91 protein-coding genes, 2 pseudogenes and 2 riboswitches (2 of these 95 cut by a window edge) are annotated in these 115343 nt (G+C 42.9%); of the genes and pseudogenes, 32 read left to right on the plus strand and 61 right to left on the minus strand.

Annotation, left to right across the window (positions count from 1 at the left end; translation table 11 throughout):
• Window positions 1-1092: the 3' portion of a TRAP transporter permease gene (locus tag FQ082_RS08550; protein ID WP_223145352.1), read on the plus strand. 987 nt of this gene lie to the left of the window's left edge; 1092 of the gene's 2079 nt are visible here — the last part of the coding sequence; its start codon lies beyond the left edge, outside the window; its stop codon occupies window positions 1090-1092.
• A gap of 134 nt (window positions 1093-1226) precedes the next feature.
• Here FQ082_RS08550 and lipA read toward each other — a convergent pair whose 3' ends face one another.
• Window positions 1227-2270 (minus strand): lipoyl synthase, encoded by a 1044-nt coding sequence (lipA, locus tag FQ082_RS08555; RefSeq protein WP_011513094.1) that lies wholly within the window; start codon window positions 2268-2270, stop codon window positions 1227-1229.
• 162 nt (window positions 2271-2432) lie between these two features.
• On the minus strand, window positions 2433-2852 hold the full coding sequence (locus FQ082_RS08560; protein WP_149492848.1) for a carboxymuconolactone decarboxylase family protein: 420 nt from the start codon (window positions 2850-2852) through the stop codon (window positions 2433-2435).
• Between the two features lie 542 nt (window positions 2853-3394).
• Here FQ082_RS08560 and acnB point away from each other — a divergent pair.
• Both acnB and FQ082_RS08570 read left to right on the plus strand, forming a co-directional pair.
• Window positions 3395-5998 (plus strand): bifunctional aconitate hydratase 2/2-methylisocitrate dehydratase, encoded by a 2604-nt coding sequence (gene acnB / locus FQ082_RS08565; RefSeq protein WP_149492783.1) that lies wholly within the window; start codon window positions 3395-3397, stop codon window positions 5996-5998.
• A gap of 224 nt (window positions 5999-6222) precedes the next feature.
• Window positions 6223-6666 carry a PACE efflux transporter gene (locus FQ082_RS08570; protein WP_262498189.1) on the plus strand — a complete coding sequence of 148 codons (444 nt, stop codon included), beginning with the start codon at window positions 6223-6225 and terminating at the stop codon, window positions 6664-6666.
• Window positions 6667-6781: 115 nt separating this feature from the next.
• On the opposite strand, the gene FQ082_RS08575 is transcribed toward FQ082_RS08570, so the two are convergent.
• A complete protein-coding gene (locus tag FQ082_RS08575; RefSeq protein ID WP_149492785.1) occupies window positions 6782-7579 on the minus strand; it encodes an enoyl-CoA hydratase/isomerase family protein in 798 nt (265 codons plus the stop codon).
• A gap of 439 nt (window positions 7580-8018) precedes the next feature.
• Between FQ082_RS08575 and FQ082_RS08580 the strand changes: the two genes are divergently transcribed.
• Window positions 8019-8831, plus strand: coding sequence for an alpha/beta fold hydrolase (locus tag FQ082_RS08580; RefSeq protein WP_133105172.1), 813 nt, complete (start codon window positions 8019-8021; stop codon window positions 8829-8831).
• A gap of 123 nt (window positions 8832-8954) precedes the next feature.
• Here FQ082_RS08580 and FQ082_RS08585 read toward each other — a convergent pair whose 3' ends face one another.
• The 11 genes from FQ082_RS08585 to FQ082_RS08635 form a co-directional block, all read right to left on the minus strand.
• Entirely contained in the window at window positions 8955-10019 is a 1065-nt protein-coding gene (locus FQ082_RS08585) for an HpcH/HpaI aldolase/citrate lyase family protein (protein ID WP_149492786.1), read from the minus strand.
• Between the two features lie 77 nt (window positions 10020-10096).
• Window positions 10097-11278 carry a cysteine protease StiP domain-containing protein gene (locus tag FQ082_RS08590; RefSeq protein ID WP_149492849.1) on the minus strand — a complete coding sequence of 394 codons (1182 nt, stop codon included), beginning with the start codon at window positions 11276-11278 and terminating at the stop codon, window positions 10097-10099.
• A gap of 70 nt (window positions 11279-11348) precedes the next feature.
• Window positions 11349-12167 carry an HAD hydrolase family protein gene (locus tag FQ082_RS08595; protein WP_149492787.1) on the minus strand — a complete coding sequence of 273 codons (819 nt, stop codon included), beginning with the start codon at window positions 12165-12167 and terminating at the stop codon, window positions 11349-11351.
• 544 nt (window positions 12168-12711) lie between these two features.
• A complete protein-coding gene (locus FQ082_RS08600) occupies window positions 12712-13683 on the minus strand; it encodes a peptide ABC transporter ATP-binding protein (RefSeq protein ID WP_011513103.1) in 972 nt (323 codons plus the stop codon).
• Window positions 13680-14741, minus strand: a complete 1062-nt coding sequence (locus FQ082_RS08605) for an ABC transporter ATP-binding protein (RefSeq protein WP_149492788.1) — start codon at window positions 14739-14741, stop codon at window positions 13680-13682. The genes FQ082_RS08600 and FQ082_RS08605 overlap by 4 nt, the downstream gene beginning before the upstream one ends.
• Window positions 14741-15655 (minus strand): ABC transporter permease, encoded by a 915-nt coding sequence (locus FQ082_RS08610; RefSeq protein WP_133105167.1) that lies wholly within the window; start codon window positions 15653-15655, stop codon window positions 14741-14743. The genes FQ082_RS08605 and FQ082_RS08610 overlap by 1 nt, the downstream gene beginning before the upstream one ends.
• A gap of 235 nt (window positions 15656-15890) precedes the next feature.
• Window positions 15891-16907: an ABC transporter permease gene (locus FQ082_RS08615; protein ID WP_011513106.1), complete on the minus strand. Its 1017-nt coding sequence runs from the start codon at window positions 16905-16907 to the stop codon at window positions 15891-15893.
• A 212-nt stretch (window positions 16908-17119) separates the two neighbouring features.
• On the minus strand, window positions 17120-18763 hold the full coding sequence (locus FQ082_RS08620; protein WP_149492789.1) for an ABC transporter substrate-binding protein: 1644 nt from the start codon (window positions 18761-18763) through the stop codon (window positions 17120-17122).
• A 476-nt stretch (window positions 18764-19239) separates the two neighbouring features.
• Entirely contained in the window at window positions 19240-20517 is a 1278-nt protein-coding gene (locus FQ082_RS08625; protein WP_149492790.1) for a phosphoribosyltransferase domain-containing protein, read from the minus strand.
• 174 nt (window positions 20518-20691) lie between these two features.
• Complete coding sequence (locus tag FQ082_RS08630; protein WP_149492791.1) at window positions 20692-21117, minus strand: hypothetical protein; 426 nt, start codon at window positions 21115-21117, stop codon at window positions 20692-20694.
• Window positions 21118-21156: 39 nt separating this feature from the next.
• The gene (locus FQ082_RS08635) at window positions 21157-22323 is read right to left on the minus strand and encodes an ATP-grasp domain-containing protein (RefSeq protein ID WP_149492792.1); all 1167 of its coding nucleotides are present in this window, start codon (window positions 22321-22323) and stop codon (window positions 21157-21159) included.
• Window positions 22324-22632: 309 nt separating this feature from the next.
• On the opposite strand from FQ082_RS08635, the gene FQ082_RS08640 reads away from it, so the two are divergent.
• On the plus strand, window positions 22633-23916 hold the full coding sequence (locus FQ082_RS08640) for a TerD family protein (protein WP_149492793.1): 1284 nt from the start codon (window positions 22633-22635) through the stop codon (window positions 23914-23916).
• A gap of 123 nt (window positions 23917-24039) precedes the next feature.
• On the opposite strand, the gene FQ082_RS08645 is transcribed toward FQ082_RS08640, so the two are convergent.
• The 11 genes from FQ082_RS08645 to queC all read right to left on the minus strand — a co-directional run bounded on the left by FQ082_RS08645 (window position 24040) and on the right by queC (window position 36421).
• The gene (locus FQ082_RS08645; RefSeq protein WP_011513115.1) at window positions 24040-24648 is read right to left on the minus strand and encodes a TerD family protein; all 609 of its coding nucleotides are present in this window, start codon (window positions 24646-24648) and stop codon (window positions 24040-24042) included.
• Window positions 24649-24682: 34 nt separating this feature from the next.
• A complete protein-coding gene (locus tag FQ082_RS08650) occupies window positions 24683-25435 on the minus strand; it encodes a TIGR00266 family protein (RefSeq protein WP_149492794.1) in 753 nt (250 codons plus the stop codon).
• A gap of 273 nt (window positions 25436-25708) precedes the next feature.
• Window positions 25709-26284 carry a TerD family protein gene (locus FQ082_RS08655; RefSeq protein WP_020443059.1) on the minus strand — a complete coding sequence of 192 codons (576 nt, stop codon included), beginning with the start codon at window positions 26282-26284 and terminating at the stop codon, window positions 25709-25711.
• A gap of 476 nt (window positions 26285-26760) precedes the next feature.
• Window positions 26761-27828 (minus strand): DUF475 domain-containing protein, encoded by a 1068-nt coding sequence (locus FQ082_RS08660; protein ID WP_149492795.1) that lies wholly within the window; start codon window positions 27826-27828, stop codon window positions 26761-26763.
• A gap of 262 nt (window positions 27829-28090) precedes the next feature.
• Window positions 28091-28666 carry a TerD family protein gene (locus FQ082_RS08665; protein ID WP_149492796.1) on the minus strand — a complete coding sequence of 192 codons (576 nt, stop codon included), beginning with the start codon at window positions 28664-28666 and terminating at the stop codon, window positions 28091-28093.
• 267 nt (window positions 28667-28933) lie between these two features.
• Entirely contained in the window at window positions 28934-31264 is a 2331-nt protein-coding gene (gene rlmKL, locus FQ082_RS08670) for a bifunctional 23S rRNA (guanine(2069)-N(7))-methyltransferase RlmK/23S rRNA (guanine(2445)-N(2))-methyltransferase RlmL (protein ID WP_149492797.1), read from the minus strand.
• Window positions 31265-31449: 185 nt separating this feature from the next.
• Window positions 31450-32643 (minus strand): mechanosensitive ion channel family protein, encoded by a 1194-nt coding sequence (locus tag FQ082_RS08675; protein ID WP_262498190.1) that lies wholly within the window; start codon window positions 32641-32643, stop codon window positions 31450-31452.
• A gap of 212 nt (window positions 32644-32855) precedes the next feature.
• Window positions 32856-34391, minus strand: coding sequence for a dihydrolipoyl dehydrogenase (locus FQ082_RS08680; RefSeq protein WP_149492799.1), 1536 nt, complete (start codon window positions 34389-34391; stop codon window positions 32856-32858).
• 53 nt (window positions 34392-34444) lie between these two features.
• The gene (locus FQ082_RS08685) at window positions 34445-34942 is read right to left on the minus strand and encodes a peroxiredoxin (RefSeq protein ID WP_188018934.1); all 498 of its coding nucleotides are present in this window, start codon (window positions 34940-34942) and stop codon (window positions 34445-34447) included.
• A 161-nt stretch (window positions 34943-35103) separates the two neighbouring features.
• Entirely contained in the window at window positions 35104-35433 is a 330-nt protein-coding gene (locus tag FQ082_RS08690) for a hypothetical protein (protein WP_011513123.1), read from the minus strand.
• Between the two features lie 274 nt (window positions 35434-35707).
• Window positions 35708-36421 (minus strand): 7-cyano-7-deazaguanine synthase QueC, encoded by a 714-nt coding sequence (gene queC / locus FQ082_RS08695; RefSeq protein ID WP_201551548.1) that lies wholly within the window; start codon window positions 36419-36421, stop codon window positions 35708-35710.
• A 417-nt stretch (window positions 36422-36838) separates the two neighbouring features.
• Between queC and ttcA the strand changes: the two genes are divergently transcribed.
• Entirely contained in the window at window positions 36839-37984 is a 1146-nt protein-coding gene (gene ttcA / locus FQ082_RS08700; protein ID WP_149492802.1) for a tRNA 2-thiocytidine(32) synthetase TtcA, read from the plus strand.
• A gap of 107 nt (window positions 37985-38091) precedes the next feature.
• Here the strand turns inward: ttcA and FQ082_RS08705 are convergent, their stop codons facing one another.
• From FQ082_RS08705 to ccoN, 6 genes are all read right to left on the minus strand, one after another.
• Window positions 38092-38673, minus strand: a complete 582-nt coding sequence (locus FQ082_RS08705; RefSeq protein ID WP_011513126.1) for a FixH family protein — start codon at window positions 38671-38673, stop codon at window positions 38092-38094.
• A gap of 146 nt (window positions 38674-38819) precedes the next feature.
• Window positions 38820-40229, minus strand: coding sequence for a cytochrome c oxidase accessory protein CcoG (ccoG, locus tag FQ082_RS08710; RefSeq protein WP_149492803.1), 1410 nt, complete (start codon window positions 40227-40229; stop codon window positions 38820-38822).
• A 440-nt stretch (window positions 40230-40669) separates the two neighbouring features.
• A complete protein-coding gene (ccoP, locus tag FQ082_RS08715) occupies window positions 40670-41818 on the minus strand; it encodes a cytochrome-c oxidase, cbb3-type subunit III (protein ID WP_011513128.1) in 1149 nt (382 codons plus the stop codon).
• Window positions 41818-41997: a CcoQ/FixQ family Cbb3-type cytochrome c oxidase assembly chaperone gene (locus FQ082_RS08720; RefSeq protein ID WP_011513129.1), complete on the minus strand. Its 180-nt coding sequence runs from the start codon at window positions 41995-41997 to the stop codon at window positions 41818-41820. Before FQ082_RS08720 ends, ccoP begins: the two co-directional genes overlap by 1 nt.
• Window positions 41997-42635: a cytochrome-c oxidase, cbb3-type subunit II gene (ccoO, locus tag FQ082_RS08725; RefSeq protein WP_011513130.1), complete on the minus strand. Its 639-nt coding sequence runs from the start codon at window positions 42633-42635 to the stop codon at window positions 41997-41999. Before ccoO ends, FQ082_RS08720 begins: the two co-directional genes overlap by 1 nt.
• A 9-nt stretch (window positions 42636-42644) precedes the next feature.
• Entirely contained in the window at window positions 42645-44126 is a 1482-nt protein-coding gene (gene ccoN / locus FQ082_RS08730; protein ID WP_011513131.1) for a cytochrome-c oxidase, cbb3-type subunit I, read from the minus strand.
• Between the two features lie 877 nt (window positions 44127-45003).
• Here ccoN and FQ082_RS08735 point away from each other — a divergent pair.
• Window positions 45004-45393: a hypothetical protein gene (locus FQ082_RS08735; RefSeq protein WP_011513132.1), complete on the plus strand. Its 390-nt coding sequence runs from the start codon at window positions 45004-45006 to the stop codon at window positions 45391-45393.
• A gap of 91 nt (window positions 45394-45484) precedes the next feature.
• Here FQ082_RS08735 and FQ082_RS08740 read toward each other — a convergent pair whose 3' ends face one another.
• Window positions 45485-46453, minus strand: a complete 969-nt coding sequence (locus FQ082_RS08740) for a hypothetical protein (protein WP_149492804.1) — start codon at window positions 46451-46453, stop codon at window positions 45485-45487.
• A gap of 449 nt (window positions 46454-46902) precedes the next feature.
• On the opposite strand from FQ082_RS08740, the gene FQ082_RS08745 reads away from it, so the two are divergent.
• Genes FQ082_RS08745 through FQ082_RS08755 form a run of 3 tightly spaced genes read left to right on the plus strand, consistent with a single transcriptional unit; the run spans window position 46903 to window position 49230 of the window.
• Window positions 46903-48138, plus strand: a complete 1236-nt coding sequence (locus FQ082_RS08745; RefSeq protein WP_011513134.1) for a lipoprotein-releasing ABC transporter permease subunit — start codon at window positions 46903-46905, stop codon at window positions 48136-48138.
• 44 nt (window positions 48139-48182) lie between these two features.
• Window positions 48183-48863, plus strand: coding sequence for a lipoprotein-releasing ABC transporter ATP-binding protein LolD (lolD, locus tag FQ082_RS08750; RefSeq protein WP_149492805.1), 681 nt, complete (start codon window positions 48183-48185; stop codon window positions 48861-48863).
• Window positions 48864-48921: 58 nt separating this feature from the next.
• Window positions 48922-49230: a hypothetical protein gene (locus FQ082_RS08755; protein WP_149492806.1), complete on the plus strand. Its 309-nt coding sequence runs from the start codon at window positions 48922-48924 to the stop codon at window positions 49228-49230.
• Window positions 49231-49239: 9 nt separating this feature from the next.
• Here FQ082_RS08755 and FQ082_RS08760 read toward each other — a convergent pair whose 3' ends face one another.
• Window positions 49240-49833: a DUF2062 domain-containing protein gene (locus FQ082_RS08760; protein WP_011513137.1), complete on the minus strand. Its 594-nt coding sequence runs from the start codon at window positions 49831-49833 to the stop codon at window positions 49240-49242.
• Between the two features lie 262 nt (window positions 49834-50095).
• Here FQ082_RS08760 and FQ082_RS08765 point away from each other — a divergent pair, with 262 nt between their 5' ends.
• The 4 genes from FQ082_RS08765 (at window position 50096) to FQ082_RS08780 (ending at window position 56323) form a co-directional block, all read left to right on the plus strand.
• Window positions 50096-53080, plus strand: a complete 2985-nt coding sequence (locus tag FQ082_RS08765) for a ComEC/Rec2 family competence protein (RefSeq protein WP_262498191.1) — start codon at window positions 50096-50098, stop codon at window positions 53078-53080.
• A 257-nt stretch (window positions 53081-53337) separates the two neighbouring features.
• Window positions 53338-54393 carry a signal peptide peptidase SppA gene (sppA, locus tag FQ082_RS08770; RefSeq protein WP_133105308.1) on the plus strand — a complete coding sequence of 352 codons (1056 nt, stop codon included), beginning with the start codon at window positions 53338-53340 and terminating at the stop codon, window positions 54391-54393.
• Window positions 54394-54535: 142 nt separating this feature from the next.
• Window positions 54536-55426 carry an alpha/beta fold hydrolase gene (locus tag FQ082_RS08775; protein WP_149492808.1) on the plus strand — a complete coding sequence of 297 codons (891 nt, stop codon included), beginning with the start codon at window positions 54536-54538 and terminating at the stop codon, window positions 55424-55426.
• Window positions 55427-55537: 111 nt separating this feature from the next.
• Window positions 55538-56323 carry a CPBP family intramembrane glutamic endopeptidase gene (locus FQ082_RS08780; RefSeq protein ID WP_262498195.1) on the plus strand — a complete coding sequence of 262 codons (786 nt, stop codon included), beginning with the start codon at window positions 55538-55540 and terminating at the stop codon, window positions 56321-56323.
• 89 nt (window positions 56324-56412) lie between these two features.
• On the opposite strand, the gene dusA is transcribed toward FQ082_RS08780, so the two are convergent.
• The 3 genes from dusA to FQ082_RS08795 all read right to left on the minus strand — a co-directional run bounded on the left by dusA (window position 56413) and on the right by FQ082_RS08795 (window position 60729).
• The gene (gene dusA / locus FQ082_RS08785) at window positions 56413-57384 is read right to left on the minus strand and encodes a tRNA dihydrouridine(20/20a) synthase DusA (RefSeq protein ID WP_149492810.1); all 972 of its coding nucleotides are present in this window, start codon (window positions 57382-57384) and stop codon (window positions 56413-56415) included.
• A 150-nt stretch (window positions 57385-57534) separates the two neighbouring features.
• A complete protein-coding gene (locus FQ082_RS08790) occupies window positions 57535-58836 on the minus strand; it encodes an MFS transporter (protein WP_149492811.1) in 1302 nt (433 codons plus the stop codon).
• 192 nt (window positions 58837-59028) lie between these two features.
• Window positions 59029-60729 carry a phospholipase D family protein gene (locus FQ082_RS08795; RefSeq protein WP_149492812.1) on the minus strand — a complete coding sequence of 567 codons (1701 nt, stop codon included), beginning with the start codon at window positions 60727-60729 and terminating at the stop codon, window positions 59029-59031.
• Window positions 60730-61153: 424 nt separating this feature from the next.
• Between FQ082_RS08795 and FQ082_RS08800 the strand changes: the two genes are divergently transcribed.
• The 4 genes from FQ082_RS08800 (at window position 61154) to FQ082_RS08815 (ending at window position 64986) form a co-directional block, all read left to right on the plus strand.
• Entirely contained in the window at window positions 61154-62422 is a 1269-nt protein-coding gene (locus FQ082_RS08800; protein ID WP_149492813.1) for an O-succinylhomoserine sulfhydrylase, read from the plus strand.
• A gap of 84 nt (window positions 62423-62506) precedes the next feature.
• On the plus strand, window positions 62507-62836 hold the full coding sequence (locus tag FQ082_RS08805; protein WP_011513146.1) for a YbaB/EbfC family nucleoid-associated protein: 330 nt from the start codon (window positions 62507-62509) through the stop codon (window positions 62834-62836).
• Window positions 62837-62945: 109 nt separating this feature from the next.
• Window positions 62946-63539, plus strand: coding sequence for a recombination mediator RecR (recR, locus tag FQ082_RS08810; protein ID WP_020443082.1), 594 nt, complete (start codon window positions 62946-62948; stop codon window positions 63537-63539).
• Window positions 63540-63687: 148 nt separating this feature from the next.
• A complete protein-coding gene (locus tag FQ082_RS08815) occupies window positions 63688-64986 on the plus strand; it encodes a ribonuclease D (RefSeq protein WP_149492814.1) in 1299 nt (432 codons plus the stop codon).
• Window positions 64987-65003: 17 nt separating this feature from the next.
• On the opposite strand, the gene FQ082_RS08820 is transcribed toward FQ082_RS08815, so the two are convergent.
• The 5 genes from FQ082_RS08820 to gcvT all read right to left on the minus strand — a co-directional run bounded on the left by FQ082_RS08820 (window position 65004) and on the right by gcvT (window position 71513).
• The gene (locus FQ082_RS08820) at window positions 65004-65681 is read right to left on the minus strand and encodes an esterase/lipase family protein (protein ID WP_149492815.1); all 678 of its coding nucleotides are present in this window, start codon (window positions 65679-65681) and stop codon (window positions 65004-65006) included.
• Window positions 65682-65826: 145 nt separating this feature from the next.
• Window positions 65827-68724: an aminomethyl-transferring glycine dehydrogenase gene (gene gcvP, locus FQ082_RS08825; protein WP_149492816.1), complete on the minus strand. Its 2898-nt coding sequence runs from the start codon at window positions 68722-68724 to the stop codon at window positions 65827-65829.
• A gap of 63 nt (window positions 68725-68787) precedes the next feature.
• The gene (locus FQ082_RS08830; protein ID WP_262498192.1) at window positions 68788-69546 is read right to left on the minus strand and encodes a nitroreductase family protein; all 759 of its coding nucleotides are present in this window, start codon (window positions 69544-69546) and stop codon (window positions 68788-68790) included.
• Between the two features lie 347 nt (window positions 69547-69893).
• Window positions 69894-70274, minus strand: a complete 381-nt coding sequence (gcvH, locus tag FQ082_RS08835) for a glycine cleavage system protein GcvH (RefSeq protein ID WP_011280078.1) — start codon at window positions 70272-70274, stop codon at window positions 69894-69896.
• Window positions 70275-70340: 66 nt separating this feature from the next.
• Window positions 70341-71513 (minus strand): glycine cleavage system aminomethyltransferase GcvT, encoded by a 1173-nt coding sequence (gene gcvT, locus FQ082_RS08840; protein WP_149492818.1) that lies wholly within the window; start codon window positions 71511-71513, stop codon window positions 70341-70343.
• 169 nt (window positions 71514-71682) lie between these two features.
• Window positions 71683-71821: riboswitch (glycine riboswitch) on the minus strand.
• 56 nt (window positions 71822-71877) lie between these two features.
• Window positions 71878-72015: riboswitch (glycine riboswitch) on the minus strand.
• A gap of 383 nt (window positions 72016-72398) precedes the next feature.
• Here gcvT and FQ082_RS08845 point away from each other — a divergent pair.
• The 4 genes from FQ082_RS08845 (at window position 72399) to FQ082_RS08860 (ending at window position 76000) form a co-directional block, all read left to right on the plus strand.
• Entirely contained in the window at window positions 72399-72722 is a 324-nt protein-coding gene (locus FQ082_RS08845; RefSeq protein ID WP_149408764.1) for a YcgL domain-containing protein, read from the plus strand.
• Window positions 72723-72952: 230 nt separating this feature from the next.
• Window positions 72953-73540: a hypothetical protein gene (locus FQ082_RS08850; protein WP_149492819.1), complete on the plus strand. Its 588-nt coding sequence runs from the start codon at window positions 72953-72955 to the stop codon at window positions 73538-73540.
• 249 nt (window positions 73541-73789) lie between these two features.
• The gene (locus FQ082_RS08855) at window positions 73790-74644 is read left to right on the plus strand and encodes an AAA family ATPase (RefSeq protein ID WP_149408763.1); all 855 of its coding nucleotides are present in this window, start codon (window positions 73790-73792) and stop codon (window positions 74642-74644) included.
• Between the two features lie 132 nt (window positions 74645-74776).
• Window positions 74777-76000, plus strand: coding sequence for a vWA domain-containing protein (locus FQ082_RS08860; RefSeq protein ID WP_149492820.1), 1224 nt, complete (start codon window positions 74777-74779; stop codon window positions 75998-76000).
• An 803-nt stretch (window positions 76001-76803) separates the two neighbouring features.
• Here FQ082_RS08860 and FQ082_RS13160 read toward each other — a convergent pair.
• The 5 genes and pseudogenes from FQ082_RS13160 to FQ082_RS08885 form a co-directional block, all read right to left on the minus strand.
• Window positions 76804-76980: pseudogene (locus FQ082_RS13160) on the minus strand (glycine zipper domain-containing protein); the annotation flags it as partial.
• Between the two features lie 81 nt (window positions 76981-77061).
• A pseudogene (locus FQ082_RS13225) lies at window positions 77062-77541 on the minus strand (hypothetical protein); the annotation flags it as partial.
• Window positions 77542-78135: 594 nt separating this feature from the next.
• Window positions 78136-78966, minus strand: a complete 831-nt coding sequence (locus FQ082_RS08870) for a phosphodiester glycosidase family protein (RefSeq protein WP_149492822.1) — start codon at window positions 78964-78966, stop codon at window positions 78136-78138.
• 64 nt (window positions 78967-79030) lie between these two features.
• Window positions 79031-80833 (minus strand): FMN-binding glutamate synthase family protein, encoded by a 1803-nt coding sequence (locus tag FQ082_RS08875; protein ID WP_149492823.1) that lies wholly within the window; start codon window positions 80831-80833, stop codon window positions 79031-79033.
• Between the two features lie 814 nt (window positions 80834-81647).
• A complete protein-coding gene (locus FQ082_RS08885) occupies window positions 81648-82463 on the minus strand; it encodes an IclR family transcriptional regulator (RefSeq protein WP_262498193.1) in 816 nt (271 codons plus the stop codon).
• 187 nt (window positions 82464-82650) lie between these two features.
• On the opposite strand from FQ082_RS08885, the gene FQ082_RS08890 reads away from it, so the two are divergent.
• A complete protein-coding gene (locus FQ082_RS08890; protein WP_020443096.1) occupies window positions 82651-83835 on the plus strand; it encodes an acyl-CoA dehydrogenase in 1185 nt (394 codons plus the stop codon).
• Between the two features lie 223 nt (window positions 83836-84058).
• Window positions 84059-85330, plus strand: a complete 1272-nt coding sequence (locus FQ082_RS08895) for a CaiB/BaiF CoA transferase family protein (RefSeq protein WP_149492825.1) — start codon at window positions 84059-84061, stop codon at window positions 85328-85330.
• Between the two features lie 180 nt (window positions 85331-85510).
• On the opposite strand, the gene FQ082_RS08900 is transcribed toward FQ082_RS08895, so the two are convergent.
• Window positions 85511-86269: an IclR family transcriptional regulator gene (locus FQ082_RS08900; protein WP_149492826.1), complete on the minus strand. Its 759-nt coding sequence runs from the start codon at window positions 86267-86269 to the stop codon at window positions 85511-85513.
• A gap of 285 nt (window positions 86270-86554) precedes the next feature.
• Here FQ082_RS08900 and FQ082_RS08905 point away from each other — a divergent pair, with 285 nt between their 5' ends.
• From FQ082_RS08905 to FQ082_RS08915, 3 genes are all read left to right on the plus strand, one after another.
• On the plus strand, window positions 86555-88021 hold the full coding sequence (locus FQ082_RS08905) for an NAD-dependent succinate-semialdehyde dehydrogenase (protein ID WP_011513164.1): 1467 nt from the start codon (window positions 86555-86557) through the stop codon (window positions 88019-88021).
• A gap of 155 nt (window positions 88022-88176) precedes the next feature.
• Window positions 88177-89436, plus strand: a complete 1260-nt coding sequence (gabT, locus tag FQ082_RS08910; protein ID WP_149492827.1) for a 4-aminobutyrate--2-oxoglutarate transaminase — start codon at window positions 88177-88179, stop codon at window positions 89434-89436.
• A gap of 360 nt (window positions 89437-89796) precedes the next feature.
• Window positions 89797-91239: an APC family permease gene (locus FQ082_RS08915; RefSeq protein ID WP_010198643.1), complete on the plus strand. Its 1443-nt coding sequence runs from the start codon at window positions 89797-89799 to the stop codon at window positions 91237-91239.
• 96 nt (window positions 91240-91335) lie between these two features.
• Here FQ082_RS08915 and FQ082_RS08920 read toward each other — a convergent pair whose 3' ends face one another.
• The 6 genes from FQ082_RS08920 to FQ082_RS08945 form a co-directional block, all read right to left on the minus strand.
• On the minus strand, window positions 91336-92709 hold the full coding sequence (locus FQ082_RS08920) for an NAD-dependent succinate-semialdehyde dehydrogenase (protein WP_149492828.1): 1374 nt from the start codon (window positions 92707-92709) through the stop codon (window positions 91336-91338).
• 70 nt (window positions 92710-92779) lie between these two features.
• On the minus strand, window positions 92780-93946 hold the full coding sequence (gene aguA / locus FQ082_RS08925) for an agmatine deiminase (RefSeq protein ID WP_149492829.1): 1167 nt from the start codon (window positions 93944-93946) through the stop codon (window positions 92780-92782).
• A 52-nt stretch (window positions 93947-93998) separates the two neighbouring features.
• Entirely contained in the window at window positions 93999-94871 is an 873-nt protein-coding gene (gene aguB, locus FQ082_RS08930) for an N-carbamoylputrescine amidase (protein ID WP_223145353.1), read from the minus strand.
• Between the two features lie 116 nt (window positions 94872-94987).
• On the minus strand, window positions 94988-96481 hold the full coding sequence (locus FQ082_RS08935; RefSeq protein WP_149492831.1) for a Na+/H+ antiporter NhaC family protein: 1494 nt from the start codon (window positions 96479-96481) through the stop codon (window positions 94988-94990).
• A gap of 194 nt (window positions 96482-96675) precedes the next feature.
• On the minus strand, window positions 96676-98052 hold the full coding sequence (locus FQ082_RS08940) for an NAD(P)/FAD-dependent oxidoreductase (protein WP_262498194.1): 1377 nt from the start codon (window positions 98050-98052) through the stop codon (window positions 96676-96678).
• A gap of 1 nt (window position 98053) precedes the next feature.
• Window positions 98054-99397: a glutamine synthetase family protein gene (locus tag FQ082_RS08945; protein WP_149492832.1), complete on the minus strand. Its 1344-nt coding sequence runs from the start codon at window positions 99395-99397 to the stop codon at window positions 98054-98056.
• 464 nt (window positions 99398-99861) lie between these two features.
• Here FQ082_RS08945 and FQ082_RS08950 point away from each other — a divergent pair, with 464 nt between their 5' ends.
• Both FQ082_RS08950 and FQ082_RS08955 read left to right on the plus strand, forming a co-directional pair.
• Complete coding sequence (locus FQ082_RS08950; protein ID WP_149492833.1) at window positions 99862-100602, plus strand: gamma-glutamyl-gamma-aminobutyrate hydrolase family protein; 741 nt, start codon at window positions 99862-99864, stop codon at window positions 100600-100602.
• Window positions 100577-101305 carry a cupin domain-containing protein gene (locus FQ082_RS08955; protein WP_149492834.1) on the plus strand — a complete coding sequence of 243 codons (729 nt, stop codon included), beginning with the start codon at window positions 100577-100579 and terminating at the stop codon, window positions 101303-101305. The genes FQ082_RS08950 and FQ082_RS08955 overlap by 26 nt, the downstream gene beginning before the upstream one ends.
• A 208-nt stretch (window positions 101306-101513) precedes the next feature.
• Here FQ082_RS08955 and FQ082_RS08960 read toward each other — a convergent pair whose 3' ends face one another.
• From FQ082_RS08960 to FQ082_RS08995, 8 genes are all read right to left on the minus strand, one after another.
• Window positions 101514-102812, minus strand: coding sequence for a glycosyltransferase (locus FQ082_RS08960; RefSeq protein ID WP_149492835.1), 1299 nt, complete (start codon window positions 102810-102812; stop codon window positions 101514-101516).
• Window positions 102813-102964: 152 nt separating this feature from the next.
• Window positions 102965-103849 (minus strand): TIGR03915 family putative DNA repair protein, encoded by an 885-nt coding sequence (locus FQ082_RS08965; protein WP_149492836.1) that lies wholly within the window; start codon window positions 103847-103849, stop codon window positions 102965-102967.
• A gap of 55 nt (window positions 103850-103904) precedes the next feature.
• Complete coding sequence (locus tag FQ082_RS08970) at window positions 103905-105173, minus strand: putative DNA modification/repair radical SAM protein (RefSeq protein ID WP_133105335.1); 1269 nt, start codon at window positions 105171-105173, stop codon at window positions 103905-103907.
• Between the two features lie 412 nt (window positions 105174-105585).
• A complete protein-coding gene (locus FQ082_RS08975; protein ID WP_133105336.1) occupies window positions 105586-106530 on the minus strand; it encodes a hypothetical protein in 945 nt (314 codons plus the stop codon).
• Window positions 106531-106917: 387 nt separating this feature from the next.
• Window positions 106918-107394 carry a transcription elongation factor GreA gene (gene greA / locus FQ082_RS08980; protein ID WP_011513174.1) on the minus strand — a complete coding sequence of 159 codons (477 nt, stop codon included), beginning with the start codon at window positions 107392-107394 and terminating at the stop codon, window positions 106918-106920.
• Window positions 107395-107746: 352 nt separating this feature from the next.
• Window positions 107747-111001 (minus strand): carbamoyl-phosphate synthase large subunit, encoded by a 3255-nt coding sequence (gene carB, locus FQ082_RS08985; RefSeq protein ID WP_149492837.1) that lies wholly within the window; start codon window positions 110999-111001, stop codon window positions 107747-107749.
• A gap of 144 nt (window positions 111002-111145) precedes the next feature.
• Window positions 111146-112378, minus strand: coding sequence for a glutamine-hydrolyzing carbamoyl-phosphate synthase small subunit (gene carA / locus FQ082_RS08990; RefSeq protein WP_149492838.1), 1233 nt, complete (start codon window positions 112376-112378; stop codon window positions 111146-111148).
• A 400-nt stretch (window positions 112379-112778) separates the two neighbouring features.
• Window positions 112779-113348: a phosphatase PAP2 family protein gene (locus FQ082_RS08995; RefSeq protein WP_149492839.1), complete on the minus strand. Its 570-nt coding sequence runs from the start codon at window positions 113346-113348 to the stop codon at window positions 112779-112781.
• Between the two features lie 174 nt (window positions 113349-113522).
• On the opposite strand from FQ082_RS08995, the gene FQ082_RS09000 reads away from it, so the two are divergent.
• The 3 genes from FQ082_RS09000 to prfB all read left to right on the plus strand — a co-directional run.
• On the plus strand, window positions 113523-114059 hold the full coding sequence (locus FQ082_RS09000) for a gamma carbonic anhydrase family protein (protein ID WP_020443115.1): 537 nt from the start codon (window positions 113523-113525) through the stop codon (window positions 114057-114059).
• An 86-nt stretch (window positions 114060-114145) separates the two neighbouring features.
• Complete coding sequence (locus tag FQ082_RS09005; protein ID WP_149492840.1) at window positions 114146-114853, plus strand: HAD family hydrolase; 708 nt, start codon at window positions 114146-114148, stop codon at window positions 114851-114853.
• 93 nt (window positions 114854-114946) lie between these two features.
• A protein-coding gene (gene prfB, locus FQ082_RS09010) for a peptide chain release factor 2 (RefSeq protein WP_149492841.1) occupies window positions 114947-115343 on the plus strand; the annotation gives its coding sequence in 2 pieces (ribosomal slippage) (window positions 114947-115018 and window positions 115020-115343; 1095 coding nt in all); it runs 699 nt beyond the window's last position.

The raw sequence follows: 115343 nt of genomic DNA on the forward strand, positions 1-115343 counted from the left end.
GGTGCCAGTGCTTTTATTATGGCGGAGACAACAGGTCTACCGTATAGCACTATTGCTTTGGCTGCGTTATTACCTGCTATTCTCTATTATCTAGGCGTTATCGCACAGGTACATTTTCGTGCCGGTCGCCGTGACTTAAAAGGCATGGCAAAAGAGAGTCTGCCGCAGGTAAAAGAGGTATTAAAAGCGCGCGGTCATATGTTATTGCCGATTGTATTCTTGATTTATTTATTAATACAAAATGTTCCTGTAGGGTACGCTGCTGCCTATACCATTGGCTTTACTGTTGTCATCAGTATGCTACGCAAAGAAACCCGCATGGGCTTTAAAGATATTTTAGGCGCTCTAGAAGATGGCGCACGCCAATCATTAGCAGTGATGGCAGCTTGTGCAGTTGTAGGTATCATCATTGGGGTCGTTAGTTTGACCAGCTTTGGTACAGTAATGACCTCTTCAATTGTTACTTTGGGTGCAGGGTCTTTATTGCTTACTTTGATTTTGACCATGCTAGCGTCTATGGTCTTGGGTATGGGATTGCCTTCTATCCCTGCTTATATCATTACCGCAACCATGGCAGCGCCTGCTTTAGCAGGATTTGATATTCCTATTTTATCGGCGCATATGTTTGTTTTCTATTTTGGTGTGTTTGCAAATATTACCCCGCCCGTCTGTCTGGCAGCTTTTGCTGGTGCTGGTATCTCTGGCGGTGATCCGATGAAAACAGGGTATTTATCATTAAAGTTAGCGTTAGCAGGTTTTATCGTCCCCTTTATGTTTATTTATAATCCTGCGATGTTGATGATTGACCCAACAGATCTTGCGGTCACGGCGAAAGAATTTCCATTGCCGCCGGTCATCGATATTATTATTGCTGTTGTGACATCGGTCATTGGTGTGATTGGACTCAGCGCCGCGTTAGAGGGTTATTTTAAAAGTGATATGAATCTCGCTACGCGCTTAATATTAGCATTAGGCGCATTGCTGCTGATTTATCCTGGACTGATCACAGGTGCAATAGGTGGCGTAATAGTACTAGGTATTGCGGCATTCAATATAAAAGGTAGTAAGGTGCCAACCGCTTTAAGTGTTTAACATTGAATCGCTGCTATTTTAAGTGAGACAGAAAAGTTAGAAGCATAGAAAAGGTCGAATAGCAGATATCTGCTATTCGACCTTTTTGTATTTTAAGACTCATCACGTTACGTTGATATAGTGACGACTCTCACTTAACAGCCAAGTTTCCCTTCTGCTGCTAATGCTTTTTTGCTACGGATAGGTGCTGGGCAATCTTCACCATAGTACTGACGATCAGCAAAATAGCTTGAGCGCACCATAGGACCTGCCCAAATATTAAAGAAGCCAATCTTTTTGCCATAGTCCATATAACGCTGGAACTCATCTGGATGCACATAGCGATCGACTGGCGCATGGTCTTTACTGGGTTGTAAATACTGACCAACGGTAATCATATCGACGTTATGCGCCTTTAGATCATCAAGCAGCTTATAGATTTCTTCTTCAGTTTCACCAAGTCCAACCATAAAGCCGCATTTGGTCGCAATATCAGGGCGACGTTCTTTATAAATCTTTAGCAAGTCTAATGAATGCTGATAATCTGAACCTGGACGGAAAGCTTTATATAAACGAGGCACGGTTTCGATATTGTGGTTAAAAACATCAGGCGCCGTTTCAGTCAATAAGTCCAATGCGATATCCATACGACCACGGAAATCTGGTACCAAAATCTCGATCAAGCAATTTGGGCTCAGCGCACGCGATTCATTCAATACTTCAACGAAATGCATCGCGCCGCCATCTTTTAAATCATCACGGTCAACCGAGGTAATGACGGCATATTTAAGACCTAAACCTTGGATGGTCTCGGCAGTATGACGCGGCTCATCTTTATCAAGCTCATTTGGACGACCATGTCCGACATCACAGAACGGGCATCGACGTGTACAGATATCACCCATAATCATAAAGGTAGCAGTACCATCGGCAAAGCACTGTGGAAGGTTAGGGCAGGCAGCTTCTTCACAAACGGTATAGAGTTTCTGTTCACGTAAGGTGGACTTGATACGTGCGACTTCCGCAGGTGAAGACAGTTTTACCCGAATCCAATCTGGCTTTTTCTTGGCCTCGACAGTCGGGATAATTTTAATTGGGATACGAGCAACTTTATCGTAGCCACGGAGTTTTTCGCCTTGGATGGCTTTTTTGGGTTTTGCGCGGGCAGCAGGCGTGTGCGTTTGTACGGCGTTTGTCATAATCGAATGTTCTCTTAACCCTTGATAGAACAAGGGTTTATGGAATTATTAGAATGCTTTATGAATAGAGCTATTATAGCAGATATTTGGTCAAGGTTTTTTAGGCAATCGTATGAAATTCAGTTTATCAAGGCTACTATAAATAAGCGATTTAGCATAGTTTCATTTATTGATATCAATGTTCATGTCATTTAGTACGTCTATGGCAGCGCGAAACGCTTCTTGAGTGGCAGGTGCGCCGCAATAAGGCAGGCTGTGCATCAAGACTTCTCGAATCTCAGCGACAGTGGCGCCATTATTGATGGCACCTCGGATATGTCCCTTTAGCTCATTTGGGCTTTTTTGTGCAATCAAAAAACCAATCGTGATAAGCGAGCGATATTTGCGCGGTAGTACCGAGTCATCTTGCCATGTACTGCCCCAAGCGTGCTCGATAATCCAATCTTGTAATGGCTGAGTAAATGGCGTTGCTGAGTCAAGTGAGCGTTTGACATGTGCTGCACCCATCACCTCGGTACGAATTTTTAGACCGTTTTCATAATTAGCGTTTTGACTGGTGCCTTGATTGGCATTGTGACTCATACTGTGAGTAGTATTGCGATCTTCATTTTCTTTATTAGCCATTGTCATCCTTGATTTTATGATTAAATCCTTTGCATTTAATCGGTATATTCTTATCAAACATTATAACAGTCGAGTAGGTTTTATTTAACCGTTAATCGAGATATAGTTGATTCCATTTAACAATAACAACGTATAACAATAACGAGGTACTAAGACAGTAGCGGTATATCTTTTTAAGTGAATAGATAGTTGCAACCGCAATTTACTACCAATATATTGTGAATGTTAAAAAACACAATAAGCCCTCAGTTTGAAAAATTTAGAATTTATGATATAGGCACCATTAGTTATATTATTTATGGCACTATTTATATAATAAATGTTCAATATGCCCCCTTTATGACCGCTTTATGAGCCTTTTAAAGGCTGAGCCATTAACATTTGGGGCGTTTTAAGCTATGATTGCACGGATAATTATTCCATCTAGTATATAGACGCAGGCGGTCATGCTGACTACCCACGTAATGTGCTAATACTCCCAACTGACGAGGACGACTATTGTGTTAGAAGCTTATCGTAAACATGTCGAAGAACGTGCTGAGCTAGGAACGGTTCCGCTACCACTGAACGAAAAACAAGTAGCAGAGTTGGTTGAACTACTAAAGAATCCACCAGCGGGCGAAGATGCGTTCTTGATGGACTTGCTCGAAAATCGTATTCCTGCCGGTGTTGACCAAGCTGCTTACGTTAAAGCGGCATTTTTGGCAGCGATCCTTAAGGGTGAAGCGACCTCTTCACTAGTAAGTAAGAAAAAAGCGGTTCAAATCTTGGGTACGATGCAAGGTGGTTACAACGTTCAACCGCTAGTTGCTGCTCTTGATGATGCGGAAGTCGCGCAAGAAGCTGCTGATGCGTTGAAAAAAACCTTGCTAGTATTTGACGCGTTCAATGATGTGACCGAAAAAGCAGAAGCGGGCAATACTATTGCTAAAGAAGTCGTTCAATCTTGGGCTGACGCTGAGTGGTTCTTGAGCCGTGATGCTGTACCAGCAAAGACGACTTACACGACGTTTAAAGTGACTGGCGAAACCAATACCGATGATTTGTCTCCTGCGCAAGATGCGTGGAGCCGTCCTGATATCCCATTACATTCATTAGCCATGCATAAAAACTCTCGCGACGGCATTACGGCTGACGAAGAGGGCGTTATCGGTCCGATGAAACAGATCGAAGCGTTAAAAGAAAAAGGTCATCCATTAGCCTATGTTGGCGACGTAGTAGGTACTGGTTCTAGCCGTAAATCTGCAACCAACTCAGTACTGTGGTTGATGGGTGATGATATCCCGAACGTACCAAACAAACGTGGTGGCGGTCTAGTATTGGGTAACAATATTGCTCCTATCTTCTTCAATACTATGGAAGATTCTGGCGCATTACCAATCGAAAAAGTAGCCGTTGATAACCTAAACATGGGTGATGTCTTTGACATCTATCCGTATGATGGCAAAATCACTAAGCATGATTCTGATGAAGTACTGTCAACCTTTAAGCTAAACTCGCCAACTTTGCTTGATGAAGTTCGTGCTGGTGGTCGTATTCCGTTAATCGTTGGTCGTGGTCTGACCAATCGTGCTCGTGAATATATGGGTCTTGGTCATTCAGACGTATTTGCTAAGCCAGAAGAGCCAGTTGATACCGGTAAAGGCTTTACCCTAGCGCAAAAAATGGTTGGTAAAGCGTGTGGTCTAGCAGGCGTACGTCCTGGTATGTACTGTGAACCAAAAATCACCACTGTCGGTAGTCAAGATACTACCGGTCCGATGACCCGTGATGAACTAAAAGATTTAGCTTGCCTAGGTTTCCAAGCAGATTTAGTGATGCAGTCATTCTGTCATACGGCTGCTTATCCAAAGCCAGTTGACATCGAAACTCAGCATACACTACCTGACTTTATCATGAACCGTGGTGGCGTGAGCTTACGCCCAGGCGATGGTATCATTCACTCATGGTTGAACCGTATGCTACTTCCAGATACCGTTGGTACTGGTGGTGACTCGCATACCCGTTTCCCAATTGGTATCTCATTCCCAGCCGGTTCTGGTCTAGTGGCCTTTGCTGCTGCTACTGGTGTTATGCCACTTGATATGCCTGAATCGGTTCGTGTACGCTTCGTTGGCGAACGTCAACCTGGTATTACGCTACGTGACCTAGTTCATGCCATTCCTTACCAAGCGATTAAAGAAGGTCTATTAACCGTTGATAAGAAAGGTAAAATCAACGAGTTTAACGGTCGTATTCTTGAAATCGAAGGTCTAGAAGATTTAACCGCTGAGCAAGCGTTTGAATTGTCTGATGCCTCGGCTGAGCGTAGTGCGGCTGGTTGTACCATCACTCTATCTGAAGCGTCAGTGACTGAATATCTAACGTCAAACATCACCTTGCTTAAGTGGATGATCTCAGAAGGTTACGGCGATGCGCGTACTATTAGCCGTCGTATTGAGCAAATGCAAGAATGGCTTGCTAATCCAAGTCTGATGCGTGCTGATGAAGATGCAGAATATACCATCGATATGGTTATCGATATGTCTGAAATCAAAGAGCCAATTCTTTGCTGCCCGAACGATCCAGACGATGCAAAAACTTTGGCTGACGTGGCTGGCGACACCATTGATGAAGTATTCATTGGTTCATGTATGACCAATATCGGTCACTTCCGCGCTGCGGGTAAGTTACTACAAGATGTTCCTGCAGGAAGCCTAAAAACTCGTCTATGGATTGCGCCACCGACTAAAATGGATGCGCGTCAGTTGATGGAAGAAGGTTACTATAATATCTATGCACAAGCCGGCGCTCGTACTGAAATGCCAGGTTGTTCATTATGTATGGGTAACCAAGCGCGTATCGCACCGAACTCTACTGCGGTATCAACTTCTACCCGTAACTTCCCGAACCGTTTAGGTCAAGGTGCTAACGTTTATCTAGCATCTGCTGAACTGGCTTCTGTTGCTGCGGTACTTGGTAAACTACCAACTAACGAAGAGTATCAGCAGTATGCTGGTATGCTTGATAGCATGGGCGAAGAAGTATATCAATACATGAACTTCGACCGTATGGAAGACTATACTGAAGAAGCTGATAAGATTAACGTTGCTCAGTTGAGCTAATTTTGGTCAAATCTTAAATGTTTTGAAATATTCAAAAACTCCGTATCGTCATGATGCGGGGTTTTTTGCTGTGAGCAATGGCTGGTTTCTCTTATTATCTTATGTATAATATGGGAGCAGGCGGAAACCGTGGCTCTGTATGTTATTTATCCTTTTCTATCTCGGGACGGACCGATACTTTGATAGGCACTTTTTGTTTGCAATCAAGTGCTCTGGAGTTTTGGTTGATTACTTTATCCCCACTCAAACGTCGCATCTTCTATGTGACTGTATTTGAAATCATTGCTATCATTTCATCTACCTTGGTTCTTATGCTGTTGAGTAACAGCAGCGCCGCAGAGTCTCTACCAGTTGCCGTGATGGTCTCATTGGCAGCGGTGATTTGGAATTTTATTTACAATACGGCATTTGAAAACTGGGAACGTCGTAAGCAGGTGACGCAGCGCACGTTACTGGTACGTAGTGCCCATGCGATAGGTTTTGAAGGCGGGTTGGTTCTGATTTGCCTACCGCTATATATGATTTGGTATGATGTTGGTTTTATCAAAGCCTTTATGATGGAAGCCGCGCTACTGCTGTTTTTCTTAGTTTATACTTTTTTCTTTACCTTGGGTTTTGACAAAATATTTACCTTACCACATCACTATAAAAGTGCTTCTGCTTCTTGATAAATAAAGAGGTCAATGGAAATGATTTTGTCCATTAATTATATAATTTATTCAAAAAAGGCTGCACCTTGGCAGCCTTTTTAATAATATTGCAAAGAACAATGTCATCAGCGTACTATTTACCTTGATAAACCGGCTTACGTTTTTCCATAAATGCGGTAATACCTTCTTTAAAATCATCGGTTTTAGCAAGCATCGTTTGTTGTTCTACTTCCATATCCAATGCTTCATTAAGACCCATATAGGCATGAGTATTAATCATGTGTTTCATCGATGCCAATGCTTTGCCGGGTAGATTACTCAGACGCGTTGCCAATGCCAGTACGCTCGCATCAAGCTCATCGTTACTAACCACATCGTTGACTAAGTTTAAGCGTGCCATATCTTCCGCTTTGAGCTTATCACCAAGCATGACCATCTCAGTCGTTTTTGCAACGCCAATCAATTGATTCAATAAGTAAATACCACCAGCATCTGGAATCAGACCAATATTGACAAAAGCTTGTACAAATTTGGCATTTTCAGCGGCAATACGAAAGTCACAAGTCAGCGCTAAGTTCATGCCAGCACCAGCAACTGCACCTTCTAATTTGGCGATAATAGGCTTATGAATATTACGTAGCTTTAAGCTAATCTCAGCGACTTCACCAACCATAAAGTTTAGCTTATCCGATAATGCCTCGCTTTCCATACCGTTTTCCAACATCTCACCGATATGCCCGCCACTTGAGAAGTTATTGCCGGCGCCCTGCAAAACGATCACTCGTACTTGCTCATCTTCATCGGCTTTGGTCAAAGATGCCATCATGGCATCTTTGAGTACCGTGCTAAAGGCGTTCAAGGTTTTAGGATCGTTCATTGTGATGGTAGCGATATGGTTTTCGGCTTGGTATTCGACGAGAGCTTGTGACATTTTGGATATCCTTAAGATGATTTTCTAGATAATGGTTGCAATAAAATACTGGTATAGTCATGCCTGAATAAAAGAAATATACATGTTATAAAGAACTACTGAGGTTAATTTTTCTTGCTTGCTGTGCCTGCGCAGACAGAGGCTGCGAATAATTAACCTTAGTAGTGTTGTACTCTTTTAAAATTGGATCAACTATATCGGCAGTAAGTAAAACAAATAGTGCAATACTAATTACTATAGCAGTTTGAGCTTATTATAAAAGCGAGATTTGTGCGCGCTTAAGGCACGTTTGAATAATATTTTTTGCTGCTATCACTATTGCCAAAGGTATAAAACCTATCATTCAAAAATAAGGCTACTATCTGTAAGAGGGTTGAATTATGCTAGAAGACAGATTTCAAAAGGTTTTATTTTTTATGACACCAACAAGGAAGTGGTTATGCCAATGATTCATGTCAATGATATCGATATTTATTATGAAGACAGCGCGCCAAACGATAAGCAAAAGCCCATCATGGTATTCGCCCATGGTTTGCTATGGAATACGCGTATGTTTGACAAGCAAGTCGAGTATTTTAAAGCAGGTTATCGCTGTATTGCGTTTGATTTTCGGGGACAAGGTCAGTCTGAAATTACCAAATCTGGCTATGATATGGAAACCTTAACTGAAGATACGCTGGCGTTGTTAGATGCGCTAGATATTCAGCAGTGTCATTTTTTAGGACTATCAATGGGTGGATTTGTCGCCCAACGTATTGCGTTAAAGCGTCCTGAGTTATTGCTATCGCTGACGCTGCTTGAAACCTCTGCTGATCCTGAAGATCCTAAAAACGTGCCACAGTACCGCAAGCTGATTAAAGCCATTCGTTGGTTGGGCATGAAGCGTGTCAGCCAAAAAGTAATGCCCATTATGTTTGGCAGCAGTTTTTTAGCAGATAAATCGCGTAAAGCTGACCGTAGAGAGTGGTTGTCTATGTTGCAAAGCAATCGTAAGGGCGGGGTCATCAAGGCAACTACTGGCGTGATTGAGCGCTCTGCAACGTATGATCAGCTCAGTGATATCAAGACGCCGACGCTTATCATTGTTGGCGATGAAGATGTGGCAACACCGTATGCAAAAGCTGAGCGCATGCACTTTGCGATAGCAGGCTCTAAGCTGGTGGTGATTAAAGGTGCGGGGCATACGGCAACGGTTGAAGAGCCGGAGCAAGTTAATAAAGCCATTAATAAGTTTTTGGCAAACTTTATATAGTGTTCATTGCAGATCTATATACCTGATATGACAGCGTTTATTATCGCAAAAAATGTAGAAAAAAAGCCGTTATCATGGATTTGATAACGGCTTTTTTAACGCTTTAAAAGGAGTGTTTACAATTTATAAGCGCGCTGTATAGTCGTTATTGCCATCATTAATGGTGCCAAAAACGTTAGCTCTATTGACGATTTCGGTTGCCCAAGCACGATGGGTAGCAGGCTCTAGCATAGTATTATTATATTTAAAGACCGCTTTTGCCTCGCTATGTAATATCGCCTGTGCCTCATCTAAAGTGCTAAGCGGTACGCAGTATGCTTGTTGTACCAAAGCAATCTGACTTGGATGAATAACGGTTTTTCCGACCAACCCCAAGCTGACATCACGCGTCAACTCTTGCATAAATAACGTAGGCTCATCCAAATACTCAAACACCGGCGCCGACAGATAAAAGCCATGTGGCACAAAACAGCCAAGCAGCTGGTAGGCTAGTGTACCAACAGGTGTATCATAGACAAGGCTATTCTTAGGACGGCGCAAACGCAGTGCTGCAAATAAATCATTACCACCAATACGCAAAGCAAATACCGGCTGGCTAAAAGCTTCTTTAAAACCAATCGCCAGCTCTTGATTATGGTGTGGATTAAACAACGCTGCCGTCTCAAGCGTCGGCATTAATAGCATGTCAGTACTAAGATTCTGGCATGCCATGCGCCAATTAGATAGACTGTACATATCGACTTTTGGCATCACAAAACCATCAATCAAATCAATATGGGTAAAGCCCGATAACTGCTCTAACATGGCAGGATGGCGCGGGCGTACAAATACCAACGGACGCGTTGGCTGCTCAGTCTGTATCTTGGTTTGTTGTGTCGGCTCATTGATACTATCAACGTGCGTCGCCCACGTATACAGCAGCGTCTGCAAGCGCTCAAGTGCCAACTCAACATCATTGTGGCTAACCGCATCTTCAAGACAGATGATAATACTATTAATCGTCGGTAATTTATCACGCTTGATCACTTGCCAGATATCTTGGCGCGTCGCTGGCATATATAAGCTCGCTCCCAACTGATACGGATGATGCATGTTAGGTTTGAGCATAGCATGACGCTCAGTAATCAGATGCGCGTAAGACTGGGTGTTTTGATAAAGGTGGGACTCGTTTTTTGGCATATCTGACATAATGGGCATCGTAAATAGTGGTAAATGAATGGGTCTAAAAGTATGGTTTCAAGATTAGGTAGAAAGATAAGGAGTTATTAATCGTCTGTAGTGCGCTGCTTAATAAGGGTAATCGCTTGATAAGGCAGTATTTTATCACCTAGTACGCTAATAGCGATATGTCGCTGTGTACATAAATGCCTTAATAATATAGTGTCGGGGTGCTCAGCGCTCGCTAACAAAATACGTTCAGGGTCGCGGCGTAGTATCGCGCGTGTCGCCTCAGCAATGGTCGGCTTAATACGATTACGATTGCTAATACCATACTCAGCAGCCAAGCTATCGACTAATTCGGCCGTTTGATAGCGAGGTTGCTTATGTGTTGGCAAACATTTCAAAGGCGTGTTTAATATACGCCTTGTCGCATCGATACAATCAATAAAGGCCAGACTATGATCTACACTGATCAAATTATCATAAAAGACACTGCGATGCAGCCCCAATTCCGGCTCAGTATATAAACTGCGTGATATAAGCCCTGATACAGTACTATTTAATAAACCTGACGGAATCAACCAGTCATCGATACTAGCAGCCAGCCAAGCAACACCAGCCGGATCAGCAAGGGTCAGTAGCGGTATAACATCCTGACCTTGATGGAAAATATTGGCAAAGTTAGGGTGGTTAGGATCAGCAAAGGCTTTTAGACTATGCGCCAGTTCTTGATAAATCGCCCCTTTACCTGTCCAACCATCGACAAATACAATCGGGCTATGAGGATGATTATTTAATATCATCTTTAAAGCAACCGGATCAAGACCACGATCTCGTATAATACTGACGCCATAATGCACACTTGGTAGAGAGTAGCTGCTATCGGCAGTTGCTAATGCGCGTTGTAACAGCACGCCTATTGGTAAACCCGCACGCACAAGACTGACTAATATTAACGGGCGCTCATTATTGACGTTTGGCTGAAAAACTTGCTGTAGCGTATAGGCCAAGTTGGTAATATCAGTCGCTGCTCTTACTTTTCCCTGTTCTAACGCCTCGATATATAGCTGCTCATGCATGGCACTTGGCGCGTCTTCCAAGGTCAGCATATCAGAATAATGACGCTGCCCACTTTGAATCAGTGCTTCTTTTTGACTGACAGGCACATCAGCAACGGCATCTTTATCAACGATATTGAGCAGTACAGTGACATCGCTAGCAAGATAGCTGCCTGAGCCATATTGTGATAAATCGGCTGTTTTAATATTAGAATGGATTGAAGTCATAGTAGAAATAGTTGTACTCGTTTGATGACGGTTTAATAGCAGAATATCATTTAATAAAAGGTAGCGCTCATCATTTAGCTGCAAATTTCTCATGTAGCTGTCCATGATTGGGCATGCCGTACCAGTCAAGTAATTGCAGAAATGGCAGATCTGCCAGACTGTCACCAAAACCGAAGCTTGGGCGCTGATGATCCAAATGCTGTTCCAATAAAAATTGTACCGCATGACGTTTATGAATAGCATGCGGCAATATTGCTAAATTATTAGCATTCACATGCACATAAAAAATCTCATCAAAATCTGGTATGAGCGTTGGTAATTGTGTGGCTAAATCTGCCAATGCTTGATGGTCTTTCTGCGTGTGTTTGATCGCTAGATAAATGGTCATCTCGCTGTCGATAAAAGTATCTTTATGCGGGGTAAGCTTTAAGTCGTTATGAGTACTATCGCTTTCTGGTCTATAACTATTGACCAACTCAGTTAGCTGACTGAGCTTATCTTGTACTGGAGCAAGCGCGTTATACATATGCTGCTGCCACGTGCTTAGTAGCTTACCATCAGACGCTAAAATGACCGCGCCATGGGTCAATACTTGCCAGCTGTTAAAGGGCAGTTTGACGCGTTTAATTTCCTGACGATCACGTGCTGTGACAGCTATCAATTCAGTACTGGCAAATAGCCAATTAAAAAAGACCGCTTGGCGCTGACTCATAAAGCTTAACGGCTCACCTTTTTTATTGACAGTGGCGCAAACCAAATTTTCAGGTTCAGTAGTGGGTAATTCCCATGCATCAATTTTACGCTGAGTTTGAAAGAGCGTATCGTCCAAATCCATCAGCGCATATGGCTTTACAATGTTTGGACTAGACTGGAAAAATGGGAAGGTCATTATGTTTTCCAAAGATAAAAATGATGATAAGACTGTTTATAGATGGCTTGAATACGGATATGTAAGGGAGGTGCAGCGCTGTTTTTTAAAACTGAGCATTACCTATCTATCAGACTTTAGCCAAATGCAGACAGTATAACGATAATCATAAAAAAGGTCAGAATAAATCGGTAATAAAAGTGCAGAATTATCGCAAGAGGATTGGCTTTAACCAATTTAGGATTGGATAGATAAGCTTAAATGACAGAGTTTAAAAATGGCTTGTGGCTGATTATAACCATCGATTTAATAAACTCAGAAAATTCAGTGTGAAATTTTCCGAGTTTATTAAAGTGAGGTTTCTTGAATAATAGGACGGTATTAAACTGATAGAGTCGATTCCAAATAAAATAGATACGCTATATTGCAACGCGGAACTGGTATGAATTTTTCTGGCGTGCTGTGCCTACGCCGACAGAGGCTGCGTAAAATTTATTCCAGTCCCGCTGTATCGTTTTAATACTGAATTCACTATAGAGACAATAGTTATGAAGTCAGCACCCAATTATCCATATATTTCTTCTAACCTTAGGCAAGAGACTAATCGTCCTTCCCATTCACGTAGCTCAGGTTCAATTTCGCTACATATTGGTTTGGCATAGGGGCAGCGTTTATGAAGTGCGCAGCCACTTGGCGGATTAAGCGGACTAGGTAATTCGCCTTGTAGAGTCAGCTCTTTTTTATGACCCGTCACTGAGGGCGCTGCTGAGAGTAAAGCGATGGTATAAGGGTGTTTAGGATCATTATAAATAGCATCTTTAGCACCGTGCTCAACGGCTTTGCCTAAATACATGACCATCACGTCATCTGCTACGTGGCGTACGACAGAAAGGTTGTGCGAGATAAAGACATAGGCAGTATGATATTCATCTTGCAAATCCATAAATAGATTCAGTACTTGCGCCTGAATAGAGACGTCGAGTGCTGACGTCGGCTCATCAGCGACGACAATTTTAGGATTGAGCATCATGGCACGGGCAAGAGCAATACGTTGGCGCTGACCGCCAGAAAACATATGCGGATAGCGACCTGTATGCTCAGGACGCAAACCAACGTGCTTCATCATTGCATGGACTTTGGTGCGTTTTTCTTCTTTGCTCAGCGTGGTATGAATGTCTAACGGTTCGGTCAGCTGAAAGCCAATGGTATGGCGTGGGTTGAGGCTACCATAAGGGTTTTGGAACACCATCTGAATCTCAGTCCGCAAATTTTTAAGCGCACTTCTACTATAACTCGTAGTTGCCTCATCGTTAATAAATAACTCGCCACTGGTAGGTTCTTCTATCAAGGTAAGTTGGCGAGCTAAAGTAGATTTGCCGCATCCTGACTCACCAACGACTGCGAGAGTTTTACCTGCTTCTAGCTCAAATGAGATGCCATTTAATGCCTTAACGAACGCTTTACCTTTTCCTAAGCCTAGAGACACTTGATAGTGTTTATGTAAGTTATCTGCCTTTAAGACGATTTTATTACTCATATTTCAGACTCCATAGTAGCGGTTTGAATAGTCCGAGTAGGATGTTCGGGAAGGGTGGCGTGAATACAGCGGACTTCGCCATTTGGGGTTGCTAAAATAGGTGGCGGCACCTCACAAGCAGGCTCTTTATAGGGACAACGTGGTGAGAGTAGACAGCCTGTTGGCCTATCATATTGACTAGGCACCACACCTGGTAAGCTATTCAATCTATCTTGTCCAACAGCCAGTTCAGGAATCGCTTGCAGTAGAGCTTCGGTATAAGGGTGCGCAGGTTTTTGGAATATCTCTGGCACTGTACTGGTCTCGACCACTTGACCGGCATACATGACAGCGACATCACGAGCGTTTTGTGCGACTAAGCCCAAGTCATGAGTGATGAGCACCATTGCCATTTGCTTTTCACGTTGTAAGCGACTGAGTAAATCCATGATTTGAGCCTGAACGGTAACGTCGAGAGCGGTCGTCGGCTCATCAGCAATAAGCAGTTTCGGCTCGCAAGCCAGTGCCATCGCAATCATGACCCGTTGACTCATACCACCTGAAAGTTGGTGCGGATAGACACGTAGGCGATTCTTAGCATCTGGCATCTCAACCAGCTCTAATAATTCTAAAAGACGCTGCCGTACTGCTGCGCCGCGCAAGCCAAGATGGGTAGTTAATACTTCTCCCATTTGCATCTCGACCGTAAAGCTTGGATTCAGGCATGACATGGCATTTTGAAATATCATCGAGATATCTTTACCGATAATCTTGCGCTTTTGTTTTGCTGGCATGGTGAGGAGATTCTTGCCATCAAAGTTAAGACGATCAGCAACGACAGTGGCAGAAGAGGGTAATAAACCCATCAGTGCCATCATAGTGACCGATTTACCAGAGCCTGATTCACCGACAACTGCGACGACCTCTCCTTGTTTGATTTTTAGAGAGACATCATCGACCGCGCGAAATGCTCTTGCTCCTTCTCCAAAAGTCACTGATAGATGCTCAATATCGAGGAGTAATGGGTTGTCTGTGGCAATGTTATTTGCTATTGGGCTATTTACTTGAAAATCGTTCATTAAGATACCTGCTTCAATTTTGGATCTAAGGCATCACGCAGACCGTCACCCGTTAGATTGATGGACAATGCGGCTAAGAAAATAGCTACACCGGGCCAAATCGCTAACCATACATTGCTCTGGATATATTGACGAGCAGTACCTAGCATCGCACCCCACTCAGCATCAGGGGGTTGAACACCGAAACCTAAGAAACCAATCGCGCCGGCTTCCAAAATAGCAGTAGAGAAAATCATGGTCGCTTGGACGATTAATGGCGCCATACAGTTTGGTAATATCGTGATAAACAATAATCTTAAGACGCCTGCGCCCATGACCTGTGAAGCAATAAAATACTCACGTTGCAGCTCAACCATTGCTGTTGCGCGGGTCAACCTAATAAAAGGCGGCGTACATACCAAGGCAATGGTAATGATGGTATTGGTCATCGAAGGCCCTAAAATAGCGGCAATGATAATGGCGAGCAGCAAGCTTGGATAAGACATCAAGATATCATTTACTAGCATGACCGCTTTGCCCCAAACCTTGGGCCAAAAGGCAGCACTTAGTCCTAACGATACGCCCACAATCATCGCTATCGAAGTGGCACTGATACCGATAAATAATGAATAACGTGCGCCGTGCATGACGCGCGAGAGCGTATCACGACCGGCATCATCGGTGCCCAAAAAGAACATCGAATCACCACCACTAAAGAAGGAGGGCGGCAACTGCTCTTTACCGGTAAATAATTCATAAGGGTCATAAGGGGCAATGGTAGGGGCCAAGATTGCGACGATGACCATCAGCATCAAGACTATAAAACCCAGTACCGCGCCTTTATTTCGGCAAAAGGTGTATAAAAACAGCTGCCAAGAAGTCGGCGGCTTAGGCGCAACCGGAGCAATGTCAGAAGGAACTACAGAAGGCTTCATTGGATATTCCTTTAGTGAATCAGACCTTGTTTTACTCCACTGGCTTGCTTACTTTATTAGGATAAGTCGCTTATGGTTTTAGCTAACTTAGCATGCGCTTATCTTCTGTAAGCTGAGTAATACAAACTTAGGGATACAAGATCTTTATGAGCACTATGGGTAATTATTAAAAACTATAAATAGCAATTGTCGATACAATAACAATGCATCAAATGGGCTTCACCCTAACAATAGACTATGAAGAATGGCGAATTCTAGGATTAATAAATCCATATAAAATATCGATCATTAAGCTCACCAGAATCAGCGCGGTGGCGACCAATAAAATACCATTTTGTACAATGGGATAATCACGCGTAAAGAAGCCATCTAATAACCAGTTGCCGACACCCGGCCAACTAAAGATAGTCTCAGTGATAATAGCGCCAGCTAGTAACGTTGCCATCTGCAATCCCACTACAGTAACCACGGTAATGAGCGCATTACGCATCACGTGAATTAAAATCACACGTTTTGGTGATAGACCTTTGGCTCTTGCAGTACGCACATAATCTTCATCCAATACTTCAAGCATCGCTGAGCGTGTCATACGAGCAATCATCGCTAAAGGAATGGTAGATAGGGCAACCGAGGGCAGAATGAAATGTTTGACAACGTTCCAAAAGGCGCCGGGCTCACCAGAGCTTAAAGAACCTAGTAGCCAAGACCCGTATAAAGGTTTGACGTCTAGGAACTGGGCGACAGAGATAACGCCAGAGACCGGTAGTAGACCTAGATAGTGGGCGAAAATACCCGTTAGGATAGGACCAAGTAAGTAGATCGGCATAGAGTAGCCGGCAAGTGCGCCAGACATTAAGGTATAGTCTAGCCAAGTACCACGGCGTAAGGCAGCCAAAATACCCAGACTAATACCAACGATACTCGCTATCGTAATCGCGCAAAGCGCCAGCTCTAATGTCGGCACAAAATGCGCAAAAAAATCCTGCAATATAGGCGTACGGGTACGAAAGGATTCACCGAAGTTACCTTGCAGTATCCCAGTGAGATAATCCCAATATTGTACGGGTAAGGGTTTGTCCAAACCAAGGCGGGCTAAAGCCTGCGCATGTAGCTCAGGATCAACCATGCGCTCTCCCATCATAATCTCAACTGCATCGCCAGGTACGAGGCGAATAAGAATAAAAGTCGATAGGGTTAAGCCGATATAGACGGGAACTAAGATTAAAATCCGGCGTAGAATATAAAGTAGCATAGCTCGGCTCGTTTTTATAGAAGTGGCTTTTACTAGCTATAGCTCAGGCTCAGACAAATACGGCTGGAACAGAACCTCTGAACCAGCCGCAAACGTATATAGAGCAATGACTATAGAATAAAAGGCGTCACTAGGGTTTGTTAGGTACTGGTATTGAATCTAATACCAGTACCGAATGCAGCACTGATATTAGCTAAGGCTATTTAATACAGCTATTCAATATCAACGCCATCAAAGCGAATGGAGCCGAGTGGGCTAATTTTGTAGTCTTTTACATTAGGGGTCGTTAATACTGTCACGACTGAGTTAGCAACTGTCGTCCAAGGTAGTTGGTCTTTAAAGATAACCTGAGCCTGCTTGTAATTGGCAATACGCTCATCTTGGTTGGTATTTGCACGCGCATCCATGACCAGCTTATCAAAGTCTTTATTACACCAGCGCGAGTAGTTGTTACCGTTAACCGCATCACAAGATAGTAGAACGCCTAACCAGTTATCAGGATCTCCATTATCGCCTGTCCAACCGGCTAGGATCGCTTCAGGCTCGCCTTTACCCGCACGCTTTAGGTACTCGCCCCACTCATAAGTCACAAGCTTGGCTTTAACACCAATTTTAGCCCAATCTGATTGAATCATTTCAGCCATTAGCTTGGCATTAGGGTTATAAGGGCGCTGAACGGGCATGTACCATAAGTCGATTTCTAAATCTTTAGCACCTGCTTCAGCCAGTAGGGCTTTGGCTTTTTCGATATCGTAAGGCGCATCTTTGATCTCATCGTTATAGCCCCACTGCGTTGGTGGCATTGGGTTGCTTGCTTTGATACCAGAACCTTGATATACCGCATTGATGATGGCGTCTTTATTGATTGCCATATCGAGAGCGCGGCGAACATTGACATCTTTTAGATCTGGTTTTTCAGTGTTATAGCCTAAGTAACCAACGTTAAATCCAGCATCATCTAGTACGTTTGCTTTGCCAGATTTTTTGGCAGAATCAACTTCAGATGGGTTGGCATAAGCGGAGACATTACATTCGCCTGCTTGTACCTTCTGTGCGCGAACCGCCGAGTCTTTAGTGATGACGAAGACGAGGTTATCGATATGAATGTTGTCTTTGTTCCAATAGTCAGGATTTTTGGTATAACGAATCTGCGCATCTTTTTGATACGAAGTAAAGACGAAAGGTCCGGTACCGACTGGTTTGGTATTTAGATCAGCGGCATTGCCAGCGTCTTGTAACTGCTTAGCATACTCTGCAGAATGCACATAGGCGAACGGCATTGCTAGGTTTTGTAGGAATGGCGCGTTGGTCTCAGTCAGAGTGATTTTGACCGTATAATCATCGACTTTTTCTACTTTATCGATGATATCAGGTAAGCCCATGCCTACTGAATATGGGAATTCAGCTGGATAGTCTTTATTAAAAGCAAAACCTGTATCGGTAAGACGTTCGATGGTAAAGATAATGTCATCAGCATTGAAGTCACGAGTTGGGGTGAAATAATCGGTCTTGCCGAATTTGACGCCTTTACGTAGATTGAGCGTATAAGTCTTACCGTCTTCGCTGATTTCCCAGCTTTCGGCTAAGCCTGGCTCGATTTCGGTTTCGCCACGTTTAAACTGTACGATACCATTAAAAATAGGATAAGCACTGGCATCAAAGTCAGTACCTGCCGTATATTGCGCAGGGTCAAAGCCGGCAGGGCTACCTTCTGAACAGTAAATTAAGGTCTTGGCGGCTTTGGCATCGCTACCGGCATCTGCCGTTTTATCCGCAGTTTTATTGTCGCCGCTACAGGCACTGACGCCTAGCGTTAAGGCTGCTAACAAGGTGAGCTTGAAAAATGGAGTTTGCACTGTGATTACATCCTGTATAAATCGTTAGATAATTATCGATTGATAGCACGACAACGACATTAGACGCCGTTGATATCGAACTCTAATCGATAAACCTTTAATTCCTTTTAAAGTATTTATCAATTCAAATTATTTCAGATCATGACAAATTATCAGAATTTGAGACACCTCAGAATGGTGTGTCTCAAGTGTTTGGTCTTCTAATAGTTGATATGTTGACACTGAATAAGCAAATGAATAGACCGAATATATAGGTAAATATGAGGTTGTGCAAGGTATCTACAGCGCAAATATGAATTTTTTTATGCTATGGACATCTTTTTTGTTATTAATGAGGTATTTAACCTCCGTAAAATCACAGGCATGTATGAGTAAACTTTGTTTTAGAAAGATATAATAAATATTCTAAAGATGTTCATATTACGACTATGACAATCCATTATCAGTAGCTCGTAATATGCATGTTAAATGCACGTCTATTTAGGATTCACCACCAACACATTATCCAAACCTTTCCACATGGTATCCACACTATCAGACGACGTTTCCACACACAATACAATCAAATCCCACTCATTTGGCTCAACGTTATAGGCAAAATTGGTCATACCAAGGCCATAATTATCACAAAAGCTTAATATCGTGCCAATACCGCTACCAAGTGCAATCGGTGAGCGGGTTAATGCGCTAAAATTCACCGTATTATTGCTGTTATCTAAATTCGTCTGTGTCTCAAGCCATTCCGCCAGCAAAAACGGCAGCCAGACAAATTCATTACTGCCCAGTACCAATATTTTTTGTGGCAAGTGAGCGTTATTAAAAGCGGTTTGGCCATCAAAAATTGCAAATGCAGTTTGGAAACTTGCTAGATAATCAGCAAAGCCATTCGTGCTATCTAGCGTTGGAAAGCGTCCCCAATTACCGGTATTGCCCAAAGGTTGACTACCAGCTTCGGTCGTATCAACCGATGGCATAATGATAGGCTCAGGGTTGGGCGCATCAGTCCATTTCCAAGCGCCAGATAGTAAATGATGGCGGTGAAAATCAATGTTTGGCAGACGGGTGGCAATCGTATCATCGGCGTTAGCATCAGACTCATTTTGATTCTGACTTAGGGACCAATCAACCAAGGTTGTGAGATGCACTTGCTCTAGTTGGGTCAACCCAGCTTCACGTAATGCTGTGACGACATTAACGCAAGTATTGCCTGTTGATGCTTCATCATCAACCATAATCAGCGTTTTACTGGCAAGTAGTTGCGCTTGCGTCATTTTATCGGCACTTTGATAAATCAGATGCTGACTGGCATGACTGTGGTCTTCGCTAAAAGTGGTCAATAAAGAATCGCTACTGTTGTCATCATGCTGGGCATGACGAGTAGAATTCAGCAGCAACGCTTGTGGATAGCGCGTTTGTAGCGCTTGGTGCACACCGGCAGATAAGCCAACCGCCGTCTCTGCCATACCGATGACCAAAATCGGCTCAGGCAAATCATCAGGTACTAAGTTTGCCAAATCAGTAAAGGCATCACGCATGATGCTTGGTGCCACCGGAATATGACGACCTAACACTTTTGAAACAAACAAAAACGCCCGTTTTGGATTGATACGTTGAGCAAAATCAAGCAAGTCATTTAGCTGATAATGGCTGTTTTCTTTACGGTCGTTGTTACCACTAGCAGCGTTGGTCTGATAGGTCAGATCAAGCGTACCGCGAGGTAAGGTGATGGTCGTGTTGTGTTGCTTATTTGGCATTCATATTCCTTCCGGATTTTTATAGATTTAAAATTATTTCCTAACTCTTATAATTCATTAGAATAAACTTAATACGGCAGTTGTAAGTGTTATGCTGTTGTTGTATTTTTTGAGTCAGGTAGTTGATATGAGTGATTAATATATAATAATGCTAAAGACTGAAATAATCTTATATTAACTACTGTATTGCATAGGTATAGAAAACAAGCTTAGAATAATATTTAAGCCAAAATTAAACGCTGGTGCAAGTACAAGACTTAGATAGGTATGACCAAAATAGTAAGTAAGAGCCAACAAGATAGGTATTGCAATAATATCTATCGCAATCTCATATTTAGGAAAAACACTTTGCTGAATGTTCTCTGACATGATTACTATCGCGGCAAACACTAGCAATAAAGGCAAGATTATTATTGCTATACCTATAAACAATGCTAAACCACCAAACATCATGAAAAAACCAAATATGATTGATAGTCCATTCATAATGGATGAACTTGTTTCAATACTATGGGAAAGATTTCTCGCGATGTCAAAATAAGCATTAGGGAAAGCTTTTAACTCATATACTAAAAAATCATAAATAGAATTAATAATCATATTTAAAAATCTTATAAAATATTTCGATAGATGAAAAGCTTAAACTTCCGAAGCATCGTCTTCAATCTTTACACTCACCATAATAGAACGTACTTGGCACGGTGTAATTTGCTGTGCGATATCTGCCAGTTTCGGCTTCTTACTTAAACCGAGCCAATAAGCAAAACCAACTTGAGTTATATCTACACCGCTATGAGTGGTGTAATCAATACCACCAGAGGGGCGACTATTAATCTCAAGCACACGATGATGACCATTATCATCCGCTTTAGTCTGGACACTAACGATACCATCACAGCTGAACGTTTTTATCAGTGGAATGACCACATCCATGACTGATTGCTCATAACCAATATGCTGAATTTTCCCCGTTTTATAACGAGTAATAGCAGCCAACACTTCGCCGTATTCACAGACGACATCGATAGAGTATTCTTGTCCTGATAAATAAGGCATCAGCAACATGGGAATCGGGCGCTCATGCACCATAAGACTGTTGGTATAAGCATTGATAAATTGTGCGGTATTGATTTTCTTCTCTTCGGTAAAGTATAGATGCTCGAAACTGTCGTATTGCTCACCTTCTTCTTTACCCGTCTCTTTAACTTTACCTAAGCGCCAAAATCCTTGGGCAAAAATACCCGTCACTGGTTTGACACATAATGGCTGATGACCATGTTTAGCAAGTAAAGTCTCAAGCTCTGCGACAGTATCAAAGCGCCATGCATCTGCGACAGGGATATCATGCTCATGGCACTGCTGCATAAAGGCAAACTTATCATCGATGGATTCCAGTGCTGCAACGCTGGTCGCACCTGTCAATAAACGGATACCTGCTGCTGCAAATTTTTCGCGATGAGCTTCATAATCAATGCCATTGCGTCCAGTGAGTAACACTTTCACGTTGTTTTTCTGAGCTTGTTCTAACACAAATTGCCAACGTGGCATCAATGGCTCAGCGGCTTCAAGCATTGCTTGTTCATCGCTATCTTCGGTGCTAATAGAAGGCTCGCGGTAAACGCTATCGGCAAATTCAAAAATCTCAGGTCTATTATGACGATGTGAGGCAACGATATGAAAGGGCATGCTAGATTGAGCTTTTAGGGTTTGTAGGCTAGCTAACATATCACGCTGGCTTGACTGACCTTCAGCCAACCAAGCAGCGCTTAACTTTGTATGATGACTATTGTTAACAAGGTTATCCATAATTCTCTTTGCACTCTCTTAAATAATAGGGTTGTGGATCACTTGATATCGTCATCATAAAGTGATTAGCAATTTAATATATGATCGAATAATTTCAGACATGGCATTTATACATAACGGGCTCTATTATATACAAATGCTAGATGTTATAAATGTTTCCAATTAAATACCATCAAGGATTTTTGCTTTTTTTATCATATTTTATAAGTTGCTGGTTCTGATTAAGGTTGTAATACCATCCATGCTACTATATGGCGATAGTTAACATCACTCATATAAGTAAATAATAAATAACGTAAAGGATAAATGATGAGTCAACCTCAAGCTTTAATTGCAGGTGCTAACGCGCCGCTGCCAACGGATAATATTAGCATTCGTATTTTAAGCCAAAGCGCCATCGATTGCGCTGCATATCGCCTGACGACTGCAGGTAAAGTGCGCGGCGATGGCGATATGATATTTTATGGGCAGACGCGTAGCGATGATGGTAGCGTGAGCTTTCGCGGTCATGACAGTGATGGATTTTTTGATATCAATCTACCTGCGCAGCCAGCAAGTATTGAAAAGATTGCGTTAGCGTTTTCTAGTGCGCAGACGTTGGCTCAAGTCGGTGATGTGGATATTCAAGTACTACAAGGCAGTCAAGTGTTGATAACTTGCCAATTAAATGCTGTTGGACGTAATGAAAAAGCTATCATCTTAGCGGAATGTTATCGTCGGCAGGGCAATTGGAAGTTTCGTTTTATCGCTCAAGGTTTTGAAGGTGGCTTAAAACCTTTATCTGAGCATTTCGGTGTAGAGATTGCCGATGAAGCACCAGCTCAAAGCCCTGTACAAAATCAGTCACAAGGGCAAGCTCAGCCTATTAATACGCAGCGACCAATCAATACGCAAAAAGCTAGTAGTGCGCCTCAGACAACTACGCCACCGCCGATTCCTGCTGGCTCTACCAATCCTTCAATCAACCTAAGTAAAATTACTTTAACCAAAAATCAATCTAGTATCAATCTCAAGAAACGTGATGATTTTGGCAAAATATCGGTCAACCTAGACTGGAACCAACGTCCAGATGTCAGCAAGCAAGCACCCAAAAAAGGGCTGCTTGGCGATTTATTTAAGCAGCATAAAGCTGATGGAATTGATCTCGATGTCGGTGCGATGATTCATCTGAAAAATGGTGAAAAAACGCTTATTCAAGCGTTGGGAAGTCGTTTTGGTAGCCTACAGTCAGCGCCATACGTTCTATTGCGTGCCGATGACAGAACAGGACAGGTAAGCGGCGGTGAATGGCTCGATATTAATGGGCAACAGTGGTCACAGATTGAAGAGGTATTTATCTTTGCTTTCATTTACGAAGGCGCACCAAATTGGGCGCAAACTGATGGGGTAGTGACTATTCACGTACCCGACCAGCCACCGATTGAAACGCGTTTGACAGAAGGTACAGGTAACTTACCGATGTGCGCTATTGCGCGTCTGGTCAATCAGCAAGGCAGTATCAACGTTGAACGTATCAACCAATACTTTAAAGGACATCAAGAGATGGACAAAGCCTTTAATTGGGGCTTTAGCTGGAAACGCGGTAGTAAGTAACGACTTTATTTATATACTTTGATAGATATAAAAAATAAGCCCATCTATTGTTAGATGGGCTTATTTTTATGCATAATTCTTGTTAATAATAAGATATCATTTCAAAAATGACACTTATGGATATTAAGCATGCGGGGTGATAGCAGGCATTAAGTCATGGAAAGTGCGACCAGTCGCCGTTTCACCGATGGCATGCATCTTCCACTCATTATTATGACGATAAACTTTTGCCATAATCATCGCCGTATGCGTACCTTGTGAGGACAGATTATAGCGTGCTACTTCAGTATTGTTATTGGCATTGACGATACGGCAAAACGCATTTTCTACTGTCTCAAACGTCTGACCAGTAAAGCTGTTGACGGTAAATACCAAGGATACTACGTTAGCTGGAACTTTTGATAAATCAACATTGATTACTTCATCATCACCATCGCCGTCACCAGTGCGGTTATCACCAGTGTGCACGATACTGCCGTCTTTCGATTTTAATTGGCTAAACCAAATGGCATCAACTGGCTGTTTGTTGCTATCGAACATAATGCATGATGCATCTAAATCTATAGAATCGCCGCCACTACCACCACCGAATAATTTACCTAAGAATCCCCCTTTTTTATCTTGTGGACCTTGGGCAACGTCCCAGCCTAAACCCAATTTTACTTGAGTAAGCTCGCCGCCCGCTTCTTTGCTTAGGGAGATTTTTTGACCCTTTTGTAAACTAACTGCCATGTGATAATCCTTATAATAGTTGTATGAGAAATTGCTATAAAATATTGCCAAGTAATCCGCTATTGCCGCCACGACCACCTGAACTGGTGCCCAAGATGCTTTGTAGCCATCCTTGATAGCTGTCACGATTGCGTGAGCAAATAATAACTTTGCCTGAGCCTGAAAAGTTGAGTACCATTCCTTCGCCACTGGTGACTGAATTGATAATATTGCTCATAATGCCTTTTTTCTTACTGGTCGATACAGAGAGCTTATAATCAAGCGTTGAATCCCAGCAGACCACATGACCATTATCGATGATGACTTCTTTATCTGGCGTCACATCAATTTCAAATAATGAACCAAAACCCGATACCACTACCTGACCTTGTCCTTGCGTCTGCATGACCATAAAGCCGCCAGTATCACCAAAGACTGCGCCACCTAGATTACGTTGAATATTGGCTCTGATATCGACACCGATTTGCGCCGCGACAAAAGCACCATCGCTCAAGGTATATTGATGTTTGCCGCAATCAATGATTTGCATATCGCCATCGAGCGTTGGTGCCAGCAAGCAATCACCTTCACCGTTTACCGCTTCGATTTGCTGTTGAAAAAGTGACTCATCGTTAGCAAAACGGCGCATCAATGACTGCATCAGTCCACCTTGCAATTTACCTTTTAGCTCAAGGTTTGATTCCATCATCACCATGGCGTTGGCTTCGCAATAGATTGAGTCGCCTTTTTTAAGATTACAATGTAAAAAAGGTTCAATAGTACCAATTAAGCTAAACGTTGCAGCCATAGGTCAAAAGTCCTTGTTCTAATATTTTCATGAGTCCATCTGTAGAGGATATAGCAAATAACTTCTGTCAATATCGTTTAGACATTAAATTCATAGCCACTTAAATTCATAGCCACTTAAATTCATAGCCACTTAAATTCATAGCCACTTAAATTTAAAGCCATCAAATGTCTTAAACAACACACTTGATGGCTTATAGATCTCGTAAGTAGCTCGTAAATAAATAGTTACTTACGATAGTTGGCTTGCGACACGATTAAGTCAATTAGACGATTACACGTTGACGCCATAAGAGGCCGCTAATGGTCCAAGACCACCGCTAAAGCCTTGACCAACCGCGCGGAATTTCCAGTCGCCGCTATGACGATATAACTCACCAAAAATCATCGCTGTTTCGGTACTACCGTCTTCTGATAGGTCATAACGAGCGATTTCAGCATCGCCATTGTCGTTCAAAACACGGATATAAGCGTCGCCCACTTGACCGAAGTTTTGGTTACGAGCTTGACCTTCATAAATGATGGCACAGATAGCAACTTTGCTCACGTCAGCTGGAATGCTTGCAAGGTTGATTTTGATTTTTTCATCATCGCCATCACCTTCACCAGTACGGTTATCGCCTGTATGTTCAACCGCGCCATTGTCTGACTTTAAGTTGTTAAAGAAGATAAAATCTTGATCGTTACGTACTTTACCTGCTTCATTGACCAAAAAGCCAATCGCATCTAAGTCAAATTCTTGACCGTCAGTGGCGCGTGGATCCCAGCCTAGACCGACCGTAATATTGGTTAAACCTGGCGCTTCTTTTGATAAGTTTACGTTGCCGCCTTTTGTTAAGCTAATAGCCATATAAATATCCTTTGGATTAATAATTAAGTGGATTGATTGATAAAAAATGAACTCAAATAGTGCAGTGGTCGATATATAGACGCCATTATAAAAAATCTATCTGTACGTCATGTCCTGCATATCATTACGATTTACTATACTAAGCGTTTGCTTACTAAGCAAGGCGTATTTTGTGCGCTGATGTTATGTTTACTAACAGATATAGCAATTGTGCAAATCTGATACTTTCTAACCGTCCCGATAACAATCGTTAAGATATTGTTATCAAAAATGAATTTTTTAGATATTGAAGTTGGTACTAAGGTTGCAATATCGAACCTAGCAATGAAACAAAACCTTATGATATGAATTACTCATAAAGTAAAAAAGGTATAAAAAACAGGTCATACCAATCGCTTGATATAACCTGTCATTAATAACGCTTTAAGAAAAAATATTTTTACGTTATGTTGTCTATACACCCTGTTATATAAACACTAAGTAATCGCCTTTGCTTGTTGCTTGCGATGTTTAAGTGAAGCAAGCAATGCCCAACCGATAAAGGCAATGCCAATCAAACCCGTAATAATCTCTGGTACATGGAATTTCACTGATAGCAGCATAATAATTGCCAAAGCACCAATGGCATAATGTGCACCATGCTCTAGATAGATGAACTCATCAAGTGTGCCTTTGTCTACCAAGAAAATAGTCATCGAACGCACAAACATCGCACCAATCGCAAGACCTAACATAATGACGATAACGTCATTGGTAATCGCAAATGCGCCAATCACACCATCAAAACTGAATGAAGCATCAAGGACTTCTAAGTATAAGAAACCGATAATACCGCCCTTCATAATCGCGCTGGTCGCTGCAGCGCCTGAACCCTTTTCTTCATTTTCTAAGTCTTCTTCAAGGTCACCCTCGAGCATACCAGAGATAACTTGGACGCCAAGATAGACCAAGATACCCCAAACACCCGCAATCAGTACGGCAGAAGCTTGTTCCGCACTTGCCCAAGATACGGCAAACATCAGGACAATTAGAGCGACAAACACGCTCATGGCATCCACTTTACCCAGTTTTGCCAAGCGGCTCTCGAGCCAATCAAACCAGTGCACTTCTTTATCATCAAAGATAAAGTTCAAGAACACCAATAGTAAGAAGATACCACCAAAGGCTGAGATTTCAGCATGGTGTGCCATCAGTCTTGCCGAGTATTCTTTAGGATCATTCAATGCCAAATCTATCACTTGCATCATGCCAAGATCTGCGGTAACCGCAACGATGACAATTGGGAATACCAAGCGCATACCGAATACAGCAATTAAAATACCAACGGTTAAAAATATCTTTTTCCAAAACTCGTCCCAGCCTTTAAGGACTGAGGCGTTGACCACCGCATTATCAAAGGATAATGAAATCTCCATGACGGCCAAAATAGCAGTAATAGAAAGGGTAGTTATCAAACCGCCCATACCGCCATGTGAATATCCCCACCATGCAGCTACCATCAATGCGATAGCTGTGAAGATGAAGTCTAAATAAAAATGTCTCATGACACATCCTGTCTGGTTGCGTAAAGCTAAGGTTGTCTATTATAGACGCAGCATAAAAAAAGTGGCTATCGCTAGCCACTTCTCCATGTGTGATTTTTAATAAAATATAAAGTATTATCAGTCATTTGGCTATCAAAGATTGTGATTATTTTGCAACCATATTTTACAGCCAATAGTGAGTCATAATGGCTTTAGGTTTTGCACCTACTTATCATCTAATGGATGGTTTTAGCACGGGCTAAATATCGATTTAGATAGTAGTTTAAATAACGACACCATATTGCTGGCACATCGCTTGTAAGCCACCAGAGTAACCTTGACCAACGGCGCGGAATTTCCATTCTGCATTGTGGCGATAGACTTCTCCAAATACCATTGCTGTCTCAACAGAGTAGTCTTCTGCTAAATCAAAACGGACCACTTCAGCACCCGTTTCTTCATTCACAACGCGAATAAAGGCATTAGCAACTTGACCGAAGTTTTGGCTACGAGCCGCTGCATCATGAATAGTGACTGTAACAACGATTTTTTCGACATCAGCAGGTACTTGCGTTAGGTTAACTTTGACGACTTCGTCATCACCGTCGCCTTCGCCTGTACGGTTATCACCAGTATGCTCTACTGCACCATTGTCAGACTTGAGTTGGTTATAAAAGATAAAGTCATGGTCGCCGCGTACTTTGCCAGCGGCATTTAATAAGAATACGCTTGCATCAAGATCGAATTCGGCACCAGAGGTTGCGCGCTCATCCCAACCAAGACCAATAAGCAGCTTAGTTAAGTTTGGATCCGTTTTGGTTAGCGATAAATTACCGCCTTTATTTAGAGATAATGCCATGGAATGGTCCTTGTTATTTATTGGAGTAGGGTGGACTGCACGTTTACAACGGTAAAAGTAATAACTATTTTGAGACCGTCAGTTCAAAATAGTGCTGTGTCGCTTTTGAATTAGATACGCTATACCAGCGATAATGGGATTCAATAAAGATAAAACGATCACTAGTAGCTCTCTATCATACCAACAAAAAATGACCCAATCAAAGCTGATTGGGTCATTGTTATGTTTTATAGCCAGTTAGGCGTCAAAGCTAAGATTTAGTGTTTGTTATAGACTCTGACGATGACGAATCTCAAAGCTTTGATGAATCGGTTTTTTGATATCAAAATCAAAACCAATGGTTTTTTGGGTAATGTCGATGATGTCATAACGCTCAGTCAGCTGCTCATCCAACTCAAAACGAGTAAAGTTATTAGAGAAGTATAAGATGCCATCTGCCGTTAAGCGGTTCATCGCGCGGTTAATTAGTGCAGCATGGTCACGCTGGACATCAAAGGTACCTTGAAACTTTTTAGAGTTTGAAAAGGTCGGCGGATCAATAAAGATAATATCGAATTGTTCCGTGTTGTCTTTGATCCACTCAAAAATATCGGCAGCAACGAATTGATATTTATTACCACTGACATTCAAGCCATTTAAAGCAAAGTTTTGTTTGCCCCAATCCAGATAGTTCTGTGATAAATCAACGCTGGTGACTTTTTTAGCGCCCGCCAATGCCGCATGCACACTCGCCGTACAAGTATAAGCAAATAAGTTCAATACCGATTTATTTCGACTGTTCTCTTTGATACGCGCACGCATATTGCGATGGTCAATAAATAGACCTGTATCGAGGTAATCGGTGAAATTGACATAAAGATAAGCACCATCTTCGCGGGCAATATAAAACTTGCCACGCTTTTCGGTATTGCCTTGTTTGCTATATTGATCATTACCGGATTGACGAGCACGGGTTTTAATAAAGATTTGTTCGCGGTTAATACCGAATACTTCACGAATACCCATTAATGCCAAATTAAAACGTTTTTTGGCAGTTTCTGGTGGAATAGTCTTCGGCGGCGCGTACTCTTGGACATGGGCATAGTCGCCATATAAGTCGATTGCCACTTTGAAATCAGGCAGGTCAGCATTGTAGACACGGATATTACTCACGTTGTCTTTTTTAGCCAACTTCTTTAGTCGGGTCAGGTTTTTTTGCAAACGATTGATAAAATCTTGACCGTCTTCAACCTCAATTTCACGTTTCTCAAAGCGGCTAACGAGATTCCCTGTCTGACCAGCAATCAAGGTGCCATAGCGGAAATACACAGTAATAGCGCCATTATGACATCGCAATGTTTTTGGTTCTCTAATCGGCAAAATATCGACTTGCTCAACGTGAGATGCCAATATGCCAAGCATCGGGTCAATACCACTACCGGCAAAGCTGTCTTGTAGGATAAGCCCAATCGATTGATATAACGGCTTAATCATTTCTTCATCACCCAGACGCTCACCATAAGGTGGGTTGGTGATAATCAAAGGATTGCTCAAACGACCATCAGCAGCCAAAGGTTTTAATAGCGTGCTTAGCTGATCAAGGGCGCGCGTTTCGATATCGAGTAGCGGTAACAGGTCTTGTAAACCAGCAGCAATCAGATTCTTTTCTGTGGCAATGATAGCACCATTATCGGCATCAAATCCAAAGATAAGCGGTAATGTATCTGGCTGCTCATTAGCAATCTCTAAGGCTGCACGGAAACGGGTCTGTGCATCATCAATCATTTCTTGCCATAGTGCCGCGTCATGATGCTGCCACTCGTAAAAACCAAACTGATTGGCGGCTTTATCGATACCGACTGCATAATCGCAGTGCATGAGTAGCGCTTCAATGATAAAGGTACCAGAGCCACACATCGGGTCGATTAGCGCATTATAAAAAGGCGCATCACCTGCTTCGTTTTTCTTATGCCAGCCTGCACTATAAAGTAGCGCCGCTGCTAAGTTTTCTTTTAGTGGTGCTTCTGTCATTGCAACGCGATAGCCACGGCGATGCAAGCTGGTACCTGACAAATCTAGATATAACTCAGCTTGCTTATCATTGACGGTCGCAAAAACAGAAAAGTCTGGGTTTTTACTATCGACGTTAGGGCGGCTCTCATACACTTCGTTAAAGGTATCCGCAATCGCATCTTTAATACGTAGCATGGCAAACTGTTGGCTGACAGCCACACGTTTATCAACAGACAGACGAATCGCAAAGGTTTGCTCTAAGCTAAATTGCTCTGTCCAATTGACCGATTTCGCCAAACCATACAGCTGCTCAGCCACATCATATTCGGCATTGATATTTTTGCGTTTAATCAGCATTAATACGCGCGATGCCACGCGCGACCAAAGACAGATCTTATATAAATCACGCAAGGTACCCGTAACAGCAAGGCGACCGGTACTCTTTATCTCACTTGCAATACCAAAACTGGTCAGCTCAGTCTGTAGCGGTGCTTCTAACCCATCGGCGCAGGTGATGATAAGGTCAAGCGACAATACCTGTGAAGATGCTTGTGAAGATGGTTGCGAAGACGCTGTGGATGAGGCGAGCGCGGTTGTTTCGGTCATACGGATACCTGTGGGCTAAATTGATAAATAGTGCACATCATAAAATAAGATGTTTAACCGCTAATTTTACCATAATTCTATAGCGGATGGTTTAAAGCGCTGATGTTTAAGAAAGCGATGATTAAAAGATGTCTATCTGAAAGAACTTTTTATGGCATATAAATGCTAAATAAGTTGCAAGGATATTAATGCTGGTCTTTGTTCAGCGCTAATGACTCTGAAACAGTTTGCGCGGTCGTTGCCAATGGCTTGGGCTTAGTCACAATCGGATAGACGTCTTCTCTTGGCATAAGTAGGCGCATATGAGGATAAGGGGTCGAGATATCAGCGGCATCAAAAGCGCGTTTAATATTCTCTCGTAAATCTTCTTTGATTTTGGGCATACGAGCAACTGCCGCTGGTTTGACCCAAAAGCGTACAATAAAATATACGCCATACTCGCCAATCTCTGCCACGGTCGCAGAAGACTCAGGTCGGTTGAGGACCGCCTCACTATCAGACAGTACCTGCAAAATCTCATCACGTGCTTTATCAATATCATCTTCAAAAGCAATACGCATCTGAATATCAAAGCGTATAAAGTTTTTGGAGGTCAGGTTGGTAACGACGGAGGAGGCCACATTCGAATTGGGTATGATGACTGTAATATTATCACGAGTTAAGACATGGGTCGTACGTAAGGCAATCACCACCACACGCCCTTCATTGTCATTGATATTGACCCAGTCACCAACTTGAAAGGATTGCTCAAGCAAAATGGTAATACCTGCGATAAAATTGGCAAGCGTTGACTGCGCGGCAAAGCCGACCGCCAAACCAGCAATACCTAGACCTGCTACTAAAGAGACGATATCAAAGCCAAACTGTGCCATGACGCTGGCAAGCCCTAATACCAGTAATAGTACGGATAAGATATTTTTAAGCAGCTGCTCAATAGAAGCGTTTAAACCGTAGTGTTGTAGAATTTTATGTACAATTTGTCCAGATGATGTCCATAGCACGTAATATATCCCTGCCCATGTACTGGCTTTGGCAGTGGCTTTAATGGTATCGGGCTCAAAATTCAGCTGACTCATAATAGCAATGACACTGGTCACAGCCCATACATAACGCAAGATTGAGCGGGCAATTTTAGCGCGGCGCTCATTCAGACGAATGCGGGTTTTGCTTTTTTTGAGTACATAAATAGCAAGCCAATACATAAACCCCGATATCGCAAGCAGTATTAGAATTTTGATGCCAGTGCTCACCAGTTCTACTGATTTAGACGACCAATCTAAGGTGCCTTCCTCGATAGAGCCACCAATCGCAAGAAAAAGGCTGGTATGTAGGTCACGAGCAATCTCTTGAAAAAATTCAGTAATACTAGCGATTGCCATTATCTTATCCATGAAAGGTGTGGTTCTAAAAAATATTACTCTGTACTAATAGGATTTTAACCGTATCATTATAAATAAAACCGCTTTTACCAAATACTGCTTTAACCATATAAAGTAGCTTACGTCCTGACGACAAATCAAGTTTAGATCTTCTGAAGTCAGCGCTAGTAGGTCTACTCCATTACCTTTAAAACAGAGCATTTAACAGTTGATTAAGAATTATTTTGATGAATATCAAGCGACTGATACGGTATTTCCATCAAATCCTGAACATCACGCAAGGCGGTACGCAAGCCTTCTAGGATAGTAGGATGGTAAAAAGGCGTATCAAGCATGTCTTTAATACTCAAGTCATTAGTAATTGCCATTGCTAAGATATGCCCGATGTATTCTGCATCCGGACCGACCATACTTGCACCCAAGATTCTGTCTGTTTTTTTGCAGCCATAAATATGCAATAGACCACAGTTAACACCCATGACGCGGCTACGACCTTGATTGTCGAAGCTGACTTTCCCAATCACATGCTCAAGTGTTGAATCTTCTTGGATTTCCGGTAAAGACATACCAACATTGACGATTTGTGGTGAGCTAAATACGATGGAAAATGGCGTGGCAGGCGGACGAATATAAGCGTCTTTTTTATTGTCACAGACCATACTGCCGGCGCTAAAACCTTCATCGCTTGCTACATGCAGCAAGGGAATATTAGCATTGGCATCACCAACGATATAAACGTCTAAATCACCGATTTTACCAGTTTTTTTGTCCAGCTGTTGTGGGCGATTTTTTTCATCAAGTTCAACGCCTAGGTTTTCAACACCCAATGCCTCTATATTATTACGTCGACCAGTCGCGACTAGTACGTAATCACCTTGCCATTGTTGCACTTCGCCAGCGCTGTCTTCATAATCAATAAAGGCAACAGTGCTGTTTTTATTTATGCTTTTATCGCTATTTTCATCTGATTTTTGACCGACATCAGTAATTTTGCTGCCCAAGTGCATGGTCAGCTCACGACTTAAGCAATCAATAGCTTTGTTATTGATGTCTTCGTCTTTTAGACCAGCCACGCGTTTGGCGCGATTAAATACCGTTACCCTGACACCCAATCGCGTGAAAGCTTGGGCAAGTTCTAAACCTATAGCACCTGCGCCAATCACAGCCATAGATTTTGGCAAGTCGGCTAACTCAAAGACAGCATCTGAGGTCAGCATAGTATCACCAAGCTTATCTTCCCAGCCATCTGGAATAAAGGTCGAGCTGCCAGTGGCGACAATGATTTTATCTGCTTTGATCAATTGATCATTGACCTCAATCAAGCCTTGCTTATTAATATAAGCCCGTCCCGCTATCTTACTATCCTCAGGCCAGCTATCGACTTGTTTTTCGATGTAGCTGGCAAAATGATCACGCTCAGCGCGCACCCGTTCCATCACCTGTTTGCCATCTATACGAGCAGTGGCATGTACGCCAAACTCAGCAGAATGATTGGTATCATGAGCGCGGTCAGCGGCTGCAATGAGTAGCTTACTTGGCATGCAACCTACCGCAATACAAGTCGTTGTCCAAAAGCCATCATTGATAATAATGACATCTTCTAAGAACTTTTTTGCTTGGCGAAAAGCGTTTTGTCCGGCAGTCCCAGCACCAATGACCGCAACAGATACCTTGCGAGTCACGTTTTGATGAGTGCTATGATCAAAGGGAGCAGAAGAATCAGAGGCGGTATCAGGCTGTTTATTCATAGTATTCTCAAATAAAAATAGTTTTAAGGTTTATCGTAAGCTCAATTAAAAGACTAAGGCGCAAGCGTAGTTAATAAACGCTCAGTATAATCCTTTGCTTTAAGGTTACGCTGTGCATGAGTGAGCGTACCATTTTTATCAAAGACAAACGCCGAACGTACAAGACCTAGAGTAATATTGCCATACATGTTCTTTTCTTTAATCACATCAAAATAGTGGCAGAGTTTTTCATCGGCATCACTGATAAGTGGAATATGTAGATTATATTTGCTAATAAAGTTTTCATGTGATTCAACGCTATCACGTGAGACGCCAATAATGTCGTAACCTAAATTATCAAATTCGTTAAGATGGGCGGTAAACTCAGTTGCTTGTGTGGTACAGCCAGGTGTATTGTCTTTTGGGTAAAAATAAAGGATAAGTCCTTTGCTGGTGTTGGCGACCAGCTCTTTTAGGCTAATATCATCATGAATGAAATGACCATCTAGCTCACGTACGATAGTGACTGGAAAATCAGGTAGAGTAATGGTTTCTGTGGTTGGCTTTGCCATCATAAAATCCTTATTTATTTTGATTGCGGTTATATTATTATTGGTCATCCCATTATAGGCAGATTCATAGAAATAAATCCTCGATTTTACACATCACTTATGGATGAGCAACAAAAAAGACTGGCAATGACCAGTCTTTTATATATCTAAAAATTTGAGGATTAAGCAGGTTTTTGTGGCTGCTTTAAGTCCAAACCAACGGTACATTGTTGCAAATCTTTTTGCATTTTTTTCACATACGAGAGGCTTGATGGGTCTTTTTTACTTTGCGCATAGCTCTCAATCTCCCACATCTGACCAATGGTCATATTGCTACGGACACCGATCGTGCAATCACAAAGCTTGGTTGCGGTGCTCTTGTCAGCGACTTTATATTTGACCGCGCCGTTGACGCAAGTATTGATATTATTCTGCTTAATATCAACAGCGTTCGCTTGTGGCATGGCAAATAGTGCAGCAAGAGCTAGGGGTAATACTGGCAAAAATTTCATAAATATCCTTTTACAGGTGACTGCGATAACTTGAATTTTTTATAAATGAATTAGATTCTGTACAAATGATAAAATATTACTTCTAATAAAACGTTGCTACTTTGATGAGCATTTATATCTTGTGGTAGATAAAGTGGCTCATACCATAGCAATGATTGTATTTAAAATACAACGGCAGCGTGCTGTGTTAATGCAAGCGAATGTTTCGCCAATGTTTAATTGCCTCTATTTTAAGACCGTTTATTCATGTTCTAAGGCGAAACTTCTAAAATCATTACTGATAATGGGTAGGGTCGGCAACGCCTGCCTGAGCGAACCCTTGACGACGCAGCGCGCAGCTATCACAAACGCCGCAGGCAAGACCATTGGCATCTGCTTGATAACAAGAAATTGTTTGTCCGTAATCAACCCCTAGCGACAGACCCAGCTCGATGGTTTTGGCTTTCGATAATTGTTGTAGCGGGGTTTGAATCGATAAATGATGACCGGTAACACCCGCTTTGGTAGCAAGATTTGCCATATGTTGGAAAGCGGCAATATACTCAGGACGGCAATCAGGATATCCTGAATAATCGACTGAACTGACACCAATGACGATATGGTTTGAATCAGTGACTTCGGCGACTGCCAAGGCATAAGATAAGAAGATGGTATTGCGCGCTGGCACATAAGTGTTTGGAATCGCGTCGTTATCAATCTCATCACGCTTTTTGTCTGGGAACTTATCCGTATCACCATCAGGCACAATCATACTGTGATCCGTTAGTGATGAGCCACCCAGTTGGGCAATATCGATATCAATAATTCTGTGATTAACGCCTGCAGTTTCAGCGATTGCTTTGGCAGCGACCAGCTCACTATTATGACGTTGACCATAATCAAAGCTGACTGCGGTTACTGACGCATAACGGGCCTTTGCCCAATATAAACAAGTCACTGAATCAAGCCCACCTGATAGCAGTACGACCGCATTTTGGCTTTTATGCAGCTCATTTAATTGGGTATCGTTTTCTTGATCAGCAAAAGAGGTTGGCAGAGCAGTATTTGTCATAATGGCATCTATTATTGGTTAGCGAAAAACGCCTATTTTAGCAAAAATTCTACCATTACAGAACCTTGAAAGCAGCATTAAAACATCATGCAAGTAATAGGATAAAGTTTAGCAAATCAATCATTAGCTGCCTTAGATAAGCAGTCACATTTAAGACGATAATTTAATGTCATCTTTTCAATCTGTTAGCAAATTTTGTTATAATCGCTGCTGTTTTAAATCATGTTTGAAGCGTTGCCTTATGAAGCATCATTGTTAGCCATACGCAGATAGCTTTTATTGTAGCCTTTTGAATAAATCGATTGATTATCTCTTTTGAAGTAACGCCATTCTTGTCAAGATATTGAGTAACTTATGACTGCAGCAACCTTATTTACACCATCAATCACGCCTCAGTTTGACAAGGCTTCTATCGATACTGATGTGAATCATCATGATAAAATAACTGATATCGAACAGATGTTATATGATGATGTCGATGACAGAAATGATGATTTTATGGATGAGCAAGCAGATAACATATTGGCTGATACGCAATCACTGACCGAGTCGGCTCACTTTCGGAAATTGCAAAAGAAGCTTCGTCGACAAGTATCATGGGCGATTCGCGACTTTAATATGATTGAAGATGGCGATGTGGTGATGGTCTGCGTATCAGGCGGTAAAGACAGCTATACGTTGCTCGATATCTTGCTGCTATTAAAACGTATCGCCCCGATTCATTTTGATATCGTTGCCGTCAATCTTGACCAAAAGCAGCCCGGCTATCCAGAAGAGGTGTTGCCCGCCTATCTAAACGAGCAGGGCATCGCTCATTATATTCTGGAAAAAGATACTTATAGTATTGTCAAAAGCGTGGTGCCAGAAGGGAAAACCTATTGCTCAGCGTGTTCACGTCTGCGTCGTGGCTCACTGTATGGTTTCGCCAAACAAATCGGTGCGACCAAGATTGCGCTTGGGCACCATCGCGATGATATGTTGGCGACTTTCTTTTTGAACTTATTTCATGGTGGCGCGTTGAAATCGATGCCGCCCAAATTACTCAGTGACGACAAGCAAAACATGCTCATCCGTCCACTGGCTTATGTGGAAGAAAAAGACATCATTGAATATGCGAGCCTAAAAGAATTCCCGATTATTCCGTGTAATCTCTGTGGCAGCCAGACCAATCTGCAACGGGCCATTATTAATGACATGCTACGAGAATGGGACGATGCTCACCCTCAGCGTCTAGCGTCTATTTTTAAAGCGATGCAAAATGTTGCGCCCTCGCAATTGGCAGATAGAGAGCTGTTTGATTTTGAAACATTAAGTCTGGATCGTGATGATAACGAGCGTTTGTTTGAAGGTGACAATATCCAAGCGGGGCAAATAGAGAGTCTGGCTGAGATTGGTTTGCCAGTATCACCAGAAACGCAGATATTCAATCCAGACTTTGCTAATGCAGAAAAGGGCAGCCGTGCGCCGAAAAAAATTCCAACGATTAATCCAGTGATTTGATGACTTAATAATTTAATGATCTAATACCGTTTACGCTCTTCAAATAAAAAAACCAGCTCATGATAGGTTCATGGCTGGTTTTTTATTTTAATCATACTTTGAACAGTTTAGCTTTCGCCAAATACTGGTAGAGGATCAAAGCTAACCTCTGATCGTGGTAACTTGGCAACATCTTGCATGCGCCAATCGTCTTTACCTTTATGACTTACTTGTAAATAATATTTTGCTTTAAGAGGATCGATATCTACTTGGGCGCTATATTTATTGCCTTCTAGATGCTTTAACACCGCATCACGGTCTTTTTTAATGTCAGTGGCATGAGATATAGACAGATCCAGTGTTTCAGGATAGCTAAGTGGACTGCCATTAATCAGTTTACCCGACTGCAAACTTTGCTCAGGATAATTCAGATAAAACACAACATCGCCATTATCTGCAAATTGCATTTGTCCATGCAAGTCTAAATCATAGGTCAACTTGTCACGCGACACATCATGATAAAGGGTTTTACCATCCATATACCAGTCGTCGCGTACCACGCTATCACGAATCTGATAAGAGTAATAAACAAACCAGATGCAAGCAATGACGACAAAAGCTGGCATACCAATGACAAAGATAACCACCATATAGTTTTTATACCATGGCTGGCTGTCTTGATGCTTAAAATTTGGGGCTGGACTGGACATAACATACCTATTAATCAGATATCTAGTAACCGTATCAACGGATAAGGCTGACAGCCAAAAGCTGCCAAGGTAAGGTAACTCAATCACCAGTGAGCTATCAAGCGCTAACTCACTGGTAGGTATCATTTAACAATGAATGTTAATATTTACTGACCTTGAGTGGTAAAAACATTCTGCTTACTAACATGATATTTGCCGTCTTCACTACTGACATTCAAAGTCACGGGTGTTTGACCAAATTCAATCACATCAGGGTCGCCATAGATACTAACTGGCATATCAAAGCTTTCACCGGCATCTAACGGTACATCGTTAAAGCGAATCTCCAAGCTCAAACCCTCTTGCGGTGCGAGCGTTATTTTATAAGTATGGGCATCTTGGGTTTTATTGGTCAACTTAACGATATAACTGTTTTCAATCATGCCTTGCTGATTCAATGAAGACAACTGATTGCGGTCACGCCGTATATCAATCTCTAATGGCACACGGTCATTCAAAGCGTATAAAACACCGCCACAAAGTATCGTGAGAAGTGCTAAGTAAGCGAAGAAACGAGGGCGAAAGACACGGCTTTTCTCTTTTTCAGCCAATTGACGCTCTGTGGTATAACGGATAAGTCCGCGTGGATAGCCCACTTTATCCATTATCTCATTACAAGCATCCACACAGGCGGCGCACTGAATACAAGCTACTTGTAATCCATCACGAATATCAATCCCAGTAGGGCAGACTTGTACACACATCTGACACTCGATACAGTCGCCTAAATTCTCAGGGTTGGTGCCTTTTTTGCGAGCACCGCGAGGCTCGCCGCGCTCATAATCATAAGAAACGATTAACGTATCTTTATCAAACATCACACTTTGAAAACGACCATAAGGGCAGATTTGGATACACATCTGCTCGCGCATATAACCTGCATTGACGTAGGTCGAAAACGCAAAGATAAATACTGATACCCAAATCCACGTCGCCCAATCAGGGAAGGGGATAAAACCAATCATCTGCCAGCTATTGTATAGAGCATCTGTACCCGATACATAACTTACAAAGGTCGTGGCGGTAATCATGGAAAACACAAACCAGATAAAATATATCAAGAAGCGTTTAAACACCTTAGTTGCGCTCATTGGTTCTTTATCAAACTTAATGCGTTTGTTACGATCGCCAATCACCCATTTTTCTACATATTGAAATAAATGCGTCCAAATGGTCTGGGGACAAGCATAGCCACACCAAACTCGCCCTGCATAGACTGTTACCATAAATAAGGCGAAGGCTGCAATGATAGCAAAGGCTGCAATAAAATAAAAATCCTGCGTCAAAAATGTCATGCCAAAAATATAATAATGCTGCGATGGCACATCAAACCAAATAGCTTGTCTTCCGTTATAGCGCAACCACGGCAACAGCAAAAACGCGGCTAAAAGTGCATACATCGTAATAACACGAATGTTTTGATAGAAACCAGTCACAAATCGTGGATGGACACGATGCTTGGTGGCATCAAGATCTACTTGCTGTACAGGGATTTTATTAGATTGTGGTGCTGACATAAACGTGCCTCTTTAAAAAAAGAATCAGTCTGCTGGCATGGGTAACAAACATCTATTATAAAAATAAGATAGTTGGATGTGCGGAGTTATCAATGTCAGTAAGTAGAAAGATAAAAATTAAAATACCTTTAATTCGTCTACCAAATGAGGGATGATCAATAATTGGCAAAAAAGCTGAAATGGCTCTGTCACCAATGTCTTATGGTCTAACTATTCTAACATTCTCCCTACTATAAATGGGGTGAGAGTGTTAAAAAGCAATATCTATATGAGGGCTATTACGCTACAAATAGTAGTACTGCTAAAAGCCATGATTGATGACAAAGCTTAAATATTTTTAATAAAAAAGAGAGGACTGTAATGACAGACCTCCCTTTATCTAAATCTACTCGTCAATGAGATAGCTGCTAACCAAGTAACTATAGTTAAAATTAACCGTATTAGTTAACCGTCTTCTCTGTACTTACCACTTGTTTTGGCATTGCAGCAGCAACAGAAGTTGCCTTAGCAGCAGGTTGAACAGTTCTATCTGATAATGAATATACGTAGGCCGCAAGCAACATAATACGTTCATTACCTAGCTTGGTTTCCCACTCAGGCATCACACCTGCACGACCATAACGTAATGTTTCTCGAATAGTCTCGCGATCGCCACCATATAACCAGATATTATCTGTTAAGTTTGGCGCACCCGCTGAAATCATACCTTTACCCTCTGGACCATGACAAAGCACACAGTTGGTAGGTTCTTTAAAGATAGCTTCACCTTGAGCAACTTGGGCTTTATCAAGCTCGTAACCTGGTTGGTTACCAGATAGTGACAACACATATTCAGAAACAGCACGAATACCATCTTCACCAAGTTGATCACGCCATGCAGCCATACCGCCGACGCGCCCATTATGTAACGTCGTTAAGATGTTTGACGCTTCGCCGCCATATAACCAATCATTATCGGTTAGATTTGGATAACCTGTAGCACCTTTGGCGTTTGAGCCATGACAGACCGCACAGTTCTGTAAGAACAAGCGACTACCGACTTTCAACGCATTCGGGTTTTCAGATAGCTTTTCTACATAAGGTGACAGTTCTGCAATTTTCTCATCAATTTGAGCTTGCAGATCTGCAGGCGGCTTTTCACTGCGACGCATAGTCGCTTGCATCTCAGACAAGCTGGCTAGGGTCTTAGTAGCACCGCTGGCATCTGCTTTTGCCAAAATATTTTTCTCAAAGTTATCCGTAAATACTTTGTTGTTACTCTCAAGCTCACTGTAAAGCTCGTTTTTAGAAGTCCATGGCAAAGTTTTGCCATCGACTTCTACGGTTGTGATGCCTTCCCATTTTGAGGGGAAAATACCTGGAAAGAACACCCAGTAAGCAACACCCCAAATGATTGATCCAAAAAATATCACTAGCCACCATTTAGGCAGCGCTTTATCATATTCTCGAATACCGTCGTATTCATGCCCTGTGGTACCATCGTCTTCTACTTCTGGTTTGAATTTTAAGACCATTAGTAAAATACCGAGGATAAACGCCCAGCACATGATACTTAGTATAGTTATCCAAGAACTCCAAAAGAATGTCATCATTTATCCTTATCGCGCTGCTCGTCAGACAGAGATTTGATATCCTCGTCATCAAGCGCAAGTTGTGCATCTTCTTCGAAGCGTTTTTTGTTTTTTGGCGAATACGCCCACCATGCAACACCTACGAAGGCAATAAAGGCAGAAACGGTCGCAATTGTTTGTAATTCACCAATACCCATTAGCGCTGTCCTTCCATTGCGGTACCTAACTGCTGCAGGTAGGCAACCAAAGCATCAAGCTCAGTAGCACCAAGCACAGCATCTGGAGCGCCTTCAATATCTTCTTCAGTATAAGGCACACCGAAGCGATCACGGAAGAGACGCATTTTGGCTTGAACATTAGAACCATTCACTTCATTGGTCGCAAGCCATGGGAAACCGGGCATGACTGATTCAGGCACTAATGAACGTGGGTCAATCAGATGTTGTCTTTGCCAATCTTCAGAATAACGTCCGCCCACACGTGCTAAATCAGGACCAGTACGTTTTGAGCCCCAAAGAAAAGGGTGATCCCACGTTGATTCGGCAGCACGTGAGTATGGTCCATAACGCTCAACTTCAGCACGTAATGGACGTACCATTTGGGTATGGCAGACATGACAACCTTCACGAATGTAGATGTCACGACCTTCAAATTCAAGCGCAGTCCAAGGCTCCATAGAAGGGAGAGGAGTGTTCACACCACCTTCTTCAGCACCTCTATAATCGTATATCAGCGGTACAATCTCAACGAGCGTTGCAAAGCTAATAGCGATAACGATACCGATGACCAACAAGCCTGTATTTTTTTCAATAATTTCATGCGGTGTACCAGCCATGATCGCTCCTTATACTTTAGCTGTCGAGATTTGATCGACACTAGGTTCATGATCAGTCGGATCAGCAATGTCTACTGGCTTACCTTCTGGCATCTTGATTGTTCTATAGACATTATATGCCATCACAAACATACCAGATACATACAGAAGACCACCAAACGCACGACCAATATATGGGAAATGCGAGAACTCAACGGTATCAACAAAGCTGTATACCAAAGTACCATCAGGGTTAGTCGCAAGCCACATCATGCCTTGGCCAATACCTGAAATCCACATAGATACGATATAGAAGATGGTACCTGCTGTTGCTAGCCAGAAATGCGTTGTGATCAAGCTGATAGAATACATTTTTGGCTTGTTATAAATACGTGGTAACAGTACATATAGCGAACCAATGGTAATCATACCAACCCAGCCAAGCGCACCTGAGTGTACGTGACCAACTGTCCAATCCGTATTATGCGATAGCGCATTGACGGTCTTAATAGACATCATTGGACCTTCAAACGTCGACATGGCATAGAATGACAAAGCGACAATCATAAAGCGAATGATCGGATCGGTACGCAGCTTATCCCAACTACCTGAAAGCGTTAGTACACCGTTAATCATACCACCCCAAGATGGAGCAAATAGAATAATAGAGAATACCATTGCTAATGACTGCGTCCAATCTGGAAGCGCTGAATAATGCAAATGGTGACCACCAGCCCACATGTATGAAGCAATCAATGCCCAAAAGTGAACGATAGACAAACGGTAAGAATAAATAGGGCGACCAATCTGTACTGGCACGAAATAATACATCATGCCTAAGAAAGCAGCCGTCAGATAGAAGCCTACCGCATTATGCCCGTACCACCACTGCACCATGGCATCGGTTGCACCGCCAAATAGCGAGTAAGACTTAAATGCACTAACAGGAATCGCCATGCTATTTACAATATGCAGTAGCGCAATCGTAATAATAAAGGCAGCAAAGAACCAGTTAGCCACATAGATATGTGACGTTTTACGCTTAATTAGTGTACCGAAGAAGACAATAGCATATGAAATCCATACCAATGCGATAAGGATATCAATCGGCCACTCAAGCTCAGCGTATTCTTTAGTTGAGGTTAAACCTAATGGTAAGGTGATAACAGCCGCTACGATAACCGTCTGCCAACCCCAAAAGGTAAACCAAGCTAAGTAAGGCGCAAATAATCTTGTCTTACAAGTACGCTGAACGATGTAATAAGACGTTGCGAACAAGGCTGAGCCACCGAACGCAAAAATAACCGCATTGGTGTGCAGTGGTCTTAAACGACTAAAAGTCAGCCATGGAATGTCAAAATTGAGTGCTGGCCATGCTAACTGAGAAGCAATGAACACACCAATACTCATGCCGACGATGCCCCATACCACGGCCATAACCGTAAAGAATCTTACGATAGTAATTTCATATTCACGGTCAATGGGGGCGAGTGCTGTGTTTTGTAAACTCATTGGATGATTCCTTTACAGCCCGAATTATCAACAGAATTAACTAACATGCCATGTCATGTCATCTAGATCATGATAAAGATCATAACCAAACAATGGCTTTGGTAAAGGCTGTTTTCACTCGTCTTATCAGGCTGACGGTATTAACTATCAAGCTAAGCATGGCCTAGATATCAGTGATTGCTGATGGGTAGAGAGCAGTACTAAAGCGGACTGCCCGCGAAGCTGATTGATAGTAGGATTGTTAATATATTGTCAGGTTTAATAAGAAAATGTGCCGTTCTCGAGCATCAAACATCTATTGAGGCTGAGTATTTATCTTAATTGTCACTGCTAAAAGCCGTACAAACCAAGATAGATACTGATGTTCAACCGGTGATAAGAAGGTATCGACCGTCAATGTATGCTAGCGATAGCTGACAAAAAAACATATTTACGTAATGTTTAGTTAAAACTCCCGACTCTGTTTAAGGGTATTGTAACGCAAACCTAATCAAATATCATCAGAACTATGCGCCAAAATACAAACTCTTTAGTAAAATCTTAGCAAGCAACTTATCACTGCTATGCTATCCACTTATTTTATACCCAATTTCATGACTATTCTATAGATGAAAAAAGATAGTATTCACAAGTTTGTACGGACAAACTATGAACAAGGTTTTGTAACAATTTTATTATTTGTTCTACAAATAAGTTTTACTTATTGTAAAGTCGCATCTTATAATGCCACTGAGCAGCATTCATAATAAAGTGCTTATTATATAAAATAGTCACCTTGTAGTAGTAAGTTTTTTGATATTTAACTGACTGTTAGGTTGGAGCACGAAAGGTGCTGACCTAGCACCGATTAACAACAATAGGTATTAAGGATAATAATATGGCAGTTTTTTTGACAGATGAATGGTTTGAGCAAGTTGAGCAAATGGGTCAAGAAGCGGGTGAGCTTAATTTGCCGCCCGCACTTGCGAATATGATCGTCAATCTAAAAGTATCTGATAGCGATCAAGACATCGAAGCCAACTTTGCAAATGGTCTATTACATCGCGGCTTAAACGATGGAGCGACCACCACGTTATTGCTTGATCGTAGTATCCTACAATCCATCATCACTGATTTCGATACCAATGAAATCATGGGCGCCTTTATGGGTGGCAAGATTCGTGTCGAAGGCGATATGTCACAATTGATGGCAGTACAGACGGCTCGTCCAAGTGCTGAGCAAAAAGCGCTTTATAGCAATATTAAGTCAATGACTACAATGGCTTAGAGTCGTTATTAATTTAATCGTATTTAGACAAATAAAAAGCCCCTAAAATCAATTAGGGGCTTTTTATTTGTCTAAAATAATCTAAATCTGACTAGCTGGCTTTCGATTGTGCTACTTGCTGATTTTCTTTATAAATAGCCGCTTGTAGCCATACGTTTGCTTGTACGTAATCATGAACGTTAATAGAGGCAGTATCAGGTGTTTTTAGCGCACCAATACGCATTACAAAAGGATCAGCATCTTGTTCGCGCAGTACCACCACATCAAACAGAATAATCGTTTTACCATTAAATAAGGTTTCTTGCTTACCAAGTACTTGACCTTGACACCACGCTTCATCTTCTTGACCTAACGTATCGCCAAACAAATAAGCACACATATGACCCAGATTGATCTCGACCGGCGCCATTTGTTCTTTGGTTTCTGGTTGCCATGCTTTGATTTGTTCTTGTAGGTCATCCGGCATTTTTCCATCGTTTGCCGCAACGATATCATTAAAAGCACGGTGATAGCGTATCGCTTCTTGGTCTTCTACTTTGATGACTTCATTTTGTTCACTGATTTTGATCTCATGTGCCCATGCGCTAAAATTCACAAAATAGGTGGTATCACGTTGATATAAATGACGGTTGGCCGTATATAGCTGATCAAAAGCATAGATGATACTGCCATCAGTGGTACGTAAGCGTAATACGGCATCGTGTGAGTTGTCATTGACAATCATACGCTCGATTTTACAGCTCAATCCATATGGGCTATCGACACAAGGGTAGGCATTGATAAAGCATTCAGGCTTGCCATCCTTCATTGCCAGTACTTGATTGATATGACAAGGCTGGTTCTCAGATAGCAATAAACAGCTGTCTTTGGCACTGACATCGGTATTAAGGCCTTTAGGCATCGCTGCTTTTTCAATCATCTGTTGTAACCATTTAGGTACATCATGACTCATGTCATCAGTCAGAATACGCCAATGGTCACCGTGACCAGCTGATTGCTCATCAGTTAAGGTGATTTTGGTAGGAGATTGGATGTTTTTATATTGATAATTAATGGTCATGAAAATACTCAAACTTAAGTCAGCCATGAGGTTTGGGTCTGAAACTGTGATCGCTGAGTACCATGTGCCACTTTAAAAGAGGGGTTTATGATGGTCAGCAATGCCGTCAGTAAAGAGGCAACAAACAACAATGAGGGGTTAATGACAATTGTCCTTAGCATACAATATATAGGTATAGACACAGAGAATAGCAAGTATGTTATAAAAAATAATCATAAAACCGCATTTTTTATTATAAAATCTGGACAGTTTTCGGTAATGACTGGCACCTGTTAGCCAAATTGTGTCAAACTAGCTCCCTTTTGACAGCCACATTTGGCTTGTCTTACACCCTGTTTTTGTGTTCGATTGATATGTTTTTGTGGCAGCTGCAAAAGTATGATGCAATTGCCGCTATTTGTTTTGTAACCTACATAAAGTCGCACGTAGATAAGATAAAGAGTTTGAATATGTTTCGTCCTTTAGCGTTATTTATCGGCTTACGGTACACCCGAGCAGAACGTAGTAATGGTTTTATCTCTTTTATATCACTGATTTCAATGATTGGTCTGACGCTTGGCGTGGCGGTATTGATTACCGTACTGTCGGTCATGAATGGCTTCGATCGTGAGCTAAAAACGCGTATTTTGGGTATGGTACCGCAAGCGACTGTCACATCAACTGAGATTATCGGTGATTGGAAACAAGTCGCGGACAAGATTAAAGAAGATCCAGAAGTGGTTGCAGTTGCGCCTTTTATCCAGTTGCAAGGTATGTTGACCTCGAATGGTCAGGTAGCTGGCATCATGGTGACAGGTGTTGATCCTGAGTATGAGAAAAACGTTTCTATCATCAATGAGCATATGGTAGAAGGCAATATTGATACGCTAAAAAATGGCGAGTTCGGTATTGTGCTTGGTGAAGGTATGGTGCAATCACTAGGGTTGCAATTGGGTGACAAAGTCACTCTCGTACTGCCAGAAGCATCGCCGTCACCTGCTGGCGTGATACCACGCTTTAAGCGCTTTACCTTGACTGGTATATTTTCTATCAGTCCAGAAGTGGACAGTCTCATGGCATTTATTCCAATGGGCGATGCGGCAAAATTACTGCGTTTACCAGAGGGCGCCCAAGGTATCCGTATGAAGCTTCATGATATCTTTACAGCGCCAATGGCAGCACAAAAAGCGGCTGCGATTGCGCCAGAGCAATTGTATCCTAGTGATTGGACCCAGACGCATGGCAATCTATTTGGTGCTATCCAAATGGAAAAAGCCATGGTTGGCTTGCTACTGTTCTTAATTATCCTCGTGGCAGCTTTTAATATTGTTTCAAGTTTGGTGATGCTAGTCACAGATAAAAAAGCTGACATCGCTATCTTAAAAACTTTTGGCGCCTCACCGCGTCTGATTACCCAAGTCTTTATGGTACAAGGTGTGGTGATTGGTTTTATTGGTACCATTGCAGGTACGATATTGGGCGTGATATTTGCATTAACGGTCAGTGATATCTTGGGCTTTATTAATAATAGCTTTGGTCTAAATTTATTTGATGCCTATTTTGTGAACTATCTACCATCGCAGCTGCGTTTGGCGGATGTGGTATTGATTACCAGTGCGTCATTTATATTGAGCTTTTTGGCGACCATTTATCCAGCACGCCGAGCGGCTAAAATTCAGCCTGCACAAACGCTGCGTTACGAGTAATTTACAGGCGTTAATGCCGTTATAAATAAAATAAAGGAAGCATTATGTCTGCTATCTTAAAAGCGACCAATATTAATAAGATATACGATGAAGGCGCTGTGAGCACCCAAGTCTTGACCGGTTTGGATTTGACTGTCACCGCCGGTGAGCGTATCGCTATCGTTGGTACCAGTGGCTCAGGAAAGAGTACTTTGCTCCATCTGCTTGGCGGACTCGATACGCCAACCAGCGGTGAAGTTTGGTTGCATGGTCAGTTGTTAAACAGTATGAATGAGACCGAACGCGGTGCGATGCGTAATAAGCATTTGGGATTTATTTATCAGTTTCATCATCTATTGGCTGAATTTACTGCCATTGAAAACGTTGCCATGCCACTATTGATGCGCCCAGAAGTATCGACGGCTGAAGCGCGTCAGCAAGCCATCGATATTTTAAACAATGTTGGTCTTGAGCATCGTTTGGCTCATAGACCGGGTGAGTTGTCGGGTGGTGAGCGTCAGCGCGTGGCGATTGCGCGTGCTTTAGTCACCAAACCGTCGCTTATCTTGGCAGATGAGCCAACAGGTAACCTAGATTATGATAACGCACAAAGCGTTTTTGGATTATTATCAGAGCTGCAAAGTACGATGCAAACGGCACTATTGATGGTCACTCATGATCGAAATCTAGCGGCGCTTGCTGATCGTCAGCTGCTTTTACGTAATGGTCATTGGGAAAATTATTAAAATATAATAGAAAAGGATTGCAAGATAGCAGTCTATTGATTGAGTAAGGATAAATAGAATGGATAAAAATGACGACCCGATTGCTGCTTTTGGCAGTATTGAAGAAGGCGATGAGCCACTAAAGCTTTATATGGATACCGCGTTATTTGATACGCTCGATAAACAAGGTCAAATAGATTTACTGACGCCCGTTTTCGATCGTATTACTTTGGCAGGTGTTGATTTTGATTTAAAGGTTCAAGACAGTGCGACAGGTAAGCGTTATGTATTGCTCAAAAATGAAGAAGTGGTTGAAGTTTTTGTGATGGATAATAAGCTCACTGACAACATCCTTAATGCTATTGAAGCAAATAGAGATGAGGATTGATAGCATTTATTAAAGTTCGGGCGGCTTATCTAAAGAGCTAAGCTGCCTTTTTTGCCAACTCGTGACAGTCTTATAGCGCCAAATGGCTTTAAACGCTAAGCCGCAGACGATGCTTGTAATAATGGCTAAGATAGTCAGACCTAGGCAAAATGCAGTTAAGGACACAGTTCCTTTATAAGTAATAAAGGGATTGGCGCCGTCAGAGATGATCCATAAACTTAAGTCAGAGATCATCCTGCCAATCGTGCGCAAACTAATCATTGGCAGATCGAGTATTTCGGCACCGATATAGTATCCAGCGTAAAATACCGGTAAGGTGGTGAGTGGATTGGTAATCCATGTTAAGCCTAGTGCCATAGGTACATTGGCACGGAAAATAAGCGCACCAATCAATGCCAATAACATCTGTCCTGGCAATGGAAAAAAGGCACTCAGCACGCCGATATAGACGGCCTTATTTAAGCTATGGCGATTAAAATGCCACAATCGTGGGTCAGAAAGTTGCGGCGCAAACAGTTTTAATGTGCGACTTTCTAACACTTTTTCAGGGGTAGGTAATAAGTCTTTTAAACGTTTTTTTGGCACAGATTTGCCTTTACTCATTGTCTGCAGCCCGCTCAATCATAATAATAGGCAGATAGGCAGTCATGTTATTGATAAAAGTATAGATAAGAATTCTATCAGAAAAACGTAAAAAGAACGTTAGACAATCACCATCCTAGTGTGTGCAATTAGTATAGGATAATATCCGGATAAATACCATGGCTTGATGTAGCGGTATTTAGCGCCAAGTTAATATAGCAAGCGCATTACAGTTTTTTAGTGGATGCTATATATTATTTCAAATATCACGCAAGGAGCACTGGTGTATTGGTTAATAGGTAGCTTTATCATCCTTGCTATGATGGGTGTTTTGGCGGTTGCTGATAGCACGCCTATACCAATGATGCCGCTATTTATGGATAGCGCCAGCACTCCTGTTCTGACTATTTCATTCATACTTCTTACCTTTATTTTAATTTTGATAAGCCAGTTTACTATCCCGTCAGTTAATCCTATCAATTCCGTAAAAAGTACGCCACATCACTCTAGGTTTGCTTCTCGTATTCTCTATTTTATATCAATCGCTATACTAGCAAGCACTTTGGTTATTGGTAGTGGTTTGAAGGCACTAGTAAGTCATCAACAAGCAGACGATCAAAAAATTACTGAGCCAATGCGTGTGCAGGCTTTGGTTCATATAGCGGGAATAAGCGATAGTGTGTATGATGCTGGTACCGATACCGATACCGGCTATCGGCAAGTGGCGATCATCAGTCAAATATTGCCATTGGTTTCTGAGCTGACAGCGCAAGACTTGGATAAAGTGACAGCAGAATACGGAGCAGGGCTAAATAATAGCCTAAGCGGCGATGATATCAAGTATGAATCTTCAAATGCCATATCTTCACATCAAAACACACTTGCTGAAAATGCTGTTCAAGATAAGGTATACCGCGTCCTACTCAATGCTTACCCAAAAAAGCCAGCCAAACAGTCATCTAAGACTAACTCTCAGAAAAAATCTAAGAAAACAGAAAAACAAAGTCAGATTGCTGACTTAAATCATCTGCAGCCGGGTGATAGATTGTTTATGACCTTGACGCTTGCACCGCTTGCTACTTCTGAGCAAGTATCAAATAACCCATCGGGGTTTGATAGTTATCGCTGGCTACGTAGTCGGCATATTGACGGCGTTGCCAATATACTGGCTACTAGCAGCGCGATTTTGCCATCCAGTCACCCACAGTCACATTCAAATTCGCATTTACTCTCTTCTGATTCTTATTTAACACGGTTGCGTACTGCTATTGACCAAGGGCGTTGGCAATTACGCCAGCACTTTTATAAAGATTGGGCTACAAATACTGCTGCAGAGCAACAAGCAAAAGCAGTCACATTAAGCTTGTTGACCGGTGATCGCAGTTTAATTAATCGTGAGACCAAAGATCTATATCAGTTGGCTGGTATTTCACACTTATTAGCAATATCGGGTACGCATGTTTTGTTTTTAGCGATCGTGCTGGCTGGTATAGTTATTCTATTGATTAATCGTCTGTATCCCGCTCTATATCGCTATATTCCGCGCTGGCATGTACGTTGGTGGGTGATGATTAGCGCCGCATTTATTTATGCATTGTTTACAGGGTTTGATGTGCCCGCTGCACGTACCGCATGGATGCTACTGGCAATTGGTCTGACAAGACTAACTTTATTGCCCGTCAGTACCATGCGCGTATTACTTGCTCTGGCAGTACTGATGGCATGGCATGACCCTTATGTATTATGGCAAGCAGGTTATTGGCTGTCCTTTATTGCCGTGGCGTTATTGCTTAAATATGAAGACACCTCACAAAATCAGCTATTAACATCAAACCAACCCTCTACTTCCTATGACAAATTACTCAGACGTCTATGGCTAAGTTTTAAGCGCTTATTTAAGTTACAGTGTTGGCTGTTCCTCGCTCTATTACCTGTAACGTTGTTACTCTTTGGCAAAGCCTCATTATGGGGGTTAATCGTCAATCTCTTTGCTATTGGCTTATTTGGTTGGATTATTGTACCGGTTAATTTATTGGCTGGGCTTTGCTATCTTATATTGCCGTCTGTAGCCAATATTATTTGGATGTTAGTTACTGTGATTGTCAGTAACCTACACGAACTGATAGCATGGCTAACGGCAATGCCTGTGCTATCAGTTGCGTGGCTTTATACGCCCGTTAATGCCGCTATTTTGCTCATGGCATTATTAACCCTGTTACCTTGGTTGCTACCTCGCGGTCTGATCAGTCGTTGGTTAGTATTGCCACCGCTCAGTCTTTTGGTAATGACGGTATATGCCAATCAGCAGTCACTGACTACGACACCCACTCTATATATATTGCCAACGGGTGATCATTATATAAGTGCCGCTTTATTACAATATCCGGTCGTCAATGATAAAGATGCCAAAAATACCAGCTGGCTGTTTTTGGCAGATCATAGACCCAGTAACACTAAAATTAAGATCATGCCTAGCAATCTGACGGCAGATAAATTATCTGCCACGTTAGCGCAGCAATTGGGCAGCTTATCTGTCAATAAGCTAGAGGGCATCGTCGTACAAAGCAGTAGTAGTGGCGTGACTGATTCACGCGTTTATGATAAAAAGAGCAGCGCAGTGAGTCCTAATGATTCAGAGCTCTTACCCATGATAGTCGCTCAGCTCAGTCAGAGATTGCCTGTGAGCCAATACTGGCAAGCAGGACATAGTGAGCGTTGGTCTGCGCTGTATCAAGCTTATAAAGTTACTACGGACTCTCAAAAGACGGCAACTATCAGCGCCCAACGTTGCGAATCCGGTAAAATATGGCAGCTGCCAAATGGCAACTTAACGTTGCAAGCAATCACAGGCTGGAGCAAGATAGAGGATGCCAGTGTTTGGGATTGTACCGTGGCTATTGATAGCAGCACGCCCATACGAGTGCTCAAGTATCAAGCAAATGAGCCTCTCAAGTCATTACCTGCTAACTCGCAAACACTCATGTCAAAAAGCCAACCACTATCTAACCAAGCAAATATGTTGCAATCGCGGCTAATTTTGAATGCAGATACGCATGAGCGAACTTGGCAAATGTGGTCGTTGCTATGCTCGGCTGATTTAACCAATAACAATATAGCCATGAATCATACGACATGGCTGGGTCACAGTAACTCACATATCTCGAATGAGGTAATCACCCAGCAACAAATAGATGAGATAATCACCTATGATAATAAACCGTTAGAAGTTGCTTTATCTTCTGATGCGCTATTCAAAGAGGGTGATTAGGAATTGTTCCAATATCGATAATGTTGCAGATATTATTGGGAAGTCCTAATATCTAGTGATAGTGTTTTATTTGTGATATCACATTTATAAAATACACGTATTTCACAGAGATGCTATTGAACCACGAGTAAAATGGCACCATACTGAACCACCTATTCATACAGAAAGCTTAAACAGTAAGAATTTCGAATTTTTCTGTCGTAAGTTTATATAATCTGTCTTTTATCGTTTTACATTGTTTCTACTTAGGAAGTTATATGCCCAACTGGCCGCCAGACCCTAACAAACGTCCTGATAATTCGGCAAATCAGCCAGCACCGATGCAGCAGTCAAACCAGCCGAGCGGGCAAGAATGGCGACTGATTGAAAATACTTTATTAGCAAGCGTGGTCGAGCAACGCCGTGCCCGTCGTTGGAGTATTTTCTTTAAGCTACTGACCTTTGGCTATATTTTATTGATATTTTTGACGATTGGGCGTAGCTGTAGTACTGAAGCACCCACTGGTCTTGATGGTATCGATACCAGTAAGCCGCATTTGGCAGTGGTTGAGCTTCAAGGAACTATTAGCAGTGGTGATGTGGCCAACGCTTATGATGTCAATGATGCGCTCACACGCGCCTTTAAAAACAGTAACTCAAAGGCAGTGGCGCTCGACATCAACTCACCGGGTGGCTCGCCTGTGCAGTCAGATGAAATCTGGCAGACTATGATGGATTTGCGTAAAGAATATCCAGATAAAAAGCTTTATGCAGTGATTGGTGATATGGGGGCTTCTGGCGCGTATTATATAGCATCAGCGGCTGATGAGATTTATGTCAACCCATCAAGCCTAGTCGGTTCGATCGGCGTCATTATGCCAAGCTACAATGTAAAAGGCTTGATGGACAAGGTCGGCGTAGAAGATCGCACCATTACAGCAGGTGAATATAAAGATATCTTGAGTTTGTCACGTCCCCTAACGGATTATGAAGAAAAGCATGTTGAAAAAGTGCTAGACAATACTCATAAGCATTTTATCAATGCCGTAAAAGAAGGTCGTGGCGATCGTCTAAAAAATCCTGAACAAAATAAGCTGTTTTCGGGACTGTTTTGGACAGGTGAGCAATCTATCGAGCTTGGCTTGGCGGACAAAAAAGGCAGTATTTCAAGTTTAGAGAAGCAGCTTAAATTAAATAACGTGGTCAATTATACGCCAAGTGATCCGTTCCAATTATTTATGGATCGCTTCGCCGTCAAATTGGGCGCAGGTGTGGGTTCAAGCATCAATCTTGATCTCTTGCCACAAGAAGAAGGCAACGCGCAGATGCGTTAATAGACTTTAATTTTTAGCGTTACCGTGTATGATTGTTAAGGCTGAGCGTATGATTACGCTCAGCCTTATTTATGTGTCGCTATCTAGCATTTAAAACCATAAATACAATACAAACCGTTATAACAACTAATGAGAATGTGTCATGAGTGAAGTCAATTTGCAGTCTTTTGCGTCCTTACCGATATCGAAAATAACCCAAAAACCAGTCATCCATTTTGCTCATGCCAACGGAATGCCAAGTCCTGTCTATGAGCCATTTTTTGAGAAATTGGCTGAATTTTTTACCATTGAATATATCTCCATGTTAGGCGATACGCCTGATTATCCGGTCGATAACCAATGGCGAAGTCTCACGCAGCAGATTGTCGATAGCGTCAAAGATACCTGTAAAAAACATGGCGTTAAGCAAGTCGTAGCCGTCGGGCATTCGCTTGGTGCCATGTGTACCTTGCAAGCGTTGTACCGTGCACCTGAGTACTTTTCGCAAGCCGTTCTGATGGATCCGCCATGGATTTATGGCAAAGTTAGCTTGCTATGGCATCTTGCCAAGACAGCAGATCGATTGCCATGGATGAATAATCGTTTGATGGATAAGCTATCGCCAGCTGGCGTGTCTAAGCATCGCCGTGACGTATGGGATAGCCGAGAAGATGCGTATGACAAACTGCGCCATAAAGGATTTTTTAAGAATTTTACTGAGCGCAGTTTTCAAGGTTATATTGAGCATGGTCTGCATGAGCGTGCCGATGGTAAAGTTACCTTGGCGATTCCAAAAGCCAGTGAAGTCGCCGTCTTTCGCACCAACCCTTCTTGGTATTGGTTGACCCCAAATCGTGCCCCTAAAGTGCCAGTGACCTTGATTATTGGTGAGGACAGTATCTTTTTAAAACGTCGATTCCCGCAACAAATAGAGTCGCGCTTACGTATTCCTTATATTACTCATGCGGGCGGTCATATGTTTCCACTTGAGCATCCAGAGTCTGTATCAGAGCAGGTATTAACATTGATTGAACAACAGTTATCTGCCAAATAACAACAGGCTTTATTTTTAATCAACTTCCTTACGCTAAACCGATTGTCTTTGTGATCAGTTTTTAAGCAATGCTTCAGTATCTTTTCGAGTAAACCTATTATGTCAATGCGAATGCCAAATAAGAGCGCCGCTGAAACCAATAAAGTTGTCATACATCCTCAGCCTTTATTTACACGCTTAGGCACTTTACTGCTTATCATAGGCATGGTGGTTTTTTTCTTTATCAGTCAATTAATCGGGATTTACATCGCTGGCAAACTGGTGTTACCAACTGCCAAAAGCGCAACGGTCGGCGATATTTTCTTTTTTGGAAGCAATGATGGAACGGTTGTCAGTATTTCTATCATGATAGGCTGCGTGTTATTAGTGGCAATCAGTGCGTTGGTTATACGCGTGAGAGGCGGCAATTTAAAGCAGTATTTGGTATTAAGACCGTTTTCATTGGCGGTCGGTATGGGCATGATAGGGCTGCTGTTGATATTTATGATTGGCAGTCAGGCATTGACGTATGTGCTTGATAAATCACCGCTGGCGTTTGTAGATCCTTTATACCAATCTGTCAGCTCAGTATGGCTACTTATTTTTGCGATGGTTATCGTCGCGCCCATTTATGAAGAGCTCATATTTCGCGGCATATTGTGGTCGGCGATTGCAGAGCAGTTTACCTCGCCACCTGATACAGAATATCGCGGGGCAATCGTAGCAAGTCTGGTGACCAGTTTGATATTTGCGGTCATTCATTTACAATATGGAATTTATGAGATTAGTACCATCGTGGTACTGGCATTACTATTTTGCTATGCGCGGATCAAATCAGGCTCGCTGATATTGCCCATTTTATTACATATTATAAATAACGGCGCGGCTATGTGGCAATATTTGGCGCAAGTAGCATAAAGAATAACAGTGAATATTTGATAATTAATACTTACGCCGTATGCATTGTCATTTAATAGTGGGTTTTATCAGGCATCAGGCATCAGGCATCAGGCATCAGGATTAAGGGCTAATACCTCAGTCGCTGCGTGCTTGATATCATCGATGGTCAAGTGAGGCTTACCGCTCAATGCTTGACGCCATTTTCGAGCACCCACTAATCCTTGGAATAACCCTAAATAGTGCCGAGTCATCGTTGGAAGTGCTTCACCTTTAGCTATTTGCTCTTCTAAATAAGGATACAGCTGAGCTAGTATATCTGAACGCTTCGGGACAGAGGTGTCCCACAAGCTATTGGCTTCGGCTAACAAATACGGGTTATGATAAAAGGCGCGCCCAATCATAACGCCATCGATGTGCTCAAGATGCGCCTCAATATCAGCGACGGTTTCAATCCCACCATTAATCTCAATATCAAGGGTAGGAAAGTCCTGCTTTAAACGATACACATCGTCATACCGCAGTGGCGGTATCTCACGATTTTGCTTTGGGCTCAAGCCTTGTAGCCACGCCGTACGCGCATGAACGATAAAGCGTGTACAACCACCTGCTGCTACCTTTTGTACAAAATCTGCCATAAATTCATAACTGTCAAAGTCATCAATGCCAATACGATGCTTGACCGTGACTGGAATATCGACTGCCGCTTGCATATGCTTGACCAAGTCTGCAACGGTATTGGGTTCCGCCATCAAGCAGGCACCGATTTTATTGTGCTGTACACGATCAGAGGGGCAGCCCACATTAATATTGACCTCATCATAACCATGCTGCTGAGCAAATTCTGCACATTGCGTCATCTCAGTGATATCTGCGCCGCCAAGTTGCAATACCAGCGGATGTTCAAAAGTATCAAAGCGTAAATGCCGTGCACGATTGCCATGTATCAGCGCGCCCGTACTGATCATCTCGGTGTACAAATAAACATGCGGATTAAAAAGCCGAGCAAAATAACGATAATCCGTCGTTGTCCAATCAATCATGGGTGCGACCGAAAGACGTTTGTTGGTCATATCAACCATAGTGGTTAAGCCTTAATTTTTTAGAAATTTTTGAAGATGTATATGCTAAATGCTGATGGTACATGTGTCAGTTTATGTATCACTTGCAATGGCTTATGAGTTTATAATCAATAGGCTGATAAAAGATCAGCCTATTTGGATAAAATCACACTATATGACCTGATCGATTTTCTTGAGTTCAGGCAGATTATAAAAATAAATGCCCATGATGATTGCAATAAAACCGATGAAAGTGATATAGAGTGCGGGTGAAAAGCTCACATATAAAGTGGCATAGCCAAGTCCAAATGGTACTAGCACCCCAACGATACCATAAGTGACATTGTAGCAAAAAGCCATTCCGGTGAGTCGCACATTGGTAGGAAATAGTTGAATCAAGATGGCAGGTATCATGCCGATAACACCGGCACAAAAGCCTAAAAGTGCATACATAATAAGGATATAGTCGCCACTTGCCTCTAAGTGATAGAAGAAAGCAAGCATTTGAGCGATTAAGATAATAGAGCCTATCGCCAAAATTTTGCCAAAGTTTTGATGGTTAGAGATGATGCCATAAAAAATACAGCCAAAAATCATAAAAATGATGCCAAGACTGTGTGAGAATCCAAACAAGTCAGTATCGAGCGTAAAGCGTAATTCAATCAAATCAGGCAGTAAAATAACCACGACTGTGGTGATGCTTGAGACAATTAAAGTGAGAACCAGACCTATAAAGATAGCATGCTTGCAATGCTTAAATAGGGTCGTAAAAGGTTTAGCAACATAATCACTAGGTCTTGATTTTTTCATCTGAGTGAAAAACGGAGTTTCTTCTATCCATCGCCAGGCAAGGAGCGGTAAAACCGTCAGGATAGCCGCTATAAAGAAAGGCAAACGCCAGCCATAATCTGCCAATTGCTCAGTGGTCAACGTACTGCTTAACCAAAGAAAAAAACCATTAGAGAATAAAACACCCACAAAAAAACTGGCAGTCACATAGCTACAGCCTACTGACAGATATTGGCGCGGCACGTGCTCTGCAACGAACACCCAAGAGAGTGGCACATAAAGACCATAGGCCATGCCATGTATGATTCGCAAGACGATAAACAATGCAGGCGCTGCCAAACCCCATTGTGCATAAGTAGGCAAACATCCCATCGCCAATAAGCTTGCTGCCGTAATCAAGATACTGATTAGTAATAACGGTTTACGACCTTTTATATCGCCATAACGTCCAAAGATAACACCGCCAATTGGGCGTGCCACATAACCAATTGCAAATAATGACAGCCCCTGTATCTTCATAAGATTGGGATCTGAGCTAACAGGAAATAAAGTCGCTGCCAACATATCTGCAAGATATAGGTATATTAAAAAGTCGAAAAACGCTATTGCACTGCTATAGCAAGTAAACAGTACCGTATTTTTATCTTTAGAAGACATAAGTGCATATTGAGAACGAGAAGGCATATTAGGTCACGCATCCAGACATTAAGGTATTCGTTAAGGCAGTCATTATCTAAATAACTGCCTATAATAAAAAACGATAAATCATCATTACTAATGATTTATCGTCAAAATAAAGACGTTTATGTCAAATATGATTATATGAAACAGAATTAAGCCAAGACATTCAACTTCTGTTTTTTTATATTGAGCCAACTATAACAGCCAATCAATAGGTAACCATGACATGATGGTTAGCCAAACATGGTCACTGACATCGACGCGCGGCTCTGAATCATAAATGACTTTCTTATCTTTTTCCATGGTATGCCATTGTAAATCACCGTTTTCTAGTAACTTCACTTCATACGCTTGGTTTAGTAAGTCATCGCTCAATGCACCATGCAACTGAGTGGCAAGCTCCTCATCATTGATAATCACGCCCATCTCAGTATTAATATTAGCCGAGCGCGGGTCAACATTATATGAGCCAATGAATACTTGATAGTCATCAACGGCGAAAGCTTTTGCATGTAAACTGGTTGAAGATTGGCTACGCGCTTTCCAAAGTTTGTTTTCGCGCTTTTCTTCAGAAGCGGTTGATTTTAGCTCATAAATCTTGACTCCCGCGCGCAGTAAACTAGGACGCCATTGGCTATAGCCAGAATGTACCGCTGTTACGTCGGTTGCATCAAATGAATTGGTGAGAATTTTGATTTCGATACCAGATTCTGCTAATGAGACCAACGTATTAACACCGTCTTTGGTCGGTACAAAGTAGGAGGAGATAATAGTCAATTTTTTTGATGGACTACCAAGCAAAGTGCGTAGCTGATGCACCAAATTGGTGTCTGCTGGCACGGTTTTAGTCAATTTGCCGACGTCATCACTTAAGAATTGCATATCCGTCCAGCGAAACGGCACGCGTTTATTAATCAAATCCGTATCGATAGAGGAGTCTTCAATGGCTGCTTTATACACTGATAAGCTGCCACTGCTACTACTTTTCTCATCGGCTTTTAACTTATCGAGCCCTTGTACGAAGTCAGTCGTCTCTCCTTTATCAAGAGTCGCTAAGGTTTGAATATCAAATGATATTGGTGCTGACCAGTAGCTGGCAAAGCTATTGTCAATATCTGCCACCACTTTACCAATCAATAGTACATCCAAATCTGCGAACTGACTGCTTTTATCATTGCTTAGGTATTCATCACCGATATTACGACCACCAATGATGGTGATTTGCTTATCAAAAATCATGCTCTTATTGTGCATGCGTCTATTGATACGTGGCAGACCGGTGACAAAATTTAAAGTCTGAAATTTACGATGCATGAGTGGATTGATAATACGCACCGCAATATTAGGGTGACTGGCAAAACGCAGTAAATGCTGATCAAATTTAGCATTATTATTAAAATCATCGAGCAGTAAACGTACGATCACGCCGCGCTCCGCCGCATCCCATAAGTCTTTTAGCATCAGCTGACCGGCTTGATCATCGTGCCAGATATAGTACTGGGCATCGATATTGCGCGTTGCCATACCTGTCAATATACTGCGTGAGGCAAAAGCATTGGCGCCCGTCACAATTGGATGATAGCCTGATAAATCAGGGTGAATCTCACTCTGTTGACTGATGGCAGCAACCAAATCAAGACTATCCGTGTTTGGGGTAGCAAGGTCTGTGCTGACAGTCGTAGTATTTATAGAGTCGCCCTCTTTTTGGGCATCTTTTTCTATTTCAGCTTGTTTGCTGATGTCCGATTGGTATAAAGCATTGACCCGTGCGGATAGTGCTTGGCTTTCAGGCAAGTGCGGCTGCTTGGGTAAGCTTTGGCATCCACTAAGACCTAAGGTGAGACCGAGTGTCAGGCTCAACGATAAGTTGCTGGGTTCTATACTGAACATCGACATAAATAAATTACCTTAGTGAGCCTTTATATAATGGAGAAGTTGCCAAAAAATATGTATGGATTTCTTGGTGGTTTTGCAGATAATAACACTGATTATAAGGCATATGATAATATCGCCTAAGGCAAAGTTTAAATCGCCGCTAAGCTTATCAGGTGTCGGCATCTGTGCCTATTATAAATACGTTACTTTTATAAAATGTTGCCTGTATTAGATATTGTTCTTATTGGATCTAGGTAGCACAATTTTTGCTTCTTCTTTCTAATAAGTGATACGTTAGGCAAAATAATAGACAGTCAGTGCTGAAAACTGCTGCTTTGAAGCTGCTGCTTGGAATAATTTATCATGATATGATAACGCGAATGCGTGATGTTTATAATCAAAAATAAACGCTATTGTAAATAACAATCAAGGCAATGGAAACTTTATGAGTCAACCGCAAAATAAAGACAATATAAACGGCTTGGATGTAAACTGGTGCAATGATGCACTGGATTTAGAACTCGATTATGGTATGCAAACCATTGCAGTACGTGCAGGTCAGCATCGTACCGATGAGGGCGAACATTCAGAAGCTATTTTTACGACCAGCTCCTATGTTTATAGCTCAGCAGCTGATGCTGCCGGTCATTTTGATGGCACTAAGACGGGCAATGTCTACTCACGTCATACCAATCCAAGCGTACGTACCTTTGAGCGCCGTTTAGCAGCACTTGAAAATGGTGAGCGTGCAGTCGCAACAGCCTCTGGCATGGGTGCGATTTTGACCATGTGCTTAGCGTACTTAAAAGCCGGTGACCATTTACTTGCTGCCAACCAGCTATTTGGCTCCTCTATTGGTCTGTTTAATAACTATATGGCAAAGTTTGGTGTGGAAGTCAGTTACGTTGATTGTTTCGACAATGACGCATGGGTAAATGCTGTTCAACCAAATACCAAGGTGATTTATTGCGAAAGCCCTAGTAATCCATTGGCACAGATTTGTGATATTGGCTTTTTAAGCCAGCTATGTAAAGCCAATGATATACTCTTGGTCGTTGACAACTGCTTTGCCACCCCAGCTTTGCAACGTCCGCTTGATTTGGGTGCCGATGTGGTGATTCATTCTGCCACCAAATACTTAGACGGTCAGGGTCGAGTACTTGGTGGCGCGTTAGTCGGTAGCGATAAGTTGATGCAAGAAGCGTTTACGGTCATACGTTCAGGCGGCATCAGCATGAGCCCGTTTAATGCTTGGGTGTTTACCAAGGGACTTGAAACGCTTAAATTACGTATGCAAGCGCATTGTAGTAATGCCAATCAAGTGGCAGAGTTTTTGGTTAATCATCCCAATGTCAGCACCGTACACTTTTCAGGCTTGAGCGACCATCCATCGCATGAGTTGACCAAACGTCAGCATCATATGAAAGACGGTTTTGGAGCCATTATGGGTTTTGAAGTGCAGCCATCAGAGACGCGTGATTCAAAATCTGCCGCATGGCATGTCATTGATTCAACTCAAATGGTCTCTATCACCAATAATTTGGGTGATGCGAAAACCACGATTACCCATCCTGCAACAACGACCCATTTTCGTTTGAGCGCCCAAGAGCGCGCAGAAGCAGGCGTAAAAGGCGGTCTGATTCGTCTGTCTGTCGGTCTAGAAGATGTGGAAGATATCATCAAAGATTTGGCGCGTGGTTTAGACAGTTTGTAAAGATAACGGTATAATTGCTATTAGTATTTTATTTTTTATTATCAAAACCCCCATTATTTATTATTAAAAAACCAAGAGGCAACTATGAATATCCAAGCATTGATGCAACAAGCACAAACCATGCAAAAGAAAGTCGAAGCAAACGTCGAAAATGCTAAAAAAGAGCTTGGCAATAAAGAAGTGCATGCAGAAGCGGGCAGTGGTCTGGTAAAAGTAACCATGACGGGTCGTCATGTGGTTAAGCGCTTGACCATCGATCCAAGCTTATTAGAAGATGAGCCAGATATGATCGAAGATCTTATCGCTGCTGCTATCAATGACGCGGTGCGCCAAGCAGATGCGCTATATGAAGAAACCATGGCTGGCGCGACTTCAGGTATGGGCTTGCCACCAGGTATGCAAGGCATGTTCTAAGTAGCTGGTTCTTAAACGCTAAAGGCGACATATTAAAGAAAATGGGGTTGTTATCGACATGATACGACCCCATTTTCATAGCTATGATTTATAAACAAAGGACATCACTTTGCTGACAGCCAAATTTGATCAGCTGGTCAAACAGTTGCGTATCTTGCCGGGCGTTGGTCAAAAAAGCGCTCAACGTATGGCGCTGCATCTGCTCACCAAAAAACGCCCACAAGGCATGGCACTTGCTCAAGCGCTTGATGAGGCGATGCGTGATATCGTCGAATGTCAGCGCTGCCATAGCTTTAGCGATGAGGCTGTTTGCCCATTATGCCAAGATCCTAGGCGTGATGATGCATTGCTATGCGTGGTCGAGACTGCAGCTGACGTGATGGCGATAGAGCAGACGGCAGGCTATCGCGGGCGTTATTTTGTTTTAGGTGGTCACTTATCACCGATTGATGGCATTAGCGCTGATGATTTAAATATTGAGCAACTGGTCTGGCGCGTCAAGCAAGAGCCTGTTGAAGAGCTGATATTGGCAACCGGTACGACGGTTGAAGGGCAAACGACCGCTCACTTTATCAGTGAAGCAGTCAGTCGTCATGTCAATAAAGTCACGCGTCTGGCGCAAGGAGTGCCTATGGGCGGCGAGCTTGAATATCTTGACAGCATGACCCTTGGACAAGCGATGCAAAATCGCTCCTTTTTATAGCCTTCTTATCTTTATCAGATTAAAATCTTGCGCATTTTATTCAATTATGTGGTTATAATTGCTTATATTCTTTTATCGCTTTCTCTTTTAATTTTATTAAGACGTGCTTTAGCGTTTTATTCTCTCTTATCAATGCAGGTATCTGCCCGTGTCTAACACTGCTCCAACCGAATCAAACCTTCAAAGTACATTTTCGGCTGACGAAGTACACCATTCAGTCAATCCAGCCAAATTAGTAGACCTGCCAGTAGAGCCGGATATTGACGCATTATTAGATATTGCTGATGAGGTTGCCGTCACTTGGGTACGTAAGCAAAGCCAGTTGGATGAAGTGATTGAGGCATTGGCCACTTGCGGGCGTGTGGCATTAGATACCGAGTTTATCAAACGCGATACCTATTATCCACGCTTAGCACTGATACAGCTGAATACTGGAAATCATGTATATTTATTAGATGCGCCGCAGTTACAACTGAGTGAGCTATGGCAAGCACTTATGAAAGTTGATGTGGCTATCTGGCATGCTTGTGGTGAAGATTTAGGTATATTTTATCTATTGTCCGGCTGCCCGCCGCTGACCAATATTTTTGATACGCAAATTGCCTTGTCCTACTTAACAGGTCAATTACAGATGGGTTATCAGCAGGCGCTTGATGAGCAGCTCGATATGCATATTGATAAGGAACAAAGCCAGTCAGATTGGTTACAGCGTCCATTATCAGATGAGCAAGAGCAATATGCGATTGATGACGTGCGCTTTTTACCTGCATTATATTTGAGTCTTGAATACGCCCTAAAATCTCAAGGTCTCTATGAGTATGTCTGGGAAGACTGTCAGCTTTACGCCAACGACTTATATGATGCTCAAAATGTTGCAGACGAGCAGATGTATCTAACCATGGCAGATTATCGCTATACCTCTGAGCAAATGGCCATATTGCAGGCGGTAGCCACATGGCGTGAAGAGCTGGCGCGTTCAACCAATCAGCCACGTACTTTTGTCATAAAAAAACAAGCGGTGCGTGAGATTATCACTGAAAAACCAAACACGATGCGTGAGCTTGCGCATAAGACTACGATACATCGCAGTATGTTGCGACTGTATGGTGAAGAATTACTCAAAGTGATAAAGGAAGCAAAAAATCTGCATCCTGCAGAATATCCAGATTCTCTATTGCCGCCGTATCGCTCAAAGAATAAAGTACTCTCAAAAGCGGTACAAAAAACGATAGATGATCAAGCAAAAGTTACCGGCGTACCTGCCAATGTCTTGATGCGTAAAAAATGGCTTGGGCAATTATATGAAGTGATTGCTTTTGATAAAGATATCAGCGAGTTGCCGCGAGGGTTGAAAGGCTGGCGTCATGATTGGGTAATGCACACCTTTATTCCCGTTATCGAAGCGCACAAGACTGAGCTACAGCAAGGCATGGGTATCAATGTATAAGGTTTAACGCCTGACACTTATCTGCGTTCAAATTGACCATACTGTAAAAAATATCCTGTCTGCTTGGCAACGTTAGTATCAATCAACATGCCGGTATGCGATACAGGCAGGATTAAATGGTCAGTCGCTGCTTCAAGTTTGGTCTCTTTTAAATAGACGGTGCCATCATGCACCAGATGTTCATCAAGCAATGGGTTATGAGCTTGGCGTAATTTGCGATTATGGTATTGCAGGAATATTTGACCCAAACCATATGGACGATTCCCAGCAATCACGCCAAGGGTAATATGCTCAGGTAATGGCCCAACGGTGCCATCTAATGCATCGATATAGGATTGCCCAACGATAGCAGGGCTCAGCCGCCAAATATAATTCGCACAAATACTGCCCATATGCGGTGTCCCAAGGGTCACGCAGCGACCAATTTGCCACTTAGGATACTGAGTAACAAAATCACGAATAATCAAACCGCCCAAGCTATGACCGACCAAATGTATCGGCTCATCAGGATGATGATTTTTTTCAAGCCACTTATTAAGCCGTTGGCTATTGGTTTGAATACCATCGCGCATACTACGATAGCCAAATTGATGAGTTTTAAACCCTGCTGCTTGTAAGCGTTTGGCAAGTGGTCGCATAATCCAAGCCGTTTGGTGCAGACCATGGATAAGAATGACAAGATTGTTTTTCTGCATATGTGATTCTAACCAAGTGGATGATATGAATAGATTAATAGCCATTTTATTATAGCGCTAAATGTTATTAGTAAAATAAAAACCTCCAAATCAGCTGCTGACTTGGAGGTTTATTTTTATCTTTTATAAAGTATCAAAACTAGGACTACATATAGTTCTCGATACTTGGGCAAGAACACATCAGGTTTTTGTCACCATAGGCGTCATCGACACGTGCCACACTTGGCCAGAATTTATTGGTGCGGATATAAGGCAGTGGGAATGCTGCTGTCTCACGGCTGTATGGATAGGTCCATTCGCCGTCAATTACCATAGCAGCTGTATGCGGGGCATTGACCAATGGATTGTTCTCTAACGTCCAGTTGTCTTCGCCCGCTTTGGCTTTCAGCGCTTCCGCTTTAATAGATTTTAGAGCACTGATAAAGCGATCAAGCTCTTCTTTTGACTCTGATTCTGTCGGCTCAATCATCAAGGTGCCCGCTACTGGGAAACTCATGGTTGGTGAATGGAAACCATAATCCATCAAGCGTTTCGCGATATCGCTTTCACTGATGCCCGTCTCTTCTTTTAAAGGACGAATATCGATGATACATTCGTGAGCAACGCGGCCGTTTTTGCCCGTATATAGCACAGGATAATGGTCTTTTAATTCAGCGGCAACATAGTTAGCATTCAGTAGCGCAAGCTCGGTCGCTTTTAATAAACCATCACGACCCATCATGGCAATGTACATCCATGAAATAGGTAAGATGCTTGCTGAACCATAAGGAGCTGCTGATACTGCTGAGCAGTCTTTTTGCGCATTATGTACAGGGCTCAATGTATGGTTGGCCATAAATGGTGCCAGATGCGCCTTCATACCGATAGGACCCATACCAGGACCACCGCCGCCATGTGGAATACAGAATGTTTTGTGCAAGTTCATGTGCAGTACATCAGCACCAACGTCAGCTGGCTGCATCATGCCAACCTGCGCATTCATATTAGCGCCATCCATATAAACTTGACCGCCATGTTCATGAATGAGATCACAGATTTTACGGATACCTTCTTCAAACACACCATGCGTCGATGGGTAGGTGATCATCAATGCACCTAGACGCGCGCTATGTTCTTCAGATTTGGCAGTTAGGTCATCGATATCAACGTTGCCATTGTCATCGGTTTTGACCACGACCACTTTCATGCCCATCATCATAGCAGTCGCAGGGTTAGTACCATGCGCTGACATAGGGATCAAGCAAACATCACGATCAGTCTCACCAAGTGATTCATGATAACGACGAATTGCTAGCAAGCCTGCATATTCACCTGAAGCGCCAGAGTTTGGCTGCATAGAGACATCATCAAAACCGGTAATGGCTTTTAATTGTTCTTGCAAGCTATCAATCATGGCAACGTAGCCTGTGACTTGGTCACGCGGTGCAAAAGGATGCACATTGGCAAATTCAGGCCAAGTGATCGGTAGCATTTCACTGGTGGCATTCAATTTCATGGTACAGCTACCAAGTGAAATCATACTGCGGTTCATCGCCAAATCCTTATCTTCAAGCGATTTTAAATAACGCAGCATTTCATGCTCGGTATGATGCGAGTTGAATACTGGATGCGATAAGATAGCATCAGTACGTAAATGAGCACTATCAAGAGAGACACGAGCGTCTTCTGGTAGATCATGTGCTTTAGTAACGAACAGCTGAGTTAGGACATTAAAGTCTTTCTGATCGCTGGTTTCACTGAACGCAACGCTTAATTTGGTCTCACCAAGACGCCATAAGTTATAACCAACATTGTCAGCATTTTGAAAGATTTGGCTAGCAAGTTTTTCTGAGCCGCAATCAATCACAACGCTATCAAAGAATTGATCATGGACCACGTTTAAATTGCTGTCGTTGGCGTTTTTAATGACATCAGCGAAGGCAGTGGCAAATGCATGGATACGAGTGGCAATACGCTTCACACCACCTGGACCATGATAAACCGCATACATACCAGCTAGGTTTGCAAGTAGTACTTGTGAAGTACAGATGTTTGAGTTGGCTTTTTCACGGCGGATATGCTGCTCACGAGTCTGTAGCGCCATACGTAGAGCAGTATTGCCTTGTGAGTCTTTTGAAACTCCGATGATACGACCAGGTGCTGAGCGCTTGGCTTTATCAGAAAACGCAAAGTAGGCGGCATGTGGACCACCAAAGCCCATTGGAATACCAAAACGCTGGGTGCTACCCAAAGCCACGTCTGCACCCATGTCCGCTGGTGATTTTAATAATACTAAGCTCATGATGTCACTCACGACGCTCACATAAGTTTTATTTTTCTTAACGGCAGCGATAACGTCGGTTAGGTCTTGAACATCGCCTTCAACACCGACATATTGGAATAATGCACCAAAATAGTCGCCTGATTTAGCCAGTTCAAAATCACCAACCACCACTTCCCAACCAAAATATTTGGCACGGGTATTAATGACATCTAATGTTTGCGGATAGACGCGGTCATCAACGAAAAACTGCATAGATTTACTTTTGCTTACGCGCTTTGACATTGCCATCGCTTCAGCAGCAGCCGTTGCTTCATCAAGCAGTGATGCACCAGCAAGCTCAAGACCAGTCAGATCAATACAAACTTGTTGGAAATTAAGCAAGGCTTCTAGGCGGCCTTGAGCGATTTCCGCCTGATAAGGCGTGTAAGCAGTATACCAGCCTGGATTTTCAAGGACGTTACGCTGAATGACTGCAGGCATACGTACAGGTGAATACCCTTGTCCGATATAGCTCTTATTAACCGTGATGTCATCAGCCATGGTACGCAGTTTAGCAAGGGCTGCATGCTCACTCATCGCCACTGGCAAATCTAATTCTTTATGCAGGCGTACTGGTTCAGGCACGGTCTCATTGATAAAGGTTGCCATGTCGCTATAACCAATGGCACTGAGCAAGTCAGCTTGTTTGGCATCATTTGAGCCAAGATGACGATAAACAAATTCGGCTTCGTTGAATAAGCCTTTAAATGTATCAAGCGTTGGGTTTTGAGAGATAGTCATGGTGATCCTTGGTAAAAATAGGGATAAAGGAGATGGCTATAATAAAAATAGGGTGATAATAGGTTATACGTAATGGACAAATTGATCTTGCTCAAAGCGGAACTGGGTATTGTAAACACCATTATCAGCACGCTCGCCAGCACCAATCATCATAACGATATGATGATTATCGCTGAGTTTTAATAAGCGCTTCATTGCAGGCTCATCGAAACCACCCATCGGACAGCTATCAAAGCCGTGCGCACGTAAGGCAAGCATCAGGTTTCCAGCCGCTAATGCGGTGTTATTGGTTGCCCAGTTTTTGCTGTCTTCAAAGGTGTAGTAAGGCGATTTGATAGGACCCTTTATACGTCTGACGACTTGAATGGCGCTCCATTTGGCTACTGATACCACGTTAGCAGGTCCACGCAAAAAATCTAAGGCAACGACTTTGTTGTAGTAGTCTTTGACTTTTTTCGGTACCGGCATATCAGGGTATTCACGCAATATTTGCTTTGCATGGTCATGCCAAACGTCAGTACGAGCAACGACAGCGATTAAACGTGCTGAGGTTTTTGCTGCGTTTTGATTCATACAGTTTTTGACCGCGCGCTTGCGCTTACCAGCATCATCAATAACATAAAATTCCCATGGCTGAAGATTGCTTGAGTTTGGGGCAAGCATCGCCAAACGCAGGCAGTCTGCTAATACATCGTCAGGTAGCGGCGCATCTGTAAATCGGCGTACCGAACGGCGCGACTCTACCACCTCACAAAATGCTTGCAGCTGCGGGGTGTGACTAGGCGTCGCAAGTCTGTCTTTATTGCCAGTATTAGAATTCATAGTAGGATCCATGCTGAGGAATGAGTAATCAGCTTCAGGCATTATCGATTGCATATCTTCAATAATGTCTGACGAGTGATTAATATGAATAAATCAGATAGCAGTTGGGCGTCATAAATTGAGTGCTGATTGTCTTGAAAATACTGCATTGAAAACACGGTCTTGCCATTATTGTCTTAAAAGTAAAGCGCACAGATACCAGCGCTTGCCAGTATCTGTCGAGTTGCTTCTTGTAATCAGTAAACATTTTATAAATGACAATCTTATCAAAGACTGTCTTATCAATAAAAATATTAAAAGCAGCCATACTAAAGTTAAATGTTGCTTTTAAGAGAGCGTAAGACTTATTACAGCTCGTTTTCGTACTCATCAGCGGTTAGCAGTGCTTCATAGTCAGCGATATTGTCAGGCTTCATTCTGAAGAACCAACCTTCACCATATGGATCAGAGTTGATGATTTCTGGATCATCTTCTAAGGCTTCATTGATCGCAACCACTTCACCTGAAATAGGCGCGTAAACGTCAGAAGCGGCTTTTACTGATTCAACAACAGAGATTTCGTCATCAACAGCGATGATGTCACCCACGTCTGGCAATTCAACAAATACTACGTCACCCAATAGGTCTTGAGCATGATCAGTGATACCAACCGTGATAGTACCGTCGTCTTCTAAGCGTAACCACTCGTGGCTGGCGATGTATTTTAGTTCTGCTGGAATATTACTCATGGTTTCTCTCCTAGGTGATAGAGGTTAATTAATAAAAAAGAAAGCTAATAATAAATTTTCTGTTGCCTACGAGTCAAACTGCTGCTTGCCATTACGGACAAACGGTAGTTTAAGCACGCGTACATCGACGAACTTACCTTTACCGCGCAGATCAATTTGCACATTGTCATCTTCTGCTAGGGTAGCAGGAACACGAGCGATAGCGATAGAATTTTTGAGGCTAGGAGAGAAAGTACCACTAGTAATGATACCTTTTTGCTCTTTATCAGTGCCTTGATTAATGGTCACTTCCATACCTTCACGTAATACGCCACGGCTAGTCATTAATAAGCCCACTTGCTTCATAGCAGTATTGTCATCTTTTGACTGTTTGCGTTTGCTGACCATAGCCTTACGACCAATAAAGTCACGATCGTCTTTCAGCGCCAGTGTCCAGCCCATGTTGCACTCATAAGGGCTAACATCTTCATTCATATCATGACCATAGAGGTTCATGCCCGCTTCCATACGCAAAGTATCACGAGCGCCAAGACCGGCAGGTTTTATACCATTGGCTTTTAATTGCTCAAAGAACGCCGGCGCATCATCGCCATGCATAATGACTTCGACGCCATCTTCACCGGTGTAGCCCGTACGAGCAACGAACCAATCCGTACCTTCGATATCTGTTAAATCAGCACCGACAAAAGGTTTAAGCGCAGCTAATGTATCAGCCCAACTGGGTTTAATCTGTGCCAATTTTTCAACTGCATTAGGTCCTTGAACGGCAAGCATCGCAAGTTCTGTACGCTCAGTTAAGACAACATCAAAGTTTTTGGCTACTTTTTCAAACTGTGCCATATCTTTATCTCGCGTTCCAGCATTTGAGACGATACGGTATTCAGTTTCATCAGAATTTGATAGATAAACGATTAAATCATCGATGACGCCGCCTTCTTCATTTAGCATAGGAGAATAAAGGGCTTTACCAGCTGTTTTTAGTTTATCGACATCGTTAGCTAATAGCTTCTGTAGCCATGCTTTGGCATCCGTGCCTTTGATATCGACAATAACCATATGAGAGACGTCAAACATACCGGCATCGGTACGCACCGCTTCGTGCTCTTCGATTTGTGAGCCATAATGGATTGGCAATTCCCAACCAGAAAAATCCACCAGTTTGCCATTACTCTCGACATGAGACTGATAAAGGGGTGTGCGTTGAGGAGCTTGGCTGTTAGTATTTTGAGTATCGGTCATAACAAATCCTTATGTGGACATTAGCTATACTTAGTAAAAGTATTAGGGCTGATGTACATGATCATAGTAGCGAGAAGCAATATTGCAGGGTACAAGCATTGCAACCAAGGGTAGTACAGAAATAAGATAAAACTATCCACCAAACAAACGCTTAACGTCAGTTTAGAGGGAAGCCCTATCTGTCCTGTGACCTGAGATTTTCAACACGATCCATCATCGTAATTCTTCAACAGAGCAATGATGTCGCGTTTTCTCCCCTTCGGTGGGTAAGACGTCGTCCGTCCTTACCGCTCTCCAGATTTGTTATGCCTAAGGTTTAAAGAGCAATACGCCAATCAGCGTGCTGCAAATAAACCGTTATGACATGTGTTTTTCAGTCCTTTTACCTGAGCGATTAGCAGGGTGGATGCGCCTTCGGTGGTCATGTAGCGGATGTCAGTACAAACTCATTAATATGAGCATCACTAACATTAGGCTAAAGACTCTCTCCTGAAAAACGCTTTTATTATGAAAGGTTCACAGCTTTTTTACAACCCATCATATAAATTATAGTGAATAATTTTAGCAAACATGCTTTTTTATACGGAAAATCCATCGAACGACAGCAAAATAGAGTATATGTGTTTCTGTAAAATTACATAGCGCCAATATAAAATAAAGCTGAAGCATTTATTATCAAAATTTAAAAGTATAAAATTTATCTATGAGCATCATGCCTGACCGTACAAGGGATGCAGGGTGATCATATGAAGATGTTCCTTACTTTCTCTTAAGCTAAATTGCGATAGTATTTGGGATGCTTTACCTTATCTGAACGTAAAGTCACTACTGATAATGGCTTGAAATATGCTAATCTATGACGATAGTTTCTGATAGGTTGTTTTTATGCATTGCGATATTTATAAATTCCTTAAACATGATGATATGTATATCTATATTGCCCGTCCTGATTATCCGAATGATACGGATGAGATCAAGGATTGGCTGGGTGTGTTACCCAAAGACTTTCGTGCAGGCTTAGGTCGTAGCAAGTTTGTCATGCATCTGGATTTGGGTACAACGCCTACACTTGCTAGAGTGGACAAAGAAGAAGTGCTAGAAAAGCTAGCGTCGCAAGGGTATTTTGTACAATTACCACCACAAGATGTCATGCGCCGCCAAGCAGAATTGCGTGCCCGTGAATCTCAAGACAGTATTTATAATACGTAATAGTTATAAAAGTACATTTTAACAAGGTTTACGTCGATATTTTGCAGCTCATTTTATCAAGTCTAATTTCTTAGCTGGCTTTTTTGAACAGAGTATATAGATACAGATGAAATGTCGAAATATCAAAATATATAGTGTCATGCATTTTGGTGAATAGTCATGATAAACTAGCAGTTTATTAATATAATCACTATCCCGCACTATTTACGAACGCAGGTAATAAAACACGCATGGACTGGTTAAAAAATATCTTACACAGCTTACCACTAGAAGCCATCAGCGATATTCTCGGTGAGATTGCTATTTGGTGGGGGCAGCTGGTAAAAGACGTACCGGTAGCAGATTTACCAATGTATGCTTATCTTGGTGGCGTCATTATCGTGTTAGTACTTTGGCTACTGGTCGCGCGCATACTACCACGTCCATTAGGCGGCATGAGTTGGATGATACTGTTTGCTGTATTGTTAGCACCAGGTACAGCACTGGGTGACCCAAGCGTAATTGCACCTGCCAGTATCAGCGTGGTCTATGCGATTATGATGAAGGACACGACTGGGGCGATTGCCAATATGCTGCCCATCATGGTGGTATTATTTGTTGGTTTATTTGTTGGTTTTGTTTGGCAGCTTATTCGCGGTGCCTTTGAATCAAGCTTAGATAAAGCTCGCAGTCGTACTGCACAGGACACGCAAGCAAATATGCAGCTAGCTTCTGGCAATTATTTGGCGACAGAATCTGATGAAGTGGTGGCAGTTAAAGATATTGATCCAGCAATTAATCTTAAAAAGGATACACCTGTATCTAAAAATAATGATTAGCCTGAATGCGATTGCCTTAACCTTTTAAAGTATTTCCTTTCTAGTTGACAGTGTTGATTCCTGATTCCTGATTCCTGATTTCTGCATTTTTCTAATGATTATAAAAGACACCATGCGTGTCTTTTTTTATATGATGAATATCTGCGAACGCATGAGTATTTTGGCAATCAATAAGGCTGTGCTAATCTAAATGACAATTTATTAACGCTCTTAAAACCTTTTAACGATAACAATAAACGGGATTGTATTATGACCGATAAAAAAACCAAATTTACGGGTACGCAAAGCTATATCGCTACTGATGATTTGCAATTGGCAGTCAATGCGGCAATGACGCTACAAAAACCGCTACTTATCAAAGGTGAGCCGGGTACAGGCAAGACTTTACTAGCAGAAGAGGTTGCTGAAAGTTTAGGTATGCCACTGATTACGTGGCATATCAAGTCGACTACTAAGGCAGAGCAGGGTTTGTACGAGTATGATGCGGTATCGCGTCTGCGTGATTCGCAAATGGGTGACGATAAAGTCTATGAGATTGGCAATTATATCAAGCCGGGTAAATTGTGGGATGCCTTTACCAGCAAAGAGCGTAGTGTATTATTGATTGATGAAATTGATAAAGCAGATATTGAATTCCCAAATGACTTGTTGCACGAGCTTGATAAGATGTCTTTTTATGTTTATGAGACGGGCGAAACCATCACAGCGGCGCAGCGTCCCGTGGTTATTATCACCTCAAACAATGAAAAAGAGCTACCGGATGCGTTTTTGCGTCGTTGCTTCTTTCACTATATTGATTTCCCTGAAGAGGAAACCATGCGCCAAATTGTTGAGGTGCATTTTCCCAATATTCAAGAAAAGCTGGTCAATGACGCGCTGGATATTTTTTATAAATTGCGTAACGTTCAGGGGCTTAAAAAGCCACCATCAACTTCTGAGTTGGTTGATTGGTTGACGCTATTATTGGCGGATGATATGGCTCAAGCTGAGCTAGAAGAAAACTTGCGTGGTGAAAAGTCTATTCCGCCATTATATGGTGCATTACTGAAAAACGAAGCCGATGTGAGTTTGTTGCAGCGTTTTGCTAATATGATGCGTCGTTAATATTTGTAGCTTGCATTGATTTTAACATCAGATATCAAAGTCAATGCAAGCGCTTAGCCTATGACTGTATCAATTAATGATATCAGCAATATCACCAGATAATAATATCAGCCAATAAGTGATACGACTCTTATGTTTATCAAACTATTTTACACCTTGCGTACTTATGGCGTGCCAGTCAGTACGCGCGAGCTGCTCGATTTAAATGCTGCGTTAGAGCAAGGGCTGATGATGCAGCCGCATCCTGAAGATCCAGCATTGACTACTTTTGCCAGTCGTGAAGATATGTATCGGCTGATTCGATTGTGCATGGTCAAAGACGAGCGCCATTTTGATAAGTTTGATCGTGCCATGGCGGATTATTTCGAAGGCGTCGATAGTTTAGACATGGATGAGCTGTTGGCCAAGCTAACGGACGTGCCCAAAGAATGGCTCGATTTGAAGCTCGATCCAAAGAACCTGACCGATGAGCAAAGACGTCTGCTAAAAAAGTACGGCTCGCTTGAGGAGTTGATGAAGGCGTTGGAAGAGCGGTTAAAAGAGCAAAAAGAGCGTCATGAAGGTGGTAGTAAATGGGTCGGTACTGGTGGCACCTCACCGTTTGGCGCTTATGGTGACCATCCTGAGGGCGTGCGTGTCGGCGGTGAGTCACGCAAGCGTAGCGCGGCAAAAGTTTGGGAGCAGCGCAAATATCGCAATCTTGATGATGACAGCCAGTTGGGCACGCGCCAAATTCAGATGGCGCTACGCAATCTGCGCCAGTTTGCACGGACGGGCAGTGCTGATGAGCTGGATATTCATGAGACGATTAAACGTACCGCAAAAAAAGGTGTGCTCGATATACATATGCAAGCAGAGCGCCGTAACCGTGTCAAAGTACTGATGTTATTTGATGTGGGCGGCAGTATGGATGTTCATGTCGAAGCGCTCGAAAAACTGTTTTCTGCGGCGAAAAATGAATTTAAAACCTTAGAGTTTTTTTACTTTCATAACTGTCTATATGATTATGTGTGGAAGGATAATAACCGTCGCCATAGCGCGCCTATGCCAACGTTTGAATTGCTTAATAAGTATGGCCGAGAGTATCGTGTTATCTTCGTGGGTGATGCGTCGATGTCACCGTATGAGCTGATGACGGTAGGCGGTAGCGTTGAATATATGAATAATGAAGCAGGCATTGTCTGGTTAAGGAGGGTGCTTGCGCACTTTGATAAAGTCGCTTGGCTAAACCCTGAGAATCCAACCTATTGGCAATATACCCAAACCATCGTTGAGATTAAAAAACTGTTTGATAATAAGATGTATCCGATGACGTTACATGGCGTGGAAGATATGACCAATTATATGGCGCGCTAATATTATATTAGCTTTAGAGTAATTGAATGTTAGCTTTGCAGTCGGTTTTTAGATGATATAAATCAGAATAAAAAACAGCTTCTATTATTTAATAGAAGCTGTTTTTTCATAACATTTTAATTGTCTACGATAAGCAATCATTGCCTCATCATTAATAATTAAATAATAGGACGATTCCACGCATCACGTACGGCAAATCTAGCATCTGACCATTCTAAGCGTGAGTTGCCACGTGAATTTAACCAATCTCTCTGCAAGTCTTGCTCTACCAGCTCAAACGTTTGATCGTTACCATACTGCTTGCGCTGTGCATAACCATAACCATAGGCATTACGATAGTCGGTATCGTAGTCATATTGCGGGTTATAGTAGTCAGTCGTCGCATGCTGAGTACGCCAGTAAGTGTCTTCTTCCATATTGCCTTCAAAGGCATTGGCAACAGCGTTACCAGCTGTTGCACCGACGACTGCACCAACGGCACCGCCTACGACTGAACCTACTGGACCACCTACTGGACCACCTACTGCACCGATAGCTGCGCCTGCTGCTGCACCGCCGACCATACCTGTACCACTACTAACAGGATTGGCTTCTCGTTGTACTTCATTTTGATCAGTAGGATTAACGGCTTCACCAACTTCTTGACCACCAGCACCACCAGCAACTGCGCCTGCTAAGCCGCCGATTACTGTACCGACTGGACCACCAACTGCCGTACCTACAGCAGCGCCTGCTGCTGCACCGCCCAGTGCACCAGTACCGCTAGCAATAGGGTGCGGCTTCTCATGAGCTTCTAAGCTATCGGTAGGATTAACCATCTCGCCTGCTTCATGTCCAACTTTGCTACCGGCGATTGCTCCAACAGCGCCACCAACTAAGGTGCCAACTGGACCTCCAACTGCTGTGCCTACGGCTGCACCTGCTGCTGCGCCACTAAGCGCGCCAGTACCTGTTGCTACTGGATGCGGCTTATCTTCACCATGATGGATCGGCTCAATAGGCTCTCTATGACCTGCATAATGGACGTACTCTTTTGGCTCATAGTTTTCACCATTCATACGGGCATGGGTCTTATCCCAGCCATCACGTACCATGTCTTTTGCTTGTAGCCAAGTCATGCGTGAATCGCCTTTTACCTCATACCAGCGCTGTTCAAGCTTAGCTTCAACTTCTTCGAAACGCGTCGCATTTGGATAATGCGCACGGGTGGCATAACCTACTGCATAGGCTGGATGATAATCGGTATCATAATCATAATCTTCATGATAATAAGGGCGCGTGGTATGAGTCTCTTGCCAGTATTCATATTCTACTGTTGGATCTAGCATCTCACCAACCGAGCTACCTGCGACACCGCCAACGATAGCACCAATAGCACCACCAATCAGCATGCCTAATGGACCACCAATAGCGCCAATAGCTGCGCCTGCTGCTGCACCGCCTGTACCACCAAGAGCTGTACCTATTGGATGTGAGCCTGGCTCACCTGTAATAGGGTCAGCGTTGTCATTGACTACTACTGTACGATTGATATTATCCATGAGCTATTATCCTTTTTACTATTATTGTTAAGTTATGAAGAATGATATAAGTAGCCTGCAATCTAAATGACATTAAAATAAAGGTCATTTTTGACATTCAATCTTAGCTTGTCCTCTAAATCAGTGATTGCTAGCTATTGAGGCTTGCTAGCAATCATTGTGTAGCTGTTCAAATTTCTAATACTTATTTTAATCCTTCGCATTGGCATTACCCTTAAGAAATCTAGTAAGCCTTGCTTGCTAAGTAATATAGCCTAAGGGTGCTGGACTAGTCTGTAGCACATAGCTGCTACCTGTATAGCATCTATGTAAACGATACTTCTATAATGAGCATTATTGTTAACCAATGATTATCAAGGCGCACAAAAGTAAATAAGATGTAAGTCGAGCTTATTGGAATCATTAATTTCCAATTACTGGTATTATGAGAAGGTTTAAGTAAGCACAAAAAAGGCACTATTATTAAGAATAATAGTGCCTTCATTTTTATTAAAAAATACTTAATGTGGCTCAGTGAGTTTAAAAAAATGCAGTCTCAGTAGGCATGGTATTACTGATGATGAATTGGTGGAATGTAAGTAACCATACTATGGTCTATTGTGCTGACTCAACCAGTCCAATCATCACGCCCATCTCTTTTTTGTCATGCTTATCTATCGTGGGTGCGTATAAAGCGGATGCAATACCGCCATCTAAAAATAAAGCATTTGGACACTTCAATTCGTTTTTAAATAGTGAGGCAAACTGATAAAAGGTCACGGGTGCTTCGCTATTGACAAATTGTAGACTGCCATCGCTACACACGCCTATACCGTTGCGAATTTTAGCTGAGGTGCCATCAGGGTCAAACTGCGGATGGATAGCGTCGTTAATGACCAGCATAGGACCTGATTGGGTAGCATACAATGGCTTTGCAGTGCCGTTTTTTAGCTGCTCGGCTAAGGCATTGCTTTCAGTAATTTGTACCTTGCCAGACTTATCCCACCACAGTACGCCATTGGGTAAGAGGTGAAAATTGCCGCCGCCTTCTTTCAGGTTTAATGCACGTATCTCTTCAGATTTGATGACGGTATAGCCAATAGGTGCATAATTTTCATTGTACATGCCCGCATTCATGGCAAACTTCAAAGATTGCGACGAGGGCAGGCTGCTCAAGAGATTATCGAAAGTCAGTAGCGGTTGTCGACTGTCAGATTGTTGCCAAAATAATGCTAATGAATAGCGCTTATCTGTCAACAAATCAGACTGAATATGACAAGTGCTATAAGCAAACGGTGTGTTGTGTGATTGACATGACCAATCAGTAGAAGCAGTGTCCGTCTGATTGCTATCAGTTGGTTGGCAAGCACTTATACCAACAGTCATAAGCGCCATAAGCATCATTGGCAGTACATGAAGAAGTTTTTTGAAAACAGTGTTTGGCATCAATCATCTATCTTTTATAAGGAAATAAATTGCGTGATTGTCACAGCCAAACACTGTTAAATGGTTAAACAGTTGGCGGTATAAAATCGCGGACGGTATTATTGACATTGCCAATCATTTTACCACCATCAATATTGACGTCTACCTCTCCAATCGTTTTTTCTGTTGGCGCACCGGTTTCTTTACCGATATCGCGCGAGTCCTTATTATAAGCAATCAGCGCATCATTATTGGCTAAAAAGCTCGACGAATCTGCCATTACCCACATCTGATTAAAGACCTCTGATCGTGCATTATGATCAAGTAAGGCACCTTTATCGGTGAAATAAAAGAACTTTGACAATAGCTTAATTTGTCCATCATCCAAACGACGTGCAATGTGATAAGGCTGCAATTGACTTGGGTGCTGTAAGCCGACTGCGCCAACGATGCTGGCAAGCGATTTTAGGGTGTTTTTATGATAACTGGCAACGCGTTCAGCCTTGCTTGGTACATCAAGTGCTTTTTGACGATAAGGGTCCTGGGTTGCCACACCTGTCGGGCAGGTATTGGTATGACAAGAGCGTGATTGGATACAGCCGACGGCAAACATAAAGCCGCGCGCAGAGTTACACCAATCAGCGCCCAACGCCAGTAAGCGAGCGATATCAAAACCTGAGACGATTTTGCCACTCACGCCAAGTTTGATTTGGTTGCGGATACCTGCCCCAACCAAGGTATTATGGACGAATAAAAAACCATCGATCAATGGCATACCGACGCTATCCATAAACTCAACAGGTGCAGCACCCGTGCCGCCTTCAGCACCATCAATAACGATAAAATCAGGGTAGTTATCGGCTTCTATCATGGCTTTGACAATCGCCATAAACTGCCAAGGCTGCCCAATACATAGCTTAAAGCCAACTGGCTTGCCTTCTGATAAATCCCGTAGCTGCTGTAAAAACACAACCAATTCACGAGGCGTACTAAAAGCAGAATGCGACGCAGGTGATACGCAGTCTTGACCCATCGGCACTTGACGGGTTTCAGCGATTTCTGGGGTGATTTTTTCTGCTGGCAACACGCCGCCCTGACCGGGCTTAGCACCTTGTGACAGTTTGATTTCAATCATTTTGACTTGAGGATCAACAGCTTTTTCGGCAAATGACAGTGGGTCAAAGTTGCCATTGTCATCGCGGCAACCGAAGTAACCTGTACCCAGCTCCCAAATCAAATCACCACCGAATTTACGATGATAAGGACTGATAGCACCTTCACCACTATCATGAGTGAAGCCGCCCATTTTTGCGCCTTGATTGAGCGCCATAATGGCATTGGCAGACAAACTGCCAAAGCTCATCGCTGAGATATTAAACACTGACATATCATGTGGCTGCTTACACCGCTCACCGCCCACAATGATGCGGAAGTCTTTATTCTTAATCGGCTCACTGACAGCAGATTGCAAAAACCATTCTTTACCATGAGCATATAAATTGTCCAAAGTGCCAAAAGCATTGGTATCGCTGACGTTTTTGGCGCGCTGATAGACCAAGGCCCGCTGCTGACGTGAGAACGGCACTTGCTCTTTGTCGTCTTCGAGCAAATACTGGCGAATCTCAGGACGGAAATCCTCTAACACATAGCGGATGTGACCGGCGATAGGATAGTTGCTTAGGATAGAGTGCTTAGATTGCAATAAGTCATAAATACCTAGCCCAACGGCGAGACCACCGATGATAATGAGTACCCAGTTGACGAGGAGTAATCCTGCTAAAAACAGCAAGATTGCGGCGCCAAAGGTGCTGTAGCGTAGCAAAACACCGGTTAGGTAAGGGGAGTTGTGTTCAGGCTCAGGGTTCAAATTGGTTCTGGAATCGGGCATAACAAGGCTCAACTATAAAAAATAGGAATTAAAAAATGCGGCAGTAAGTTATTTGGTAACTTTGCCGCTATTCATGATTCAATATAGAAAGATTAAGTAAGAGTTTTAAAATGAGCGAAAGCGCTAAAAGCCAACATGCTAAAAGCAGGCTAAACGCCCTTAGGGGCTCAGATTTGTGGTGTGTATCATACGCCTATAATATCACGGCTCCATATCAATTAAGTAACGGCAGACCAATAAAGACCTTGCAATTACTACTCTCAGGCTTTAACAATTCCAAAAAAAAACTTAAGCTCATGTTTTAATGACCGTTTGTCGCGTAGCTATGATTAAATCACCTATAATCAATGGCAGAAAATATTAAAAATAAAATTGAAACTGACTGTCAGTGTCTGGTGGTAAGGTCTAAAAAGCACCTTGTAGGCTGTGACGAGGACGATGCATAAAGGGTAAAAAAAGCAATTATTCAACAAGGTCAATTTGCCAGTTATTGGTTTGAATGACAATATTGATTTTGCGCAGTTTCATAGCGATGTCATCTGCTTGTTTTTATAAGCTTGCGACCGAGACCATGAGATTCCGTTTAATCTCACGGTGGCTATAGCAATCCGCCTCTGTATCAGTCGCTTCAATCAATGGCACATTACTTTTATTATTGGTATTTACATAAAATTTTAACGTCTCTTACACTTTTTAGCACAAACTACTTGCTAAAAAGTGTACAGCACTTAGACTAAATCACTTTGTGATTGCATCGAAAGGTTTTAGTATCATTGGTAAACTAAGTTAAAACCTACCTGGCAACTCAATTAGTCTAAACCCCGCTGCCAATCCTTTCAGCCAACACTTGCAATTTAGGTACTATCATCGCCGCATAGTCTTCGCTTTCCCAGTTAGCACTTGGGACACTGGCATTGAGTGAATACGCATATTGCCCAGTCGCAACATCAAAGACACCAACGGCCACTGCTAATATGTCCGTAGAGAACTCACCATCCGATACGGTATAACCATGCATTTTATAATGTTCTGCGGCGTCAGATAAAGCAGCCTGCGCATGGTTATAATCTTCTGCTGATAGCTGCTCTTGTAAATTACTACGAATAACAGCCTGTCGTATTTGCGAACTAGCTGCATAAAAAGCACGTCCAATAGCGGTTCGGGCGACGGGAACGGATGAGCCAACTTGCAAATTGACCGATAGGCGAGCAGGGCTACGACAGCAAGCGTGATAGCGCATTTCCCCTTCGACTTCGGTTGCTAAATTCACCGACACCTCGTTTTGACTGGCAAACTGCCGCAATAACGGTTCAGCTGCTGCCACTAAATCATGACGACTCCACGCTGTTGCACTTAATCGTACCGCACTACTACCCAATTGATACTGTCCATGTAGCGTCACGCGCAAAAATCCAAGCGTCATCAAGGTATGAATCAGACGAGTAATCGTCGCTTTTGGCAATTTTGTCATCTGGCATAATTGCTGATGGCTAAGCGCCTCCTCATGCTCAAAAGCTGCCAATATCATTAAGCCACGTCCAAGGGCAGTGACAAATTGCCTATCGTTGTCTTCTTTACCTTGGGTAAGAGAGCTATTTAATCGATCCAATAATGGTGCAGCTACCGACATGTTTTTTCTCATTTTATAACCATCTGAATGAATAAGGGTTTACAGGACGCTAAAATTTTGCTTAAATAGTTTATATTATGAAACTAAGTTTCGCATAGCGGAATTGTGAAGTCAATAGTAAATTTAGCCAAAGCATCATATTCACCATTAATCGTCGGTCAGGATGACTGACAACAAGGAGCACCAAATGGCAACTTCTAGCAGCCCACGTTTTGATTGGGAAGATCCATTTTTATTACGTGACCAGCTTACAGATGAAGAGCGCATGGTAACGGATAGTGCGCGTCAGTTTTTTCAAAAAGAGCTGATGCCGGGTATCATTCAGGCCAATCGTAATGAACATTTCGACCGCGATATCATGCGTCAGATGGGCGAGATGGGTCTTCTTGGTGTAACGATTGACGGTTATGGTTGTGCTGGTATGTCAAGCGTGGCTTATGGCTTGATTGCGAAAGAAGTGGAAGCGGTGGATTCGGGCTATCGTTCAGCGATGAGCGTGCAGTCAAGCTTGGTCATGCATCCGATACATGCCTATGGTACAGAAGAGCAGAAAGAAAAATATCTACCAAAACTGGCAACTGGGGAATATGTCGGCTGCTTTGGTCTGACAGAGCCGGATTCGGGTTCAGATCCTTCATCAATGTCAACGCGCGCGCGCGCAGTGGCAGGCGGTTATGAGCTGACTGGTAATAAAATGTGGATTACCAATAGCCCGATTTCTGATGTATTTGTCGTTTGGGCAAAAGATGATGCCGGTGACATTCGTGGTTTTATCTTAGATAAAGGTATGAAAGGGCTGTCCGCACCGAAAATCGAAGGCAAGTTCTCATTGCGTGCGTCTGTCACGGGTGAGATTGTCATGGACAAAGTGTTTGTCCCTGAAGCCAATGCTTTCCCAGATATTCGTGGTCTAAAAGGTCCGTTTGGTTGCCTAAATAAAGCCCGTTATGGTATCGCTTGGGGTTCAATGGGTGCGGCTGAATTCTGCTGGAAAGCGGCTCGTCAGTACACCCTTGACCGTAAGCAGTTTGGTCGTCCGCTAGCCGCGACACAGTTGGTACAGCTAAAACTTGCCAATATGCAAACGGAAATCACACTAGGTCTGCAAGCAGCATTGCGTGTTGGTCGTTTGATGGATGAGGACAATGCTGCTCCTGAAATGATTTCACTGATTAAGCGTAATAATTGCGGCAAAGCGCTAGAGATTGCCCGTATTGCCCGTGATATGCATGGCGGCAATGGTATCTCTGATGAATTTCATATTATTCGTCATGTGATGAATTTAGAAGCGGTCAATACTTATGAAGGTACCCATGATATTCATGCGCTCATCTTAGGTCGCGCGCAGACTGGGATTCAGGCATTTTATTAAGTGTTATTAGCTAATAAGTATTAGTTAATTTCCCGACCATTAACGTACGTTACTGTTGTGCTTCTTACGAAGCACTTGATAAGCAGTAGCGTGCGTTTTTTAGTTATTAGTCCTCATTTATATCTGGTTTAGCAGTAGTTCTAAAGAATTAGATAAATGAGGACTAGGCACTGTCTTATCATTTTTATCATTATAAAAAATACGTTATCAATAAGGGATTATTATGACTGTCACTACAACCACACAAGAGCCTGAACAAGCCAACTTTACTAATAATGCTACCGCTGATATTGCGACTGATGCTGTATCAAAAGGCGCATTGCATGGTATCAAGGTGCTTGATTTGTCGCGGGTATTGGCAGGTCCTTCTTGCACCCAAGTGCTCGCCGACCTTGGTGCCGATGTGATCAAGGTTGAGCGTCCACATATCGGTGATGAAACGCGTCATTGGGCGCCGCCAAAATTCAGCGATGATACATCCGCTTATTACGCTACCATTAATCGCAATAAAAAATCCCTTACGGTCGATATTACGACGTCTGCTGGACAAACCATCATTAAGCAGCTCGCTGAAACAAGCGATATCGTGGTAGAAAACTTTAAAGTTGGCGGTCTGAAAAAATACGGTTTGGACTATGAGAGTCTAAAGCAAAGCAATCCACGTCTGATTTATGCCTCATTAACGGGCTTTGGGCAAACAGGTCCCGATGCTGAGCTTCCGGGATATGACTATATTATTCAAGGTTTGTCAGGGCTAATGAGTATCACTGGACCTACTGATGGCGAACCGCATAAAGTTGGCGTGGCAGTGGTAGATTTATTTGCAGGCTTGCAGCTGACGATTGGTATTCAAGCGGCGTTAATAGCGCGCCAGCATACTGGACTGGGTCAACATGTTGATGTCGCGTTACTAGACAGTGCGTTGGCAATGCTCGCCAATGTTGGTATGAATCATTTGGCATCTGGCGAGGTGCCGCCAAGACTGGGCAATGGTCACCCTAACATCGTTCCTTATCAAGTGTTTGCCGGTGCAGGGGAGGAGCATTTCATTTTAGCCTGCGGTAATGACAGCCAATTTGCCAGACTATGCCAAATGCTATCCGTAGAGTGGCATACTGACAGTCGTTTTGCGACCAACCCTCAACGCGTTGCCCATCGTGAGCTGATTTGTGAGTGGCTCATAAACGCATTTGCCGAGCATCCACGTGCATATTGGCTTACGCGCTTGCATGAGGCAGGTATTCCTTGCGGTCCTATTCATAATGTTGCAGAAGCTTTGGCTATGCCGCAAGCGCTGGCACGAGGGATGATTGTTAATTTTGCCGCGCAAGGCAGTCCGGTAAGAGCACTTGGTAGTCCCATTAAACTCTCAGGCTCGCCTGTCACTTATCGTACACCGCCACCGCGTTTGAGCGAGCATACTGACAGCACGCTTAGTAATTTGGGCTATGACAGCGATATGATTGCCAAGCTGAAAGCAGATGGGATTGTTTGATTAAACCCCTGATTGTCTTAGTCGAAGGCGGTTATTACCTGCAAAAGCTCAATGACAATTTGCAAGCATTTTTACCAGGGCTTATCGTCAGTCCTAAATAAAATAAGTACAAATATTATAAAGTGCTACTGGTATAAATTTTTCTTTAAACAAGGAAATAGCAGCGTTTAGGTTTTGTTGCTAATCAATGAAACCTAAACGCTGTTCAATTTGCTTCGCCAATTCAATCAGTACAGCACTGACCTCAGCACGCTTGGACTCATATTCTGCTTGTAAAAAGCTGACTGCCATACCCGCAACCGCATTGCCTGACGCATTGCGTATGTAAGTCCCTAAGCAATACATACCATCACGCAATTGCCCATCATCCAGTGAAATACGGCTCTGCTGTATGGCAGCAATTTCATCCGCTAAAGTTTCAAAGTTGCTAACTCCGTTAGGTGTCATTGGCTCTGGAAAGATACCTTCATAAAGTGATTTGATATTATGCATGGGCAAGGTTGAAAGCATAGCTTTGCCCGTGGCAGAAAATACTGCTGGTACGCGCACACCAGCACGGAAAGTAAAACCAAGCGGAGCTGGTGCTTCATGACATGCTAAAAAAACCACTTCGCCCAAATCCATTTTGGACAAGGTGACGGTGTGCCGTAATAGGATAGGATATTGCATGATAAGGTCTTTAAATAACTGCACCACCCCTTGCTGTTGCTCGTATTTACCCGCCCAATACAGCAAGTAAGACCCTAAGTGAAAGCGTCCTTCGCTATCCTTATAGATGACATGCTTGGTAAGTAAGCTTTGCAAAATATTATGCGTTGAGCTACGTGGTAGCTTTAACTCTTTTGCAATATAAGCTGCCGTTAAGGGCTGCTGGCTTGCCGTGATTAAATCCAGAATTTGAAACGTTTTGTCTAGAGCAGGAACGGCGCTGGTACTCATAAGTTGCCTATTAAAATGTCAGTTAAACAATAAAAATAAAAAATATGTTCGAGAACTATCAAAATAACGGTTGCAAAGACTATCGCATCGTTCCTATAATGATGTCTCATATATGGAATAGTTGTTCAGTATATTGAACAGTGCATATATTATCAATCATTATTACTGACTGCTTACGCCAATTTTTCATTGGTTTAATAGCTGTTTAAAAAAACAAGCTTATACCAACGTTAAATAGCTTTATAAATAATAAATAAGTAATAGCGACAAACATGGAGTGTTACGATGCTAAAGACGACCCTAAATCTCTCAAACCCAGATTTGATCAAACAGCAGTGTCTTATCAAAGACGGATGGCACGCTGCCAATGATGATGCCACTATTGAAGTGAGCAATCCATTCAACGGCGATGTTATCGGTACGGTGCCAAGCTTGACGACCGCTGATGTCAATGATGCTGTTACTTACTCTCACGAAGCTCAAATCACTTGGGCCGCCAAAACCCCACAAGAACGCGCGCAGCTGCTGCAAAAATGGGCAGATCTTATCGATGCCAACAAAGAAGATTTGGCCATTATCATGACCGCCGAGCAGGGCAAGCCTTTGGCTGAATCACGCGGTGAGATTGGTTATGCCAATAGCTTTATCCGCTGGTTTGCAGAAGAAGGCAAGCGTGTTTATGGTGATGTCATTCCTGCAACCAACTCGCAATTACGCTATGTAGTATTAAAACAGCCGGTTGGCGTTTGTGCTGCCATCACGCCTTGGAACTTTCCAGCGGCGATGATCACGCGTAAAGCAGCTCCTGCACTAGCAGCAGGCTGTACTATCATTATCAAACCTGCGACTGAAACACCATTTTCTGCCTTAGCACTCGGTGCATTGGCTGAGCAAGCAGGTATCCCTGCAGGCGTTATCCAAGTTGTGACCGGCAAATCATCTGTTATCGGCGATATTCTTACCGGCGATGCTCGCATTCACAAGCTATCATTCACAGGCTCTACCGAAGTCGGTCGCACCTTAATGGCGCAGTGTGCTCCAACGATTAAAAAGCTGTCATTAGAGCTTGGCGGCAATGCACCGTTTATCGTTTTTGATGATGCCGATCTTGAAAAAGCTGCTGAAGGTCTAATCGCCTCTAAATACCGTAACGCCGGTCAAACCTGTGTCTGTGCCAACCGCGTTTATGTTCAAGACAGCATTAAAGATGAATTCTTAGATATCTTTATCAAAAAAGTCGCTGAGCTAAAAGTCGGTAATGGCATGGAAGAAGGGGTCAACGTTGGTCCTTTGATTAATGAAAAAGCCTTACAAAAAGTACAAGCGCTACTAAAAGATGCGCTAGACAAAGGCGCAACCCTGATTGCTGGTGGCAGTACGAATAATGCGTCAGCCCTTGCTTACAACCCAACGGTTATCACCGATATCAGCGCTGATATGGATATTGCCAGCGAAGAGATATTTGGTCCTATCGCGCCAGTCTTTACTTTCTCATCTGAAGAAGAAGTTATTCGCGCAGCCAACGACACTATCTACGGTCTAGCAGCTTATTTTTATAGTAGCGACTATGCGCGTGCTTGGCGCGTGACCGAAGGTCTTGAATATGGCATGGTTGGACATAATACGGGCATGCTCTCAACAGAAGTAGCACCATTTGGCGGCGTCAAACAATCTGGTTTTGGTCGTGAAGGGTCAAAATACGGCATCGAAGAATATGTTGTGACCAAATACTGGTGTTCTGACGTCAGCTAAGCTTTTAAGTTTTATTTTCTATTTTAATGGTCACACATTTAATTGTCACATAGCACGAAACGGGGTTCAGTACTATTAATCCCAACTGTAATTTACTCTATAAACCGCCATCACTTCACTGGCATCTACGTAAAAAGAAAGAAAAGGACATTCTTATGACTACCAATCAATCATTACTTGCACGCCGTAAAGCGGTATTGCCAACCGGACTGGGTGTGGCTTTTCCTATCTTTGCCGAAAAAGCAAAAAACTCAGAAGTTTGGGATATTGAAGGCAATCGTTATATCGATTTCGTTGGCGGCATCTCAGTACTAAATACTGGTCACAGTCATCCAAAAATCACGCAGCGTGTGCACGAGCAGCTAGACAAATTCACTCATACTGCTGCGCAAATGATTAACTATGAATGCTATGTCGATCTTGCCGAAAAACTTTGCGAAAAAGCGCCTATCAGTGGCGACACCAAAGCGTTTTTCTTGACCACTGGTGCAGAAGCGGTTGAAAACTGTATCAAAATTGCTCGTGCAAAAACCCGTCGTCCAGGTGTGATTTCTTTCGTTGGCGGTTGGCATGGCCGCACGCTTATGTGCATGAGCTTAACTGGTAAAGTATTGCCATACAAAAAGAACTTTGGTCCGATGCCAGGGCCTGTATTCCATGCACTATTCCCATGCGATGAGCTGAACGTCACCGAAGCACAAGCATTGCATAGCCTTGAGATGATTTTCCAAGCGGATATCGATCCTAGTGAAGTGGCGGCGATGATTATCGAGCCAGTACAAGGTGAGGGTGGCTTCCATCAAGTCACGCCATCATTTGCTAAGTCTTTACGCGATATCTGTGATGAGCACGGCATCGTCCTAATCTTTGATGAAGTACAGTGTGGTTTTGGGCGTACGGGTACGTTGTTTGCCTGTGAGCAATTGGGCGTCGAGCCAGATCTTATGACCAGTGCCAAGAGCTTGGCAGGTGGTTATCCTATCTCTGCGGTTATCGGCCGTGCTGACATCATGGATGCCCCGCAAGTAGGCGGCTTGGGCGGTACTTATTCTGGCAATCCATTGGCTTGTGTAGCAGCACTTGCAGTCATGGAAGTCATCGAAGAAGAAAACTTGCTTGAGCGTAGTGTGGTGATTGGTGACAAAATCGAAGCTTTCTTAAAGGACTTAAACTTAAGCAGCATCGGTCATATCCGTCATAAAGGTGCAATGCTAGCGTTTGAATTAATCGATAGCGAAGGCAAGCCTGATGCCGCAGCCGCAAACAATCTGAAAGCAAAATCATTCGAGCAAGGTTTGCTACTAGCGTCTTGTGGTATGTATGGCAATGCCATTCGTGTGATGGTGCCACTGACGGTCGAAGATGAAGTGCTACAAGAGGGTCTTGATATCATTAAAGGTATCTTAACGGCTTAATAAGTATCGAGCCAATAGTTGATAGAGCAGCAAGATTGCCCCTATGGCACTCGCTTTGAGTACATTTTTTACAACGGCGCCTTGCAAGTCAAGACGCCGTTGCTGTCTCTGCTATTTGAATATCGAACAAATAGTGTAGTCAAGGAATTTTAGAATCGCTACAAGGCGACCGACCGCAGATAGTACACTGAGTACATCTAGGGCGGGTAACACCGTAGCGGTTTAAAAGTGCTCTGACTATACGTAACAGCTTGGATCAAAAGGTATATATGATAATTATGATGGGTGCTATCCCATTAAACAAAACATAGTGTGGCCGTAAAGGGTTAACACGGATGACACACAGACAAGGAGCAAATTATGTCTGAATTAAAAAAAACGTTAGGGACGCTAGATATTATCGCCTTAGCATTTGGTGCTATGGTTGGCTGGGGCTGGGTGGTTTTAGCTGGCGGCTGGATTTTATCTGCCGGTACGTGGGGCGCAATGCTGGCGTTCTTTATCGGTGGTTTGGCAGTGATACTGATTGGCGTGACTTATGCTGAGCTGGCAGCCTCCATGCCGATTACGGGCGGTGAGCATACTTATACCCATCGAGCGCTGGGGGTTAATGTGTCCTTTATTTGCTCATGGAGTATTCTATTTGGGTACTTCTCAGTGGTCGCCTTTGAGGCAGTTGCCTTGCCGACAGTCGTAGAATATTTTATCCCCAATTATAATCAAGGCTATCTCTGGACGATTGCAGGTTGGGACGTCTATGCTACTTGGGTAGGCGTCGGGATGTTGGGTTCAATCATTGTGACTTGGCTCAATATTCGTGGTATGGAAGTCAGTGCGTGGTTCCAAAAAACGGCGGTATTGGGCATTTTATTCGTTGGTACATTACTGTTCATCGGTGCCGTCTTATTCAATCCTGAGAGTTCAAATTCGATACAAGCGCCAGCCTTTATTGGCGGTGCCGCAGGCGTCATGGCTGTTATCGTGATGGTACCCTTTATGTTTGTGGGCTTTGATGTCATTCCACAAGCAGCAGAAGAGATTGATTTGACTCGTCCTAATATTGGCAAGTTTTTGATTCTCTCTATCGTTGTTGCGGTGATGTGGTATGTGGGTATCGCTTGGAGTGTGGGCACGACTTTGCCACTTGTACAAGCAGAAAACTCAACCCTCGCTACTGCTGATGCCATGACCAATGCGTGGCAAGGAAAATGGGCAGGTATCTTGTTGGTTATTGGCGGTGTACTGGGTATCTTGTCAAGCTGGAATGCTTTCTTGATCGGTGGTAGTCGTCTGCTTTATGCCATGTCAAAAGCACGTATGTTGCCAGCCTTTTTAAGCAAGCTGCATCCAAAATATAATACGCCATCAAATGCAATCTTATTAATCGGTGGTTTGGCGACACTAGCGCCATTGTTCGGTCGAAAAATGCTGGTGTGGATTGTAGATGCCGGTGGTTTTGGTATCGTTATTGCTTATACTTGTGTGGCGATATCATTCTTAGTTCTACGCTACCGCGAGCCTGATATGGTACGTCCCTTTAAGATACCAGCAGGTAAGCTTGTCGGTATGGTCACGATTGCGCTTAGCATTGGTATGTTGATGTTGTATATGCCAGGTATGCCATCGGCACTAACCGCCATTGAGTGGTGGATTTTCTTTGGTTGGACTGTTTTAGGTATTGCATTATATGGCTATGCAAGAGTGAAATATCCAGGCATTAGTGAGTCGATTATGGCAGAAGAGTTACGCGAGTTAAAAATCGTTAACCAATTGTGGTTAAAAGACAATCCACCTAAGCGCTAAGTTTTTCGATAAGATATTTTTTCATTAATGATCACTCAACAAAAAGCCTAACATTAAATGTTAGGCTTTTTGTTTATCTAAGAAAAACGCTATCGATTACGACTTATCACGAATCAACTTATAGTTTAAAAATTCAGTGATACCAAGGGTACCAAGCTCGCGACCAAATCCAGAGCGTTTAACGCCACCGAATGGGGTATTGGCCTCACTACCAGAAGGTGCGTTGATCGTCACCATACCGACATCTAATTGCTCGGCAATCTCTGCTGCCAATGCTGCGTCTTGAGTTTGAATGGAAGCACCTAGACCAAATGGTACGTCATTGGCAATTTTGATAGCATGCGCAATGTCATTCGCTTTGTAGATAACGGCGACAGGACCAAATAGCTCCTGACGATAGACATCCATTGAGTCATCAACATCTGCCAATACCGCAGGGGCAAACCAAGCACCTGGCTTGTCTTTAACGATGCCACCCTCGACTAATACCGTTGCACCGGCTTTGACAGCACTGTCTAACTGCTCTTGCAAATTGTTTGCTGCCGCCTTCGAAGACATAGGGCCAATGAAAGTATCTTCATTTTGTGGATCAGCTAGGGTCATGCCACGTACGGCGTCGGTAAAGCCTTTAACAAACTGGTCGTACACGCTTTCGACGATGATTAAGCGTTTAGCAGCATTACAAGCCTGTCCAGTGTTACCAAAACGACCTACGATTGCACCTTGTACGGCCTGCTCGATGTCAGCATCCGCTGCGACGATAAAGGCATCGGAGCCACCAAGCTCTAAAACGACCTTTTTGAGGGCGCCACCAGCTACTTTTGCAACTGCTTGTCCTGCACGTTCAGAACCTGTCAACGAGACGCCTTGCACTCTGGTGTCTTCAATAATAGTCGCTGCTTGATCGTTGGTAGCGAAGACATTGTTATACACGCCACTAGGTAAGCCGGCGTCTTTTAGAATATCAACGATAACTTCTGCGGTGTTAGGGCACTGCGGCGCATGTTTTAGGATAATAGTGTTACCTGCCATCACGTTTGGTGCCACAAAACGAGCTACCTGATAATGCGGGTAGTTCCATGGCATGATGCCAAGTAAAACGCCAACTGGGAGCTTTTCTACTGAAGCTGAACCGTCTGCAACATCAATCGTATTTGGTGCTAATAGTTGCTCACCGTTATCTGCATAATAGCGATAAATTTGAGCAACCAGTTGGAGCTCACCCTTTGCTTGTGCGAGAGGCTTGCCCATTTCGTTGGCAACGATACGTGCTAGCTCATCTTGGCGCTCAATATAGATGTCAGCTATTTTATTTAATAATGCACTACGTTCGCTAAGCGAGGTCTTTTGCCAGTCTTGATAAGCATTATTTGCTTGTTCAATAGCGTTTTGGATATCTTGTTCAGTGGCGGTAGGGTAAGTGGCTTCTACTTCACCAGTGGCTGGGTTATTAACTTGATAATCGCTCATAGTTATGTCCTTTTTTAAAATATTATTGGGTTCAAAATCCATTTGGGTCTATATTTTTATGCGGCTGCTTTTAGTTAATACTTTTAGTTGCTGCTTTTAATTGATGATTTTGGTTGCTGCTTTTAATTGATGATTTTGGTTGCTGCTGCGTAATGCAATGAATATTGCCGCCACCAAACACAATCTCTTTCGTTCGTACTCCCACTACCTGATGTTGAGGAAAGACTTTTTCAAGCTGCTCGATAGCGAGTGCATCATTTATATCATCATATTGCGGTACGATGACAGCGTCATTACAAATTAAAAAATTGGCATATGAGGCAATACAGACGTCACCCGTTAAGCGCGCCTTGGCATCATCAGATTGTTCAATATCATAATGTTCAGGCAAGGTGACAGAGTTTTTGGTACAGCACAGCTTATGGACTTTTAAACATCTGCCTTTTGCATCAGTCATATTTGAGAGCTGCTCATAGGCTTTTTGCGTGGCTTCATAAAACGGATGCTTAGGGTCGTCAGTAAACAAGCAAACCACTTCACCAGGGCGCGCAAAGCAAGCGATATCGTCAATGTGACCTGTAGTCTCATCAGGATCAATACCGTCATCAATCCACAGCACTTTTTGCACATTAAGATAGGCTTTTAGCTTGGCTTCAATTTGAGCTTCGGTTAGGTGCGGGTTACGCCCTGGGCTTAGCAAACACATGCGTGTAGTCAGAACAGTGCCTTCACCATCGACATGAAATGCACCGCCTTCCATCACAAAGTCATCCGTTCGATAGCGTTTGATATCTAAATGGTCACATAAGCGTTCAGCCAGCTTATCATCGTCATCCCACGGCGAGTATAGCCCGTCATAGTCGCCGCCCCATGCATTGAATGTCCAATCACAAGCGCGTAGCTCACCTTCATCATTGACTAAAAATGTCGGGACAATATCCCGCGCCCAAGCATCATTGCTAGGCATGGCGATAACGTCGATATTAGCAGGTAGACTATCGCGGCATGATTGATAATCATCAGGATTGACCAGTACGCCAATTTCACAAAATCTGTTGATTGCCGATGCAACATTGGCATAAGCTTTCTGAGCAGGAATGGCTTGCTGTCGCCAGTTATCAGCACGGTATGGCCACACCATCCATATTTTTTCTATCGGCTCAAATTCTGCTGGCATGTAAAAGCCGTCTTGTTGTGGTGTTGAGCCAGTGATTAATCGGTTCGGTAATAATGACATATAGAGCACCTTATTTGACGATAGCGCGAGTGAGCTTGCTTGTTAACAAACCTTATCCATGAGTCAGCAACGTGCCATACATCGATGGACGACGATCACGAAAAACGCCCCATTGCTGCCGTTCGATAGCCAGTTGATCTAAGTCGAAAGTCGTACTAAGTATCTCTTCTTTATCTTTAGATGCTTCTTGGATGATCTCGCCACGACCGTCGGTAATAAATGAGCTACCGTAGAATGCCATGACGCTATCGTTTCCGTTTTGAGTAATCGTCTCAGTGCCAATACGATTGGCTGCTACCACTGGCATGAGGTTAGCGGCAGCATGACCTTGCATACAGCGCTGCCAATGACCTTTTGAGTCGATGTCCAATGTTGGCTCATCACCAATCGCTGTTGGATAAAATAGTATTTCTGCACCCATCAATGCCATGCTACGAGCGCATTCAGGGAACCATTGATCCCAGCAAATACCGACACCAATTTTGGCATACTTGGTTTGCCAAACCTTGAATCCTGTGTCACCGGGGGTAAAGTAAAATTTTTCGGCATAAGGAATGCCATCTGGTATGTGCGTTTTACGATAAGTGCCAAGTATCTCGCCATCGGCATCAATCACGGTCACGCTATTAAAAAAGGTATTGCCTGATTTTTCATAGAAGCTAATCGGTAATACCACTTCTAATTCTTTAGCCAACTGTTTGAAGTGATTGATAGCCGCATTATCCTCAACTGCGGTCGCAAGGGTAAAATAATCAAAGTCATGAACTTGGCAGAAGTAGGGCGTCTCAAATAACTCTTGTAGCAAGATGATATTGGCACCCGCTTTGGCGGCTTTGGTGACCAACTCAGTAGCAGTGGCAATATTTTGTTGTATATCCCAACCACATGCCATTTGAGTCGTAGCAACGGTAACATTTCGCATGATTAAATCCTTATCGTATTTATTAGTGACTACCACATAAAAGGGCTGTTTTTATTGATTAACGAACAATCTCTCATTGCCCGTTAGTCAATGATTACAATAATAGTGCTAAGGTTGGCTTAAGCCATCATATAACCCAATCCTAAGAAGGTGACGACGGATAAACCCGCGCCGAGCATGGCATAGGGGAACTGGGTAAAAGCATGCTGCATAGGGGAGCAGCCAGCACCTTGCGCGGCAAGTAGCGATGAATCACTAAAGAAGCAAGCATGGCTACCAAATGATGATGCTGATAACAATGCGCCAATCATAAGGGGTGTGCTAACGCCTAGTGCAATAGAGATTGGAAAGACAATCGGCATGGCAAGGACATACAGCCCCCAGCTTGATGATGTAGCAAAAGTTAAGAAAGCCATGACGGCAAAGATGACGGCAGGGAAAATAATAATCGTCATATAAGGCGTAATAGCTTCAATCACATATGAGGTCATACCAAGCTCATCATTGACGGCTTTTAAGAAAAAACCACCGATGACGGTTGAGAGCGGATAAAGCATGACTTTAAAGCCTTTAAAGATGGCTTCAACTTGGGTCTCAAAACTTAAAATGCCTTGCATCCAATAGACAACGACGGTCACAAAACAGGTCAATAATGCACCGCGTAATAGATCGATTTCGAAGTAGACCGTCGAGACAATTAACAAAATCATTGGGAAAGCGAAGTTTGCGATATTGGCTTTGAACGATAGTTTACGTTTGGCTTGGACGTTTGAGATCAGTTGCTCTTCGACAAAGGCTTCAGGAACAGGATTACCCGCTTTGGCGCGTGCCTCGGCTTTTTTCATCGGACCCCAGTCACCCAAAATGCCATACGCGACCAAGAATACAATCAAAAGTGCAAACCAAGCATACGCCATATAAGGAATCGCGCTGATATAAAGCCCAATACCTTCACCATCGCCAGCCACACCGTTTTCTTCTAAAAGACCTGCAAAATAGACCGCCCAAGTAGAAATAGGCACGATAATACACATCGGTGCGGCGGTTGAATCGACGATATAAGCGAGCTTCTCACGAGAAACGTTATAGACATCAGTGAGTTTCTTGACGGAGGTTGATACTGCTAGACAGTTCAAATAATCATCAATGAAAACCACCACGCCCAAAGCAAAGGTAGCCAATAATGACTGACGGCGCGACTTAATGATTTTTTGCAGCCATTCACTAAAGCCATCTAGACACCCACTAATCTCAAGCAGTTGAATAAGACCACCCATCAGACCACAGACGAGAACAATCCAAATAATGGTCTCATTACCTAGCACCATCGACATGTTGTCTGCAAAAGGGGAGACCAAGTCAAAAGGATTGAGCATCACGAGGCCAGCGACACAGCCTGCGATCATGGATTCAAATGGTCGCCTAGAGACAATGGCAGTGACTAATACCAACAAGGTTGGTAATAAAGATAAGGCACCCCAAGATTGGTCTGGGGCACGGCTGGTAGATAGCCAAGCAAAAGCCAGATAGATGACGACGGCTACTATGACGGTGAGAAATACTCGCTTATTATGATACTGTCTTTCGACCGCATCATTGAGCTTCATGTTCATATTTACGCTCCCTGTAAAACCTCATTGTTTTTTTAACAAGCTCTATTCTATGGTTGACGCTCGACAGACAGTAACGAATCAACTGTCTATCGCGCCCTATCACAACAATCCGTTGCTATGATAGGTCAATGTAACGACAGCTTTTAAAATAAAAACACTTTGTTCAATGTTTATTATTCAAGGCTTTCATGCGTTTACATGCCAGTGGTATCTTTTAGCGCATACCACCATGAGCCCATGACCGAGTAAGGGACTCGCAGCGCTCGACCACCTGGGAACGGAATCCAAGGAATTTGTGCAAAAGCATCGAACTCTTTGGTTTTACCATTGATGGCATCAGCCAAGATTTGCCCAAATAAGTGCGAACCTGTCACGCCATGACCACTATAACCATGGGCGAAATATACTCGCTCATGTAGTTTGCCCATTTGTGGTACGCGAGAAAAAGACAAAGCAAAGTTCCCACTCCACGCATAGTCGATTTTGACATCGCGTAACTCTGGAAAAATCTTATTCATGTTTGGTCTGATTTTAGCTGTGATATCAGCGGGGTCTTGACCACCGTAGACCGTACCGCCGCCAAATAACATGCGCTTATCTGCTGAGAGGCGATAGTAATCAAGAATATAGCGAACATCTTCGACACAAACATCGGTTGGGAGGAGCTGATCAGCTAAATCACCCAGCGGCTCGGTAGCGATAATTTGCGTCGATACAGGCATAACACGGTCAGTCAGTTTAGGGATGACTTTATTGAGATAGGCATTGCCGCATAGCACCGCTTGCTTACAAGTCACGGTGCCAAACTCGGTGATGACTTTGATAGCATCGTCAGCATACTCAATATCCACCACTAAGGTGTTCTCATAAATCGTGCCGCCATTTTGTTCGATAGCTGCTGCTTCACCCAACGCAAGGTTTAGTGGATGAAAGTGTCCACCCGAATGGTCGATGACGCCGCCTACATAAGCATCTGATTTTATATGCTCTTGAATGCCATTTTTGTCTAGCATTTCTCGGTCATACATACCGTGGCTCTCCCACAGTGCGTGCGTTTCTTGTAGATCTTTTAGCTGACCGTTATTCAATGCTGCAAATATATTTTTTTCTTTGAGATCGCAGCTGATGTCGTAGTCGCTGACAAAACGGCGAATGATTTTGCCACCACGGGTCACGAGCTGACCGACGAAGTTTGCATTCTCTTGACCGTAAGATTTTTTAATCTTTTGTAGGCTGGCATTTAGACCGTTGACGATCTGCCCGCCATTGCGACCTGATGCGCCCCAACCAATCTGCGCACCTTCAAGGACAACGACTTCGTGGTCGGTTTCAATGAGATGCAGAGCAGTTGATAGGCCGCTGTAGCCGCCACCTACCACACAGATTTCCACTTGGATGTCATTTTTTAGGGTTGGTCTATCCGGCTTAGGATTACGACTGGCTGCATAATAGCTATCAGGGTATTGCCCATTGTCTGAATAATGCGGGATATTGCGTGTGTTATTAGAAGGTGGGTTTTGGTTCGTTGCCATGTTGCTATTTGGGTTGCTACTTGGGTTGCTATTCGACATATCAAACATCCTGTAAATAGGTGAGGTATTCAAGGTTGGTCACTTGCTGAGCAAAGCGTTTGGCTTCTTGCTTTTTGACCGCGATCAACAGCTCAATCATCTCACTTGGAAACAATGAATCAATGATGTCGCTGCTTTCAAATTTGCGGATGGCGGAAAGCCAATCTAGTGGCAAGGTCTTAAGTTCTGCTGCATTGTAAGTAATGCTATTAATGGGCTCTGGTGCTTCAAGCTTGTTTTCGATGCCATACAACATGCCTGCCAATACCGCACTACAGACCAGATAAGGATTGGCATCAGCTCCTGACACGCGGTGCTCGATACGGCGTGCTTGTGAGTCGCCACCAGGAATACGCACGGCGGCAGTGCGGTTTTCATAACCCCATGACACATTGTTTGGTGCCAGCGTACCAGGGGTAAAGCGACGATAAGAATTGACGTGTGGGGCAAATAATAAAGTGCAATCTGACATGGTCTTTAGCAGACCAGCGACCGCGTGACGCAACATATCTGAGCCTTCCTCTGATCCATCATCGAAGACATTGTTGCCATCTTTATCCAGCAGGCTGCAATGCACATGAAAGCCATTACCAGATTGCAAGCCAAAGGGTTTTGCCATAAAGGTAGCGGTGAGCTTGCGACGAGCTGCCACGGCTTTGACCACTTGTTTAAATAAAATCGCATCGTCAGCGGCTTTTAACGGGTCATCGACGTGTAGTAAGTTAATCTCAAATTGACCACAGCCATTCTCTGCCAACGCGGCATCTGCTGGGATATTGAGCTTTTTGCACTGTGCATAAACTTCGTCTAAAAATTCATCGAATTGTAATAGATCATTGATGCTTAAAATTGAGGTTTTATTCAGTCTTAGCCCGCTTTTGGGGCGGATAGGTGGTCTTGGGGTTTCGCCTTCAGTATAGTCAACCAAATAAAATTCCAGCTCAGTGGCCATCACTGGAGTCAAACCAAGCGCTTTGAATTTTTTGCTGATGTAATCCAAAACGTGTCTGGCATCACCGTAATAAGGCTCGTTATTTTCTGTATAAAGCCAAACGGGCAATAGCGATGAAGGCGCACTGGTATTGAGAAGTGGATAAGCGGCGCGGCCAGTAGGACGAGCGATGGCATCGATATCACCATTACACTGAGAAGACTCGATGACATCAGCACCCCAAATATCAACGCCTAAGATAGATAAAGGCAATCGTATCGCACCGTTTTCTGCTTTTTCCATTTGATTAAAGGGGATACGCTTACCACGAAGTAAGCCATTGATATCACCTGCCGCAACATAAACGTATTCTGTGTTGTTTGCAGATTCGACCATTCCATTGGTTGTCGTCATGTCTATTCTTCCTATGAATTTTTAGAATTACTGGGTTTGTTGCTGCTACATCTTTGCTATTAGGTCTGAATGCTCTGTTAGTGACATTTATAACGAATACTTAATAAATAAGCGTTTGATAAATGGTCAACTGAATATGATACGTTTTCACCAAAGCCGACATTTTTTATCAATGGTATTAGCCACTTAGAGATAAGTTTTTTAATAGGATTATCGAAAATAAAAGTTAATCTCTGTTTAGTAATATCGCTAATGACTTCCAATATATGGATGAAAACTATAGTTGTCAATTTTTATTTAAAATTATCTTAAAATAACCCAAAAAGGCATTTTTAATACTAATATCGATATTAATGAAGTTTATAGTTTACATTTTGTGAGGCATTGTGTTAAATTTTAGCTAAATAAAGGATATAAATAATATAGATGGATTAAGTCTATTCATTATAACTAGGGAAGATAATATGAAAAATTCCAGACCTATTATTGCTATTGTGTCCTGTCATAAGATGGTTGATGGACAGCCAGCACAGGCGGTATATCAAAAATACATCGATGCAGTAAACTTCTACGGTGGTAATCCTATCTTGCTGCCGAACACCGCTGCTGAAAGTGAAAACTTTGAGGAACTACTGAATATCGCAGACGGGATTTTGTTAACGGGCAGTTATAGTAATGTTGCGCCTGCGCGTTATGGCGCTTCACATATTGAGGAAAAGCAGGACTTAGGTCGTGATGAGCTGAGCTTTAAGCTGCTTGCTCATGCAGAAAAAGCCGGTACGCCTTTATTGGCTGTATGCCGAGGCTTGCAAGAGATGAATGTTTATTTTGATGGCAGCTTGCATCCAGATTGGCGCGAAGTAGAAGAGTTTTATGAGCCGCATTTGGAGGACAATACCCAGCCACTTGAAGTGCAATATCAGCCAGTTCATGACGTGATTATTCAACCTGAGGGACGACTGGCAGCGTTTGGTGAAAAATGGCACGTCAATTCGTTGCATAAACAAGCGATCAATACAGTAGGCAGGGGTTTGTTTGTCGAGGCACGCGCACCGGATAGATTGGTAGAAGCCATCAGCTTAATAAAACATCCATTTATGATTGGTGTACAATGGCATCCTGAGTTAAATTATGCACAAGACAACTTGTCCAAATTTCTATTCAAGGAATTTATCCACTATGCCAGCAAAAAACACGGTTCATAATAGTGCGGAAAACGATATCGAAGAAGAGGGTACTGCGCCCGAGAACGAGATGGATTCGCCAGAAGACGACATTGATGAGGTTGTCATCGATGAAGAAAACGAGTTAGAATCTGACGAGACACCGTCCACACTTGAGATGGATGGAAGGCCTGAAGACGATATTGGTAAAAAAATAAATCAGCTGCGCCTTGCAAAAGGATACTCGCAACGAAAGCTGGCAAGAATGGCAGGGGTAACCAATACCTCAATCAGTGCGATTGAGCGTAATAAAGTTAGCCCCGCGGTAAATACGCTAAAGGCGATTTTGCTGGTGCTAGGTTCTGATTTGACGACTTTTTTTAGTGATGAGTGGAAAGAGCCTAAAGCTCGAGTGGTGGTCACGCCAAAAGATTTAATAGAGCTGAGCGAGCCGAGCAGTAGAGTGTCTCTAAAGCAGGTATATAACTGTAGCACTACCAAGAATCTGGGTTTTTTGATCGAGACTTATCAGCCAAACAGCTCAACGGAAGAAAAAATTGCTCATGAAGGTGAAGAAATCGGTACCGTCATCGAAGGTAAAGTGTTGATTCGTATTGAAGAGACAACCTACTTATTAAATGAAGGTGACAGTTATGTGATCGATACGATTAAACCGCATACTTTTATCAATCCTACTGACGGCGTGACTCGTATCGTTAGTGCGCATACGCCAACGACTTACTGAACAAAAATCAGCATAAGCTTTTATACAGTGATAGGTCCATATAGTAATGCATTTTCAAAAGCGTATGATTATTGAAAATACAGGATTGTCTTTTACTCACGCTATTTTCTACTAGAAAGTAGCGTTTTTTGTATGTGTCTTTGAAGCAAGCTGATAAGAGGAAAGTTAATAATAGATAGGCAAGCAGTCAAATTAGAAATGACGATAATTAAGCATCGTTTGGCTCTTCTGTTACTTTAGTACTATAAGATGTGTTGGGCTTGTCTTTGACCAACCTGACTTTATTGGCTGTTTTTTTAGGAATGATGGGCTTAGAAGTCACACCAAATACTTTTTTGTGTCTTCTTACGGCTAAAGCATCCGCTGCCGCTTTTTCTTCTGCTAATGCCTGCTCATGCAGATTTTTATAGACGCCTATTGTCTCATCAATCATCTCACGCATGGTAAATTTGTTGGTCATCTCAGGGCGAGTCACACTTTCTAACTGATTGCGCACCGCTTTGCACAGTGCGTTGGCATTGTATTTTTTGACCAAACCTTGCGGATAGAGTGGGCGCAGAATTTCACTAAATGCCGCTTGATCCCAGCCAATGACAGGCGTACCTAAATGAATGGCTTGTAAAGCATTGATGCCGATAGATTCAGGCTGATTGGCAAGTGCCATGACGACATTGGCCGCTGACAACCACTCACGCATATCATTACGTTTGCTGCCGACATAAGTGATACGATCAGCTAGTCCCAAAGTATTGCTGCGTTGACGAAAATCTTCATGGGCGACATCGCCTGCCCGGTAATCATCATCCATAATAATGGCATGGATATTGGGGAACTGCTCTTGAAGATTGCCCAAGATATCAATCAGCCATTCTTGACCATATTCCTTACCGATAATGGTTGGAAATACCAGCCATTTTTTATTCTCAAGCTCAGGATATTCAGCAAAAGTATGACGTAGCCAATATACTGATGGATTATGACGATAAGGATAACGCCGCGTATCAACACCGCGGTAGATACGTTTAATGACTCTGGGGTCCAGCTCCTCACGGCGCAGCCCTTTTTTTAAGTAATCAGTCACACTATCAGACACAGTAATAATGGTGTGAACATCAAGTAAGGCTTGTGAGTATTTATTGATGGGATAGAAGCCATACATGGTTGATACCAGTTTTGGTCGACGTTTTACCCGTGCACGGCGCAGCGCTAAATGCAGTACCCATGCCGGTGTCCGCGAATGCACATGGATGATATCAGGGTCATATTTTTCAATCAGACGGCGCAGTGGCGCGACCTGTAACAAGGACAGCCAAGATTTTTTATTCATATATAACTGGTGATAATGGTTGCCATCACGCTTTAGGCGTCTGACCAAGTCATTGTCTTCATTAGCGCTAGAGATAATAATTGAGGTATGCTCGTTTTTGACCAAGGCACGCCCAAGATGAAAAATACCGCGCTCGGATTCATCATGCTTCAAAGACGACAGTAAACGCATAACTTTCATAATGGCGTGAGTCACTATTAGAGGATATCAAGCTGCTATTGTCAGTGAAAAGCGTCTAAAACTCAACCACCAAGATAAAAAGATAGCATGGGATGATGACTATTATTCGTCGTCAATAAATACAGATAATATAAATGACAGTAATCAAATATTTAGCGCTGTTTTTTGAGGTGCTGCGCATTTGGCAGGACTTGTTTTTCACTCAAGTATTTCCAATAGCGCTGCGGTAAGTATTGCTTGTGCAAACGTGGATTTTTACGCTCCTTGATATTGACGTTGGTAAAATAACCTTGCCAAAAACGCTGATAACGTTGCTCATCTTCGCTATGAATGCTGGCAGGATTACGTAGTACTGCCTCATCAAGCTCAGTAATGGTTTGCAGGGCTGCGGGGTGCTTGGGCGTACTTTGGCTTTTGTCATAATAGATACCATAGCCACGCGCCAAATCATAAATTGCCCAATGCTGATCTTGATAACGCTGACGAAAATGCTCTCCGATTAAAGGCAAAACATTAAAATCCGGCTCAAGACGGGCAAAGTAAATGTCTTCAACTGTATGCTCAAAGCGTACAAATGCTTCCATGCGGTGTTTTTCACGACCGACAGACTTGACCGTTTGCATGAGCTCTAAAACATTGAGATTACCCAAATCATCCATGATATGGCGACTTGGGTAGTTAATAGCGTATTTCACCACTTGAAATAGAGTAGTGCCTATATTGTCTTTTTCTGACAAAAAACCCCAAAGTAAATTGCGCATACCTGAGCGACCTAGGAGTTGATTCAACTTCGTAAGTACTCGTTCGGCATGGTTGGCATTGGTCTCTACACTAATGGCGTGAGCGAGTAATGACGGCACATAATAGTCCTGCGCAATAAGCTGTAGCGATGTATCGTCCTGTAAGTGATTGGAATAGACGTAAAATACTGCACTGAGCCACCCCTCAAAACTTGGCTCATAAAGTACAATACTGGGCGTCAATTGACCCAGCTGGTAGTTTTGATTTTTGGCAAGTTCTGACAGTGATTGCGACATTATTTGTCCTAAAATAACTTCATGATAGTAGCTAAATTATCAATAATTTTAATATTTAAAACAAAGCCAATTGCCCACTGCGTTGATCTTTAAATTTCGTCTGCGTTTGCGCCAGCACATATTGACGAAAGTTATCACGGGTTAAGTGTGCGAGATGCTCGTTTTTACCAGTAGTCGCAATGAAGTATTTGGCACGATTGACCGCCGCGCCCATTTTCTTCAAGTGATAAAGTGTCAGCTGATTAAACTTGCGGGCTTTGACTATTTTTTTAGCCGTTTTTGTACCGATACCGGGAATACGTACAATCATCTCATAACTTGCTGTTTGGATATTGACCGGAAAATGCTCACGGTGGCGGATTGCCCATGCTAACTTTGGGTCGCAGTCCAAATCTAAAAATGGCGAGTCCGGTTCAACGATTTCGTGCGCACCAAAACCATAAAAACGCATCAGCCAATCCGCTTGATAGAGACGATTTTCGCGTATCATTGGCACAGGCGTACCGATAGCTGGCAGGCGACTGTCAGATAGCATTGGCACATAGCCAGAATAGTAAACTCGTTTTAAATCATAGTGTTTATAAAAATGACTCGATAGCTGAATCACTTGCAAGTCGGTCTCGTTACTTGCGCCAACAATCATCTGGCTAGTCTGACCTGCAGGCACAAATTTCGGCGCTTTTTTATGCGTTTTACGGCTCTCACGAATGGTGATGATTTCTTCTTTGACCGTCTCCATCGGTGCTTTTAATTGTTCGTGAGATTTTTCTGGTGCCAGTAACGCCAATCCTGATTTAGTCGGAATCTCAATATTGACGCTTAAACGGTCAGCATATAATCCAGCTTCTAATAATAATTCTTTTGAGGCTCCGGGAATGGTCTTTAGATGAATATAACCATTAAAACGCTCACGGGTACGTAATATCTTAGCGACCTCAACCAGTCGCTCCATCGTATAGTCGCCACTTTTAAAAATACCTGAGCTAAGAAACAGGCCTTCGATATAATTACGGCGATAAAACTGCATGGTCAAATCCACCACTTCTTCGACACTAAAAGCGGCACGCGGGGTGTCATTGCTTTTGCGCGAGGTGCAATAAGCGCAATCGTATATACAATGATTGGTCAGCAGGATTTTCAGCAGGCTGACGCAGCGACCATCTTCGGTATAGCTGTGACAAATACCGGTTGCTGAGGCATCGCCAAGGCCACCGCCTTGGTTTTTCCGCGTACCAGCGGAGGATGAGCAAGAGACATCATATTTAGCAGCGTCCGCTAAAATATTGAGCTTACCTTGTAGTCGTTCATAATTGATGGTTGCCATAAGCGGTATTTACCATGTCAGTAATGAAAGACTATTTTAGCAAAATTAGCGTTAAGTCATTGTATTTATGAGTAAAATAGAAATCATAGACGACAACTGTTGTCGTCTATTCTGAGCTGCACTATACGATTATAAAAGCGCTTAAACTTGAAGCAATATAGTCAATGAAAAGTAATATCGATACATTGAGTACTGCTAGTATTAATTTTGCTTGCTTGCTTGCTTGCTGTGCCTAGGTAGACAGAGGCTGCAAAAAAATTATACTAGCAGTACCGTAACGTTTTTAAGGTGTTTTGACTATGGTTTATGAATAGCCACAAAAAAGGCCTTGCCGGCTAGAGACTTAGCAAACAAGACCTTTTATTAGTTTTAGTATTTCTTAAGTTTCAATACTATAACTTCACTGCCGTATTTATTGAACTTTAGCGCGTATCACGACAGTCTGTGCAGCTTTAGGACTAAGATTTACTAAGTTCCATTTAAGACCTGAGTAATTTTCTTTTACCACTACTGTATTGCCAACTTGTTGGATAGTTTGATAGCTATCGCCACCAGTGGTCGCAAGCGTTGGTAGTGGACTGTTCAATGACACCATTCTGACGCCATTTGGCAAAGAAACCATGGCATTGATATCAGTCACTGGTTGCGCTGTGGTATTGGTATAAACGGTATGATACTCAATCACATCACCAGGCGCGATATGGTTGGCAGGTACTGCAACTTCACGTCCATCGCTATTTTTCAGGATTTTCATGACCTTAGTTTGCGCATTGACCACATCAGGCGTACTAAAAGTTGGTTTGAGCTGCAAGGCTTCTATAGAAGTAATTGTTGTCACAGGGGTAGTGATCACCGGTGCATTGATTACTGACGTATTTATGACTGGCAGCTGAGTTGCTGTGGTTACAGGCAGTATTTGAGTCGTCGGTAATACTTGAGTGACAGTACTGGTTGGCACTGCGATGACATCAACACGACTGCTTTGATTGGTTATTTGGTTGGTCACCGGTACGCTAGTGACAGTCGCACTACCTTGAGTGACGACAGTATTACTAACACCATTACTGGCTACTTGGCGAACCACGTAGCGCGGTACATTGGTAACCTGCGTCACAGCAAACGGCATGCCATCTTGCATACCAATGCTATTAGGCGTAGCAGTAATGACAGCTGTTTTACCATCAGAATACTGCTCGACCACGGTGGTACTACCGCCCGTAGAAGGTAGAACGGTCACTTCAGTGGCGGCATTGGCAGCAGACATAGCCATAACAGTGCCTGCCAACAGTGCGGATACTGCCGTGAATGTAGCTGTTTTTTGCATCACAACGAATGAGCGATTAATACTGGTGGTCATAATAAAGTCCTTTAAAATGATAATAAGTAACACAAAAATAGAGAACACTTAAATAAGAAAGCCCAGATAAGAAAACCCCCGTTAATTGACGCTGCAGGGGAGGTCAAATAACGGGGGCAGCATTACTGATAATAGTAGTAAATAGCCAGACGATAAAAGCTATCTGTCAAACCGTCCTATCAAACTATTGATTTATCCGTGATTATTTTAATTAGTTGCTAAGCATACACTTAGCAATCTCAACTCAACAATTATGCGCTAAAACGAGTTAGGTAGAAAAGCAGCGTTGTGTAACTGCTATCCTATAAACGATGACTTTTTGTGTGGTTTACTTTATCTAATTTCTTAAGAAAGTTACTATTTGATTCACTACAAAAGACGACTATATTAATCGTAAATGACTTTCATAATTTCGTATTCAACCACACCTTTTGGGGTTTCAATACGTGCTTCATCGCCCTCAGATTTACCAATCAAACCACGCGCAATCGGTGAGTTAACAGAGATTTTACCGGCTTTGAAATCCGCTTCGTCGTCACCAACGATTTTGTACTGCTTTTCTTCTTCAGTGTCCATGTTTTCGATAACGACGCTGACGCCGAATATCACACGGCCATCTTTTGGTAACGTCGTAGGATCAATCACTTGCGCACCGCCAAGTTTGGCTTCGATATCACGGATACGAGCTTCACAAAATCCCTGCTGTTCACGCGCTGCATGATATTCAGCATTTTCTTTCAAATCACCATGTTCGCGTGCTTCAGCAATAGAGGCGGTGATGCGAGGACGGTCAATACTTTTTAACTGTTTTAATTCGGCTTCTAAAGCCGCATGTCCTTGCGGAGTCATGGGATAACGTTGCATGTTTTTTTCCTTAAACCAATAACACGGGCACCATCTCCTACTCTTAGTGAATAGTGAGATGGTGTCAGAGTTGTTGCAATGGGTATAAAATAAAAAAAGAATAATGATGCAGACAGCGTAACCAGTCAGGTCGCTATCATTCATTGATATCAATTCAATAATCTGGGTGTTTAAGCTTACGTAATAAAAAGCATAGTCGCAGTTTAGCCACTATGCTTTTTAGGTCTATCATTTAAATTTTATTTCAAGCATGGTCTACATTATTAAACGCTACACTATGCTCAAATAAGCTCCTAGGCAAGCCTAACGGTTATGCTTAATCTACTGAAATTATTCAGCCAAGTCAATAGAGCTATACAATAGACTTTGCTTGCTCATGTAAATCTTGTAATTTATACACCTCAAAAGGTAGGTCAATCGCATAAGATTTACAAACGGCATCTGCTGCGCCCAAAGTCGTGACGTAGAACACTTTACCTTGTAGCGCGCTACGACGGATAGAGAATGAATCCTCTTGTGCCTGCTTACCTTCAGTCGTGTTAATAATAATATCGATTTTGCCGTTTTTTAAGGCATCAACGATATGTGGGCGACCTTCGGTGACTTTGTTAATTTGCTTGCATTCAATACCATTGTCACTTAGTACTTTTTGCGTACCAGTAGTCGCTACAATGTTAAAGCCAAAGTCAATCAGCTGACGAGCGATAGGGGAAATTTGCTCTTTATCGCTATCACGTACTGAAATAAAGACCGTTTTGGTTTCACCTTCAGTTGGCAAACCGGGCAAACGCTCATTACTACCGATAACCGCTTTGTAGAATGCTTCGCCAAAGGTTTTGCCAACGCCCATCACTTCACCGGTTGATTTCATCTCAGGGCTCAAGATTGGGTCAACACCAGGGAATTTAGCGAATGGGAAGACCGCTTCTTTTACCGCATAGAATGCAGGAACGATTTCTTTCGTAAAGCCTTGGTCTTTGAGCGACGTGCCAGCCATACAGCGTGCTGCGATTTGTGCTAAAGAAGTGCCGATACATTTAGAGACAAACGGTACGGTGCGCGCGGCACGTGGATTGACTTCTAAGATGTAAACCGTTTCACCTTTTACCGCAAACTGGACGTTCATTAAGCCGACAACACCAAGCTCTTTTGCCATGGCGACGGTTTGTGCGCGCATCACGTCGCACAGCTCATCAGACAACGAGTAAGGCGGCAATGAGCATGCTGAGTCACCAGAGTGCACGCCCGCTTGTTCGATATGCTGCATAATACCGCCAATCACCACGTCTGTACCGTCGCTAACACAGTCAACATCGACTTCGATAGCATCGTCTAAGAAACGATCTAATAGTACCGGCGCTTCATTTGATGCTTGTACCGCAGTGCGCAAGTAGTGTCTTAATTCATCTTCGTTATAAACGATTTCCATCGCGCGGCCACCGAGTACATAGGATGGGCGTACAACCAGCGGATAGCCAACATCTTTTGCTTTGACCAAACCATCTTCTAAGCTAGTCGCCAAGGCATTGGTTGGTTGCACAAGATTCAACTGCTGAATCATATGCTGGAAGCGTTCGCGATCTTCAGCGCGGTCAATGGCATCAGGGCTCGTACCAATAATTTTGACGCCAGCAGCTTCAAGGGCGCGGGCGAGCTTCAATGGTGTTTGACCACCAAACTGCACAATCACGCCGTCAGGATTTTCGATACGGACAATTTCTAACACGTCTTCTAATGTGATTGGCTCGAAGTAGAGACGGTCAGAGGTGTCATAATCGGTTGAAACAGTTTCAGGGTTACAGTTAACCATGATGGTCTCGTAGCCGTCTTCGCGCATGGCAAGCGCCGCGTGTACGCAGCAATAGTCAAATTCGATACCTTGACCGATACGGTTAGGACCACCGCCGATAACCATGATTTTCTTGTTATCGGTAGGATTGGCTTCACATTCGCTATCGTATGTTGAGTACATATAAGCGGTGCTGGTAGCAAACTCTGCTGCACAAGTATCGACACGCTTATAAACTGGATAGACATTTAAGTCCCAACGTTTGGTACGTAGCTGCTTTTGTGAGACGCCAAGCAACTTAGCCAAACGCAAATCTGATAAGCCTTTACGCTTAAAGCCACGTAAATTATGCTCAGTTAAGCCGCCAAAACCTAACGCTTTAACTTGTGCTTCGGTTTTTACGATATCTTCGATTTGTACCAAGAACCATGGGTCGATTTTGGTTAGTTTGAAAACGTCATCGACGCTCATGCCAATACGGAAAGCATCCGCAATATAATAAATGCGCTCAGGCGTTGGAATGGTTAAGCGGTTGGTAATTTCGCTACGCGCTTTTTCAATACTTACTTTTGATAAGTCAATTTGCTCATCAAAACCATCATTGCCAGTTTCCATGCCGCGTAATGCTTTTTGCATCGACTCTTGGAAGTTACGACCAATCGCCATGACTTCACCAACTGACTTCATCTGGGTTGATAAAACACTATCGGCTTGTGGGAACTTTTCAAAGTTAAAACGAGGAATCTTAGTGACGACATAATCAAGCGCAGGCTCAAAGCTGGCTGGGGTTTTGCCGCCCGTAATGTCATTTTGCAATTCATCTAAGGTATAGCCAATTGCTAATTTTGCCGCAATTTTTGCAATCGGGAAGCCCGTCGCTTTTGAGGCCAATGCTGATGAACGTGATACGCGTGGGTTCATCTCGATGACGACCATACGACCGGTATCAGGGTTGATACCGAATTGCACGTTTGAGCCGCCCGTTTCAACACCAATCTCACGCAGTACTGCTAATGACGCATTACGCATGATTTGGTATTCTTTATCGGTCAATGTTTGTGCTGGTGCAACTGTGATAGAGTCGCCTGTGTGCACACCCATTGGGTCAAAGTTTTCAATGGCACAAATGATGATGCAGTTGTCGTTTTTGTCACGAACTACTTCCATCTCGTACTCTTTCCAACCGATGAGTGACTCATCGATAAGCAATTGATGGTTTGGTGATAAGTCAAAACCGCGCTCGCAAATCTCGATGAACTCATCGCGGTTATACGCGATACCGCCACCTGAACCGCCCATGGTAAATGAAGGGCGAATGATACACGGATAGCCCATTTTCTCTTGGGTCGCAAAGGCTTCTTCCATGGTTTCAGCGGTTTCAGCGCGTGGACACTCAAGACCAATACGCTTCATGGCTTTATCAAATAAGTTGCGGTCTTCCGCCATCTCAATTGAGTCTTTGGTCGCGCCAATCAGCTCACAGTTATACTTGGTCAAGACGCCGTGTTTGTCTAAATCTAAAGCACAGTTTAGTGCCGTCTGTCCGCCCATCGTTGGCAGGATGGCATCCGGACGTTCTTTAGCTATAATTTGTTCAACCGTTTGCCACGTAATTGGCTCAATATAGGTCGCATCAGCCATGACAGGGTCAGTCATGATGGTTGCAGGGTTTGAGTTGACCAAGATGACGCGGTAGCCTTCTTCTTTTAGCGCTTTACACGCCTGCGCGCCTGAGTAGTCAAACTCACATGCTTGGCCGATGACGATAGGGCCTGCGCCAATGATAAGAATGCTTTTTATGTCGGTACGTTTTGGCATAGTTAGGGCTACCTTCGTTTGAGTGATATTTTGAGTAATCTGCATTTTAACGATATGTTCAATAATGCTTATCGTGTCTGCTATGGTGCAGCTTGAATTACCATCTGTGCTTCAAGCTTTATACTTATTATTTATGGCTAGGTATTAAGCTTTCGCTGCTGCCATCATATCGGCAAATTTATCGAACAGTGGCGCAGCATCATGCGGACCAGGGCTGGCTTCTGGGTGACCTTGGAAGCTAAAGACTGGCTTATTGGTCAGCTCAATCCCTTGGTTGGTACCGTCAAATAATGAGCGATGGGTCGATTTAACATTGGCAGGAAGCGTGTCTTCATCAACCGCAAAACCATGGTTTTGACTGGTAATCATAACCGTGCCAGTTGCCAAGTCTTGCACTGGATGGTTAGCACCGTGATGACCGGTTTTCATTTTGATGGTTTTTGCACCGCTGGCAAGACCAATCAGCTGATGACCTAAGCAGATACCAAAGGTTGGAATGTCCGTTTCTTCAATGATATGACGTACCGCATCGATAGCGTAATCACAGGCAGCTGGATCGCCAGGACCATTTGATAGGAAGATACCATCTGGATTCATCGCCAGCACGTCTGCGATAGGCGTTTGTGCTGGCACGACAGTGACATGACAACCGCGGTCAACGAGCATACGTAGGATATTGGTTTTGCTACCGAAGTCATAGGCGACAACGTTGTATTTTGCTTCGACGTGCGTGCCCAAATGCTTAAAGAAGCCGCCTGTACCGCTATCATGGCTACCAGCTACATCACGGTTGAGTAGGGTGTCTGATAAATCCCAGCTACCGGCTGTCCATTCAAACGTCGTCGGTGTACAGCATTCTTTTGCCAAGTCCATACCTTCGATACCAGCAAATTCTTGCGCTAATTTAATCGCTTGCTGTTCATCTTCGCTGCTAATTGTTGTACCGTTAGAAGCGGTCATGATACAGCCGTTTTGCGCGCCTTTATCACGTAGTAGGCGGGTCAATTGACGGGTATCAATATCAGCAATGGCGACGGTATTATGGCTATGTAAATACTCACTCAGTGACTCTGAGTTGCGGAAGTTTGAGGTCACCATGGTCGCATCACGGATGATAAGACCTTCAGCCCATACTTGATGACCATTACCAGACTCGACATCTTCAGCGTTGGTGCCAGTATTGCCGATATGCGGATAGGTAAGCGTGACCAGTTGGCGTGCGTAACTTGGGTCAGTTAGGATTTCTTGGTACCCTGTCATGGCTGTATTAAATACCACCTCACCGACACGATGACCAAGACTACCGATACTCAAACCGCGAAAAATCGTACCGTCTGCTAGTGCCAAAATTGCTTGTATTTCTGCCGATGAATTCAAGGGTTGCCTCCGCTGTTATTAGTGAGTGCTGTGCTATTTTTTGGTTAAAATAAAGCGCTGCTTTTTTGATTATTGCTATTTAACTGCGGCTAAATAACCATAATAAAAGAGACAGCGCCAAAATTTTTCCACAAAAAAGCGAGAAGACATCATAGATGAAAAGGTACAGGATTCACTAAGGGGTGAATAAGTAACTTACATCATGTCCGCTCGCTTTGGCACAGATTTTGCGCATTATACTAGAGTTTTGCACTAAGGGCCAGCATCTTAAGCTGATGCTTGACTAATAAATTTAAGATGTTTCTTATTTAACCTTCAATCATGAGCAGCCATAGTAGATTTGGCTATAGGTAGTGACTAGGAGGTGATATAAATAGGTATGAAGACTAGGATTTATTGATCAAAAGTTATAATGTACTGATAAGCCATAATAATCTGGCGATAAGTTGGTGGCGATATGCAGCTGGTCATCTTGATAGCTTTTGGTCAGATACATACTGCTCGCCATACCTAAGGCAGCGCCTGCCAATACATCGACAGCGTCATGCTCATCGGCTTCAATGCGGCTATAAGCCACAAAACCCGCGCCAATATAGGCAGGAACACTATATTTTAGTCCATAGCGTTTATGAATAAAGCTGGCACCCTGAAAGGCTCTTGAGGTATGACCAGATGGATAAGAATCATCATCGCTGCCATCTGGGCGCTCTTTACTAATCACAGATTTTAGGGCATAAGTGACTGCAACATTGGTTGCAAATGAATAATAAAATTGCTCTCGTCCCTCTTTATCATCCATATAATAAGTGCTACCGTAAGCAACTGCTGGTATAGCGAAAGATAGAATGTCACCCGCCTTGTCGATATTATCGCTACTACTGGCGTGAGCTGGCATAGCGAAAAGCAAGCTGCTCGATAATAAAAAACTACTGGGTAATAAAATGATAGCGGAAGCGTTTTTGCTGATCATTGCGGCAATCCTAAAGAGGGTTTATAGGGCAGATGAAGGAAAACCGCATTATACTACAAATGCTTGCTCCTAAATTCAGCGCTCACATATTTACAGGTCAGTTTTATATTCGATATCTGTCTCAACTACATTTATTAATAATAACAACTGAATAAAACCTATCAAGGATAGAGTATGATTTATCAATATTTAGACAAAGTGCCTACATTCGCTGTACCCTTTAATGGTTGGGTTGCAGACTCAGCACGCGTGATAGGCGACGTGTATTTGGGTCATCAGTCAAGCGTCTGGTTTGGGGCAGTGATTCGTGGCGACAATGAACGCATCCAGATCGGTGACTATACTAACGTGCAAGAAAACAGTGTTATTCATACTGATGCTGGTATCGAGGTAAAAATCGGTAATCATGTCACCATTGGTCATTTAGCGATGCTGCATGGCTGCGAAGTCGGGGATAATAGCTTGATCGGCATTGGTGCTGTCATTTTGAATAATGCCAAAATCGGCAAAAACTGTATTATCGGTGCCAAAGCCTTGGTCACCGAAGGCAAAGAGATACCAGATAATTCTCTCGTTGTGGGCGCGCCTGCAACAGTGGTCAAAACCTTGACTGATGAACAGGCAGTCATGATGAAACTGTCAGCGTTACATTATAGCGATCGTTGTCAGAAGTTTAAAACGGGTCTTAGAGAGATTGAGCAACCAGAATAAATTGCTAATGAACAATCACTAATCAACAGTTACTAACGACCGATTACTATTAATTATTATCAATTGTCATTAATGAGTATTTTATTATGAGCACGCCAAGCATTGTCAGCCAGACTGTCTCACGCACCTTAGCACTATTTGATTTAGACCATACTTTGCTCGATGTCGATAGCGACTACTTATGGGGCGAATATATCGTCAAGCATAATCTTGTCGACGAAGCCGAGTATCGCACTGCCAACCAGAAATTTTATAATGATTATATCGAAGGTACGCTTGATGCGACGGAATATAACGAATTTGTGGCACAGTTTTTAAGCAGCTTACCAATGGATAGGTTGCATGAGCTGCGAGAAGACTATATAAAAAGTGAGATTGAGCCGCACATCCGCCCAAAAGCGATGGAAGTCCTGTGTCAGCATGTTGAAGCAGGTCACGATGTGGTGATTATTTCGGCGACCAATGACTTTGTCGTTTCGGCGATTGCTAAGCGCTTTGGGATTGAAGACGGCAATGTGCTCTCAACGCCACTTGAAATAAAAGATGAGCGCTATACGGGTAAATTGACCGATAAGCCAAACTTTAAAGAAGGTAAAATTTATCATTTGGATAAATGGATTGGCAAACGGCAACTGACAGGTATTAATTTTGACAAGACTTATGCGTATTCAGACTCCAAAAATGATATTCCTTTACTAGAGTGGGCAGATGTGGCGATTTGTGTATCACCTGATGATGCGCTACATGCTCATGCGTTGTCGCATCGCTGGGCGGTTGAGGATTGGTCAATTTAAAAGATGAAAATAGCGGCTAAAATTAGCCAAACATTTCACCCAAATCTCATTTAAAATAGCGCCATCGTATTTTTAAAACAGACAGGAACCCTTATGGAAATCAATCCGTATCAAGAACGTATTAAAGACTTATCTGAGCGTGGGCAGGACTTGCGGAGGTATCTTTGACTTCGATGGTAAGCAAGAACGCTTAGAAGAAGTCAATTTAGAGTTAGAAAATCCCGAGCTATGGAATGATCCAGAGCGTGCGACTAAGATTAATAAAGAAAAAAGTCAGCTTGATGGTGTGATAGATGTGGTGGTGTCGCTTGAAACCACATTGGAAGATGCATCTGCCATGCTGGAGCTGGCGGTAGAAGCAGAGGATGAATCCTTGCTGGCAGATGTGCAAGCCGAATTAGACAACGCTGAAAAGCGCGTTGCCGATTTAGAGTTTCGCCGGATGTTTAGCGGTGAGATGGACCCAAATAATTGCTACTTGGACATCCAG

The sequence above is a fragment of the Psychrobacter sp. ANT_H56B genome, from assembly GCF_008369245.1.
Classification (GTDB): Bacteria; Pseudomonadota; Gammaproteobacteria; order Pseudomonadales; family Moraxellaceae; genus Psychrobacter; species Psychrobacter cryohalolentis.

Coding starts and splice junctions, on each gene's coding strand:
- lipA (WP_011513094.1), bottom strand. CDS start 2,270: ATGACAAACGCCGTACAAACGCACACGCCTGCTGCCCGCGCAAAACCC.
- FQ082_RS08560 (WP_149492848.1), bottom strand. CDS start 2,852: ATGAGTCACAATGCCAATCAAGGCACCAGTCAAAACGCTAATTATGAA.
- FQ082_RS08575 (WP_149492785.1), bottom strand. CDS start 7,579: ATGTCACAAGCTCTCGTCGAATACCAAGCCGAAAACCATATCGCTACC.
- FQ082_RS08580 (WP_133105172.1), top strand. CDS start 8,019: ATGCCAATGATTCATGTCAATGATATCGATATTTATTATGAAGACAGC.
- FQ082_RS08585 (WP_149492786.1), bottom strand. CDS start 10,019: ATGTCAGATATGCCAAAAAACGAGTCCCACCTTTATCAAAACACCCAG.
- FQ082_RS08590 (WP_149492849.1), bottom strand. CDS start 11,278: ATGACTTCAATCCATTCTAATATTAAAACAGCCGATTTATCACAATAT.
- FQ082_RS08595 (WP_149492787.1), bottom strand. CDS start 12,167: ATGACCTTCCCATTTTTCCAGTCTAGTCCAAACATTGTAAAGCCATAT.
- FQ082_RS08600 (WP_011513103.1), bottom strand. CDS start 13,683: ATGAGTAATAAAATCGTCTTAAAGGCAGATAACTTACATAAACACTAT.
- FQ082_RS08605 (WP_149492788.1), bottom strand. CDS start 14,741: ATGAACGATTTTCAAGTAAATAGCCCAATAGCAAATAACATTGCCACA.
- FQ082_RS08610 (WP_133105167.1), bottom strand. CDS start 15,655: ATGAAGCCTTCTGTAGTTCCTTCTGACATTGCTCCGGTTGCGCCTAAG.
- FQ082_RS08615 (WP_011513106.1), bottom strand. CDS start 16,907: ATGCTACTTTATATTCTACGCCGGATTTTAATCTTAGTTCCCGTCTAT.
- FQ082_RS08625 (WP_149492790.1), bottom strand. CDS start 20,517: ATGCCAAATAAGCAACACAACACGACCATCACCTTACCTCGCGGTACG.
- FQ082_RS08630 (WP_149492791.1), bottom strand. CDS start 21,117: ATGATTATTAATTCTATTTATGATTTTTTAGTATATGAGTTAAAAGCT.
- FQ082_RS08635 (WP_149492792.1), bottom strand. CDS start 22,323: ATGGATAACCTTGTTAACAATAGTCATCATACAAAGTTAAGCGCTGCT.
- FQ082_RS08640 (WP_149492793.1), top strand. CDS start 22,633: ATGAGTCAACCTCAAGCTTTAATTGCAGGTGCTAACGCGCCGCTGCCA.
- FQ082_RS08645 (WP_011513115.1), bottom strand. CDS start 24,648: ATGGCAGTTAGTTTACAAAAGGGTCAAAAAATCTCCCTAAGCAAAGAA.
- FQ082_RS08650 (WP_149492794.1), bottom strand. CDS start 25,435: ATGGCTGCAACGTTTAGCTTAATTGGTACTATTGAACCTTTTTTACAT.
- FQ082_RS08655 (WP_020443059.1), bottom strand. CDS start 26,284: ATGGCTATTAGCTTAACAAAAGGCGGCAACGTAAACTTATCAAAAGAA.
- FQ082_RS08660 (WP_149492795.1), bottom strand. CDS start 27,828: ATGAGACATTTTTATTTAGACTTCATCTTCACAGCTATCGCATTGATG.
- FQ082_RS08665 (WP_149492796.1), bottom strand. CDS start 28,666: ATGGCATTATCTCTAAATAAAGGCGGTAATTTATCGCTAACCAAAACG.
- rlmKL (WP_149492797.1), bottom strand. CDS start 31,264: ATGACCGAAACAACCGCGCTCGCCTCATCCACAGCGTCTTCGCAACCA.
- FQ082_RS08675 (WP_262498190.1), bottom strand. CDS start 32,643: ATGGCAATCGCTAGTATTACTGAATTTTTTCAAGAGATTGCTCGTGAC.
- FQ082_RS08680 (WP_149492799.1), bottom strand. CDS start 34,391: ATGAATAAACAGCCTGATACCGCCTCTGATTCTTCTGCTCCCTTTGAT.
- FQ082_RS08685 (WP_188018934.1), bottom strand. CDS start 34,942: ATGGCAAAGCCAACCACAGAAACCATTACTCTACCTGATTTTCCAGTC.
- FQ082_RS08690 (WP_011513123.1), bottom strand. CDS start 35,433: ATGAAATTTTTGCCAGTATTACCCCTAGCTCTTGCTGCACTATTTGCC.
- ttcA (WP_149492802.1), top strand. CDS start 36,839: ATGACTGCAGCAACCTTATTTACACCATCAATCACGCCTCAGTTTGAC.
- FQ082_RS08705 (WP_011513126.1), bottom strand. CDS start 38,673: ATGTCCAGTCCAGCCCCAAATTTTAAGCATCAAGACAGCCAGCCATGG.
- ccoG (WP_149492803.1), bottom strand. CDS start 40,229: ATGTCAGCACCACAATCTAATAAAATCCCTGTACAGCAAGTAGATCTT.
- ccoP (WP_011513128.1), bottom strand. CDS start 41,818: ATGACATTCTTTTGGAGTTCTTGGATAACTATACTAAGTATCATGTGC.
- FQ082_RS08720 (WP_011513129.1), bottom strand. CDS start 41,997: ATGGGTATTGGTGAATTACAAACAATTGCGACCGTTTCTGCCTTTATT.
- ccoO (WP_011513130.1), bottom strand. CDS start 42,635: ATGGCTGGTACACCGCATGAAATTATTGAAAAAAATACAGGCTTGTTG.
- ccoN (WP_011513131.1), bottom strand. CDS start 44,126: ATGAGTTTACAAAACACAGCACTCGCCCCCATTGACCGTGAATATGAA.
- FQ082_RS08735 (WP_011513132.1), top strand. CDS start 45,004: ATGGCAGTTTTTTTGACAGATGAATGGTTTGAGCAAGTTGAGCAAATG.
- FQ082_RS08740 (WP_149492804.1), bottom strand. CDS start 46,453: ATGACCATTAATTATCAATATAAAAACATCCAATCTCCTACCAAAATC.
- FQ082_RS08745 (WP_011513134.1), top strand. CDS start 46,903: ATGTTTCGTCCTTTAGCGTTATTTATCGGCTTACGGTACACCCGAGCA.
- lolD (WP_149492805.1), top strand. CDS start 48,183: ATGTCTGCTATCTTAAAAGCGACCAATATTAATAAGATATACGATGAA.
- FQ082_RS08755 (WP_149492806.1), top strand. CDS start 48,922: ATGGATAAAAATGACGACCCGATTGCTGCTTTTGGCAGTATTGAAGAA.
- FQ082_RS08760 (WP_011513137.1), bottom strand. CDS start 49,833: ATGAGTAAAGGCAAATCTGTGCCAAAAAAACGTTTAAAAGACTTATTA.
- sppA (WP_133105308.1), top strand. CDS start 53,338: ATGCCCAACTGGCCGCCAGACCCTAACAAACGTCCTGATAATTCGGCA.
- FQ082_RS08775 (WP_149492808.1), top strand. CDS start 54,536: ATGAGTGAAGTCAATTTGCAGTCTTTTGCGTCCTTACCGATATCGAAA.
- FQ082_RS08780 (WP_262498195.1), top strand. CDS start 55,538: ATGCCAAATAAGAGCGCCGCTGAAACCAATAAAGTTGTCATACATCCT.
- dusA (WP_149492810.1), bottom strand. CDS start 57,384: ATGGTTGATATGACCAACAAACGTCTTTCGGTCGCACCCATGATTGAT.
- FQ082_RS08790 (WP_149492811.1), bottom strand. CDS start 58,836: ATGCCTTCTCGTTCTCAATATGCACTTATGTCTTCTAAAGATAAAAAT.
- FQ082_RS08795 (WP_149492812.1), bottom strand. CDS start 60,729: ATGTCGATGTTCAGTATAGAACCCAGCAACTTATCGTTGAGCCTGACA.
- FQ082_RS08800 (WP_149492813.1), top strand. CDS start 61,154: ATGAGTCAACCGCAAAATAAAGACAATATAAACGGCTTGGATGTAAAC.
- FQ082_RS08805 (WP_011513146.1), top strand. CDS start 62,507: ATGAATATCCAAGCATTGATGCAACAAGCACAAACCATGCAAAAGAAA.
- FQ082_RS08820 (WP_149492815.1), bottom strand. CDS start 65,681: ATGCAGAAAAACAATCTTGTCATTCTTATCCATGGTCTGCACCAAACG.
- gcvP (WP_149492816.1), bottom strand. CDS start 68,724: ATGACTATCTCTCAAAACCCAACGCTTGATACATTTAAAGGCTTATTC.
- FQ082_RS08830 (WP_262498192.1), bottom strand. CDS start 69,546: ATGAATTCTAATACTGGCAATAAAGACAGACTTGCGACGCCTAGTCAC.
- gcvH (WP_011280078.1), bottom strand. CDS start 70,274: ATGAGTAATATTCCAGCAGAACTAAAATACATCGCCAGCCACGAGTGG.
- gcvT (WP_149492818.1), bottom strand. CDS start 71,513: ATGACCGATACTCAAAATACTAACAGCCAAGCTCCTCAACGCACACCC.
- FQ082_RS08845 (WP_149408764.1), top strand. CDS start 72,399: ATGCATTGCGATATTTATAAATTCCTTAAACATGATGATATGTATATC.
- FQ082_RS08850 (WP_149492819.1), top strand. CDS start 72,953: ATGGACTGGTTAAAAAATATCTTACACAGCTTACCACTAGAAGCCATC.
- FQ082_RS08855 (WP_149408763.1), top strand. CDS start 73,790: ATGACCGATAAAAAAACCAAATTTACGGGTACGCAAAGCTATATCGCT.
- FQ082_RS08860 (WP_149492820.1), top strand. CDS start 74,777: ATGTTTATCAAACTATTTTACACCTTGCGTACTTATGGCGTGCCAGTC.
- FQ082_RS08870 (WP_149492822.1), bottom strand. CDS start 78,966: ATGCCAAACACTGTTTTCAAAAAACTTCTTCATGTACTGCCAATGATG.
- FQ082_RS08875 (WP_149492823.1), bottom strand. CDS start 80,833: ATGCCCGATTCCAGAACCAATTTGAACCCTGAGCCTGAACACAACTCC.
- FQ082_RS08885 (WP_262498193.1), bottom strand. CDS start 82,463: ATGTCGGTAGCTGCACCATTATTGGATCGATTAAATAGCTCTCTTACC.
- FQ082_RS08890 (WP_020443096.1), top strand. CDS start 82,651: ATGGCAACTTCTAGCAGCCCACGTTTTGATTGGGAAGATCCATTTTTA.
- FQ082_RS08895 (WP_149492825.1), top strand. CDS start 84,059: ATGACTGTCACTACAACCACACAAGAGCCTGAACAAGCCAACTTTACT.
- FQ082_RS08900 (WP_149492826.1), bottom strand. CDS start 86,269: ATGAGTACCAGCGCCGTTCCTGCTCTAGACAAAACGTTTCAAATTCTG.
- FQ082_RS08905 (WP_011513164.1), top strand. CDS start 86,555: ATGCTAAAGACGACCCTAAATCTCTCAAACCCAGATTTGATCAAACAG.
- gabT (WP_149492827.1), top strand. CDS start 88,177: ATGACTACCAATCAATCATTACTTGCACGCCGTAAAGCGGTATTGCCA.
- FQ082_RS08915 (WP_010198643.1), top strand. CDS start 89,797: ATGTCTGAATTAAAAAAAACGTTAGGGACGCTAGATATTATCGCCTTA.
- FQ082_RS08920 (WP_149492828.1), bottom strand. CDS start 92,709: ATGAGCGATTATCAAGTTAATAACCCAGCCACTGGTGAAGTAGAAGCC.
- aguA (WP_149492829.1), bottom strand. CDS start 93,946: ATGTCATTATTACCGAACCGATTAATCACTGGCTCAACACCACAACAA.
- FQ082_RS08935 (WP_149492831.1), bottom strand. CDS start 96,481: ATGAACATGAAGCTCAATGATGCGGTCGAAAGACAGTATCATAATAAG.
- FQ082_RS08940 (WP_262498194.1), bottom strand. CDS start 98,052: ATGTCGAATAGCAACCCAAGTAGCAACCCAAATAGCAACATGGCAACG.
- FQ082_RS08945 (WP_149492832.1), bottom strand. CDS start 99,397: ATGACGACAACCAATGGAATGGTCGAATCTGCAAACAACACAGAATAC.
- FQ082_RS08950 (WP_149492833.1), top strand. CDS start 99,862: ATGAAAAATTCCAGACCTATTATTGCTATTGTGTCCTGTCATAAGATG.
- FQ082_RS08955 (WP_149492834.1), top strand. CDS start 100,577: ATGCCAGCAAAAAACACGGTTCATAATAGTGCGGAAAACGATATCGAA.
- FQ082_RS08960 (WP_149492835.1), bottom strand. CDS start 102,812: ATGAAAGTTATGCGTTTACTGTCGTCTTTGAAGCATGATGAATCCGAG.
- FQ082_RS08965 (WP_149492836.1), bottom strand. CDS start 103,849: ATGTCGCAATCACTGTCAGAACTTGCCAAAAATCAAAACTACCAGCTG.
- FQ082_RS08970 (WP_133105335.1), bottom strand. CDS start 105,173: ATGGCAACCATCAATTATGAACGACTACAAGGTAAGCTCAATATTTTA.
- FQ082_RS08975 (WP_133105336.1), bottom strand. CDS start 106,530: ATGACCACCAGTATTAATCGCTCATTCGTTGTGATGCAAAAAACAGCT.
- greA (WP_011513174.1), bottom strand. CDS start 107,394: ATGCAACGTTATCCCATGACTCCGCAAGGACATGCGGCTTTAGAAGCC.
- carB (WP_149492837.1), bottom strand. CDS start 111,001: ATGCCAAAACGTACCGACATAAAAAGCATTCTTATCATTGGCGCAGGC.
- FQ082_RS08995 (WP_149492839.1), bottom strand. CDS start 113,348: ATGATCAGCAAAAACGCTTCCGCTATCATTTTATTACCCAGTAGTTTT.
- FQ082_RS09000 (WP_020443115.1), top strand. CDS start 113,523: ATGATTTATCAATATTTAGACAAAGTGCCTACATTCGCTGTACCCTTT.
- FQ082_RS09005 (WP_149492840.1), top strand. CDS start 114,146: ATGAGCACGCCAAGCATTGTCAGCCAGACTGTCTCACGCACCTTAGCA.